We start from the raw sequence: 115343 nt of genomic DNA, 5'->3' as shown, positions 1-115343 counted from the left end.
AGTTAAAGATGACGGATGCCCAGGATAACAGCCAGCGGCAGCAGCAGCAGATACAAGCCTTTGTGCAAGAGGGCGTTGACCTGCTGATAGTCTCGCCTTACGAATCAGCGCCGGTTACCCCGGCCGTGGAGGAAGCCATGCGGCGCGGCATTCCCGTGCTGCTGCTCGACCGGCGCACCGCCTCCCCCCACTATACGGCGTATGTGGGCGGTGACAACCAGGCCGTCGGGCAGACAGCGGCCCGCTACGCCGCGGCCTTACTTAACCAGCAGGGCAGCGTAATTGAGATTTTAGGCACTCCCGGCTCCTCCGCGACCTCCGACCGGCACCTGGGGTTTGCGCGGGCCCTGCAGGCCTACCCCCGCCTGCGCGTTGCCGGGCAGGTGACGGGCAACTGGCAGGAAAAAACCCTCAAGCCCGCCCTGACTTCCCTGCTGCGCCAACACCCCGAGGTCAACTTAATTTTCGCCCACAACGACGCCATGGGCCGGGGGGCCTACGAAGTGTGCCAGCTGTTGGGCCGCACCACCCAGATTCGTATCATTGGCGTGGACGGACTTTACGGCAAGGGCGAGGGCCTGGACTTTGTGCAGCGCGGAATTCTCACGGCCTCCCTGCTGTACTCTCCCGGAGGGGAAGAAGCCATTCGTACGGCCCTGAAAATTCTGCGCCGCCACCCCTTCCAGCGCGAGAACACCCTGGGCACGATCGTCATCGACTCTACCAACGTGGTAACCATGCAGCAGCAAACCACCCAGATGGTAAGCCAGCAGCACGATGTCGAGCGCCAGCAAACCCTGCTGCAGTCCCTGCGGGCCACTTATGCCAGCCAGCAGACCATCCTCTACGGGCTGCTGCTGACCTTGCTCGGGGCCGTCACCCTCGGGGTGATGGCCTGGGGCTCGTCCCGGAAAAATCGCCTGATTAACCGGCAGCTGGCCCTGCAGAACGCGGAAAACGACAAGATCAACCGCCAGCTCCAGGTGCAGAATGAAGAAATTTTGCAGCAGCGCAACCAGCTGGAGGCCCTGGCCGAAAGAAGCCGGGCGGACACGGAGGCCAAGCTGCGGTTTTTCACTAACTTCTCCCACGAACTGCGCACTCCCCTCACGCTTATTCTGGGTCCGGTCGAAGAGCTGCTTACCAGCAGCCCGGATCTTACCGCTCCCCAGCGCCAAGATCTGGCACTGGTGCGCCGCAACACCCAGCGCCTGCTCCAGCTGGTTAATCAGCTCCTGGACTTTCGCAAAATCGAGGTGGGCAAAATGACCGTGCGCGCCTCGGAAGGCAACCTGGTCGCCTTTGTGCGGGAAATTGTAGATGCCTTTGAAAAGCCCGCCCGCCTGCGCGGGGTGCAAATCAAGTTTCTGGCGGCTGAGCCGGTATTGCCAGTGTGGTTTGACGGCAATATTCTGGACAAGGTATTTTTCAACCTGCTGTCCAACGCCCTGAAGTTTACCCCGGATCAAGGGCAGATCACCATCAGCCTGCAACCCACCGAAAACGGCAAGTCGGTCCGGGTCAGTGTCGAGGATACGGGCCGTGGCATCAGCGACCAGGACCAGGCCCATATTTTCGAATGGTTTTACCAGGGCGAGCAGGGGCCCGTCGCTAAGGGCTCGGGCATGGGCCTGGCTTTGGCCCAGGGGTTGGTGCGCCTGCACCAGGGCCAGCTGACGTTCAGCAGTCAACCGGGGCTGGGCAGCACCTTCGCCGTATCCTTGCCCCGGGAGCTGCCGGAGTCCCTGCGCACCCCGGCCCCGGTGGGCTCCCTCCTGCTGAGCACCGACGAACCGGAGCTGCTGGAGGGGATCGCCCTGGGCGCCGAGCTGCCGCAGCCCGCGCTTCCCAGCGCCGGGGAAACCCTGGTGCTGGTAATTGAGGATAACTCCGACGTCAACGATTTTCTGTCCCGCAAGCTGCGGACCGACTTCCGGGTGCAAAGCGCCCGTGATGGGCACGCCGGCCTACGCCTGGCCACGGACTTGATCCCGGACCTGATTGTCTGCGACGTGATGATGCCCGGCTTAAGCGGGCTGGAAGTGGTAGCGCAGCTGCGCGAGGACTGGCGCACCTCGCACATTCCCATCGTGCTGCTGACGGCGCGCACGGCCCCCGAGCAGCAGCTGGAGGGCGTGCAGGCCGGGGCCGACCTGTACCTGACCAAGCCCTTCAACCCCACCTTCCTGCTGGAAAGCATCCGCACCCTGCTGGCCAACCGCAGCCGGCAGCGCGAGCACTTCCGACGGGAGCTGTCCCTGGATACGGTAACGGTGGCAGCCACCAAACCCGACCAGAAATTCCTGGCCGATTTGACGGCCATTGTCGAAGCGAACCTGACCCGCTCCGACCTGACCGTGGAAGACATTGCCCGCAGCCTGGGCATTTCCCGCATGCAGCTTTACCGCAAAGTCAAGGCGGTGCTGGGCACCGGGGTCACGGACTTTATCCAGAGCCTGCGCCTGACCAAGGCCCGAGAACTGCTGCTGGATGAATCGCTGACGATTGCCGAAGTTGCCTACGAGCTGGGCTTTTCTTCCCCCTCCTACTTCTCGGCCAGCTTTAAAGCCCACTACCAGATGGCCCCTTCCGAGTTCCGGAGCCTGCACGTTGCCCCCCACTAGTGCAATAATTTCAACAGGGTCGTTACATACGTGCTACCCAAACTCCGAATCACCCCGGGGGTTTTCTATTTTATATTTCTGTATTTCAAACGGTTACGGATATTGTCGCCGGTGAACGTATTTTGATACAATCCTTTTATCCCTGAGCTGGGAGAAGGCGGACTTTTGTGTAAAGCCCGCTTCCATGAACCCTTCAGCCGCCATCGTTTGCATCGGAGAATGCCTCTGGGATATGCTGCCTACCGGCCGCCGTCCGGGTGGGGCGCCCCTGAACGTGGCCGCCCAGCTCGGCCGCCTGGGCCAGCCGGTCCAGCTGATCAGCCGGGTGGGCAACGATGAGCTGGGGGCCGAGCTGCTGGCCTGCCTGCCCGGGTTCGGGCTGGGCAGTGAGCTGATTCAGCGCAGCCAGACCCACCTGACGGGGGTCGTGAAAGTAAACCTGTCGGCGGGGCATCGGCAGTACAAGATTGTGGAGCCGGTCGCCTGGGATTACCTCCAGCATACGGAGGAGCTGCGCGCTGCCGTAGCCAGCGGGCGGATGCTGGTGTACGGCTCCCTGGCCGCCCGTAACCCGGTAACCCGGGAAACCCTCTACCGCCTGCTGCAGGTTGCCTCCTACAAGGTGTTTGATGTGAATTTGCGGCGCCCGCACTATTCCCGCCTGGTCGTAAACTACCTCCTGCGTCAGGCCGATTTGGTTAAGCTTACCCTTGCGGAGCTGGAGCAGATTATGGACTGGCACGGGCAGGAAGCCACGGTTGCTACTGCCCTACCCTGGCTGGCGGCCCACTACCAGCTGGATGCGGTGTGCCTGTACCAGGAAGCCAGCCAGGTTACCCTCTGGCAGGCGCCCCAGCTTCACACGGCGGAGCTGCCCCGGCGGGAAAGCCCGGATGAGCTCGGCCGCAGCGACGTATTTCTCGGCCGCCTGCTGGCCCACTGGGGTCAGGAAAGCGCTGCTGCCTGCCTGCAGGCGGCCTGCGCGGCCACCTTCCCGGCGGCAGCCGGGCCCTAAGTCCCAGCCCACGGTAGCGTACCTGACTGCACAGCGAATTTTCATACTCCACAAGCCAGAGAACACTCTGGTTCTGAGATATTTCTCCCACTTTACTTAATTCCCTGCTTCATGCCTTTCTCTCTACTCTTGCCTCCCGGCTCCCGGCTTCGCACCCGGCAATGGCTGACCCCGGCCGTAGGAGGCGCCCTGCTGTTTCACTTTGCGGCGGCGCCCGTCGCCCAGGCCGCCCCGGTCCCCGGACGCAGCGCGGCGGACAACGCCGCCGCCCGCCGGGTAAACAGCCCCGTAACCGGGCGCATTGTTGATGCGAAAGGCGAAGCCCTGCCCGGGGTAACGGTTCTGCTCGAGGGCACCACCCTGGGCTCCGCCACCGATGCCGCGGGGGGATTTACCATCTCTAATGTGCCGGCCGGCTCCTACAACCTGGTGGTGTCCTCGGTGGGCTTTCTGACCACCCGCCTGCCTATCACCGTCGTGGACGGCCAGCCTACCCAGGTAAACACCCTGACGCTGGCGGAAAACACCCAGGCCCTGCAAGAGGTCGTGGTCGTGGGCTACGGCACCCAGAGCCGGCAGGAGCTGACCACCTCGGTGGCGTCGGTCAGCGCCAAGGACCTGGAGCGGCAGCCCGTAGCGGGCTTTGACCAGGCGTTGCAGGGCCAGGCTCCCGGCGTGCAGGTCATCAGCCCCTCCGGCGCGCCCGGCGCGGGCATCAACGTGCGCATCCGGGGCAACAGCTCCATCAGCTTGACCGGCTCCCCCCTGTACGTAATTGACGGGGTGCCCATCCTGCCCACCTACGAGCAGGAGCTGGCCGTGGGCGGGCAGCGCCCCAACCCCCTGAACGCCCTCAACCCCAATGATATTGAAAGCATAGACGTGCTCAAGGACGGGGCGGCCGCGGCCATCTACGGCCTGCGCGCTTCCAACGGGGTAGTCGTAATTACCACTAAAAAAGGCAAGGTAGGCAAGCCTCAGGTGGGTTTGAACGTGTACTACGGCCAGCAGCAGCTGCGCAAAAAGCTGGACGTGCTGGACTCCCGCCAGTTTGCCGAGTACTACAACGAGGCCCTGACCAACGCGGGCCAGGCCCCGGCCTTTTCCGACCTGAGCAACCTGCCGGCAGCCACCGACTGGCAGGATGAAATCTACCGCCCGGCCGGTATCCAGAGCTACCAGCTCAACATCAGCGGGGCCACCGACCAGACCCGCTACTACGTATCCGGGGGCTACTTCAAGCAGGAAGGCATCAGCCTGAACTCGGGCTTTGACCGCTACAACTTCAAGGTTAACCTGGACCAGAAGCTGGGGCAGCGCTTCCGCATGGGCACCAACCTGAACCTGAGCCGCACCTTCACCAATGGCTCGGTGCGCTCGGAGCTGGGCATCGGCAACTCGGGCACCGTGCTCGGGGCCCTGGCCCAGATTCCAACCATTCCCGTGCGCACGGCCGATGGCCGCTACGGGGTCAACCCCTTCCAGGCCTTTGACAACCCGGTAGGCAACCTGCTGGAGACCAGCAACAAGGCTATTATTTACCAGGCTATCGGCAATGCCTACGGGGAGCTCGACCTGCTGAAGAACCTGACGTTGCGCAGCTCCCTGGGTTTGGACTTCCGCACCCAGAACGAAAACCAGTTTATCACCCGCGACTACCCCGGCACCTCCAACGCCGACCCGGCCACCCGGGGCAGCGGGGCCACCTCCCTCAACCAGCAGGTAATCTGGCTGCTGGAAAACACCCTGACGTATAACCCCAACCTGGGGGACCGCCACAACCTGACCTTGCTGGCGGGCCAGTCCGTGCAGGAGTCCGACCGCATCACCTCCTCGGCCAGCGGGCAGGGCTACCCTTCCAACTCGGTTCCTTACCTGTCGGCCGTTTCCCAGTTTAACAAGCCCAGCAGCTACCAGGACCAGTGGGGTTTGATGAGCTACTTCGGCCGGGCCATCTATAACTTTGATGAGCGCTACCTGGCCACGCTGAGCGTGCGGGCTGACGGCAGCAGCAAGTTCAAGGAAGGCAACAAATTTGGCTACTTCCCGGCGTTGGGTTTGGGCTGGCGCATCTCCAAGGAAGCGTTCTTCCCCCAGACTACGCTGGTCTCCGACCTTAAGCTGCGCGGCAGCGTGGGCGCCACGGGCAACCAGGAGTTTTACACCTACCAGCGCTTCTCGCGCTACGGCACGGGCTTTAACTACCAGAACGGAGGCAGTATCCTCGGGGGCATTGCCCCCACCAACATCGGCAACAACGACGTGCAGTGGGAGACCACCTACCAGTACGACGCCGGCGTGGACCTGGGATTGCTCGACAACCGCCTGACCATTACCCTGGACGCCTACCTGAAGCGCACCCAGGATTTGCTGACCAACGTGAGCATTCCCCTGAGCACCGGGGCCCAGGATCTGAGCATCATCCAGAACGTGGGCAAGGTAGAAAACAAGGGCTTTGAGTTCGGCTTGACCTCCACCAATGTGGCCGGGGAAAACGGGGCCTTTGCCTGGACGACGAACCTGAACTTTACCCTCAACCGCAACAAGGTGCTGGACCTGGGCACCATCCGCAACGACCAGGGCCAGGAGGAAAACCGCCGCCTGCCCAGCGGCAACGGCTTTACGCTGGTGGGCGAGCCCCTGGGCGTGTTCTACGGCTACCAGGTGCAGGGCATCTTCCAGAGCCAGGACGAGATCAGCGGGGCCGCCAAGCAGGACAATGCTTCCCCCGGCGACATCCGCTTCCGCGACCTGAACAACGACGGGCTGATCAACGACAAGGACCGCACCATCATCGGCAACCCCAATCCCAGGGCCATTGCCGGCGTGACCAACACCTTCTCATTTAAGGGTCTGGAGTTGAGCGCCTTTTTCCAGGGCTCCTTCGGCAACGATATCTACAACCAGAACCGGGAAACCCTGGAGGGCATGGCCGATCCGCTGAACCAAAGCACCCGCGTGCTGGACCGGTGGACGCCCACGAGCACCAACACTACGGTTCCCCGGGCCGTGCGCAACGACCCCAACAACAACCGCCGCATGTCCGACCGCTTTATCGAGGACGGATCGTACGTGCGCCTGAAAAACCTGACGCTGGCCTACAGTCTGCCCACTGCCCTTACCCGCAAGGCAGCCATCAGCAACCTGCGCCTGTACGTGACGGGCCAGAACCTGATTACCTGGACGGACTACTCGGGCTACGACCCCGAGGTAAGTTCGGACCCCCAATCCAACACGGGCTTCGGCCGGGATTACGGGGTGTACCCGCAGTCGCGCACCTACACGGTGGGTCTGAACGCGACGTTTTAACCCCCGGCACCCCTAGCGCCGCGGGCGCGGGCCCGCCCGGATTCTTTTCAGCTTTCTCTTAATTCCCCATGAAAAAGATATTTATCCCCGTTTTCGCCCTGACTTTGCTGGCCTCGGGCTGCGATGTGCTGGACAAAAACCCTTTGCCCAGCATTTCTCCCGAAAACTTCTTTAAGTCTGCCGATGACGCGGAGGCCGGCCTGACCGCGGCCTACGATGCCCTGCAGGGCGCCGGCCTTTACGGCCAGGACATGATCGTGGTGGGCGAGATGCCTTCCGACAACGTGACCAGCGCCAACGGCGACGTGGCCGCCCTGGAAAACATCACCTGGAACTCGACCACCGGCCAGGTAAACAGCATTTACCGGGACTCCTACATCGGGATCAACCGCGCCAATGCCATTCTGAAGTACGTGCCGGGTATTGGCATGACCGAGGCGCGTAAAAATCAGATCCTGGGGGAGGCGCGCTTTCTGCGGGCCCTGCACTTCTTTAACCTGGTGAAATTGTACGGGGGCGTGCCCCTGCGCCTGGAGCCCACGGAAACCGGCACCCCGGAAGTGCTGAACCTGCCCCGCGCTACCCCGGACCAGGTATACGCCCGGATAATCGAGGACCTGACGGCGGCCGAACCCCTGGTAGCCGCCAACAACCCCACCCGCATCAACCAGAATGCGGTTAATGCCCTGCTGACCCGGGTGCACCTCACCCAGCGCCAGTGGCCCCAGGCCCAGGCGGCCGCCGCCAAGGTGCTGGGCAGTGCCACGCTCGCGTCCAGCTTCAAGTCCCTGTTTCCGGCGGATAATAAATCGGAGTCTTTGTTTGAAGTGCAGTTTGCCGGCAACGCCGACGGGGGCAACATCCTGCCCGACCTGCTGCTGCCCTCACCTCCGGCTACCTACTCCTTTCCGAAATTCAGCATCCCCACCGCGGAGCTGATTCAGTTTGCGGACACGGTTAATGACGCGCGCTGGAAGTTTCAGGGCCTCACCAACGCCGGCCGCGACCACGGCAGCTACGTGGACGGCGGCCGGGGCACGGGCAACGACGACGGGCCTTTTGTGTACAAGTGGCCCGGCAACCCGAACGGCTTTAACTCCCCCGACAACACCTACGTGCTGCGCCTGGGCGACGTGGTGCTCATGTACGCCGAAGCGGCCAACGAGCAAAGCGGCCCTACCGCTGACGTGCTAACCAAACTGAACCTGATCCGCCAGCGCGCGGGCCTAGCGGCCCTGACTACGGCTTCTCCGGAGGCGGCCTCCAAGCAGACCATGCGGCAGGAGATTGACCGGCAGCGCCGCCTGGAGCTGGCCTTTGAGGGCGAGCGGTGGTTTGACTTGCTGCGCTACGCCCGGCACGAGCAGGCAGACCCCTCGGCGGATCACGCCGTTACGGCCCTGGACCTGATCAAGCAGCAGCGCAAGTCGGCCACGGCGGACCCAAACTACCTGCTGTTTCCCATTCCCCTGGGCGAGCTGAACACTAACCCAAACGTGCAGCAGAACCCTGGCTATTAAGCTTTTTCGGTTGCCAAGGTGCCCATGCTTACCGTGGGTGGCCTGAGCCCGATACCCTCGGGCCGGCTCGCGAAAGGGGCGCGGCCGGCTCCGAGGTTTTTACTAGGTTGCTGAAGGGCTTTGACCGGCTCCACCAACCCCATCCCCAACCCCTGTTACGCCCTCCCATGGCTGCTCCTATTTCTTCCCTCCCCCAGGCCACCGCGGCGCCCACGTCAGCGGGCGGCGAAACACCCCGCTACACCTCCGCGCTGGCTTCCCTGACGGTGCTGTTCTTTATGATGGGCTTTATCACCTGTCTGAATGACATTCTGATTCCCTACCTCAAGGCCATCTTTCAGCTGAGCTATACCCAGGCCAACCTGATCAACCTTTGTTTTTTCGGGGCCTACTTCGTGATGGGCATCCCGGCCGGCAAGCTTGTACAGCGCATTGGCTACAAGGGCGGCATGCTGGCGGGCTTTCTGATTGCGGCCCTGGGCGCCTTTCTGTTCTATCCCGCGGCGGACAGCCGCAGCTACGGCCTGTTTCTGGGGGCTTTGTTTGTGCTGGCCACGGGTGTCGTGCTGCTGCAGGTGGCCGGTAACCCCTACGTAGCGATCCTGGGCCGGCCGGAATCGGCCCCGGCCCGCCTGACGCTTACCCAGGCCTTTAACTCCCTGGGCACCACCGTGGCGCCCCTGTTGGGCTCCGCTCTGATTTTGTCTAATCTGCCCGACCTGGATACGGCCGCTTCCGCGGCGGCAATTGATGTAAAGGCCGTGCAGATTCCCTACCTGTGCATTGGCGCGGTGCTGATCGTGATCAGTGTCCTGCTGGGGATGCTCAAGCTGCCCACTATTGCCCACGCCCACAGCGAAGCGGATGCCTCCCGCCGGGCCTACCACTACCGGCATCTTATCTTCGGCGTGATCGGCATTTTTGCCTACGTGGGAGGGGAAGTGGCCATTGGCTCGCACATTGTCTCCTACCTGCACCTGCCCGACGTGATGAGTCTCACCCCCAAGGTGGCCGGTGATAAAGTTGCCTACTACTGGGGCGGAGCCATGGTGGGCCGCTTTCTGGGGGCCTATCTGCTGGGCAAGTTCAACCCCGGGCGCCTGCTGGCCTTCAATGCCGTCGGGGCCGTGGTGCTGGTGCTGATTTCGGTGTTGACCACGGGCCCGGTGGCCATGTGGAGTTTGCTGGCCGTGGGGCTGATGAACTCCATCATGTTTGCCACCATCTTCACGCTGGCCGTGGCCGGCCTCGGGCGCCACACGGAGGAAGCCTCCGGGTTGCTGAACGTGGGCATCGTGGGCGGCGCCATTATTCCCCTGCTGTTTGGCCTGGTGGCCGACGCCAGCTCCCTGCGCTGGGCCTTTGTGCTGCCCGTGCTCTGCTACGTCTACATCATGTGGTACGGCCTGAAAGGCCACAAACCCACGACGGTATAACAACTCTTTACGCCGGGTTACTAACTAACGCGGCGTAATGCCTTTCTCTTAGTTCCCGCTGGCTGGTTGCCGGTTTTGCTTCTGCCCATCCGGCGGGCCACGCTCTTTTTTTCGCTATGTTTTCACTTTCTCAAACTACGCTTTCCCTGGGTTTGCTTCTTGCCCTGGGGCTAGGGTCCGGCTGCCAACGCCTTCCCCAGGCCGGTGACGCGACCGCCGGGCAGGCCCCGGCCTTCTGGCTGACCACGCCCGATAAGTCTTCCCTGTTTCAGGCCCAGCCGGCTCCCGCCTGGACGACTACCCCCGTTGCGGCCGGCAACCCGGTAATTGAGGTGAACGAGCAGCAGACCTTCCAAACCATCGATGGCTTTGGCTATTGCCTGACCGGCGGCAGTGCCGAGCTGCTCCACCGCATGGGCGCTCCGGAGCGGAAGGCCCTGCTGCGCGAGTTGTTTGCTACTGATGGTACCAACATTGGGGTCAGCTACTTGCGCCTGAGCATCGGGGCCTCGGATTTGGACGCCACCGTATTTAGCTACGATGACCTGCCGGCCGGGCAGACTGACCCCACCCTGGCCAAGTTCAGCTTAGCCCCGGATAAGGCCCACCTGATTCCGGTGCTGAAGGAAATTCTGGCTATCAATCCCGCCATCAAAATCCTGGGCTCCCCCTGGTCTCCACCCACCTGGATGAAAACCAATGGCAGCTCCAAGGGCGGCTCGCTTAAGCCCGAGTTCTACGATGCCTACGCCCGCTACTTTGTCAAGTACATCCAGGGCATGCAAGCCGAGGGGGTACGCATCGATGCCATTACCATCCAAAACGAGCCCCTGCACCCGGGCAACAACCCCAGTTTGCTCATGCTGGCTGAGCAGCAGGCGGAGTTTATCAAAAAGCACTTGGGGCCGTTGTTTGCCGCGGAGAAGATCAAGACGAAAATCATTGTGTATGATCACAACGCCGATCGTCCTGACTACCCCCTGACCATTCTCAACGACCCAGAAGCCAAAAAGTACGTGGATGGCTCGGCCTTCCACCTCTACGCCGGCCCCATCGAGGCCTTAAGTAAAGTGCACGACGCCCACCCTGACAAGCACGTCTATTTTACGGAGCAGTGGGTGGGCTCGAAAAGCGCTTTTGCCGAAAACCTGCCCTGGCACGTGCGCACCCTACTCATCGGGGCCACCCGCAACTGGGCCCGCACGGTACTGGAGTGGAACCTGGCCGCCGACCCCCAGCAGAACCCGCACACGCCCGGCGGCTGCACCGAGTGCCGCGGGGCCCTGACCCTGGACGGCAACACCGTGACCCGCGAGGATGCCTACTACATCGTGGCCCACGCCAGCAAGTTTGTGCGCCCGGGCTCGGTGCGCATCGGCTCCACGAGCTCGGAGCAACTGCCCAACGTGGCTTTTAAAACCCCCACCGGCCAGAAGGTAGTGATTGTGCAAAACAACACGGCCACCACCCAGCCGTTCACCATCCGTTATCAGGGCAACACCCTGAATAGCTCGCTGGTAGCCGGCGCGGCCGGCACCTACGTGTGGTAGCCTGACGGCGCCCTCCTCATCCCCGATCCTTTCTGGTCTGGCACCGGAACAAGCTATGAAAAAAAATATCTTACTACGATACCTGCTCAGTGCGATGGTGCTGAGCGGAGGTTTGGTTAGCTGCGGGGGCAGCGACTCCCCGACGCCCGTCACGCCCCCCACCCCGGTGCCCCCCGTCCCGCCGCCCTCCACGCCTTCGCAGGTGGCGTTATGGATGACTTTACCCGACAAATCGGCCCTGTTTCAAAAAAACACGCTGCCCCTGAACTTTCAGGCTCCCTCGGGCCAGCGAACTACCATTACAGTGGATACCACGCAAATCTTCCAGACCATTGATGGCTTTGGCTATACGCTCACCGGGGGCAGCGCCACCCTGCTCCACCAGCTGACGGCTCCTGCCCGGGCGGCCGTGCTCCAGGAGCTGTTTGCTACCGACAACAATGCCATCGGGGTCAGCTACCTGCGCCTGAGCATCGGGGCTTCGGACTTAAGTGCCCGGGAATTTACCTACGACGATGTGCCCGCCGGGCAGACCGACCCCACCCTGGCCAAGTTCAGCCTGGAGCCGGAGAAGGCCGACCTGCTTCCCGTGCTGAAGGAAATCCTGGCCATCAACCCCCAGATCAAACTCCTGGGCTCGCCCTGGACGGCCCCCGCCTGGATGAAAACCAACGGCAGCCTGAAGGGCGGCTCGCTTAAACCGGAGTATTACGGGGTCTATGCCCAGTACTTGGTGAAGTACCTGCGGGGCATGCAGGCCGAGGGCATTACCCTCGACGCCCTAACCCTGCAAAACGAGCCCCTGAACGCCGACAACAACCCCAGCATGGTCATGACCTCGGCCGAGCAGGCCGTGTTCATCAAGGAGCACGTGGGGCCGGCCCTGCGGGCCGCGGGCCTGAGTACCAAGATTATCCTCTACGACCACAACGCCGACCGCACGGATTACCCCCTGAGTATTCTGGCCGACGCCGAGGTACGCCAGTACGTGGACGGATCGGCCTTCCACCTCTACGCCGGCTCCATTGGCTCCCTAACCGGGGTGCATAATGCCTACCCCGACAAGCACGTGTACTTCACGGAGCAGTGGGTAGGCGGCCCGGGAAATTTTGCGGGCGACTTCGGCTGGCACATTTCCAATTTAGTTATCGGGGCCACCCGCAACTGGAGCCGCAACGTGCTGGAGTGGAACCTGGCCGCCGATCCCAGCTACGGGCCCCACACCACCGGCGGCTGCAGCACCTGCCTGGGGGCCTTAACCATCAGCGGGCAGACGGTAACCCGAAACACGGCTTTCTACACCATTGCCCACGCCAGCAAGTTTGTGCGCCCGGGCTCGGTGCGGATTGCCTCCAACGAGCCGGGCGGCCTGCCCAACGTGGGCTTTAAATCCCCCAGCGGGCAGAAAGTGCTGATCGTCCAGAACACCACCGGCGCCAGCCAATCCTTCGACATCCAGTACCGGGGCAAGGCGGCTACTTCCACCCTGCCCGCGGGAGCCGTCGGCACCTACGTCTGGTAGGCCGATTTCGGCGGGCCTATCCCCATCCTGATAAATTCATTTTCCTGCTTTCGCTTACTGCCCATCCCCGCTTACCGCCGCTCTGCTGCCTGCCCACACCTGTTCTCTACGCTGCTTTTCCGCCCCTTGACCGGGGAAATTTCCACAACCTAACCCACTACGCGTATGAACAACAGTACCAGATCCTGGCGCCGACTGCTTGTGACGAGCCTGGCCTGCACCCCGGGAGTGCTGGCGGCCCAGTCCGTGAGCTCCTGGATGACCACCGGTGATCGCAGCAGGCTGCTGCAGCCCCAAACGGTGGTAAGCTTCGGGGCCAACTCGGGCTCGGCATCTACCATTACGGTCAATGAGAGCACCACCTACCAGAGCATCGACGGCTTTGGGGCTTCGATGACGGGCTCCTCGGCCTACGTGCTGAACCGGAATATGTCGGCCACGCAGCGGGATGCGCTGCTCAACGACCTGTTTACGGGCAGCGGCATTCGGTTAACCTTTTTGCGCCACACCATGGGCGGCTCCGACTTCTCGCCCCAGGGGGACTACACCTATAACGACCGCCCCGCCGGCCAGACCGACCCTAACCTGGTTAACTTCAGCCTAGCCCAGGACCGGGAAGACGTGATTCCGATGCTGAAAGCCGCCCGGGCCAAAAATGGCGCCATCAAGCTGATGGGCTCCCCGTGGTCGGCGCCGGCCTGGATGAAGGAAACCGGTAACCTGCGCGGTGGGGGCTGGCTGAACGTGGCCTGGTACCAAGCGTACGCCAATTATTTCGTGAAATACGTGCAGGCCTTCGCCGCTGAAGGCTTGCCGGTGTACGCCGTTACGCTGCAAAACGAGCCCCTCTACGCCGCGCCCTACATGGCCATGCGCATGGACCCGGGCAACCAGGCGGCTTTCCTTAAAAATAACATCGGGCCGGCTTTCCGCAACGCGGGCATCAACACCAAGCTGATTGTCTACGACCACAATTGGGACCGGCCGGACTACCCCCTGGACGTCTTCGCGGACCCGGCGGCGGCCCAGTATGCCGCTGGCTCGGCCTTCCACGGCTACTCCGATATTCAGGGTATTCCCAACATGAGTACCGTCCACAATGCGTATCCCAACAAGGATATCTGGTTTACGGAAGCTACTGGCTCAGTTAACGGCAACTTCGCCGACGACTTGCGTTGGCACGTGGGCAACTTCATCATCGGCAACACCCGCAACTGGGCCAAGAGCGTGCTGATCTGGAACCTAGCCCTCAACCCGAACAACGGCCCCACCAACGGGGGCTGCCTGGATTGCCGCGGGGTGGTGACCATAAATAACGGCAACGTGACGCGCAACCCCGAGTACTACGCCCTGGGCCACGCCAGCAAGTTTGTAGACCCGGGGGCCGTGCGCATCGACTCCAATTTCCCGACCGGCCTCAGCAACGTGGCCTTCCGCAACCCCGACGGCTCCAAGGTGCTGATTGTCCTGAACACCAGCAATTCCCAAAGCACCTTTAAGGTAGTGTGGAACAACCAAGCGTTTACCTACACCCTGCCCGCCGGGGCCGTGGCGACCTACAAGTGGAGCGGCGGCGCAGTGCCACCCGCTTCGGGCAGCCCGCAGATTGGCCGTATTTACCAGATCAGCTCCAAGAACGGGGGTAAAACCCTCGAAGTCTCCGCCAACTCGACGGCGAATGGGGGCCGGGTGCAGCAGTGGGGCTGGGCTGGCACCGCCAGCCAGAAGTGGAAGCTGGTGGACGCGGGCAGCCCCTACGTGCGCATCGTGAATTTGAACAGCAACAAGTCGCTGGATATCGCGGGTCCTTCCACTGCCGATGGGGCCCTGATTCACCAGTGGGACTGGGCAAGCGCGGACAACCAATATTGGCAGATTCTGGCCAATGGGGACGGCACTTACCGAATTATAAACAAGTACAGTGGCAAAGCCCTGGACGTGCAAAACAACTCTACCGCCGATGGGGCTGCCATCCAGCAGTGGACCTACGGCGGAGGTGACAACCAACGCTGGTGGTTTAGTGACCAGGGCACGGCTAGCCGGGTGCTCAGCACCAGCACCGCTGTTGCGCCAGCCGAAACGCTGCAGGTATATCCAAGCCCGGCGGCCACTACCTTAACCTTTGCCTATTCGGCCGTTAACGCCCAAAAGGTCACGGTGCAGCTGATTGATCTGCTGGGTAAAACCGTGCTTACCCGTCCCCAACAAGCCATGCAAGCCGGCGCTAACCAGTTAGAGCTGGACGTGGCCGCCCTGCCCGATGGGGTGTATATGCTGCGCCTGCTAACTCCTCAGGGGCAGGTTCAGCAACGCCTGACTATCCGGCATTAAGTTTTGCCTTTCAACTACTGTCTGTCGGCACCGCTCCGGCAGACAGTAGTTGCGAGGAAGCCTCGCAACCACATTGTTTACCATGTTCCGCAAACTTCTTTCTTGTATGCTGCTGTCTGCTGTCACTATCCCGAGTGGGGCAGCGCAGAAAAAAGCATCTTCTCCATCTTCCACATCGCAGCGAGCGGCGTCGGTGGCTACGCCGAAGTACTCAGCGGCCGGCCGGCAGGTGCAGGTCTACACCACCGCCGAGAACACCCCGCTGCGCCTGGCGGCCGCCCCCCAGCAGCTTGCCTTCCAGGCCCAGGCCCAGCCGCTGGAAACCCAGCCCACCGTGTTTGTGGATCCCACCCACGCCTTTCAGACCCTGCTCGGCATCGGCGGGGCCCTGACCGATGCCGCCGCCGAAACGTTTGCCCGCCTGCCCAAGGCCCAGCAGCAGGAGTTGCTGCAGGCCTACTACAGCCCCAGCCAGGGCATCGGCTACACGCTGGCGCGCACCTCCATCCACAGCACCGACTTCTCCTCCGCCCCCTACACCTACGTGGCCGAGGGCGACAAAGAGCTCACGTCCTTCAGCGTGAAGCACGACGAGCAGTACCGCATTCCGTTCATTAAACAGGCGATGGCCGCGGCCGGCGGTAAGCTCACGCTGTACGTGAGCCCGTGGAGCCCCCCGGCCTGGATGAAGGACTCGAACAGCATGCTGCAGGGCGGGCAGCTCTTGCCCGAGTTTCGCCAGAGTTGGGCCAACTACTTTGTTAAGTTTATTCGGGCCTACGAAAAGGCGGGCATCCCCATCTGGGGCCTGACGGTGCAAAACGAGCCCATGGCCAAGCAGAAGTGGGAGTCCTGCCTGTTTACGGCCGAGCAGGAGCGTGACTTTGTCAAGGGCTACCTCGGCCCGACCCTCAAGAAAGCCGGCCTGGGCGAGCGCAAGCTCATCGGCTGGGACCACAACCGCGACCTGCTGTTCCAGCGGGCCGCGACCCTCTTCGATGACCCGGAGGCCAGCCAGTACTTCTGGGGCCTGGGCTACCACTGGTACGAGACGTGGACCGGCTCGGGCATGCAGTTTGAGAACGTGCGCCGCGTGCACGAAACCTACCCCGATAAGCACCTGATTTTCACCGAAGGCTGCGTGGAAAAGTTTGCCTACAGTGGCATTGGCGATTGGCGCCTGGGCGAGCAATACGCGTATTCGATGCTGAACGACTTCAATGCCGGCACCGAGGCCTGGACCGACTGGAACGTGCTGCTGGACGAGACCGGCGGCCCCAACCACGTGGGCAACTTCTGCTACGCGCCCCTGATCGGGGACACCAAGCAGGGCCAGCTGCTCTACACCAACGCCTACTACTACATCGGCCACTTCAGCAAGTTTATCCGGCCCGGGGCCCGGCGCGTGGCCGCCACGGCCAGCCGCGACGTGCTGCAAACCACGGCCTTCCGCAACCCCGATGGCAGCGTGGCCGTGGTCGTGCTCAACACCACCGAAAAAGAGCAGCCCTTCCAGCTCTGGATCCAGGGCCAGGCCACCCCCACCACCAGCCGCCCCCACTCTATTATGACACTGCTCATCAACTAGGGGTCTTCTCAGAAAAGGAAAGAAGTACCACAAGAAGGTGACCGACCAGTAGGAACAACCCCTAATCGGGCGGCGCGCACCCCACCGCTTTTCAGTGGCGGGTCATGACAACTGTTACCAGAGACGCAGCAAAAGCCCGAAAAGTGTGGGGCTCTAGCCTCAGGATTTCATCGGGAAGGATTTGCCTTTGGTTAACTGCCCAAGGGCAACTGGTCGGGTAGGGTGACGGTAAACGTCGTGCCCACGCCCAGGGTGCTGGCTACTTCCAGGGAGCCCCCGCGCTGGTGGATCAAGCTGCGAATGATGTGCAGGCCCAGGCCCACTCCCTCCCCCTCGGGGGAAAGGCGGGTGAAGGGCTGAAACAACCGGTCCTGGTCGCGCGGCAGGTCGATGCCGCGCCCGTTATCGGTCACGGTGAGCACCACCGACCCCACCCGCCGCTGGGTTTGCACGTGCACCACCGGCGGCCGCTCCGGGGCCCGGTACTTCAGGGCGTTGTGCACCAAGTTTTTCAGAATGCTATGCAAGTAGGCCTGCGGGTAGTACAGGACGGGCGCCGCCGCAAAATCCGCGGTGAGTATTCCCTGCTGCTGGGCCAGCAGCTCCGCGACTTCGCCCCGGACCGCGGCGTACACGTCGGGCCAGGCGACCGCGTCCGACTGGGCCTCGTCCGTGCCGTACTGAATGTGCAGCACCTGCAGGAGCCCGCGAATGGTGCTCTCCAGCCGGCGTATTTCCTGCCCCACCAGGTCAATGAGGTGGTCCCGGGCGGGACCGGGCGCTTCCTCGTGGTACACCTGCAGCAGGCTGCTTAAGTTCATGGCCGGCCCCTTCAGGTCGTGGGCTACGATGTGCACAAAGGTGTCCAGCGAGGTGTTAACCGCGCGCAGGGCCTGGTTGAGGCGCTCGGCCTCGTGCAGGGTGATCGTGCGCGCCAGGGCCCGGCCGGCATAGTCGGCCACCAGCTCAAAAAATGTGCGGTAGGCCTCGTCCAGGGGGCGCCGGGCGCTGACGCCCATGATGAGCACGGCCCGGGAGCCGGGCAGCGCGTCGCCCACCGCCAAGGGCAGCAGCAGGGCCTGGGTTGGGGGCTCCGTCCCGGACCCGGCGGGCCAGTGCGCAAACCGCTCGGGCAGGGATACCACCTGCGCCCCCCGCCCCGGGGCCAGCGCGGCCGCCAGGGGCCACCCCTCGTCCGCGGCGGGGCCCGCTACGTCAACCGTGGCCGGGGCCACCGGCTCGCCGGCGGGCAGGCCAAACCAGGCGCGCAGCTGCGCCTGGGCCGCGGGCTGGTCGTGGGTGTAAAGCAGGGCGAAGGGAATGTCGGCCTGGTTGGTGGCCAGGGCGGCGATAATGTGCTGGGCGGCTTCGGCTGGCAGGGTCACCAGGGTTGTTTGCGCGTTCAGGTGGCTGAACAACGCCAAGCGCCGCTGCTGCACCACGGTGACCGTGGTTTCCAGGGCCGTGACGAAAATGCCGCCGACCCGGCCCGCCTCGTCGTAGATCGGGCTGTGGGAAAAAGTGAAGTAGGCCTCCTCAATAAACCCGCGCCGGTTGGGCAGCACCAGGCCGTTCTCGAAGTAGGTGGTCTCGCCGGCCAGCACCCGGGTGAAAATGTCGAGCAGAAAGGGCCACATCTCCCGCCACCAGGGCTCGGCCGGCTGCCCCAGGGCGCCGGGGTGCTTGTCCTGCAGGATGGCCGCGTAGCCATCGTTGTAGAAATGCACCAGCTCGGGGCCCCAGTGCACCATCATGGGAAAACGCGAGTTGAGCATAATGCTCACGGCCCCGCGCAGGCTCAGGGGCCAGCCGTGCACCGGGCCGAGCGGGGTCTGTGACCAGTCCAGCTGCCGCACCCGCTGGCCCATCTCCCCGCCCTTGGGAAAGAGGCGGGCCAGCAGGTCGGCTTCCGAAAGGGTGGCTTCTGGGGGGACGGCTGGAACCATACAAGGCAACGGGAAAGGCAGGCAGGGGGCCCGAATAGATGTGCGCCAACCGCCCGGGGCAGGAATCCGGCCTGGGCGGCTGGCTGGCGGTACTTTCGCCGGAAGTTACGGGGATGTTTGAACAATGGAACACTGCCGGGCCCAGCGAGAAAATAAACAGGGGCCCGAAACCTGCTTATCCATGCTGGCGCAGGCCCGGCGGGCGGTTTATAAACAACTGACCCGGGAGGATACGCGGGTGCACCAGTAGAACCGACCGCGGGCAGCAAGCGCTCTTAGGGCGCGCGCCCCACTAGGGTTTTGCAATACTGCCTTATTTTATATATAATGAAATCACTATTATGTTGGGAATTGCTTTTTCTCTGGCGCCTGCCTGAGATTCATTTCCAATTACAACCAGTAGCCGGAGGGTGCTGGCCCGCACCGGTCCGCCCCTGCCCGGCGGGCTTGCGGCGGCTGAACTTCCCGGCGCCGCGGTCAGGGCGGCGTAGCCTCCCTTGCAAATGCACTAGCGGGCACCTCCCAAGCCTTTCACCAAGATGGAAAAAGCATGTATGTAAAACGCTACTACAGTTTGTGGATGACACTACGGTGGTCGCGCCGATCCCTGCTGGTTGGGTTGCTCTATTCCGCCGCCATTATTGTCGTTTACGAAACCACCCGCATTCCTTTTGCCCTGCCCTGGCAGCCCATCTCGGTTATTGGCATTGCGGTGGCCTTTTTCCTGAGCTTTAAAAACAACAGCTCCTACGACCGCACCTGGGAGGCGCGAAAAATATGGGGAAAAATTATCAATGAAAGCCGCACGTTCGCGACGGCCATCCTGACCATGCCAGGGCCCGAGGTAAGCCGTGAGTGGAAGAAAGCCACCATCCATCGCCACCTGGCCTGGCTGCTGGCCCTCAAGCACACCATGCGCAGAGCCCGGACGTGGGAACACAACGAGCCTATTGCCAACCTGGTTTATACCCCCAGGTTCCGCCAGGAATGCCAGGACGGGATGGAGCCGGAAGTAGGACCCTATCTAGCGGCCGCGGAGTTGGCTCAGCTTAAAAAGTACACAAACATTCCCAGCCAGATTTTGAAAAACCAAAGCCTGGAAATCGAACGCCTGTTTAACAGCGGGCAGCTATCCGACTACAAGCACGTGCGGCTCCATACCCTCATCGGCAATCTGTATGACCTGCAGGGAATGACCGAGCGCATTAAGAATTTTCCCTTCCCCCGGCAGTATGCCTCCACCGGGCTCTGGATCATGTACATCTTCTGTGCGCTGATTCCCTTTGGGCTGCTGGACGTATTTGAACAATCCCGCTCCCTGCACTACTGGCTGACCATCCCGTTTTCCACGGTCATCATCTGGCTGTACTTTCTGGTGGACCGAATAGGCGATTACTCGGAAAACCCATTTGAGGCGGCGTATAATGACGTGCCTATCTCTTCCATCGCCCGCACGATCGAGATTGATCTGCGGGAAATGCTGGAGGAAGAAACAATTCCGGAGCCTTACCCGGTAGAGAATGGCTTTCTGCTCTAACCCCGCGGCCCCAGGGGGCCTGGCCGCTTTTGCGTTACGCCGGGTCCTTGCCCCCGGCTAACCCCTTGCTTTACCAGCGCCCAACGGTGCTCGGGGATAGGGGCAGCACCTGGTCTAATACCAGCCGCCGGCCGCAGAGCCCATCCCGTTTCACAAAGCAAAGATTTCGCCTCCCGGATACGACTAAGGAGCACTGCCCTTGGGAAGAGCTGGGCCAAAGGCCCAAACCGTGATTGGGGGGCTTAACCGGCCCATGCTCCAGGCGGGCAGCGGTTGTTTGCGGGCGGAAAAGCAGTCGCCCCGGAACCAGCCCTGACAAGCCGGATTAGATGTCTGATTATACGCAGGCATCTACTTGAACGCAAACGCATTATGGAGCTACTACGGCCTGCTTCGGCGTCGGTTCTTACGCTTTGTTGGTTTGCGTTCCCGGCAGCAGGGCCGCACCTTTCCTGAGGTAATGCCGACGGGAGGGTAACCACCAGAAAACAACTGCTGTCCCTATTCCCCCGGCTAGCCTCCTTTCACTTCCTCTGCTATTCTTCCTCCCCTGTCATGCGCTTCGCCCCGGCGTGCCTGCTGCTCCTGCCCCTGCCCCTGCTGGCCCAGACGTCTTCCCCGAGCTCCTCCCCGCCCCCTCAGCGGTATTATGTGGGTTTGGATGCCAGCTACCAAGCGGCCCGCACGGGCTTTGGGTGGCAGGGCCAGGGCCTGGCGCCGACGCTGGTAGCGGGGCGGTGGCTGAAGCCCCGCCTGGCATTGCAGCTGGGCCTGACCCCGTCCCAGCACCGCTACGAAAACCACTCGGAATGGGTCGACAACTCCACCTATGACCGGCCCTTCCCCATTTACGCCCGCTACCACACCCGGCTGCGCACGCTCGCCTTGCCCCTGCTCGTGCGCTATGAGCTGCGGGGTCGCCCGGAGCGCCGGCTGCAGGTGCACGCCCTGGGTGGGTTTACCCTGCAGGCCAGCCACCAGCTTAATCAGACGCAGTATGCAGACAGTACCCGCACGGTGTATAAATCCGAGGCGCAGCAGTACACGGGCTTTACGGTTCTGCTTACCGCGGGCCCGGGCCTGCGCTACCGCCTCGGACCACAGGTAGAGCTCACGGCCGATGCCCAGGTACACGTGCCCCTGTCCCTGCTGCCGTGGTATGGGGTCTTCGGTATGTTTGGGACGAGCAGCACGCTGGCCCTGGGCGCCCGCTATACCCTGCCCGCGCGCTAGGCCCCCTCAAGGCAGACGATCCTGTTCACGCCGCCAGCTTACTTTTTATGCCTGTCACCTGGTTCCGCCTTTTCTTTTTGCGGGCTACCCCCTTTCTTTCACATGCTGACGTTTATGCGCCCGGCTTTCCCGTCCCGAATCCTTTACCAGGTAGCTGCTGGCCTCGGCCTGGCGTTGCTCGGGCTGCTGGTGCCCCACGCCGGAATGGCGGGGGCAAACCCGCCCCCGGCCGATACTATCCCGGCCGCCACCCGCGGCGTGGTCAAACTCGGGGTGCGCTACGGCGTGGTCCTGACTGGCGCGCTGGTGCCCCACCTGCGCTACGAATGGCAGCTAAGGCCCGCGTGGAGCCTGCAGGTAGGCTCCGGCTACGGAGGCACTTCCTCCACCCTGGGCTATTACCGGCAGCGGCGCACCACCTTCTGGACCACCGAGGTCAGCGCCATGCATTATCTGGGCCGGCCCCAGCCCCAGCCCCTGAGCGGGTGGTTTGCCGGCGGGGGTGTGGGCACAGTATATCGCACGGTCCGGGAGCGCAACACGAGCACCGCGGCGGAAGAAACCGGTTCGGTCTGGGGCTTGGAGGCACGCGCGCTGTTCGGGGGGCAGGCGGCGCTAAGCCGGCGCGTAACGCTGCAAGCGTATCTGGCCATCACGTCGACCTATTTGCTGGCGTCCTATGACACGAGTTCGCTGCTGCTAAGCCGGGAACTCGGCGCGTCGCTGGGCTTTCGCCTGTAAAAGCGAGAAATGGCCGGGGTAGCGTAGCTCAAAGCATTCAGCGGCAGGCAACGTGGGTGACAGCTCGACCGCTGGGCGGAAGGGGCGTACGGCTGCATTCCTACCCTCACTCTGCGCAGCCAAGGGGGAGATCGGATGGCAACCAAGAAAGTAGGCAGAACACCTAGGCCGGGAGGCAGGGGGGCGGCGCTACCGCAGAGCGGAGCACCTTACTCGCTGTGCGCCAAATTAGAGGCCTTTGATCAGCAGGCCTTTCACCAGGGAATAAAGGCCTGCTATTACCGCGGAAGCCCCCTGAGGAGCTGCTCCCCTTCTGGGTTTGCCGGAAGCACCAGTAGTTTATACCCGGCTCCCATGAACTGGTAGCCCTAGCAGCGGTACGCCCAGGAGCCACCGCCCGGGCTTTACCGTTTCCGCTTCTGTTTTCCTATCTTACCGTTGCCGATGGCCCGCTAGAAAAAGTATCCTGTTGGTTTTCGCGGCAGGGGTTCAGGCAAAGACCGGCGCGGCCGGCTGCCCTGGTCCCGGCACACAAGGGAACCTAGATGGCGTCCAGCCCCGGCAAGCCGAGCAGTTCCGCGGCGCGGCGCGCCACGGCTTTGATGCTGTCCACGTCGGGGCCGGTGATGGTCAGATGGCCCATCTTGCGGCCGGCGCGCGCGTGCACCTTACCGTACAGGTGCAGGTGCGCCCCCGGTAAGCTCAGCACGGCGCTCCAGTCCGGCTCCCGCAGGTGCCCGCTGGCGTCCAGCCACACCTCGCCCAGCAGGTTCAGCATGATGGCCGGGGAATGCTGGCGCGGCGCCGGCAGGGGCAAGCCCGCCATGGCATGAACCTGCAAGTCAAACTGCGACGCGTCGCAGGCGTCCAGGGTGTAGTGGCCGCTGTTGTGCGGGCGGGGGGCCATTTCGTTGACTACCAGGCTGCCGTGCTCGCTGCCGTCGGCCACCACAAAGAATTCAACGCACAGCACCCCGACGTAGCCCAGGTGCTGGGCGATGGAAACGGCCGCGTCCCGGGCCCGGGCGGCCAGGGCGGGTGGCAGGTTTCCCTCGTAGGCGTGGGTGACGGCCAAAATGCCCCCGACGTGCACGTTGCGCTGCGGGGCAAAGCTGACCACCCGGCCGTCCCAGCCGCGGGCCACCAGCACCGAGCACTCGGCCTTGAGCGGCAGCATCTTTTCCAGCACGCAGGCTACGCTGCCCAGCGTCGCCCAGGCGGCAGCCAGGTCTGCGGCGGTCCTGACGCGAACCTGGCCCTTGCCATCGTAGCCCATGCGGGCGGTTTTCAGGATGCCGGGCAGCAAATCCGCCCGGCTTTCCTGAATTTCCTGCAGCTGGGCCGGCGTTTCCAGCACGGCATAGGGCGCGCAGCTTACCCCCGACACGTCGGCGCAGGCGGTGAAGTGGGCTTTTTCCTCGATGCGGTCTTGGGCAATGCCCACCACGGCCGCACCAGGCGCCACGGGGCGGGTTTGCGCCAGCGTTTGCAGGGCCCGGGCCGGCACGTTTTCAAACTCGGTGGTAATGGCCTGGCACAGGTGGGCCAGCTGCGCCAGCCCGGCCGGGTCGTCGTAGGCAGCCTGAATGTGGTGGTGGCTAACCAGCCCGGCGGGGCTTTGCGCGTCGGGCTCGAGCACGGCGGTGAAGTAGCCCAGGCGCTGGGCCGCATGCACAAACATGCGGCCCAGCTGGCCGCCTCCTACCACGCCCAGGGTGGCTGGCTGGCCCGCGGCGTCCACACTGCCCGGGAAAATCGGGGCCAGGGCAGCAACGTGACGTTCGGCACTCATAGGGGCAGGGTCATGGCGCGCGCGGCCTCGGTTTGTTCGGCGCGAAACGCCAGCAGCTGGGCGGCCAGGCCCGGGTCGTGCAGGGCCAGCAGGCTGACGGCAAAAAGCGCGGCATTGGCCGCCCCGGCAGTGCCAATCGCGAACGTGGCTACCGGCACTCCCTTGGGCATTTGCACGATGCTGTGCAGGGAGTCCACTCCCTGCAAATGGCGAGAGGCCACCGGCACTCCCAGCACGGGCACCGTAGTTTTGGCGGCCAGCATGCCCGGCAGGTGGGCGGCCCCCCCCGCGCCGGCGATGATGGCCTGCAGGCCGCGCGGACCGGCCTGCTCGGCGTAGGCAAACAAGTCGTCGGGCATGCGGTGGGCCGATACCACCCGCGCTTCGTGGGCTACGCCAAACTGGGTGAGAATCTGCACGGCGTGCTGCATGGTGTCCCAGTCGCTGCTGGAGCCCATGACCACACCGATCAGGGGTGAGCCCGGGGCGGCGTCGGGGCGGGGGGCGGAGGTCGGGAGAAGGGTACTCATGGCAAGGCTAATAAAGGGCGGGGCAGGCCCGGGTGGTCAATATACCCCGTGTCTGGGCCTCGGGCCGCGGGTGAAAACCCGCAGCCCGAGGCCCCAAAGCTACTGCGGCAACCCGAGCGGCAGCGTAAAATCCCCGGCGAATTCGGAAAAATACTGGTCCTGGCGCCAGGAAGGGTTAGCGCTCCAGCAGGATTTCCGGGCCCAGAATCACCAGGTCCACCCGGCCCTTCAGAGTCTGGTCGATAAAGGGCGTGTTCTGGGATTTGGACTTCATGAACTCCCGCGTGAAGGTGGTTTCCGCCTCGGTATCAAACAGGACGCACTCGGCTGGCTGGCCGACTTCGATTACCGGCACCGGCAACCCCATCAGGCGGCGGGGCTCCGCCGAATAGCGCTTGACCACCAAATCCCACCCGAATTTGCCGGGCTCGACAAAGAAGTGGTAAAGCGAGACCAGGGCCGTATCCAGGCCGGTGATGCCGTTGGGCGCGCTGATAAAGTCCTGGGCTTTTTCAAACGGCGTGTGCGGGGCGTGGTCGGTGGCAATAAGGTCGAAGACGCCTTCTTTGAGCCCCTCGAGCAGGGCATCACAATCCTCCTGCGTCCGCAGCGGGGGGTTCATTTTGTAGTTGGTGTCGTAGTCGCCGATGTGCTCGTCGGTAAACATCAGATGGTGGGGGGCCACCTCCGCCGTCACCTTTACGTCGCCCCGGGATTTCCACCAGCGGATGGTTTCCATGCCAAGCTTGCTAGACACGTGCTGGATGTGCACGTGGGCGCCCGCGGCCCGGGCCAGGCGGATGTCGCGGTCGATGATGATTTCCTCCGCGCACGCCGGCGACCCTTTAATGCCGAGCCGGTAGCTCATCACCCCTTCGTTCAGGGCGCGCGGCCCGGCCAGCTCCGGCACCTCGCAGTGGCTGGCGAAAAACATCCCGAACTCGGTGGCGTACTGCATGGCCCGCAGCAGCACCGCCGGGTCGCTGGTGGTATCCCCGTCGTCGGTGAGCATTTTTACTCCCAGCTCCCGCATGCCCTCGATTTCCGCCAGCTCCTTGCCCTCGCGGTTCTTGGTGACGCAGCCGGAGGTGTACACCGGAATGCGGGACCGGTGCGTGGCATTTTCCAGCACGGTGGCCACGGCGGTGGCCGAGTCCAGGGCCGGGCGGGTGTTGGGCATCATGACTACCCCGGTCACGCCCCCATTGATGGCCGCTTCGCTACCCGTGGTGATGGTTTCCTTGTTTTCAAACCCCGGGGCGCGGAAATGAACGTGGGCATCAAACATGGCCGGCATCAGCACGCGCCCCCGCGCGTCGATGACGCGGGCCCCCTCGGGAATGGCAAGGTTGGGGCCGATGTCCTGAATTTTTCCTTCGACAATCAGGACATCGCCTTCGAGCAGTACGGGTGAGTTTTCGGAAGCGATGCGGGTGTTTTGAAGGAGAAGCATGAAGTGTTAGTTTCAGTAAACCCCGAGGGGTATGGGAAATGTAAGGTAAAGAGCAGAGCCCGCGGCCGCGGCTGACGTTAGGGCATAAGCAGCGTTGAGCCCGTCCGCTGGCGGCCGGCATACGACTCCTGCCGCGGGAACTCCCCGCCCGGCGTAAGCCAGTCGAGCACGGCCATGCGGATGGAGATGCCGTTTTCAACCTGGTTGGTGATTAGGCTGCGCTCGTAGTCCATGACGGCGTCGCACAGCTCCACCCCCCGGTTCACGGGGCCGGGGTGCATGATGTAGAGGCCCCGGTCGCGGATCTCCGCCAGTCGCGCCGTGGTGATGCCGTAGACCCGGTGGTATTCCCGAACGCTGGGAAAAAACTGCACGTCCTGGCGCTCCAGCTGCACGCGGAGCAGGTACACCACATCGGGACCCCAGGCCATGGCCGCCTCATAGTCGGTAAAGCGCGGGATGGAGGCCGGACCGTACTTGGGCACCAGCGAGCCCGGGCCCAGGTACGCCACCTCGACGCCCAGCTTTTGCAGTAGGGTGCTGGTGGAGCGCGCGACGCGGGAATGGAGGATATCGCCGATGATCAGCACTTTTTTACCCCGGGGGTCGGGGAATTTCTCCCGGATGGTGAAGGCGTCGAGCAGGGCCTGGGTTGGGTGCTCGTGCGCCCCGTCACCGGCATTGATAACCGACGCCGTGGTTTGGCGGGCAATCATGCCGGGCAGGCCGGAGTGACCGTGGCGAACGACGATGTAGTCCGTGCGCATGGCCTGGAGCGTCTCGATGGTCTCGCGCACCGACTCGCCCTTGGTGATGGAGGAGTGGTCGACGTTGAAATTCGTCACTTCTGCCGAGAGGCGTTTGGCCGCCACCTCGAAGGAGGAGTGCGTCCGGGTGCTGGCCTCGTAGAACAGCATGAGCACGGACTTGCCGTCAAGGGCGGGAATTTTCTTCACCGACTGGGTGAACAATTTTTTAAAGGACGTGGATTGGTCGAGCAGGAACTCGATTTCCTCACGGTGCAGGGATGCGATGTCGAGCAGGTCTTTACGTGCCATACCAAAGTTGAGGGAAAGTGAGGGCGTCTAGCTAAATCGGACAAGAGGAAGTTTTACCGGCCCCGGCCGGCGCAACGGGCAGCTGGTGCAAGCGTCCACGGGAAGGCTTACCTGGCGGCGGAGCCGCCGGCAATGAACTCAACGGACATAAAAAAACCGTTTCGGAATCCGAAACGGCAGCGGGGCAACACTCAGAAAAAACAACGGCAATACCAGAACCGGCGGTAAAATCGGGAGAACCGATGGCGGCGTAGACCTTGCGGTCCACCCGCGGCTCCCTGCCGAGCAGGGTCCCGCGCTTCATCAACAGGTTTTTTGGTTGAAGCATGCTGCAAAATTACGGCATTGTTAGGCCCGACAATTCATCGGCCAGGCTGATTTTTTTTCGCACTGCGTTTCTCGCAGGTTATTTCTAACCTAACGGGCTGAATCACGCCCTTTTTGTCATTTTATTCGTCACCAAAAAAATTTTGGCTTGCCTAACCAATTACGTTGTAAGCACAATCCCGCTTATCTTTAGCTCTTTATTCCCCAGCCTTAGCGCGCGGGCGGCTACGCCAGCACTCAGTATTTTAATAGCCCTGGCAACGGGCCTGCTCTTTCCAGCCATCACGGCCCACCCGCTCACCCGGCCCGGCCTAGGCGGACTTGCAGCGGGAAGGTTAAGGCCGTTGATTATCCCGGTACTGGCGGCCTTGTCAAGGCCCTGCCGGACCGCACCCTGCTAACGCGCCCGTTTCAGTAGCAGCAAAGACCGGGGTGGTCAGCAAATCGACTGCGCCCCTGTCCCTTCTACCTCCCCCGAGCCAGCGCCTGGTGTATCCGGCTCCCGGGCGCCGGGCTTTCGTCAGCAGTACCCGGGGTAAAGCGGCATCAGCTAGGGACGCTCCTGGTGATTGCTACGCCGGGGCCGTCCAGAGAATGCCGCCAGCGGCGATGGCGTGCGTTACCGGGTAGCCAAGTACCAAGGGCGCATCACCGCGGGACAGTTACCGCCTTACCCGCGAGCGCTATTATTAAAACCGCTCTCGCACTCATCCTGAACTCCGTCCGGTTTTCGGCCCGCCGCGGCACCTTCCAAGTCAGCCAGGCTTCGCTACCTTTCGCCCACCATAAACCTACCAGTGGCCCCCTTCACCGCCCTAGTAGCTACCCTAGCTTTTCATGTGGACTTCTTCCCGCAGGCGCTTACGTCGCCTGGAAGCGGCCTGGCACCAGCCGGCTGCACGCTCCCCCCATTTCCCCTTGGTGGCCCGCTACTACGACCAGGTGCAGCACGAGCCCGCGTACCAGCGCCTACCGGACCAAACCTGGGCGGACCTGAACGGTGAATCTCTCTTTAGCCTGCTCGATGCTACGGTAAGCCGGGTCGGCCAGCAGTGCCTGTACCATCGTCTGCGCAGCCCGCTCGACAACGAGGCCGCCCTGCACGAGTTTGATGCGGCCGCGACCCTGCTCTCGCAGCAACCTGCGGCCCGCGGGCACGCCTTGCTCGCCCTCGACCAGCTGACGGCCCACGAGGCGTACTACCTGGCCGATTTACTGCGTGGGGAGCCCCTGCCCACGTTGCCCGGCGCTCGCTTCGCGCCCCTGCTCGCGCTGGGGCTGTTGGCCACGCTGCTCGGGGGCTTTTGGCTTCCCGTGCTCTGGTTGGGCACGCTGGCGTTTGCCCTCAGCAATGCGGTGTTCCACTTCTGGCAGCTCCAGCGGATCAAGAACTGTATTCGCCCGCTGCTGCAATTGGGCCGCCTGCGGCGGGCGGGCCAGGCGCTGCAGCGGGCGGCCCTGCCCCTGCGGTCGCTGCCGCCGCTGGCCGCGCCCCTGGCCCGGCTGCGGGCCATCATGTGGCAAGTCGCGTTTTTTCAGGTGGAGGACCGCTTGCTGCTGCTCAGCCTACTCAAGATGCTGCTGCTACTCGACGTGCTGCTGTACGCTCGTTGCCGGGTGGCCGTGCAGCAGCAGGCACCCGCGATTCGGGCGGTCTTTGAGGCAGTGGGCTACGTCGATTGCGCCCTGGCGGTGGCCAGCTTCCGCCGGCGCCACGCCACCTGCGTGCCCCAGTTTGGGCCGGCGGCCGAGGGCATCCAGCTGCGGGGCGGCTACCACCCCCTGGTGCCGGGGTGCGTGCCCAATGACCTGACCCTGGCCGGGTCCGGCGTTTTGCTGACCGGCTCGAATATGGCGGGCAAAACCACCTTTATGCGCACGCTGGGCGTGACTGCCCTGTTGGCCCAGACCATCGCCACGTGCCCGGCCACCGCCTACCGCGCCCCATTTTGCCGGGTGCTTACCAGCCTGAGCCTGGCTGACAGCCTGCCCACGGGCAAAAGCTATTACCTGGTCGAAGCCGAAACCATGCGGGAGCTGCTGCAGGCCTGCGACGCGGACCCCGGCAGCTACCTGCTGCTGCTGGATGAGCTGTTTAAAGGCACGAACACGCAGGAGCGCATCGCCGCCAACAAGGCCGTGCTCTCGTACTTGCAGCCCCGCAGCTGGGTGGTGGCGGCCACCCACGATGGGGAGCTGGGCGCGCTCCTGCAGGCGTGCTTTGATGAATACCACTTTTGCGAGACCGTCACGGCGGAAGACTGGTATTTCGACTACCGTCTCAAAGCCGGCCCCCTGACCACGCGCAATGCGATCCGGCTGCTGGCGCGCCTGCACTACCCGGCGCAGGTGGTAGCCGACGCGCAGGAACTCAGTGCCGCGCTGGCTGCCCGGGCGCAACCCACCAGGCCGGAAGAACCTGGGGCATGGGCTGATTTGCCCAGACGGGAGGCGAAGGCAGTAGGCTAAACCACGCGCAATTAAGAAGCGTTTTCCGGCCTGGGCAGATGCTCAGAATGAGAAATCAAAGCCAACATCGTAGCCGCCGCCATGAGCGCGCCTTTTCCGTTTGTTAGCCCGTGCCCTCCCGACCAGGAATGATGGCGGTTTTAATTTTTGCTTCACTTGACAAATCTTTTACAAACCTTGGGGCCGCAGCGGTTGAAGGGTAACAGCTGGTGGCGTTCCGACACCGAAGCTTCGCCCGCGCGAGCATCAGCCGGTCCTGCGCTTTCTCGTGGAGCGACCGCCCGCTAGGTTCTGCCCTATTTTAAAGCACCTCATTTCGCCAGCTCCCATGGTCTTACCTACCGCCCAGCCCTTGCCTTTCCCCGGTGCCACCCCGGACCCGCTCCCGGACTGGAGCACTTTGGATCTGGCCCTGGTACGCGGCAGGACCCGGTTGATTTCCTGCAAAAGCCTGCAGCCGCTGAAAGTGCTGAACCCCCGCTCGCCCACGCCCACCTGCCACGTGGTGCTCTCAAGCTACGGCGGGGGCATGGTGGCCGGCGACGTGATTAAGCTGCGCATCCACGGTCAGGCGCAGTCGCAAACCTGCATCAGTACGCAAGCCAGCACCCGCATCTTTCGCTCCATCGATGGGGCGGTCGCCGAGCAGCAGGTGGCGGGCAGCTTGGGCGCCGGGGCCCTGCTGGTGGTCTTCCCCGACCCGGTGGTGCTGCAGGCCGAAAGCCACTACCGCCAAACGCAGCAGTGGCACCTAGAGTCCGACTCGCTGCTGCTGGTCGTCGACTGGTTTCAATCGGGCCGCATTGACCGGGGGGAGCGGTTTGCCTTCGCCTCCCTGCACTCGGAGCTGCGCGTGCGCGTGGCCAGCAAGCTGGTGGTGCTGGACAGATTTGCTTTTCAACCAGCCGAGCACATTGCGACCTCGCCCGGCAACTTTGCCGATTACCAGGCTTTCTTTTCCGTGTTTCTGGTGGGCGCCCCCCAGGATGCCCGCTTCCAGAAGCTGGCCGCCCTGCTAACCAGGCAAAAAATGCCCGGCAGCACGGGCCCCCATTTTTCCGTCCGCGGCCACGAGTGCCTGGTGTCGGTAGCCCCGGCGAGGGAGAACGTGTATATCCTGCGCGCCGCCGCCCGCAGCCGCGCGGCCCTGCAGCCCCTGTGCGACCAATTACTCGGGACCCTGGCTGAGGAGCAGCTGCTGGGCTACAACCCGTTGAAACGCAAGTACTAGCTTGCCTAGCGGCGGTCTTCCCGCACCGCGGCCAGGGCCCGGGCCTTGGCCGCGGTGATGTGGCCAATGATCTCCTCCAGCCCATGCCCGTCAATGGCGCGGGCGAAGAGGAAGGGCCCTTCGCCCCGCATCCTGCGCGAGTCCCGCTCCATCACGCCCAGGTCCGCTTTAATCAAATCCTTCAAATCGATCTTGTTGATAATGAGCAGGTCGGACTGGGTGATTCCCGGGCCACCCTTGCGCGGGATCTTGTCGCCGCCCGACACGTCGATAACGTAAATGGAATAGTCCACCAGCTCGCGGCTGAAGTGGGCGGCCAGGTTGTCGCCGCCGCTTTCCACGAACAGGTAGTCGAGTCCGTAATTAAAGCGCTGCATCAGCCCTTCCAGCGCATCCATGTTCAGGGAGATATCCTCCCGAATGGCAGCGTGCGGGCAGCCGCCCGTTTCCACCCCCACAATCCGGTCTTCGCTCAGCGCGCTGTTGCGGATGAGAAACTCGGCATCTTCGCGGGTAAAAATATCATTGGTGACCACGCCCAGCTCAAACTCGTGGCGCAGGCGCTCGCACAGGGCCTTGAGCAGGGCCGTCTTGCCCGTGCCCACCGGCCCGCCGATGCCCACGGTGAAGGCCCGCTTGCGGAAGCTGCGGTAGGAAGGCAACCGGCGGGTTTCGCGCTCGTTGAAGTTGCCCGGTGACTCGTAGGCTTCGTGGGTGTGGCCGTTAAGCAGCAGGGCGAGTTTTTCGACAAAAGCCATAAGTACAATGTGATTTCTGCTTGGCAGGCTGAGTTTCGCCCAAGCACCCGTCCCGCTTGGTTTGGACAGGCTTGCTTACGTCCGAGGGAAAGCTGCTTTGGCGGCGCTGGGCCGGCGTTAGCTGGTGGTGTAAAATCAGTTCTGAAAAAGCTTGGAGTAGATATCCTCCTGCATAACCTGGGCGGCATCCAGCAAAAATGCGGAACGGGCGGCCTGGCCGTATTCCTTCCCCGCCTGCCCCGCGAGAATATGCTCGAACACCGCGTAAAAATCATGCTGGAGCTGATGGCCTTCCAGCGGCCCCAGAAACCCCAGGCGGATGGCGGCGCTGAGCTGGTCGCGCAGCAGCATGTGCAGGTACATGGCCTTTATTTCTTCCAGGGCAAAGCCGACGCGCTGCAAGGCCAGGGTGAAAACCAGGGTGAAGTGCGGCGGGATTGCCTGGGCGGCAAACCAGTTGGCGATGGTGGCTAACTCGGCCCCGGGATAAAAGGTGGCCAGGAGCTTCAGCCAGGTGCGGCCCTGCACGGCGCTGGCTTTGTAGAGGCTGGGAACGAGCAGCTGCGCGTCATATTCCTCGGCGGCTACTTGAAACGCGGGACTTTTTTCCGTGAGCTGGTAGGCGGAATGAATAAAGGGTAATTCGGCGCTGCCGGCCTGCTGCAGGTAGGAATACAGGTAATTCCGCAGGGCAAACGGAGTGGTCACCAGCCCGAAGGTGATGCTGCACTCCAAGCCGTAGGAATAAGCAAACGAGCCGGTGGGAATGGCCGAGTCGACCAGGTGCAGGAGGCGGGCAAAATGCATGAGAAATAAGAAAACGGGGACGCCGGGAGTGTGCGAATCGATTAGGGCTCTGGCGCGGACCCGCGACATCCGCGCGCTCTTGTTAAAACAGATTATACAGTTGGGTTAGCGGCAGCGCCTGCGCCGGCTCGCAGGTCAGGTGCACGCCGTCCACCATTACCCGGTACGTCTCGGGGTCCACGGCAATGCGGGGCAGGTAGTCGTTGAGGGCCATGTCCTTTTTGCCGATGTTGCGGCAGTTTTTCACGGCCACCACCTGCTTGGTCAGGCCATAATGCTGCTGCACGTGGGCCACCGAGGCGGCCGATACAAACACCATCGACGACTGGCCGATGGCCCCGCCCAGGGCCCCGAACATGGGGCGCGAAAACGAGGGCTGCGGCGTGGGGATGGAGGCGTTGGCGTCGCCCATTTGCGACTGGACGATAATGCCGCCCTTGAGGATCAGCTCCGGGCGGGCCCCGAAAAAGGCGGGCTTCCAGAGCACCAAATCGGCCAGCTTGCCGATTTCCACGGACCCCACTTCGTGCGAGATGCCGTGGGCGCGGGCCGGGTTGATGGTGTACTTGGCCACGTAGCGGCGCACCCGAAAGTTGTCGGCCTGCCCGGTGGCGGCGTCCTCGGGCAGGGGGCCGCGCTGCTGCTTCATTTTGTGGGCCGTTTGCCAGGTGCGGGTGATGACCTCGCCCACCCGGCCCATGGCCTGGGAGTCGGATGAGATGATGCTCAGCGCGCCCATATCGTGCAGGATGTCCTCGGCAGCAATGGTTTCGCCCCGGATGCGGCTTTCGGCAAAGGCCACGTCTTCGGGAATGTTGCGGTCGAGGTGGTGGCAGACCATGAGCATGTCCAGGTGCTCATCAATGGTGTTCACCGTGAAAGGCCGCGTGGGGTTGGTGCTCGAGGGGATGACGTTCGGCTCGCCGCAGATTTTGATGATGTCGGGCGCGTGGCCGCCCCCCGCCCCTTCCGTGTGGTAGGAGTGGATGGTGCGGCCCTTGAATGCTGCCGTGCTTGTTTCCACGAAGCCGCTCTCGTTGAGCGTGTCGGTGTGGATGCAGACCTGCACGTCGTATTCCTCGGCAATGCCCAGGCACATGTCGATGGCCGCCGGGGTGGTGCCCCAGTCCTCATGCAGCTTGAAGCCCAGCGCCCCGGCCTCGGCCTGCTCGCGCAGGCCCTCGGGCCTGGAAGAGTTGCCCTTGCCCAGAAACCCGAAGTTGAGCGGGTAGGCCTCCGTGGCCTTGAGCATGGCTTCCAGGTAAAAGGCGCCGGGCGTGCAGGTGGTGGCGTTGGTGCCGGCCGCCGGCCCGGTGCCGCCCCCAATCATGGTCGTGACGCCCGAAGCCAGGGCCTCGGGAATCTGCTGGGGGCTGATGAAGTGGATGTGGCAGTCGATGCCGCCGGCCGTGAGCAGCTGGCCTTCGCCGGCAATAACTTCGGTGGTGACGCCCACCACCATGCCCGGCGTGACGCCGGGCATGATGTGGGGGTTGCCAGCCTTGCCGATGCCCACGATGCGGCCGCCTTTGATGCCGATGTCGGCCTTGAATACGCCGGTGTAATCGATTACCAGCGCGTTGGTGATAACCAGGTCCAGGGCGTCGGCCGGCCCGATGCCCGCGGCCTGGCCCATGCCGTCGCGCAGCACCTTGCCGCCACCGAACTTGCATTCCTCGCCGTACACGCAGTAGTCGCGCTCAACTTCAATCAGCAGGCCGGTATCGCCCAGGCGCACCCGGTCGCCGGTGGTGGGGCCGTACATGTCGGCATAGGCGCGACGGGAGATGGGAAGGGACATAGTAAGCTACTGAAACAAGTGGCGTAGAAGTGTACAAAGGGTTCTTGAAGCGGCGTACAGGACTTTACCCGGCCGCTTGCTTGTTGCGTATTCCACCCTGGAGAAATAATGTAACCAGCTATTAATAGCAAGTACTACCTAGTTTCTCCAGCGCTTGCTGCTGCTGGCCCGCCTCATCCAGCTTGCCATTAATCAGCCCCTGGCCGCCGTACACGATGCGCTCGCCGGCCAGGGCCACTAGGGTTACCCGTTTCCGTTCTCCGGGCTCAAAGCGCACCGCCGTGCCGGCCGGGATGTTGAGGCGGAAACCGTAGGCGGCGGCGCGGTCGAAGTGCAGGGCCGCGTTGGTTTCGAAAAAGGGGTAGTGGGAGCCGACCTGCACGGGCCGGTCGCCCATGTTCACAACGTCTACCTCCACCGTCGCGCGGCTTTCGTTGAGTACGACCTCGTCGGGGTGCAGCTGGTATTCGCCGGGCGGGGGATGGCTGGCGTTGGTGGGCGCGGCGCCGGGGACGGAAGCTCTGCTGAGCCCGGAGCCGTAGAGGGCCAGGGCGGCATCGCCGGTTTCGCGGCAGATGGGGTAGTGCACGGTCACCAGCTTGGTGCCGTCGGGGAAGGTGCCCTCGATCTGGACTTCGTGCAGCATGTCGGCCACGCCGGGCAGCACGTCGGCCAGGCCCAGCAGCTGCTTGCCCTTGTCCATGAGCACGGCTACCCGCTCCCCGTCGCGGATAAACTCCAGCAGCTGGGTGGCAATCAGGGCCAGGGCTTCGGGGTAGTTCAGCAGCAGGCCGCGGGCGTAGCGTTTCTGGGCCACGACGCCGGCCTGGTGAAGGATAAGCTTGTCGAGGTCTTTGGGGGAGAGGTGCATCTTCTGGGGTAGTAGGGTAAGCAGGTTCGAGGGCAAGAGCGGTGGTCGGGGTTGCAGGGGTGCCTGCCTACAGTTGAAGCCGGGGCCAAGTCACCAGCGCACTTGGCCGTAAATCATCCACCCCCCGTACCCGATGCACAGCAGCGACGATAAGGTAACGGTGCTACGCTGCAGCACGCGGTTGATTTTCATGCGCCTGGTAAACGGCACGCTGCAGAGGCCGGCCACGATGAACATGCCCAGCAGAGAGCCGATGCCGAACACCAGGAAATACAGCACGCTCAGCCACGGGTCGCGGATTTCGCTCATCACCAGCAGCACCAGGGCGCCGCTGCCCGCCAGGCCGTGAAGCAGGCCCACGGCAAAAGCAGCCCGGGATGGGGCCACGCCGGGGCGCACCTTGGCGGCGGCGCGGCCCTGGTCGAGCAGGCGGCTAATGCCCATTACGACGAGCATAAGGCCTACGGCGGCTTCGAAATAGCCCGAGGTGAGAAACGTGACCCGGCCCAACAAAATGACACTTCCCACGACTACTAGCGTGGTAGTGTGGCCAAGGCCCCAGTAGATACCGTCGCGCAAGGCTTCGGTTAGAGTGTCGCGACGGGAAATCAAATTACCGACGGCCAGCAAGTGATCGGGTTCAAAAGCGTGACCCATTCCGGCCACATACGCAAATAATATAGGTACTATACCTTGCATTTACAGGGGTGTTAAGCCAAAACAACAACAAAATTTAAGTATACCCCCTCCAAGATAAGGCCTAAGCGGATTTTTTGAAAAAGTAACATCAATTTCCCGGATTACCAGACAAGCTACCGCTTTTGGCTACCACTTATTCTGGCGTTACCACTGCCCGTGGTGAAACAATCTCCCTGAGTAAGCTGGGTGAAGGCACCGCGAATTTGGACTGCTCGGTGGCGTTCTGGGCCCTGTACCATGCCTCGCTGCGACTTCCCCGCGCCCTAAACGGCCATATGCCCAACCGCCGCCCCGGTTCTTGCAGCCCACTGGCAGGATAACTGCCCGCTACCAGGTTCCTCGCGTACGCGGCCATCCGGCCTTGGTCTGCACCGACAGCCTGTTACCCGGCTGCATCCACCCGCCATTCGGCAGCACTCAAACCGATACCTATAGCAGTTTTACTACCATATTAGTAAATATTACTTCCTTAAGTAGTTGTATTACTACTATTGCAGACTTAGTATTGTGCCGCTTTTGCCTTGGACCGGCTTTCAGCCGCGAGCCGAGGGTCCACCAAGTCGCTTATTCTCAACCCTTTTCCTGCTTTACTCCTGCCGCATGGATGCCCACCTACTGCTGTCGAATCTCACCAACCCTACCCTTCTCTTCTTCGTGCTTGGCATGGTGGCGACGGCAGTGAAAAGCGACCTGGAAATCCCGCCCACCACGGTCAAGTTTATTTCCCTGTACCTGCTGTTTTCCATTGGGTTTAAAGGCGGACAGGAGTTGGCCCACAGTCCGTTCAGTGCGGAAATACTCTACGCGCTGGGGTTTGGCTTGCTGGTGGCATCGCTGATTCCGCTCTACACGTTCTTTGTGCTTAAGCGACGCCTGAGCGTGGCTGACGCCGGAGCCGTAGCGGCGGCCTACGGCTCGGTAAGCGCCGTCACCTTTGTCTCCGCGGTCTCGTTTCTGGAGGCCCAGCAGCTGCACTTTGGCGGTCACATGGTTGCCGTAATGGCCCTGATGGAAGCGCCCGCCATCATTGTCGGGGTGATGCTCATGCGCCGCTACGAGGCCGGCGAGCATCCCGCTCAGCTGGGACCGCTGGTGCTCCATGCCTTTACCAACGGCAGCGTGCTGATGGTGCTGGGCAGCCTGGTTATCGGCCTGATTGCCGACACCAAGCAGGCCGACGGCATTAAGCCCTTTACCACGGACATTTTCAAGGGTTTCCTGGCCATCTTCCTGCTTGAAATGGGCATGGTGACTGCCCGGCGCTTTGCCGCCTTCCAGCGCTACGGGCGCTTCGTGACGGCCTTTGCCGTACTTATACCCTTGCTAAACGGCTGCCTGGTGGCCATCGCCAGCCATGGCATCACCGAGAGCATGGGCAACCGGTTTATCTTTGCCATCCTGGCGGCCAGCGCTTCCTACATTGCCGTGCCGGCCGCCATGCGGCTAGCCGCCCCCAAAGCCGACCCGGGCCTTTACCTGCCCATGGCCCTGGGCGTGACATTTCCCCTCAACATTACCCTGGGCATGCCCCTGTATTTCGCGCTGGTGCAGCACACCTGAGCGGCCGGCGGGGGCGGTGCCGGCCTAGGCCAGGGTGGCAAAGGCCAAGTGCTCCAGGAAGGCCTGAATGTTGTTACTGGTTGCGTCGCGCGCGGCCGCGTCCGTTAGGGAGGGCAGGTGCTGGGCAAAGAAGTACTGCTTGCGCGCCGACTCCAGCAGCGTGCTGACCAGCGCGTGGGGGTAGGCGTACGCCGGGTTGATTTCCTGCACCACGGACACGATGCTGGCCGCCAGCTGCTTGTACTCCCGGAACAGACCCTCCCGGTTGTCTTCATCCACGTCGCGGGTTAAGTAGGACTTGGACGCTTCGTGCACTACGATGCGGTAGAGGGCAGCCTCATCCAGTTCAATGGTGGCCGGGTCGTTCCGGTGGGCCCGGGTGAGGATGCCCAGAATCAAGCGCAGCCGCTGGCGGGCATCGGGCAGGTTATGGGTGTGAAAGCGGATCTGGTAGTGCAGCCAGGCCCAGTACCAGCTTACCAGGTACACCAGCAGGCGGTGCTTGTTTTCAAAGTAGCGGTACAGCGACCCTTCGGTGGACTCCAGCCGCAGGGCCAGCTTTTTAAAGGTAAACTGCTCAAAGCCGATTTCGTCGATAAGCCGCACGCTTTCAACTACCAGCCGGCGGCCCAACTCGGTTGCCTGGGGGTCGCGGACGTACAATTTCTCATTTAATTCAATGCGGAGCTGGGCGTTCATGCGGTCGAAAAAAAAGGGATACCCCCAAAGATGGTAGTTTTACTTGCATTGCCCTGCATTATCCGGCCGGATCGGTTCCGCCTATTCACCCAGGTCCGGGGAAAAGGCCTGCCTTCCGTTTATCAAATACAAGTGACTTAGGGTTAGGATGTAGAAGCTGAACTCAACCAGGCGGCGCCCCAGAAACCACATGTCCAGCTCGGCGACGGGGGTGTACCCCACAGGGGCCCCGGCCGCCCCGAATCGGCAGGCCAATGGTCGGTGCCACAGATTGGGGGCGCCGTCAGGGTACACTTTAATGCTGCGGTTGGCGATAAGCTGGCGTTGCATCCGGCGGCCGGAAATGCGCCCACTGCTGGCGAGGCGATTCGCTTGCCTCCTTGCTATACCGGCCCCCGCGCATGATAAAACTTTGTCTTTCAGTTGCCTTATCCTGTAAGACAAAGCTTTGGCCAGGGAGTTGGTATACTTGTTGCCGAGTTAGGGCCTAAGCCAACTGCTTTGCGCCATGTCTGAAACTGAAGTTGCTTTTCGTGCGGCCTTGCACGAGTCCCGCCACTCTACGGCGGCCGTGCTGCTATCCCAGCTGGTAGCCGGTTACTACCTGCAGCACCGGCAGCTAAGCTTGGCGCAGGATGCCCAGCTGCAGCGCACCTGCCTGGATTTACTTACCCACCATCCTTCCCTCGGCGCCGCTGACCTTATTCAGGCGGCCGTGGAAAAGGCCGAATAGCCGCCCGCGTAATTTTTTGCCGGCCGCGGGAGCGGCCGGGCTACCGGAGCACGGGGTACAGCCCGGGAAACTCGGTTTTCAGCAGGTTGGTGGCTGCTCCGCCCAGATTGTCAAAAACTTTGTTGCCCGCCTCAAAGTCTCGCAGCAGGGGATGGGTAACTTTCATCAGGCGGGAGATCCTAGCCTCGTCATCGCCCATGAACTCCAGCACGTGCTGGATCTGGGCCGGGGTCATCTTCAGCTTCTGCAGGCGCGTAACAATGCGCTGGTGCAGCGTGGGCATTTCAATGGCCAGGGGCAGACTCATCTGCTTCTCGGCCGGCCGGGATTTGCCTGGGGCCTTCTTGGGCGTAACCAGGGGCTCCTCCCCCCCTTCCAGGCGGGCCAGCGGCTTGGGAATGGAGAAGCGGACTCCCCGTACTTTTTTGCCTTCCTTGAGCGGGTCGTAGGTGACCATCCACCCCAGGGAGTGCAGCTCCCGCAGGGCCGGCTCCAGCACGTAGCGCTTAAAGTCGTAAAACAGGGTGTAGGTTACGTCGTTGTCATCCCCCAGCACCTGTTTGCGCAGCGTGTCAAAGTCCACCTCCCAAAGCCCCACGTCATCCCAGGACTTGAGCAGCCAGTACAGGCGATGGGCATGGGCGGACTTAAGCGTCAGCAGGGTTTCAATCTCCACGTGGGTGTACTGCTCCGCCAACTGCAGCAGAAAGGGCTTGATCTCCGGCGCAAAGTTACCGGTCAGAAAGCCCGTGCCCTCGTTTAAGTCAATGTAGCTGATAATGGAGTAGGCCGTAAACCGCTTTTTGTTTCCGGTCTGGGACTCGATGCTTACCACTTTCGACATCAAACTCTTGCAGGCGTCGCGGATGGTCTCGTAGATGCTGCCTCCCTTCTTGTGGGTCATCACCCGATTCAGGGGAATAGAAATGCCGGGCAGCTCGGTCTGGTCCTGGTGGATGCACCCTAGCGCCAGGGCAAAGATGCGCGCTTCCACGTGGGTGAGCTTAAGCGGGGCCCGCACCAGCGCGTTGGCCTGGTAGGCGCGGGGGTATTGCGGAGGAACAACAACAGCACGTGACGCCATAGGGAGCAGGAACGGGGGGTCGGGAGGGTTCACGAATATAGACGGATCTACGTGAAAATAGATGTGTATTCACGTAAAAGATATGACAGTGCCATTTTTCACGCAGATCATTTTACGCGGCAGAGTGCCGTTTTTCACGCAGATCGCCCGCCGGCTAAAGTGCCGGTTTTCACGCAGGTAGAAATTGCGGGAAAGCAGAGTGCCAGTTTTCACGTCGATCCTGGCCCGGCCCTGGCCATCAGATACAGTGCCGCTTTTCACGCAGATGGTGCCGTTTTTCACGTAGTGGTGCCATTCCTCACGCAATAGGGTGCCGGTTTTCACGCAGGTGGTGCCAATTCTCACGTAATAGAGTGCCGTTTTTCACGCAGCAGAGTGCCCTTTTTCACGCAGATAACGCCCTCAAATACCTATTTATCAATTACTTATGGCCTCCTGAATATAGAATAGTTAAGAATAGCTTAAGAAAACAGAAGAGGTTCAGTCTTTTTTTGAAAAATCTAAACTCTTCCCGCGCATTTCCCGGCAAGGGCCGGGTCGGGCGGAAAATCCTGTTTAAGGCGTTGGGCGGCCAGTATTTACGCTGCCGGAGCCGCGGAAAAGACCCGCAAGGCAGGCGAAAAGATCTTGCCGGGCATCTGCGTGAAAAATGGCACCACGCTTCCCCTGCCCACCCTCGCCCCGGCTTCTGGTCCCCATCTACGTGAAAAATGGCACCGCTCTTACCACCGGGCTCGGCGACGGACCGGCCGCCAGCAGCAGCTCGGGCGGCCGGCAGTAAGACTGACCCGTTCGCGGAACCTTAGCCACCACGAGGGAAGAGGCGGCGCTTCCCAAAATATTTCCGCGAAGGTTAGGATACGATTAAAAATATAATAATATTTATTTTAGATAAAATTATACAAATAACATTGCGGACCATGAACTCCCTGACTCTCTCCCCGAGCCGGTTTGACAGACTTACGCTTTTCTGCTTTGTCTGGGCAGTGGCCAATGTGCTGCACGTGCTAAGCTTCACTGACCGGGTCAGCTCGCATCACTTCTTCAGCTTTGCCCTGCTGCTGGCCGCGGCCCTGGTGCTGTGGCGGCCCCACGTTATCGGGTTCTTCCTGCTCATGCTGGGCTGTAGCATGGCCAACACCTTTGACTGGATGCCCATGGCTCCCAATCACATCACGTTTGAGTTTATCATCAACACCGGCATGTTTCTGGCGCTCTCCTGGACCCTGGCGCGCGGGTATGCGCAGCGGGGGGAGGCGGCCGCCTGGAGCACGCCCGAGGCCCGGGCGGCCCTGTTTCAGGCCTTTGCGCCCTTTGTGCGCCTGAGTTTGCTGGTGCTGTATTTCTACGCCGTCCTGCACAAGCTTAACTGGGACTACTTCAACGTGAATATCAGCTGCAGCACTTTTCTGCTGAGTGGCTACTCCGGCCGGTTGCCTTTCCTGCCCCAGAGCCTGGGGGCGCAGTGGCTGGCCGTCTGGGGTACGCTGGTGGTGGAAGCCGCCATCCCCTTGTTTCTGTGCTTTCGCCGCACCCGGTTTCTGGGCATCATCCTGGGGTGCGGCTTTCACTACTTTCTGGCCATCCACCCGCACGTGGGCCTCTACAGCTTTTCCGCCATGCTGTTCGGCATCTACACGCTTTTCTTCCCGCCCCAATTTCCCGAGCAGGTCCGGGCGCTGGCCTCTGGCTGGTCGAAAAACGTCCCCCTGCTAGTGGGCCGCCTTCAGGTGGTGGCCGCCGGGGGGGTAATAGCGGCGGCCCTGATTGCCTGGTTTAGCGCCTCCCACGCCAACTACATCAACTACTGGTTTACCCTGGTGGGGCTGTGGGTGTGGCTGCTGTATGGGCTGCTATACATGATGGTCTACGGCTTGATCATCAGTCGGAGCCACCTGGCCCCGGAGCAGTCCGCCCTGCAGTTTGGGATCCGGCCCGCGGCCTTCTGGCTGATCCCCCTGCTGGTGCTCTTCAACGGCATGAGCCCCTACCTGGGCCTGAAAACGCAGACCAGCTTTTCCATGTTCAGCAACCTGCGAACCGAAGGTGGGATCAGCAATCACCTCCTGCTGCCCGCGACCCTGCAGCTTACTTCCCTGGAGCATGATCTGGTTGATATCTCGGATACCAACCTGGAAACGCTCAAGCCCTTTGTGGCGGATCATCAGCTGATCACCTTCTTTGAGTTCCAGCGCATCGTTAGTGCTGCCGACACCGATTTCTACGCCCGGTATGTGCGCAACCAGCATCCCTACACCCTGCGCGTAACGCAGGGCGTCAGCAACCAGCCGGAACTGCTGGTTCCCCACAACTGGCTGCTGGCCAAGCTGGTGCGCTTTCGCCCGATTGATAAGGGGCCCTGCCTGTGTAAGCACTAGGCCGGGAGTTAATGTGCCGGGCCGGGACCGCTAAGGGACCCCGGCCCGGCAGCGCCCGTCAGGCTGATACGCGCTGGGAGTGTTTTATGCGCCGCCGGTCGCTGAAAAACGGTACCAAATAGGAAGTGGGTATCACCAGGGTAACCAGCAGCAGCAAGCTGACGGGATAGAAGTAAAAAAAATGGTTGACCTTAAAATAATACAAGGAATCAAAATAGGACTGAATTGGCTTAAGCAGGATCAGAATAAGAATATTCAGCAAAAACACATTCAGGGAATTTCTACCCAGGCCCTCCACCATTTCATTTTTAAACCAATTCACTTTCTTGTTGGCCACAAAGGCAACGATATTGAAAAGGGCTAAAAAATTAAGTATTCTAAACAGGCCCAGATGATTCTTGCTAATTAAAATACCAAAATTGAACTGGGGAAAAGTGGTTTCCAGGTGCCGGAAAACAAAACAGGTAAGGCACAGGATCACGGAGGTCCACACCAGGACCCTGCTGTTTAGCAGGCCTTGGGTTTTGCCGTGATAGTGGAGAAACCCTACCAGTATTCCCAGCACAAATATCAGCTGCCAGCACAGCAAATCGAAAAAGCCGACATCAATGTAGTCGGGCAGGAAATGAGGCGGGGGCAGCAGCGGTAGGCTGGTCAGCGTGCCCAGCAGGTAGATAACCGCGGATACCAGTATGATAAGCCAGATTTTACCGTTGGTGAACCCCCTGATGATTACCGGCACGAACAGCATGAAAATGGCATACATGGGCAGAATGTCCAGGTAAATGGGCTCGGACAGCAGGATAACCCCCAGGAGAAGAGACAAAAAAGGCTTTTCCGTGATGAGCGGGTAGGTGGAATTCCAGTAATCCCGGAGCGGACCGATTGCGTTGAGCAGCAGCACCGTTAAAAGCAATATGCCTAGGTGATTTTTGTAAATCAGCCAGGAGCGTTTAAATGCCAGGGTGGAAATGAAACCGGCATTTTTATGGTCGTAGCTGCGGGTGTACACCAGGCCGAGGGTAAGCCCCGAGATAAATACAAAACCTTCCGCTCCCGTCACCCAACCAATAAATTCATACGTGAAATAGCGGATGATATTATTCTCGGATAAAAAATGATTTACGGTGATCAGAATAAGAAAGGCCCCCCTAAAAAAATCCAACTGCTGATTGCGTTCCATTACCAGTAGGGCTTAAAGGTGAGTAGATAGCAGCAAGCGTATCAGGTGCATCAGAAGATAGCTGCTCACTAGCGGAAGCCGCGGCGGCCAACAGGTAGGTGGGCAAACGGGTGGATGTATAGGGGGCCCTGAATACGGGGGGCCTTAGCTCAACGGTTCAGCTTACGCCGGCCGGGCCAGTGGTAACCGGCGGACCCAGCGTAAGCGAGGGCGAAAAGTACTGGATTTCCAGCGTAACTCAAAAAATAATGTTGTTATACTAATTATAATTTGTATAAAACTAGTGCAAAACCCACCATTCAGGGCTGAGTTGGAAACAGAAGGTAGTTGCTGCCCGCGGGCCAGTAGCCAGACCCGGCCGCTCGCGCCGAGCTTTGGCGGGTGCCCCACCGCGCTTCGGGTTACGGACCCGCGGCCGGACTACCCAGGCAGGGGGTTCCGCTTAGGACCCACCTGCGGGCAGGGGCGCAAAAAAGAACGTGCGGCCAGGCCCAGGGGCCTAACCGCACGTTTATTGCGGGAGGAAGCTGCCTTACTGAGCCGCCGGATACCAGTTGCGCAGCCGAACGTCAATCTTCTTATTGGCCGAGTTGACGGTTTTCTGGAAGCTGCTCACGTCGCTCAGACCGTTCTGGCCCCGGTAGTGATACGGGTACACGATGCCCGGCTTAAAAGCGAGCACCCCCTGCGCCGCCTGGTTCACGTCCATGGTGTAGGGCAGGTTCATGCACACAAACGCCACGTCGATGTTTTTCAGGGCCCGCATTTCGGGGATGTCTTCCGTGTCGCCGGAGAGGTACACCTTTTTGCCGCCCAGGCCCAGCACGTAGCCGTTGCCGCGGCCCCTGGGGTGCATCGCGTCGGCGGCCTCGGGCAGGTTGTACATGGGAATGGCCCCGATGCTCAGGCCCAGCGTGTCCAGCTGCTGGCCGTTGCTGAGGATGCGTACCTGGGGCTTATACTCGGCCGGCAGCTTCTCCGCCACGGCCCGGGGCACTACCAGCAAGGCCTTGCCCACGGGAAGGCCCGCCAGCGTTTTCGGGTCCATGTGGTCGCCGTGAATGTCAGTTATCAGGATGATATCGGGTGCGGCCAGGCCGGCGTAGGATTCCGCCCCGCCGTAAGGGTCCACGTAAATAGTTTTCCCATTCCAAGTGAATACCACGCTGCCGTGCGTGATGGGCTGCACGGTAAGCGGGCCGCTGCTGGTTTTGATCTGGTCGGCGGCCACGCGCGGCGGCGCGGCCGCGGTGGTCGTCTGGGCCGAGGCCTGCGCGGTACAAGCAGCCAGCGCGGCCGTAAGTAGTAAGGTAAATTTCATGGTTTTCTGCCGGATGGGTTAGGGGTAGTACGGGATAGGGTTGGCGGCCGGCCCGCTAAAGCAGGAAAAGCCACCGAAAAGCGAGACAATAACCCGGCCAGGGCGCACAAGTTCAACGCAACCCGCCGCCCCGCCCCCGCCGGCCGGATCTACTATCGCTTGCCGGGTGGTCGGAATCAGTGAAGCTGCCGGGGGCCGCTTGACAACGCTGGCGCCCCCGGCAGAGTATTAAAGGGCTAACCGAACCATTATCCCGGGCCGGCTGGTTAGGTAGCGTGGCGCTTGCCGTAAGCCGGGGTCCCGGGCCACCTGCCAACCAACCGTTTAGCTTTTTAACTTTTGCCGGCTGGCCAGGTTAGCAATTCCTACCCTTACTTTGTGACTGAGGCAGTGTGAGCTGTTCTTGCGCACCATCCCTCTTTCCCAGTTCATGAGCAGTAGTCTTAAATTTACCAACCCCTCCCGGTCAACCTTTTTTGCAACGGTTCGCCAGCGGGTCGATGCCTACTTTCAGGAGCGGCAGCTTTCCCGTCACGCCAACGGGGCCATGTGGTTTAAAACCATCTTCTTTCTTACTGCCTTTGTCGGGCTCTACGGCCTGATCCTGTCCGGGCAGTTTGGACCCTGGGGAATGCTGGGGCTCGCGGGCCTGCTGGGGGCTACCTGCGCCTTTATCGGCTTTAACATCTGCCACGACGCCCTGCACGGGTCCTTCTCGGCCAACAAGCACGTCAACAAAGTGTTCAGCTTGCTGTTCAACCTGATTGGCGCCAACCCCTACGTGTGGACCATTACCCACAACATCGTACACCATACCTACACCAACATCCCCGGCCACGACGAGGATATTGAGGTGGCCCCGGGCCTGATCCGCTTCTCGGAGCAAGAGCCCGTGCGCCCCTGGCAGCGGTTTCAGCACCTGTACGCCTTTCCGATTTACGGCCTGGCCTCCCTATCCTGGGTGCTGCGCAAGGACTACGTCAAGTTTTTTCAGGCCAAGATCGGTGAGCACGTCACCCGCCACCCCCGCCAGGAGTACGTGAACCTGTTTTTGTACAAGTTTCTGTATTACGGGCTGTTTCTGGTCTTGCCCCTGCTGGTGCTGCCCATCACCTGGTGGCAGCTGGTGCTGGGCTTCCTGGGCTTGCACTTTGTGGAGGGACTGGTACTGGGCCTGGTATTTCAGCTGGCCCACGTAGTGGAAGGCACATCCTTTCCCGAGCCCACCGACCAGGGCGAAATTCAGGAAGCCTGGGCCGTGCACCAGTTGCGGACCACCGCCAACTTCTCGCCCCGCAGTGCGGTGGCCGGCTTTCTGTGCGGGGGGCTAAACCGGCAGATTGAGCACCACCTGTTTCCGCGCATCTGCCACATTCACTACCCGGCCATTGCCGGCATTGTCCGGCAGACGGCGCAGGAGTTTGGGTTGCCCTACCTGGAGAATGCTTCCTTTGCCGGGGCACTCCGCTCCCACTACCGCATGCTCCACCAACTCGGCCGGCCGAAAGCCGTTGCGGGCAAATCAGACGCTCCAGCCGAGCCTGCCGTAGCCCGCCCCGCGGCCGAAGTTAGCCTGCTAAGCGATGGCCGGGCCTAAAGCCGGACCGGCAAGTAGAGCGGCCATACCTTCTCCCCTACCCCACCAGGGATAGGATGCTTCCAGGGATTTCGGCTACGCCCGGCCCGGGGTAGGTTATTGCGGGTAGTGTTGATCACGACCACCAGATGGGAAAACTAGAGAATGTACGTTGTAATGACCTGGGCTCCGAGTCCTGGGCTTTCAACCGCTTCTGCCACCCGGTGCGCTGAGGTTTGCCACCAGCATCCCGTTTAACCGGCCGCCGCCCTAGCCGTTCCGGGTGCACCCTGCGGAAATCATCGTTGTTTAAAGTTAAAAATGGAACTGCTGGGGTATCCAGCTGCCGGCACGGGATAAGGCCGGCCAACCGGCAGCAGCACGGCAGGTTTCCGCCGGAAGTGGCAAGCGATAAAAGGGGGCATAATGAAACAGCGCCGCCGCGGATCATCCGCGGCGGCGCTGTTATGGGGTACGGGTCTCCAACGCGGAGAACGCCGGATAGGCCAGTGGGCCGGCTAGTACAAGGTGCTCAGAGCCGTGCGGTCGTTGGCGTTGAACGGCCGGTCCTGGCCCGAGCCAATGCAGGCCAGCATCCAGGAGTTCGGGTCGGCAGCGGCCGGAGTGCCGGGAATCAGGATAGCGCCCACGGTGCTGGCCCCCTCGTTAGAGGTAGCACCGCCGCAGCTGTAGCTGCGGTCCATGTAGTCGGTGTGGCGGAAGCCGATGCAGTGGCCTACTTCGTGGGCCAGAATGGTAGCAATGTAAGTAGTCGGGTTGGCCGTACCGATGGCGCGCGAGTTCACCTTCACTTGATTGTACGGGCTGCCCGTGCTGGTGGGAAAACCCGCCGAGGCCAGGTAGCTGCCGCTGGCCCGCACTACGTTGATGTTGCCGCCCGAGGCCACGCGGCTAAACGTGATGGTCAGGTTCTGGGCATTGTACCGACGTACTACCTCATCAATGGCCGTCACATAGGCCGAAGGCAGCTGGCTCGACACGCTGATAGATATGTTGCGGGGGCCCTTGACCAAGTTGGTCGTCCGATATTGTTCGGCATCGCCTACGCGCAGCAGTTTGGTGGCGGCGCCACGGTCAAGCTCCTCAGGGCTCAGCAGAATGTCACCTTCTACCAAGTAGTTGCCGCTTTCATCGCGCTGCACATTGGCGGTACTAAAGCCCAACTGCCGAATTTGGCTGAGGGCATCGGCGCTGATTTCCTTGGACGTGTTTACTACGGCTTCTTTTTCGGAGCAGCCGCTGGCTAAAGTCAAGGTAGCCAGAGCGGCCATTGTGAGGTAGGAAGTAATTTTCATAAGACCTGGTTGTGTGAGGATGAATGATACTACAATGTATTTAAAATATTAATACTATAACTATTTTAATTTTCACCGGTGATAAAAAGCGAATACTGGTAAGAGACGAGCGAGTCCTTTCGCCTCTTGGAGAACTTAGCCAGACTGTGGCTTGGTAGCTTGAGGAGCTCAACTTGCGTTTTTAGCTGCTGTACCATCACGCTGCGTTCCCTGCCAACCGGTGCTGGAAAGGCTTAAAAGCAAAAGCCCCGAACAGAGCTTCCGGGCTTTATCAGGCAGAAAAAAAGTAGCGGGTCGTAGCGCGTGTTTGGGAATTGGGTGCTGCGTAAATAGAAACGGATCAGTAAGGTGCGCGGGGAGTGCCTAAGCTTTCTCGGGCATTAAAGTTGAGGGCTACCAACCCCTTCAAGGTATCCAGTTGCTGCTGCCAGTGCCACGCGGCTTCGTGCCGCTGGCCCAGCGCTGGGTTGCTGAGCGCGCCTTCGCCTGGCTGGCCTGCCTTCGCCGCGTGGTCGTTGATTACTGGTTTATTCCTGCCAGCCATGTTGCTTGGCTAGGACTGGCCAACATCACCCTATCGCTCCATCGGGCCTGAACTCCCGAGCACGCGCTAATAAATGAATCGTGCGGGTGATTACGCCTGCGTTGTCAGTTCTTGTATTTCTTTTTTATCGCCGACAATTTCTCGTCTATTTCCTTTTTAGAAAACCACCGCCCGCGAACCATAACCCCGCTGATCTTCGTGACATTGGTAATGTCCAGCAATGGATTCGCATCGAGTAACACGAGATCGGCAGTTTGATTTGCTTCAATTGTGCCCAGGTTGTTTTGTCCGAAATAGTGGGCAGCGTGATAGGTACACGCCCTGAGAATGCTGGCGTTACTGATGCTAGACTGGGCGAACAGTTTCATTTCTTCCAGATAGCTATACCCGGGAATAATAAACGGGCCATCGCCGGGACTCACCAAAAGCTTGACGCCCTGCTGGTCCTGGTGCGCTAACAACTTTTTGTACGCCTTTATCCGCAAGGCATAGCCATCGTATTTTCGTTTGAGGGCGGCGCTATCGAGGCCATACAAGTCTTTCTGCCAGCGGGCTACCAACTCTTTCGACACATATTCGATCCCGGGGGAGGCCAGCAACTTCTGCTTTGGAATCTGATACCCGTAGATCAGGTACCAGTACAGGTCGGGACACGACCATAATCTTTTCTCCGCAAACCTGGTTATGGCGGCGGCATAGCGCGTGCTGTCGAATAAATAAAGGCCGACGAAGGGTTCGATGTGCTCCACCGACGACTGACTGGCGTGTACTGCTGCCTCCAGGCCCCTGGGCGGTCCATGACCGGCTACTTTCATGCCGATCGCTTGCGCGATCTGGTTAATGGAGTCATACACCCCCTGGTTGTTTCCGCCGAGGTATTTGATAAAATCGTAGCCATCCTGCTGGTATCCTGCCAGGAGCGCGCGCAGATCTTGCTTTTGGAATTTTTCGTCTACCACCAGGGCGGGAGAACCAACAAAAAGAGTAGGCCCGATTACGTCTTCGTTTCTGATCTTTTGTTTCCAATCTAACACGACCGGCGCTCCCCGCATGATCCGGAGGGAGGTGATGCCCCGCGACAGGTTGAGAAACAGGTAGTCCTCAATGGGAAAGGGTTCGCCGTCTACGTTGGGAAAATGGGCATGCATGTCGTACAGTCCGGGCATGACGAATTTGCCTGGCGCATCAATCACTACCGTGCCCTTGGGAAACTTTTGCTTGCTGCGCCCAACTGCCACGATCTTACCATTGCTGACCAGGACATTGGTGTTGGATACGATTGATCCCGATTGTACATCCACCACGTTCACACCCCGGAAGGCATAGCTTCTTTTCGCCTTTTTCAAGGATTGGCTATTGCCCACCATGGAAAAAAGGCAGAGCAATAGCAAATAACAGTACTTCATTGTCAAAGCGCGTTTGGGGAGTAGGATGGAGCTTAAATAAAAATGAGTCAGTGAGTTGCAGTCGGAGTTTCTAGGCTCCAGGCTACCGTATGGTTGACGGCTATCAACCTCTCACTGACTCGCAGGGGCAAGGTATTCAGTTGCTGCTGCCGGTGCAACGGCGTCGGCGCTTGTAGTTTGCGCTACGTCTTCCATGCCTTACGCTACGTCTGCCGTAGGGCTATCAGGGGCCAGTCCGGCCCCCGCAGCGCTGGGTCGTCGAGCGTACCATTGCCTGGCTGGCCTGTTTTCGCCGCTTAGCCGTCGACTACACCCCTTGCAGTCATGTCACTTGGCTGCTAGTCGCCACCATAGCCTTGGGTTTACATCTCCGTCCCTAATTCCCCCATACGCTCCTAGGGGCGGGGCCCCCGCTTTTTTGCCGGGACCGCTGGTGCTTTCAAAGTAGTGGCCTTAACAGTCCTGGTCTGCGCTGGCGCTGCCTGCTTGTTTTCGGGCACCTGCCGCTGCTGCCGCTCGTGGGCCGCGGGTTGGATCTCAATGCAGGCCCTGGCCGCGTTGACCTGCGCCGTGCCGTCAAACGGCCGGCCGTCGTGGCCGCTGACCATGCCCGCCAGCGCCACGGCTTTGCCCTCGCGCAGGTCGTGGCTTTGCTCGGGGCTGAGCGGCACGCCGGCAATGGTGTCGCGCAGGCTCACCTTGCTTTCCGGGAGCACTACTACCTGGTTCATGGCCGGGTCCACGGCCACGAAACCATTATACGCCCGGCCCTGCGCATCTTTCAGGCCGCGGACCAGCCCCGCGTTGCCTGCCCGCTCCAGGTTTTCGCGCTGCTGCGGCGTCAGCCGGCGGCCCCCGATCTCGTTGGGGATGATTAAGTTAGCCTGGGGTAGCTCCAGCTGAAGGGTAACTGAGGTATCCGCCTCGCGGTGCAGCACCATCTTGGCGGCAAACCGGACCGGCTCCTGCCCCGGGGCTCCGGCCACCTCCAAGGGGAGCAGGTTTGTTTTCTGCCCCGAGAGCAGCTTTGTCAGCTGGCCGCTTTTCTCCAGGTGCTCGACCGTCAGCCCGAGCGAGCCCAGCACCTGCTGGGGAAGGTCAGCTACGGCAAACGGTGGGGCACCGGCAGCAGGTGGGGGCGCCAGGGGCGCAGCTGTCCCGGGGGCGACGGCCGGCTTTCGGTCCTGCTTCTGCCCGGACGGCGGGGAGACGGCAGGGCTGGCCGGCTGGAGCAGGCGGGCCTGCAATTCCCGCCGGGTTTTCTCGTAGTCCACCTCCAGGCTCTGCCGCGTTTTAGGGCCGCCGTGGAGGTGGGCGTAGAAGTTTTTCAGAAAGGCCGAGGCCGGGTTGCCGCTGGACTCGATGTCAAACAGACTTTTGCCCTCGCGCAGCACGTGCTCGCTGACCTGGCCCTGCAACTGGGCGAGCTGCCGCACCCTCTGCTGCGCGGCCGTCTGCTGCCCTTGCTCGGGCAGGGTGAGCGCGTGCTTGGGTACGGCGGCGAGCTGGGCGCTGAGGGCATCCCACTGCTTTACGCCGAAGGCTTGGGTTACGTGGGCGGCCGCCGGCACCACCCGGGCCTGCTGGTCGGGGCCGAGGCGGTCCCAGCGGCGGATCGTCTGCTCGTGCTGCTCCACCACTTCCAGGCCGTTACGCACTTGCTTGAGGCCCTGGAGGATGCTTTCCAGCTCCAGCAGCCGGTCACTGCCCGGGTCATAGCTTACAGGAAAGCGGCCCCGAAGCTGCCCCTCCCCTACCGACTCCCAGGTCAACGCCCCGACGGCGACGCCCGCATCTTTCAGCTCGCTCAGGTAGGCGCGCATCTCCAGCAGGGGAGCCACCTCCTCACCCCGCTGCTGCCAGCGGATCTCTACCTGCCCCACTTCGCCGGCCCCGGGGGCCGGGGGCGGAACCACTCCGGGCGTTGGCGCTACAGCCGCGGGGCCCTGGTTGACGGATGGGATATCATCTTGCTTGGTCATGGAAAAAGAAGGGTTAGAAAGAACGCAAACCGAAAGTCGACGCGGCAAACCTACTCGCGGCCCCAATCCGACCCGCTGAAAGTTGACGGACGGTTGAAAACAACGGCTGAGTTACGCGCAGGCTACACGAACGGCCTCCCGACAAGCGCCGGCCCTCCCCGCCCGGGTCCTCCTTACTTTTCGGCCTTTTCCCGAATCAGGTGCTGCAGCAGGGGATCCTGCTTAATGCGCCGCAGCTCCCGCTGGCATAGCTCCTTGACGTCGGCTTTGATCTGGTTGAAGTTGGCTTTGATCAGCTGCTCGGCCTCATCCTGGCCCGTGGCCGGGTTGATAAAGCTGGTGATGTCGGGAATGGGCAGCAGGGCGCCGGCCTCAGTAGCCACCCGCTGCCCATCTACCTGAATGTGGGCATGAAACACCTTCTGGCTGATTTCCTCCCCGAAGTTGTCGGCCACCGCCCCCACGAAGGTGCCCTGGGTCAGATTGGCAATCGTGCTGGGCGGGATCATGCTGTCCATCTGGGTGGAGAGGCCGGTGCTGGTCTCGCGCATGTTCATCGTCAGGCTCTGGCGCTGCTGCAGAATTTTGCCGAACCGCTCGCTTAACCACTTGCCGCTGTTGCCCGACACCTGCCCGCTGAAGACGTTGCCCACCGTGTTCTTGATGACTTCGGCTTCCCGCGGCCCGTAGTCGCGCTCGAGCTGGGAGAAGTCCTGAAAGCCCAGGCAGGTGGAGACCTTGTTGCTGCGGGCTGTGGCAATGAGGTTGTCCAGGCCCTTGAAATAGATGGTGGGCAGCTCGTCGATGATCAGCGAGCTTTTGCGCTTGCCCTTCTGGTTGACCAGCTTGACCAGGCGGGCGTTGTAGAGGCCCAGGGCGGCCCCGTAGATGGCCTGGCGCTCGGGGTTGTTGCCCACGCACAGGACCTTGGGCTCGGCGGGGTTGTTGATGTCCAGGGTAAAGTCATTGCCCGACATCACCCAGTAGAGCTGGGGCGAGGCCAGGCGCGAGAGCGGGATGCGGGCCGAGGCAATCTGCCCCTCCAGCTGCTCGATGGCATCTTTCTGGTACGCCGATACGAAGGGCTTGACCAGGTTTTCAATCTCGGGGTAGGAGGCCAAGACCGGGAAAATCTCCTCGTAGTCCCGGCTCAGAAACTCAATCACGTGGGGGAAAGTGCAGTACCGGCCCTTTTCAAACAGCTTAAGAAACCAGATGATGGCGGCCACGAAGTTGATGGGCGACTCCACGAAAAAGTCCCCCTGCTTTTGGATCCAGCTTTTATTGAGGTTGAGCATAATGGTGGAGGCCGACTCGTAGGCGTCCACGATGTCGGTCATCAGCTCCGGCAGCAGGGGGTTGCAGCGGTGGCTTTTGCGGGGGTTGTCGAAGTTGATGACGTAAAAGCCCACGGGCTGGTCGAACTTGTCCTGGTGGCGCAGCAAGGTGTTGTAGCAGATGCGGCTCAGGTCGTCAAACTTGTAGTCGTAGATGTACATGCAGAAGCCCTTCTGCAGGTGCTGGCGGATAAACTCGTTGATGATGGCAAACGATTTGCCCGAGCCGGGCGTGCCCAGCACCATGGTGGCCCGGAAGGGATTCACCACGTTCAGCCACCCTTGCCGTTTTTTGCCCCGCAGCCAGTACTCCGTGCGCAGGTTTACCGAAAACTCGTTTTCCAGCCGGCGCTCCTCCTGGGGAAAGCTCTCGTTGCCTTTGTTGAAAATGTCCTCCAGCAGGGTGTGGTTGAACAGCCGGCTCAGCCAGGCCCCCGCGCTCAGCAGCAGCAGAAAGCCCGCCGTCAGCAGTCCGGCGTAGAAAGCCGTGGCCAGCCCGGCGGGCAGGGCCACGCGGCGCACCAGGTCCGCCCCGTACAGCAACGCCAGGCCCAGCCCGGCCGAGACCGCCACGGAGATGCCTTTTACCTTTTCATCTTTACGGCCCCGGGTGCCCAGGCAGCTCAAAAGCAAAAAAACGACGGCCAGGGTTTTGCTTACCCAGCTGGCCTGAAACAGGAAGGTGTTCCTGGTGAAGCTTTCGAGCAGTCCCTGCACCACGGCCGGGGCCCAGCCCTGGGCCTTAAAATAGCCAAAGCAGTAGTAGTAGAGGTTCAGGGCCAGCAGCCCGATGGCCAGCAGGCGCATGAGCTCCATGATTTTACGGAGTCCCTTTTCGTCTTCCATTAGTTACAGCGCACGTTAGGTTGGGATTGCATCCGGCAACCTACCAGGGGCCGCGGACACCGCTGGGCACTTCTTGACCAGCAGCCGAAAGTCGGGGACGAGTGGCTGCCCCGGCACACGAGCGGGCCAACCCCCTCTCGCCGCCCGCTTAGTGCCGCGGCCCCTGCAGCAGCCAAGTCAGGCAGCCCGGGTGTGCCAAGCTATAAGCCCCCAAAATGTGGCGGGAAAAGCAGGGAGAATGTGGCTTCCGTCGCTATTTTGCGGTGTCATGCCAGCGTACCTTATTCGTTTTACTTCTTGATCAGCTATTCCGAAGACCAAGCCCAGGCTTTCGTCGCGGACGCGGGCACCTTGCAGCGCGGCAAGCAGTTAGCTCAACCCACCAAGTGGGCGAATCTGGGCCGTACGCAAGCGGCTACTTGGGGTGAGTGCGCCGGCAGCGGCTCCAAACCCTATTTGACCGGTATTGACCTGCGGGAGCCGGCGTTTAAGTGCTCCTGCCCGAGTCGGGTGTTTCCCTGCAAGCACGGAGCGGGCCTGCTGCTATTGCTGGCCCGCCAGCCGGCCCTTTTTGCTGGCACCCAGCCCCCCACCTGGCTGGAAGAGTGGCTGGCTAAGCGCTTGCAAACGCAGGAAAAAAAGGCGGTAAAAGTAGCGCCTACTCCACCCGTTGCAGCGGAAAATCCGCGTAGCGCTGCCCCTGAGAACTTCGAGGGCAAGGTCAGTGAAGAGTCGGGCAGCGGGGTGTCGCCCGCCCGGCTAGCTCGGATGGAGCAAGGTATAAACGAGTTGGACACCTGGCTGCTCGACCTGGTGCGCCACGGGCTGGCGACGCTTGATCAGCAGCCCGCTAAATTTTGGGCAAACCAGGCGGCCCGTTTAGTTGACAACCAGCTGCCTGGTATAGCCGGCATTATCCGGGAGCTTGGCCTGCTGCGCCACGCGCACGCGGACTGGCCGCGCCGCCTGCTGGCCCGGCTCGGCGAGCTGTACTGGCTGGTGCGGGCCTTCCAGAATCGGGACCAGGTACCGGCCGCCACCCGCCAGGAGCTTTTGCAGCAGGTCGGGGTAACGATTAAAAAAGAGGAGCTGGCCGCCTACTCCCCTCCCCAAACTGACCGCTGGCAGGTCCTAGGTCAGGTAACCTGGGAAGAGGACCGGCTCACGGCCCGGCGCAGCTGGCTGCACGGGCTGGTCAGTGGCCGCTACGCCCTAGTACTGGAGTTTGCCTTCGGCAGCCAACCCTTTGCTACGCCCCTGGTGCCCAATGGCGTCTACAGCGGGCAGGTCCTGTATTACCCTGGCCCCCTTCCCCTTCGGGCCGCCCCGGTAACCTTGACTTTCGAAGCATCCGGCCCGGAAAGGGATACTCCCCCGGCTCAGCGGATACCTCAGCTCCTGGATGACTACGCGGGCGCCCTGGCCCGCCAACCCTGGCTGCGCGAGTGGCCGGCCGCCCTCAGCCAGGTGGTGCCCGTACGGCAGCCCGATGGCAGCTGGGTGCTTCAGCACCCCAACGAAGCAGCGGCCCTCCCCCTGCGTTTTCTTCGGGAAGAGGCCCCCTGGGAGCTGTTGGCCCAAAGTGGAGGTCATGCCCTTACGCTGTTTGGTGAATGGGACGGCCAAGCCTTCCGTCCGCTGGGAAGCTGGCCGTGGAAGGCCAGCAGCGATGCGGCAGGGCAAGCGCTTGCCCCACCCACCGCTCTGGTCTCTGCTGCTTTCCCCTCCGCCGAGCAGCAAGGGCCTACTACAGAAGCCAGCCCAATCAGCGAAGCCCTGCCAGAAATCAGGTATCCGGCCTTTTCTCAGCTGCTGCGCATTGGGCTGCTGGGCACTCGCCAGAGTGGGGAATCCGTTCCTTTCCTTCCGGGAATAACTTCGCCAGCGGACAGCCCAGAGCAGCAGCTGCTGCTGGTAGCCGGAACCCTTGCTCTCCTGCACAAGGCCGGCTTCCAGCCCCCGCAGACGGCGGTATCAGTACCAGCTCCGGCCCCAGCCGAGAGCTGGGAGCCCCTGGGCCCCCTGGGCACCGAGCTATTCCGCACATTGCTGGAAACCAACCGCTACGGGGCGTTTCGCACCGACTATTGGACCCGGATGGGGCAGCACCAGCGCCTGGTTCCGCCGAGCTTGTTGGTGGCCGCGTTGAACACGGAAAGCTTTCGCCTGCATCTGCCCGGACCCCTGCTGGCGATCCTGGGGGAGCGGGGACGTTGGCTGGCCCAGCAAAATCCTGAATGGCAAGCTAGGCTAGCCATGGAGCACCCTGCAGAAGATCCGACCACCTGGGAAACGGGCACCCTTCCCCAGCGCCGGTTTCTACTTCAGAACCTGCGCAAGTCCAACCCGGAGCTGGCCCGCCAACTAGTAGCGGCAGCCTTACCAGCTGAGCCGGCCGCTACCCAGGCCGCGTTGTTAGCAGAACTGGAGCATGCACTGACGGCCGCGGACGCGCCCCTGCTGACATCTTATTTGTCATCTAAAAGCAAAGAAGTGCGCCAAACAGTGGTGCCCCTGCTGGTGCGCCTGCCAGAATCGGGGTTGGTCGAGCGGCTGTGGCACCGGGCCATTCCTCTGCTTACGGTGAAGCGCCCGTTAGTGGGGCGTAACAAGCTAGTGGTAGCCTTGCCTGAGCAGTGGGACAAAACGTGGCTTACGGATGGTATTGAGTTGAAAACGGCCAGCTTTGAGGGCGGCGAGCGGGCGGGTCAGCTGGGCCAGCTGCTAGCCTTGATTCCTCCCAGCCGTTGGGTTGCCCACCTGCAGGTTTCCGCGGAGGATCTGCTGACGCTGGCCGAGGCCACAGACTGGCGGCCGCTGCTGCTGACGGCTTGGGCCCGGGCCGCCGTTGTGCATCAGGATCAGGTGTTTGCCCTGCCCCTGCTGCTGCGTCACTTCAGCCGGCAGCAGGTGCTGCCTCCCCAAACCGCCACCCACCTGCTGGGGCTGCTGACCCAGGCGGAGATGGTAGCCTGGGTGCGCCGCCAGCTGCCCCCTCACCGCCCCAAGGCCCCCGAGTTTTTGCCAGAGCTCCTGGCCTACCTGCCCGGCCCGTGGCCCGCCGATATCGTCCGGGCCACGCTGCGTCACTTGGCTGATGTGCTGACGCCCCGGGTGGCTAACCACTACGCCGAGCCCTACCAGCGCCTGTCGGCGCTTTTAACCCGGCTGGCCAGCAGCCTGCCCGACGACCAGGTGCCGGCCTGCCCCCCGGTGCTCGAGCCCCTGGCCGAAAGATACCCCGCCGTGGCCCCCCTGGTCGAGCAGTTTTTGGACTCCGTGCGCTTTCGTCAGCAGCTGACCGCCAGCCTTACCGAACCGTCAACCCCCCTCTTCTCCTAAGCCCGCTGTATGGCGACTACCCTTCCCCCTGACTTGCTGCGTCCCCACGCCGAAGACCTCTACGCCGAGGAGCTGGCGGCCCTGAAAGCGGCCGACGACCGCCCCAAACCGCCTAACTGGCTGCTCTCCCCCTGGGCCGTGGTAACCTACCTGCTCGGCGGCACGCTCGACAACGGCTTCGAGATTGAGCCCAAGTACATCGGGCAGCGGCGGCTGATGGAGATTGCCGTGGCTACCCTGGCCACCGACCGGGCCCTGCTGCTGCTGGGCGTGCCGGGCACGGCTAAAAGCTGGGTTTCCGAGCACCTGACCGCCGCCATCAGCGGGCACACCAACCTGCTGGTGCAGGGTACGGCGGGCACGGCCGAAGACAGTCTGCGCTACTCCTGGAACTACGCCCGCCTGCTGGCCGAAGGGCCCTCCCTGGGCGCGCTGGTGCCCAGCCCCCTGTACAAGGGCATGCAGGCCGGGCAGCTGGTGCGCATTGAGGAGCTGACCCGGATTCCGTCGGACGTGCAGGACACGCTGCTGACCATGCTCTCGGAGAAGGTGCTGCCCATTCCCGAGCTAAGCACCGAGATTCAAGCCACCCAGGGCTTCAACGTGATTGCCACGGCCAACGACCGGGACCGGGGCGTAAACGAGTTGAGCAGCGCCCTGCGCCGGCGCTTCAACGCCGTGGTGCTGCCCCTGCCCGCCACCCTGGCCGAGGAGGTGCACATCGTGCAAACCCGGGTTGCCAAGCAGGGCAAGGCCCTGCAGCTGCCCGTCGAGGCGCCGGCCCTGGAGCAGATCAGCCGCCTGGTAACCATCTTCCGCGAGCTGCGGGCTGGGGTGACCGACAACGGCAAGACCAAGCTGAAATCGCCCACCGGCACCTTGAGCACCGGGGAGGCCATTTCCGTCATGAACTCCGGCCTGGCCCTGGCCGCCTACTTCGGCGACGGCACCCTGCGCGCCCACGACCTGGCCGCGGGCCTGACCGGAGCCGTGATCAAAGACCCCGCTCCCGACCGCGTCGTGTGGCTGGAATACCTGGAAACAGTGGTAAAGGAGCGGGACGGGTGGAAGGACCTGTACCGTGCCTGCCGAGAGGTAGTGGACTAGTAAAAGTACCTGCCATACGCTGGGCCAACGATTTTGACATCCCTATCTCATGAGCATTATCCTGGTTACCGATAAGCTTCCCGACGGGCCGGCGACGGCGGTGCCCCCTACCCGGGGCGCAGCCTTGCCGGGATGGCAACAGTTAACCGGTCTTTAGCTTATTTCCTATGCCTGCCGACCTTCGCTTATTCGGAATACGCCACCACGGCCCCGGCAGCGCGGCCAGCCTCCTGGCCGCGCTCGATGATTTCCAGCCCGATATCGTGCTGCTGGAGTGCCCGGCCGATGCCGAAGCGGCCCTGGCCACGGCCACCCACCCGGAGCTGCTGCCGCCGGTGGCTTTGCTGGTCTACAACCCCAAGCAGCAGGGCCAGGCTACGTTTCTGCCGTTTGCCGAGTTCTCGCCGGAGTGGCAGGCCATTCAGTGGTGCGCCCGCCACCAGGCCCACCTGCGGGGCATGGATTTGCCGATGTCCCTGCGGTTTGGAATGCGGGACGCGGCTGCGTTAGCCGCCCCGGGGCCCCCCTCCCCTACCCTGCCAGCACCCGAGTCCGCGGGCCAGGAACAGCCAAGCCCGGAAGATACCTCGGCCGGGGCCGTGGCCCAGGACAGCAGCGCGGCCCCGGAGGCCGACCCCGTGGCCTACATTGCCCGGCTGGCGGGCTACACCGATTCCGAGCAGTGGTGGGAAACGCACCTGGAGCACGCTCCCGGCAACGCCGACACCTTTGCCGTGGTGCTGGAGCTGATGACGGCCCTGCGCGAGGAGCTGGCCCGCCCCGAAACCGAAGAAACCCTGCTGCGCGAGGCCTTTATGCGGGAGACGCTGCGGGCCACGCTCGCCCAGGGCTACCAACGGGTGGCAGTCGTGTGCGGGGCCTGGCACGCGCCGGTGCTGCGCGCCGAGCTGCTAAAGAAAGAAGACAAGGCCCGGCTCAAGGGCTTGAAAAAGGTACCTACGGAAACTACTTGGATTCCCTGGACCTACGAGCGGCTGTCGTTTAGCTCGGGCTACGGGGCGGGGGTGCTTTCCCCCGCCTGGTACGAGGTGCTCTTTACCGTGCCGCGGGCCCAGGTGCTCACGTACTGGATGGTGCAGGCCACCCGCCTGCTGCGGGGGCAGGATGTAGAGGCCTCCTCCGCCCATGCCATTGAAGGGGTGCGGCTGGCCGGGGCGCTGGCGGCCGTGCGCGGGCTGGCGCTGCCGGGCATCGAGGAGCTGCAGGAGGCGGCCGTGGCCATTTTAGGGGGCGGCTATGCCGAGCCGCTGGCCCTGGTGCACCAGGCGTTGGTGATTGGCGACAAGCTGGGCGAGGTGCCCGCCGGGCTGCCGGCCACCCCCCTGCAGCAGGATCTCACCCAGCAGCAGAAAACCCTGCGCCTCAAGCCCGAAGCCCTGCCCAAGCCCCTGGATCTGGACCTGCGCCAGCCCTCCCAGCTTGAGCGCAGCCACTTGCTGCACCGCCTGCGCCTGCTGGATATCACCTGGGGTGAACCCGAGCAGGCCAGCGGCAAAAGCGGCACTTTCCACGAAATCTGGCACCTGGCCTGGAAGCCGGAGCTGGCCCTGGCCGTCATTGAAGCCGGTCGCTGGGGCAATACTATACTCAGCGCCGCCGCGGCCCGGGCGACCGCCCGCGCCGAGGAAGCTACCAGCCTGGAGGTGGTCAGCCAGCTGCTGGAGGAAGCGCTGCGCGCCGACCTGGGCCCGGCCATTCCGGCGCTGGTTGCCCGGCTGGCAGCGATTGGGGCCAGTACGCGCGACGTCACCCACCTGCTGGCGGCCCTGCCCCCGCTGGTTCAGGTACTACGCTACGGCAACGTGCGCCGCACCGACACGGCCCAGGTAGCCCTGGTGGTGCAGCAGCTCGTGCCCCGCCTCTGCATTGGCCTGCCCGCGGCTTGTGCGGGCCTGGACTATGATGCGGCCCGCCCCCTGCTTGCTTTGCTGGAAGGCACCCACCAGGCTATTCGGCTGCTGCAGCAGCCCGAGCAGGAGGCGGACTGGTACGCGGCCCTGGGCGCTGTGCAACGCAACGCCGCCAGCAACGGCCTCTTGGCCGGGGCCGCGGCCCGCTTTCTCTTTGACGCCCAGCAGGCCGATACGGCCACGACGGCGACCTCCCTGGGCCTGGCACTGGCCCCGGCGCAACCCACGGACTACGCCACGGCCTGGATCGAGGGATTTCTGCGCGGCAGCGGCCTGCTGCTGATTTACCACCGCGAGCTGTTTGGGCTGCTGGACAGCTGGCTGGGCAGCTTGCCGGAGGACACCTTCCGCGAGATAGTGCCCTTGCTGCGCCGCGCATTCACCGACTTCTCCGTGCCCGAGCGGCGCCAAATCCTGGAGCTGGCCGGGCAGGATTCGGCGGCACCCCTGGCGCCGTCCGAGCAGGTGGAATTTAACCTAGCCCGCGGAGCGCGGGTGCTGCCGGGGTTGCGGGCTCTGCTGGGGGCGGCTCCCTTCTCAGCGGCCTGACATCATGACCATGCCCTCTCCCCCCTCCTTTTACTCTCCAGTTGCCCCTGCCTATGCCTGCGGCCCCCTGAAGTCCCGGGCTCCCTATCCCCGGGTCTTGCCTGGGGGCACCCTTGCCTCCACGTCGACGCCACCCATTTTCTATCCTGCCACCACCAGCCTAACTGTTTTTTCCTACCGCCATGAATACCACCCGCTGGAAGCTTGTTCTGGGTAGCGCGGCCGATGCGGCCAATGCCGTACCCCTGCCGCCCGACTATGGCCGCATGGACGACGTGCTCACGGCCCTCTACGATGGCGACAAAGCCGAGCGCAAGGGCGGCCTGGGCGGGTCGGCCCCGCGGGTAAGCCGCTGGCTGGGGGATATCCGCGAGTACTTTCCCACCGAAGTTGTGGCCGTGATGCAGCAGGACGCGATGACGCGCCTGGGGCTGAATCAGCTGCTGCTGGAACCGGAAATCCTGCGCACCGTGCAGGCGGATGTGCATCTGGTAGGCACGCTCATGTCGCTCAGCCGCGTGATGCCCCAGAAAGCCAAAGCCACGGCCCGCGAAGTGATCACCAAGGTGGTGCGGGAGCTGGAGAAAAAGCTGGCCAACCCCCTGCGCCAGGCCGTGCAGGGCGCCCTGAGCCGGGCCGTGCGCAACCCGCGCCCCCGCTACCACGAAATTGACTGGGGCGCCACTATCAAGGCCAACCTGCGGCACTACCAGGCGGCCCACAAAACCGTCATTCCCGAACGCTTAGTGGGCTTTGGCCGCCGCGGGCAGGCCCTAAAAGAGATTGTGCTCTGCGTGGACCAGAGCGGATCCATGGCCTCCTCAGTGGTCTACGCCGGCGTGTTTGGAGCGGTCCTGGCCTCGCTGAAAGCGGTAAAAACTCACATGGTCGTCTTCGACACGGCCGTGGTAAACCTAAGCGAAACCCTGCGCGACCCGGTGGATTTGCTGTTCGGCGTGCAGCTCGGTGGCGGCACGGATATCAACCTGGCCCTCACCTACTGTCAGCAGCTCATCACCCGCCCCACCGATACGATTCTGGTGTTGGTGACGGATTTGTACGAGGGCGGCAATGAACGGGAAATGATCAAGCGGGCGGCCGCCCTGAAGGCGGCAGGAGTCAACCTGGTGGTGCTGCTGGCCCTCAGCGATGAGGGAGCCCCGAGCTTTGACCGCCGGGTGGCCGAGCAGCTGGCGGCCCTGGGGATTCCCAGCTTTGCCTGCACGCCGGAGCGGTTTCCGGAGCTGATGGCCGCCGCCATCCAGGGGCACCCCCTAAAAGCGCAGGCCTAAACCAGGGCCTTAATACGGAGCATTCAACCCCTCTGGTCGGCTGACTCAGGCGCGGCTTACTCGGCCAGGTGGGTAGGACGGCACGGGCATCGCCCGGGTTGAACGTGTACTCCCCCCTCCCTTTCCGAGTGCTTTGCCCCTGCGCAGACATTTCCAGGCGCATGGCCCCGCCGCACCCAGGCGGGCCGTTTTGGTAGATGGTGTGCATCGTGACAAACCAGAAAGTTATTGTCAGCGCCCCTTAACTCATGTCTGGCCAAGAAGCTACATCTTGCCCGGTACTGCAGGCCGTATTCCGTCAGCATCTTAATCCCCTGCCATCATGCCCTCACCAGTCCTTTCCATCCGTGCCTTTATCGGAGCCAAAGCTTTTACTGTGTCACGGCGTTTCTACTGCGCCTTTGGTTTCACCGAACTGGTTATCTCCCCAGCTATGTCGTATTTCTCCCTCCAGGGCGTAGGCTTTTACCTGCAGGATTACTACCTGCAAGACTGGGTTGATAACACGATGCTGTTTTTGGAAGTAGCGGATGTTGAGCAGTATTGGGCGCAACTAACCGCCCTGGACTTACCTAGTCAGTACGAGGGCGTACGCCTTCTACCGGTTCGTCAGGAAGCTTGGGGCAGGGAGGGCTTCGTGCAGGACCCCTCCGGCATTCTGTGGCACATCGGCGAATTTCGCCCGGGATAAACCGGTTTCCTGCAGCAGGGATCCTAAGTACTGCCTTCAACCGAGGTGGCTCGCCCCTGGGCACCCCGGACCAGGGCTAGGGCGCCCGTCGCGAAGGGCAAGGCCGCGCAGAGCAGATCTTTAAGGCAACCAAAGCAGCCCTAGGTTTTAAGAAAACGTGCCTGCCCACCCGAGCATTTTACCCCCTTTCCCCATGCCTTTACGTTCTGAGACAAGGGGCAACCGCCCGCTGCCTGCCGCCCACCAAAAACACCGCGCATGAAATACCGTTTGATGTTCACCCTGGCCGCTTCGCTCACCTGGCTTTCGTGCTCCCGCCCGGGGGATGCCGCTCCCGACTCTACCCCTGCTCCCCCTACCACCGGGAAACCGGTTGAAACCAAGGCCCCCAATGCTTCTTATCGCCCGGCCGTTGCGGGGCAGACCCGGGTGGGCGGGGTAACGACCACCACCCGCTACCGGGCCGCGGCCATCACTTCGTCCTTAGCCAACCCCTGGGGCATCACGGCGCTGCCCGATGGCCGCCTGCTGGTTACCGAGAAAGCCGGCCGCCTGCGCCTGGTTTCCGCCTCCGGTACAATAAGTGAGCCCATTACGGGCTTGCCCCCGGTAAACGCCGCCGGGCAGGGCGGGCTGCTGGGCCTGTGCCTGGACCCGGACTTTGCCACCAACCGGCTGGTGTACTGGTCCTTTTCCGAGGCCCGCCCGGGGGGCAACCTGACGGCCATCGCCAAGGGCCGCCTGGCCGACAACGACCGCACCATGGAGCAGGTAAGGGTTATCTACCGGGCGGAGCCCGCCTACGAGGGCACCCTTCACTACGGGGGGCGCGTCGTGTTTGACCGCACGGGCCACCTGCTGGTGAGCACCGGCGAACGGTCCGATCTGGTTACCCGGCCCCAGGCCCAGGCCGTTGCGTCCGGCCTGGGCAAGATCCTGCGCATCACCCGGGAGGGGCAGCCAGCGCCCGGCAACCCGGTATTTACCCAGGCCGGGGCCCGCCCCGAGCTATTTTCCCTGGGCCACCGCAATCCCCAGGGGCTGGCCCTGCACCCTGTCACCGGGGAGGCCTGGCAAAGTGAGCACGGCCCCCGGGGCGGGGACGAAATCAACCGCCTGCGGGCGGGGGCCAACTACGGCTGGCCTACCATTACCTACGGCCTGGAATACAGCGGCCAGGCGGTGGGCAGTGGCCTCCAGGAAAGCCCGGGCCTGGAGCAGCCCGTTTACTACTGGGACCCGGTGGTGTCGCCCAGCGGCATGACCTTCTACGCGGGCAACCGCGTGCCCGAATGGCAAAACAACCTGTTTATCGGCACCCTCAGCGGCCAGCACATCGTGCGCCTGGTGATCAGCAACAACCGGGTAGTGGGCGAAGAGCGCCTGCTGGCTGAGGAAGGGCAGCGCTTCCGCGACCTCACCCAGGGCCCGGATGGGGCCTTGTATGCCATCACCGACCAGGGGCGCCTCTACCGCATCGACCGCGACTAGCCACCGGGGCCTGGCGCCCGGCAGCTGACACCAGCCAACAAAGCCTCCCGCTCCCGGCGGGGGCTTTTTTTGGTTATATCCGCGGCCCTTTTCTGCGGTTCTGCGCCAAGGGCTTTAGCGAAGGGGTGGTCCCGGCCGGCGGGGCCACTGCCCGCTCTCGGGCGGCCGCTGGCCGTAACACTTCCCGCAGCCGGGCGGCTGGAAAGCCCACCTCCTGCCCCCTGACGCGTACTCCCTCCACCTCAAAGCTGACCCCGCGCAGGATCCCGCCCCGGTCATGGCGGAAGCGTGCCTGCACCCGGTGCGGGTGCAGCTGGGCTTTCAGCCACTCCTCCCCTCCCCTCTCGGTCCGGCTGAAAATCTCCCCTAGCATCTGCCGTACCTGTTCGCGCACCGCGGCCTTTTTCGGGTCCAGCTCCTGGCGGCGGCGGCGCTCGGGCAAGGGCTGCAGGCCCAGCTCCTGACTTATTTGCCGGACAATACCCGGTTGCCGGTAGTAATTATTATCGGTCCGCAGGGCCGGCCCACCGTCAACGGGCACCCGGTTAAGGTAGATGTGAATGTGGGCGTGTTGCTTGTCCCGGTGCTCGTATACGACTACCTGGTGGCGGTCAATGGGGGCACCAATCAGCTCGCAGTACCGGCGGGCGGCCGTTACTTTTTGCGCCTGGCTGATCACCTCCCCTGCCTTCCAGGAGAGCACGGTGTGCCACACGGGCTTGCGTATTTTTCTGCTCAGGCCCGCGATCGATTGCATCTCCCGCGCCATCTCCTGGGGGCTGCCGGGAATAACATTGGCTACCACCAGGAGGGGCGCTTCCCCAGGTGTTTTCTCCCTCCCCGACCGTAGGCCGGCCCCGTAGGTGAGGGCGCCTTCAAAGTCTTTACCCGTTACCGTTTTGGCGATCATACCAGGCAGCGTCGGATCAAGGAAAGGGCTTGGCGCAGCTCGGCTTCGTGGGCGCGGAAGGCCTGGCCGGTCTGGGCCAGGTGGGCTAGTTGATGAAGGCTGGTCCCCAGGCCCACCAGCTGGCGGCGCAGCTCCGCCGGCATGGCTTCCTTGACCGGGGCTCCCATTCCCAACTCCCGGAGATAATCGGATACTTTCCGGTAGCCGGCCGCGGCCGCCCTGGCCGCTATGGCTTTCTTTTCAGTTGCAGTTACCCGAAAGTGGATCTGCTGGTCGCGGTTTACTTCTACCGTTTCAGGCTTAGCTTCGACGCTCATATCAGTTACGTGGGTTCACGCCGCTACCCTACGGAAAAATTCGTTAAAAGGCTGCTTTGCCCCATTTCTCCCTCTGGTAAGCGCTGGATAAAGCAAGCCATGTCCTTGTGTACACAACGACATGGCTTGCTTTATCCAGCGCTCACGGCTACGGCAGCTAACCATAGAAGCCATACAACCAGGTGTTCAACCTAGCACCGTATGCTTCATTGCTTCAAAGCTCCAACATATCGCTGAAGCTTAATTCTTGAAGTGTCTGAGTCGGTGCTTTTAGTTTTTCAGGAGCGAAACCTTAAAGCCAAATTTCGATGTGGTATGCGCTTCAGCGCTTCATCACTTCAATGCTACTAGCTAGTGACATTGAAGACAACTTCTCTTTCGTACTACCAGGTATATTCGTGCTTCATTGAATCTATGCTTCAAGGCTTCAGTTTATCACCGTTAGCGATTATCTATGTTTGAATTATAAGCTTCATTATTTCGATGTAACTTTGCTTCATTGAAGCATTGACATAATGAAGCGAAATTACAATGCATCAATACTTCATTAGTTATATGAAGCGATACTTCAACGATTCAATAAAACAAGATATCATAGTCGCCTTGTGTCATTACTTCAAATCATATTTGCTTCAAAATATCAAAGAAACATTGTGTCATTGGTCCTTTAAATTATTGAAGCAATGCTTCATATATCGTGTGAAGCATTGCTTCAAAAGTAATATGAAGCTATGCTTCGTTGTGGCATAGTTTCACCGTATCAACAGTGCCCTGAAGATTTGTATCCTTGCCTCATAATTATTCTGCTTCAACGCTTCGTTTTATTAATGCTTCGCTATACATTTGAAGCATTGTAGCAGTGCTTCAAAATATTATTGCAGCAAAGAAGCAATAAAGCCATGCTTCTTTGCTGCAACATGATAGCGCTTCAATAATGCTTTGAAGCATCGCTTCAAAGCATTATTGCGTTATTACGGCCCGCATCAATTCTTTTGCTCTTTACCTTAGCTTCCGCATGAAACAACCCCGGGTTATTGCCTTCGCCACTCAGAAAGGAGGGGCGGGGAAGTCAACGATCGGCACGCACGTGGCCTCCGCGCTTTGCTACCTGTACGGCTACAAGGTCGCCATGCTGGACTGCGACTATCCCCAGAACACCCTGCACGCCTACCGCCACCACGAGCAGCAGCAGCTGCAGTCTGATGTCGCCTTCCAGGAGCGCCTTATCAAGCAGGGGATTACCCCATATCCCATCGCCATCTCCAGCATGGAGAAAGCGGTGGAAGCCATCGATACGCTGGCGGAAAAGGAGTTTGACTTTATCCTGGTCGATACCCCCGGCACCGTCAACGTGGCCGGCCTAAGCGAGCTCTTGGAGCGGGTGGAGTATATCTTCCTGCCCATGGAGCCGGACATGGGCACCATTGCCTCCACCATGTCCTACATGCACATCCTGGGCAACTTCACCCAGGCCCAGCGCCCCGAGTCCAACCTGGTGGGCTTCTATGCCTTCTGGAATAAATTCCTGAAGGCGGAGAAGCGCACGGTTTACACCAAGACGGCCGAGCTTTTCCGGGAAAAGGGCTACCCGCTGCTCAACAGCCGGGTGGAGTCTTTGGTCAGCATCAAGGACAAGCGCTCCACCATGTTCCCCATGCCGGAAAAGGAGCTCGGCAAGCTTGGGCTCGGCAGCCTGATAACGGAGATTCTGGACCTGGTGGAAGGTAAAGGCAGCGTCACGCCCTCCGGCAAGACCATCAACTTCACTCCGGTGGAATACGAGCAGCCCACTGCGGTAGCGGCGGATACCCTGGACGATAACGCGAAATAACTGTTCCCATGGCCAAGAAAACACCAGAATCGAAAGAGGCCGCGGCCGAGCGGCGCCAGCGCGAACTTGCCGCCCTTACCTCCGGGGTTGCGGCTTTCAGCCTGATGGGGGAGGCGCCCCGCCTGCCCACCCCGGAACCGATCCCAGAACCGGCCCCAGAACAGGCCCCGGTGGCCGTTGCCGCCCCGGCTGAGCCCACCCCGGCGGCAGCAAGCCAGCCAGAGCCAAAAAAGCCGGCCCCCGCCCGGGTTTCGGGCAAAGCCGCGCCGGCGGCCAGGGGAGGGCAGGAGCCCCCGACTCCCGCGGTCGTAGCGGCCCCCGAGCCGGAGGACGAGGAGGAGGACGAAGACGAGGACGAGTTGGCGGAAGCCGAGGCCGCCCCGGCCGAGTCCCTGCTCCCGGCAACTCCGGGCGAGCTGGACCTGGCTTCCCTGTTCGTGCCCTCCGCGGAAAAGAAGGGGACAACCCTGCGCATCACGGCTGACCACCAGCAGTTTTTTACCAACCTGGGCTTTATCCTGGGCAGTGGGGCTTCAGCCCCCGACATCATCCACAACATTCTCAACCGCTTCCGGGCCGAGCACGAGGCGCAGATCCTGAAGGCCATGAAAAAGCAGCTGCGCCAGATGATGGCGCCCAAGAAATAAGGCCCGGGAACCGCGCAAGCCGCCCGGGGCCCGCAGGGTAGGGGAGAGGGGCGCAAGCCGGGGTCTTCTTGGCTTTCTGCGGCGGCCCGGCCCCATTCGTGTCCGGCGGGGAAACGGCCCGCCAGCGCAAGCCTAAAAAATTGCAGCCCAACTCCTTGTGCGCCAGCGCCACCGGGGTTGGGCTGCTTTGTTTGGCGGCCGCCTGGGCGCCGCAAAAGGGCCTTAGGGGGCTGCAAAGGGCCTTTTCCGGCAACCGGAGGAAATCAGGCCGCGTATACGCCGCATCCCATGTTCTTTGCAATCTTCAATTGCCGTAGTGTGGTTTCCGGGTAATTCCGGGATTAAAAAGGAACCGTGTGAGATTCACGGACTGTCGCGCAACTGTAAGTGCCCCCCAGTTATAGTCAACTGCCGCGCCATTGCCCTGAAGGGGTGAGAAGGCCGACTATAATGGCACAAGTCAGGATACTTGCCCGCTACGATTGGAGACGAATGCCCTCGCACGTAGGGGTAGATCTCTGGCACATTGACCCCAAGTGAAGTAGCCCCGCGCCCGCCCGGGACTTCCGTGCCCGCCGGTCGGCAGGGTATTCCGGCTCTCTTCCTGGCGGTCTGGCCACCCTGCCCCCGCTGTTAGAGCCGGCATTTGTTTGTTGCGAGAATGGTGCTTCCATTCCCCAAACGAAGTAGTATGCTCCTGCTTGCCTTCCCCAGCTTCCCGCGCTTTGGAAGCTTGTGTTTGCTTTTTCCAGCCACTTGCCCGCTGCCCCCTGCCCGGGCAGCGGCCCGCCCGGCCCCGCCGGACTCCCGCTCATTTAGCCCTCCATATCCCTAGCGCGCCGGCTTTCCGCCGCCGGCTTACCCCGGCGTGCCCCGGCCCCCTCACCGTGCAGCTGCCCGGAACCGGGCGCTGCAAAGCAAGCTCCTGCTCGGGCCGCCGCGGCGGCTACGGTCCGGGAGCCGCGGGTTGCCTGGCTGCTCCGGATAGGGCCAAGGGCAGGGACCAGCCGCCAGCCCCCGGCACGGGCAGAAAAGTGCTTCGCGCCTGAACTCATTGCGTAACCTTTCCCCCACAACCCAACCATGTCTACCATCCTCATAGTTGAAGACGAGATTGTAACGGCCGACAAAATTACCCGCCTGCTAACCCGGCTGGGCTACCAGGCCTTGGAGCCGGTGACTCGTAATGAGGAAGCGCTCCAGGTGTTGTCCCGGCCGGCCGGTTCGCGCCCGGAGCTTCTCGCGGCGGCAGGGCCGGGGCCCCAGCTCCGGGACTACCTGTTCGTGCGCAAGGAGGCCGCCTACGTGAAGGTGCTGCTCCGAGAGATTCTGTACTTTGAGGCCCTGCAGAACTACGTGCGCCTGCACACGGTGCGGGAAAAGTTTGTGTTTGACTCCACCCTGAAAAAGCTGGCGGAGAAGCTGCCCGCCCAGTTTTTGAAAGTTCATCGCTCCTACATCGTCAACCTGGACCACGTGCAGGCCTACGAGGAAGGCTGCGTGGAGCTGGGCACCAGCTGCGTGCCGGTCAGCCGCTCCTGCCGGGAAGAGCTGAAAAGCCGGATCTACATGGTCGGGTAGGGGAGAGGAAGGCGCGATATGTGCTGCAGAAGCGGCGGTTTGTATACAAGTCCAGGGAAGCCAGCCGCCGACCTTTGCCAGCAGTTACGTTTTCTTTTTCACCTTCCCTTACAACAAGGATATGAGCAGCATCCATACCGTGGCCCTGGGCCGCCAGGGCCTCGTGGTTCCCGTTCAAGGCCTGGGCTGCATGGGCATGACCACGCTAGCGGGCATGACCATCTACAGTCCGGCCGACGAAGCCGAGAGCATTGCCACCATTCACCGGGCCCGGGAGCTGGGCGTGAACTTCCTGGACACGGCCGACCTCTACGGCCCCCTGCTCAACGAGCAGTTGGTGGGCAAGGCCATAGCTGGCCAGCGGGCGCACTACCTGATTGCCACCAAGTTCGGCTATGAGATTGACGCGGCCGGGCAGCTTAGCCCCAGCCTGGCCATCAACGGCCAGCCCGCGTACATCCGCCAGGCGGTTGAGCGCTCCCTGCGCAACCTCAAGACCGACTACATCGACCTGTATTACATGCACCGCCCGGATCCTAGCGTACCCATTGAGGACTCGGTGGGCGCCATGGCCGAGCTGGTGCAGGCCGGCAAGGTGCGCTACCTGGGTTTAAGCGAGGTGCCGGTGGCGACCATCCGGCGGGCCCATGCCGTGCACCCCCTGACGGCCATTCAAACCGAATATTCGCTTTTTGACCGGGGCGTAGAAGCCGACGGGGTGCTGGCGCTAACCCGGGAGCTGGGCATCGGCTTCGTGGGCTATTCGCCCCTGGGTCGGGGCTTTCTGACCGGGGCCATCAAACGCCTGGACGACCTGGACGGCGGTGACTTCCGCCGCCACATGCCGCGCTACCAGCCCGAAAACTTTGCCCGGAACCGGCAGCTGGTGGATAAGCTGGAACACCTGGCCCGGGCCAAGGGGGTAACGCCCGCCCAGCTGGCGCTGGCCTGGGTACTGGCCCAGGGGGTGGTTGCCATCCCCGGCACCAAGCGCGTGTCCTACCTGGAAGCCAACGTGGCAGCGGCCAGCATTGGCCTAAGCCCGCAGGAGCTGGCGGAGATTGACGCCAACCTGCCCGTGGGCAGCACGGCCGGTGCCGCGTACTAAGCCCGCGCGCGTCAGGCAGGACCCGGGTGAATAGCGTACCTTTCGCCTGCTAGCGGCCGCTTCGGGTCCGGGACCAGGCCGGTGCCCGGAATAGCCATTTTTTTACCTCCGCCCGAGCGTCCCCGTTACATGAAAAAAGTTTCCCAGGATATTCGGGTGCTCAGCACCGTTACGGACTACACCCGGCTTTGTGGCCTGCCGGCCCCGGCCCACCCCCTGCTCACGCTCATCGACCTGGAGCAGACCCGGCAGAACGTGCTGCCCGCCGACCTGCCGCCCTTGCAGCAGCAGTTCTACACGGTGTGGTTGAAAAAGAATTTCCAGGGTAAGGTGCGCTACGGGTACCAGTCCTACGACTTCGGCGAGGGCGTCATGGGCTTTATGGCTCCCGGCCAGGTAAGCGCCCTGGACGCCAGCCTGGATATCTCCCGGCTTAGCGGCTGGATGCTGGTGTTTCATCCTGACCTGCTGCGCAAGTACCCGCTGGGACAGAAAATTAACGGGTACGGCTTCTTTTCCTACCACGTACACGAGGCCCTGCACATCTCGGCCCAGGAAGAAGCCCTGCTCGACGGCTTGCTGCAGGTAATTCAGCGGGAGTACGAGCGGCCCATTGACGCCTTCAGCCAGGACGTTCTGGTAGCCCAGCTGGAAGTCCTGCTCAGCTACGCTAACCGCTTCTACCACCGGCAGTTTTTAACCCGGCGCACGGCCGAGCACGACCTGCTCAGCCGGTTCGAGGCGGAGTTGACTGCTTACTTCCGGCGGGAGGGCGAGCAGTCCCTGCCCACCGTGCAGTATTTCGCCGACGCCCTGCACGTATCCCCCGCTTACCTGGGCGACATGCTGCGCGCCCTCACGGGGGAAAGCACCCAGCAGCACCTGCAGCGGGCCCTGATTGAGCAAGCTAAACGGCTGCTGCTGACTACCTCCCTGTCCATCAACGAAACAGCGTTTCAGCTCGGCTTTGAGTACCCCCAGTATTTCTCGCGGCTGTTTAAAAGCAAAACCGGTCTTTCCCCCGCCGCCTTTCGCCTTTCCGCCCCCTAAGGCTGCTGGGCTTGCTTAACGCCGGTGGCAGGGACCGGCCCTTTTCCCGGGTTAAGCAAGCTCAGCTCGTAGCCAAGGTCAGGCCCCACGCCCGTACGGGCGCGGGGCCAAGCGGTTTTCAGGCCGCGATAAACCGGTATTTCAGCCAGACGACATCGTTATCGAGTTGCTGGACCTGCTGCAGATGCAGCCGCGTAGCCGGGCCTTTAGGCAGGTAGTCGCTAACCTCAAAGGTGGTGGGGGAGTGGGGCGTGCCATCGGCAATGGGCAGCAGCAGCAGGCTGAGCTCGTCGATTAGGCCGGCGTTCAGCAGGGAACCGTTCAGGTGGCCACCGCCCTCGAGCATGAGGGTCTCAATGGGAAAGAGCGTCGCTAACTGGTGCAGGGCCGAGGCGAAATCAATGTCGGTTTTCCCGGCAAACAAGTAGGAGATCCCCCGGCGCTGCAAGTAGTACAGGTACTCGTCGCTGACCTGCTCGGTCAGCACTTCGACCAGGTGGTCGCCGTGGGTAGAATTGCTTTCCCAGCCCAGCTTGCCCTTCGCATCAACGGCAATGGCGAAGGAGGTGGCGTTGGCATCCCCGATAAAGGGTTCCCGGGCAATGGGATGCGGGGCCGGCAGCAGCTCTGGAGCCAGCCCGCCGGAGAAGTCGCGCTCCATGGTGATGCGCCCGCACATCCAGGCCTGGCTGGGAAAAGTAACGTGGTACTTTTCAAAGTAGCCGGCAAAGGTTTGGGTGAGCTCTTCGTCCCGCCAGTTGGCCGAGAGGATCTTCCCGTCCACGGAGGACATCATGTGGCAGATGATATAAGGTCGTTTCATGGGCCCTTATACGGTTAGGTTGGTGCTGGGGAGAAGGGCAAGCGGCCAGTAGGGGCGCGCCGGGGAGGGCCCGCCGCAGCGACCCTGCCATAAAGCAAGCAAAGCGGTCCGGCCGTTGGTGTAGGGGTGCTGCACCTCGCCGGCCATTTCCGGCCGCTCGTCAACTTTCTGCTGACCGGGTAAGGGCCTCTGATAGGTTTGCACCAGTTAACCCCTGATCTGACACGTCCACGCTCGGGTCGGCTGACCCGGGGTGCCACGCTTGTTTCCTGCCCATGCTCAGCGCGTACTCCTGGAGCCAGTTTGGCTTGTTTATCCTGGTTCTGCTCCTGCTCTACTACGGGGTAGTCGGCTTGCTGTACTACCGGGCGGAGCTCACCTCCCTGCGTAATTTCGGCAATCGCGGGCGCCACCCCCCGACCGACCCGCCGGCGCCACTCCCGCTGGTGCGCCCGACTTCGGCCTTTGCCCCGGCCGCCCCGGTTGCCGGTGAACCCCCGGTTGCCGCGGGGATGGCCTCAGTAAGAGAGCAGGGCGCGGCCGAAAACCTGCCCGTGGTTACCGAGCCAGTTGTAGCCGGTGAGCTGCCCCCTTCAACTGCGATGGCTACCGATTACGAGGAAGGGGCCAGCGCGGCCGAGAACGTGGAGGCCACGGCAGCCGCCAGCGCTGGCCAAGCGGACGCGCCGATGGGGGACGAACCTCCCCGGGAAGAAGCCGACCAGGTTGATGAACGGCTAGCTGATCTAGTCCGAAAACAAGTGGTCGAGTTGTCTGAGGAAATGAATCCCGCGCCCGCCGTCTTGGAAACCGGCGGGAGCCGGTATGAGCCGCTGGCCTCGTTTGACGAGCCGGTGGCCTCGCCCCGGGATATTATCGCGGTGGAGCCGGCGCCCCAGCTGATAGCCGCCGAGTCAGTCCGCGACTACATCGCCCTGCTGCAGGCGGGCCAGCACCCGCCGATGCCGCCGGCCCTGCAAGGCTCCTGCCTGGCGGCGCAGATGGCCCAGCACCTGGATCAGTACCAGGCCGAGCTGGCGGCCCTCTTCGGGGCGGACGAGCTCTAGCCCCGGCCTTATTGCTTTCCCCTACCATCCTTTCCGCTCGATATGAACAAGAAGCCTCTTATCGCCTCACTGGCCCTCGTGGCCCTGGTTTTCAGCTCCCAGCTGCTCTACGCCCAAACCGGCGGCGGCAACGGCACGGCCGGTATTCAGGATGCCACCACCCAGGTGACCAGCTACTTCGACCCGCTCACCCGCCTGATGTACGCCATCGGGGCCGTGCTGGGGCTGGTGGGCGCCATCAAGGTGTACAGCAAGTGGAACTCCGGCGACCAGGACACCCAGAAAACGGCCGTGTCGTGGTTTGGGTCCATGATTTTCCTGGTGATCGTGGCCACGGTGGTGCGCTCGTTTTTTCTGTAAGCGCCTCGGTTATGCCCGTCTACGATCTAAACCGGGGCATCAACAAGCCCGTGGAGTTCAAGGGGCTGGTAGCCGGCAACATCTACCTGCTGGTGGCCGGCATCGGGCTGGGGTTTGCCCTGCTGGTGACCGGCTACCTGGCGGGCGTACCCCTGCTGCTGATCACGCTGCTCACCCTGCTGGCCGGGGGCGCCCTCTGGGCCGGGGTGTATGCCCTGAACCGCCGCTTTGGCGAGCACGGGCTGATGAAGGCGGCGGCCCGGCGCGCCTCGCCCCGCTACATCACCAACCGCCGCAGCCGCCTGTTTCAACGCCTCAACCAGGACCCGGCCGGCCGCGCCTAGCGGCCGGGGTGGGTGCTTTCATTTGCTTATGCGCACCAAGGTTCTGCCTTCCGCTTCCCTGGAGTCCAAGCAGCCCATCTACAAGGTGGAAAAGGACTGCCTCATCTCGAAGAATGCCGACGTGACCGTGGCCTTCCAGCTGGAGCTGCCGGAAATCTTTACCCTCTCGCGGGACGACTACGCCCTGCTGCAGTCGGCCCTGGTCAAGGCCGTGCGCCTGCTGCCCGACCACTGCGTGGTGCACAAGCAGGACTGGTTTGTGGAGGACAAGTATGCCCCGGGCTGCGAGGCCGAGCGCACGCTGCTCTCCGCGGCCTACGAGCGCCACTTCCACGAGCGGCCCTTCCTCAACCACTGCTGCTACCTGCTGATCACCAAGTGCTCGTCGGAGCGGCCCACCTGGCGCAGCACCTCGGGGCTACTGGCCCGGCGCCACATTGTGCCCCGGGACATGCTCGATCCGAAGGTGCTGGAAAGCTTTTTTGACTCCGTCGGCCAGTTCGTGCGGACGTTGGAAGGAGTGGGGCCCGCCAACGCCCCCTTTATCCGGGCCCGCCGGCTTACCTCGGACGAGCTGGCCGGCACGGCGGAAAAGGCCGGGCTGCTGGAAAAGTACCTGTCCCTGGATTTTTCCGACCAGGCCCGGCAGGTAGACCTGGATTTAACTTCGGGCCTGAAGGTGGGGGCGGAGTACTGCCAGCTGTTCTCCGTAGCCAACCTGGATGACTTGCCCCCGTCGGTGGAAACTGACGTGCGCTACGAGCCCTACAGTACCGAGCACTCCGACTTTCCCATCTCCTTTGCCGCGCCCCTGGGGCTGCTGCTGGGCTGTAACCACATCCTGAACCAGTACCTGTTTTTGGATAACACCCAGAAGACGGTCAGGACCTTTGAGCAGAAAAAGGACCGGCTGCGCTCCCTTTCCCTATACTCCAGGCAGAACGCCATCAATTATGAGTACTACAACGCGTACTTACAGGAGCTCCTGGCCCAGCAGCGCCGCCCGGTGCGGGTGCACTGCAACGTGCTCACCTGGTCCCCCCGGGAGGACGCGCTCGGGGAGGTGCGCAAGCTGGTTAGTGCCGCCTTCAACGCTATGAACTGCAAGCCCCGGCAAAACACGGTGGACATCGCCGCGCTCTACTGGGGCGGCATCCCGGGCAACGCCGGCGACTTTCCCGCCGAGGAAACCTTCTACACCTTTATTGAGCAGGCTGTCTGCTTCTGGGCCTGCGAAACCAACTACCGTTCCACGGCAGCCACCAAGGGCATCAAGCTCTCTGACCGCCTGACCGGCCGGCCCGTGCTGGTGGACCTCTCGGATGAGCCCATGAAGCGGCAGGTGATCTTTAACCGCAACAAGTTCGTGCTGGGCCCCTCGGGCTCGGGCAAGTCCTTTTTTACCAACCACATGGTGCGCCAGTACTACGAGCAGGGCGCCCACGTGCTGCTGGTGGACACCGGCAACTCCTACCAGGGTTTGTGTGAGCTCGTGGGCGGGGTGTACTTCACCTACGAGGAAGATAAGCCCATTGCCTTTAACCCGTTCCTGATCTCGGGCCAGCTGGACGTAGAGAAAAAGGAAAGCATCAAGACCCTGCTGCAGGTGCTCTGGAAAAAGGACGAGGAGACGGTCAGCCAGTCCGAGTACGTGTCCCTGTCCACGGCCGTGAGTTTGTACTATGTAATGCTTGAAGCACACCCGCATATCCGGCCCAGTTTCAACACGTTCTACGAGTTTGTCCGAAGCTCTTATCGAAGGGTGCTGGAAGAGGAGCGGGTACGCGAAAAGGACTTCGACCTCGACAACTTCCTCTATGTGCTCAGTCCCTACTACCGGGGCGGGGAGTACGACTACCTGCTCAACTCGGAGCGGGAGCTGGATCTGGTGCAGGCCCCCTTCATCGTCTTTGAGCTGGACAACATCAAGGACCACCCCATCCTGTTTCCGGTGGTCACGCTCATCATCATGGAAACCTTTATCTCCAAGATGCGCAAGCTCCAGGGGGTGCGCAAGATGATTCTGATTGAGGAGGCCTGGAAGGCGCTGACCACGGCCGGCATGGCCGCCTACATCAAGTACCTGTTCAAGACGGTGCGCAAGTTTTTCGGGGAGGCCATCGTGGTAACCCAGGAGATTGACGACCTGATCGGCAACGAGATCGTCAAGGACGCCATCCTCAACAACTCGGACTGCAAGATCCTGCTCGACCAGCGCAAGTTTCAGGGCCGCTTCGACGAGATCCAGGCCCTGCTCTCGCTTACGCCCAAGGAAAAGGACCTGGTGCTAAGCATTAACCGCGACAACAAGGCCGCGCGGGGCCGCTACACGGAAGTGTTCATCTCTTTAGGCGGGGTCGTGTCGAAAGTGTACGCCCTGGAGGTGTCCAAGGAAGAGTACGTGACCTACACCACCGAGGAAACCGAGAAAGTGCGGCGGCTGGAGAAGTTCAGGCAGACCGGGGACATGGCTACGGCCATCAAGCTATTTGCCGCCGAGCTGCGGGAGAACTGAATCTGCTGATTACAACCACAGTGCCAACATGAAAGCAAAAATCACCCTCCTGAGCCTAGCTATTCTGGCGCTGAGCGCCGCACCTGCCTTCGCGCAGCTGGTGGTAAGCGCTCCCGTGCTGGAGATGCAGTCGGGCGTGCAGACCAGCCTGCAGAACACCATGAAGGGCCTTTCCAAAGCCGCCAACGAGCTGGTGAAAGCCGGCGTGAAGGAGCAGGAGCTGACCAGGATCTACTCGGAAAAAAACCTGCAGCTATCCCAGACCTGGTACCAGGGGCTATTACAAGTCAGCTCCGCCGTGCGGACCTACCGGCGCGTGCAGTCCGTGTTTGAAAAGCAGGGACGCATCATCCAAACCTACTCCACGGCCATCGAAACGCTGCGCCAGTCCCCCTACGTCAGGCCGGAGCAGCTTTCGCGAATGACGGTCGTGTACACCAACCTGCTGGCAGAAAGCGCCACCACGCTGCAGGACCTACAGACCATTGTCAGCCCCGCCCTGCTTAAAATGACGGATGCGGAACGGATGCGCTTCATCGACAAGCTGGACGCCAGAATATCCGACCAGTTGGGCTTAATCAACTACTACACCCAGCGCAACTTCGTGCAGATGCACCTGGCCGAGCAGAAGGCGCAGGACGCCCAGGCCCTTAACGCCCTGATGGGGGCCCGCTAATTCTGCCGCGCACGTATTCCCCTCTTCGCCATGAAAGCAAGCACTAAGATTCTTTCGTTGGGTCTGGCCCTGTCCGCTGCTCCGGCTTATGCCCAGTCCGTTATCTCTGCTCCGATTGCGGAAAGCCAGGCCCGCAAGCAGGTTATGCATCAGGGCGTTTCCACCACGCTGCTGGGGCAAGGCAAGAAGCTGGCCGGCGACATGAAAGTCGTCAGCGGCCAGATTAAGGGCATTATGGACAAAACCCAGCAGCTGCATGACCAGTGGTACAGCAGCCTGCTGCTCATCAGCAGCGGGGTGCGCCACTACCGCCGGGTGCGCGAGATTTACGCCCACCAGAGCCAGATGATCAGCGAGTTTTCGACTGTACTTCCGGAGCTGCGCGCCCAACGGCTCTCGCCGGCCCAACTCCGCGAGGCTTCTACCGTGTACCAAGGCCTTCTGCAAGAAAACATCGGCTTGCTGAGTGAGCTGGCTGGGGTGCTCAGCGCGGGCAACGCCAGGATGACCGACCCAGAGCGCATCGAGTTCATCGACAACATTGCCGATCGCATCGCTGGGCAGCACCATTTGATGAACTACTTCAGCAACAAGTGCCGGGCCATTGCCCAGCAGCAGGCTCAGCAGAGGCAGGACCGTGAAGCTATGAACGCCCTTATGACCGCCCGCTAAGAAGCCCGGCTTGTCCCAATTCTCCCCAAGTTTTATCCGTTATGAAAAACACCCTCCTGCTGGTGCTCGCGGCCTTGGCTGGTTGCAGCTCGGACACTACCACTAGTACAGCCAGTGCCCCGGCCACGCCGGTTTCTTCGTTGGCAGCTGGCACCAACCCGGACCCTCGTGTTGCCATGATTCGCCAACAGCACGAGCAGTTACTGAGCATCCAGCAAGAATACCTGGTGCAGCTCGGCCAACTCAAAGGTTACGAGCAGCTTAGTCCGGCACGGGTCAAAAAGTCTAAAGAAGACTACGTCTACTTCATCGAGCAAAGCCAGGCCAACCTTTCCGCATTAGACCTCCTAGATGGCAACAAGGCGCAAGACCCAGCGCAAATCACATTGGTCGGGGAGATAGCCGCCAAGCAAGCCAGCTTGGTGAACCTGGCGAAAAAAAAACTTGCTGGCATCCACAACGAGCATTACCTGCCTCAATAATCTGTGTTGACCGCATTCCTGACTGCATTCTCCTCATCCTGCCCCCCCCCCTTTTTTGCTAGCAAATGGATCCTACTGCTATTGATTTGAATATGGCTGTATACGAGCAAAAGCTCGAAGCCATTTACAGTGAAATGCTCACGTTTACGGCGCAGTTTATCAACCTTGGCCGGGCCATTGGGGCCATAGGCGCCCTGCTCTACATCTGCAGCCGGGTATGGAGCAACATTGCCCGGGCGGAACCCATTGACTTGTTTCCACTGCTCAGGCCCTTTGCTATCGGCCTGGCCATTCTGCTCTTCGTGCCGCTGTGCGGGGCGTTGCGGGATATAACCGTGATGGTGGCGCACGGCACCGATGCCATCCGCATGAGTCAGCTGGCGGAAGTAAACCGGCTCACGGCTCAGCGCGACCAGTTAGCTGCCGATGCCAAAGCCAAGTCGGATTTAGCCCTCAATGAGGAATATGAAAAGGAGCTGGGCAAGCTCGGTGCATTAGACCTGGGCCAAAAAGCCAGCCTGGCCATGAATCAGGTTCAGTACTCGGTAGGCCAAAACTTCCGGGAGTGGACTAAATCCATTCTAGAGCTGGGCGCCCTGGCGGCCAAGCTGGCTATTAGCCTCATCTCCACCTTCTTGCTGGTGCTGCTCAGCGTTGCCGGTCCGCTGGCCTTCGGCATTGCCATTATCCCGGGCTTTGGTGGGGGATTAAAGAAGTGGTTTGGCTACTTCCTCACGATTTCGCTGTGGGTACCGGTAGCCAACATCTACGCTGCGGTGCTGGCCCACGTGCAGGTAACCATGCTCCACGAGAACATCCGGCAGCTGCAGGCCGGTGGTAGTGTGGAATCGGCCGATATCGCCTACCTGTGCATGTTGGTGCTGGCCATTGCGGGCTACCTGTTTGTGCCCAAGGCAGCGGATATGCTCCTCGACGCCTCCGACATTGGGCGGGCCACCACGCGGTTTATTTCCACGACCACCGTCAGCACGGCCGGCTTCGCCGGGGCCCTAAGCGGAGCGGGAGTGCGGACTAGCGGTGATGTCCTGGGAAGCGCAGTAGGGGCGGGGCAAGGCCTGGCCGGAATGGGCGGCCCCGGCAACATGACCCGAAGCGAATCCCTGGGTTACCGGGCCGGCACGGCCGTGCGGGAGCGCCTTAACCGCCGGCGGGGCTAAGCAGCTCCCGCTTCTATCCTCTCACTTATCCCAACGGGCATGTTTGCATCCTTGAAAACTATTGATTCCGCCTTTCAGCAGGTTAAAACCCTGGCCCTGGTCTTCATTGGGGCCGTGCTGCTGCTGGCCGGAGCGATTGCCTATTTCGCCTTTCAAACCACGAATGCCGCGGCCCAGCGCATCTACGTGCTGGAAAACGGGCAGCTGCTCACCGCCGGCGCCCGGGATGCCCGGGCTAACCGGCCAGTGGAGGCCCGCAGCCACGTTACGCGCTTTCACGAGCTGTTTTTCACCCTCGACCCCGACCAGAAAGCAATTGACAGCAACGTAGACAAGGCCTTATACCTGGCCGACAACTCCGCCCGGCGGCAGTACGAGAACTTCCGGGAAAAGGGCTTTTACAACGACCTGATTGCCGCCAACATCAGCCTGGAAATGATTGTGGACAGCGTGGTAATAACCAACTCCCGCCCCCTGGTAGCCCGGTGCTACGGCCGTCAGCGCGTTATCCGGGCTACTTCCATCACCACCCGCAACTTCCTCTCCGAGTGCTCCCTGCGCGACGTGACGCGCTCGGAAAATAACCCCCACGGCTTTCTGATGGAAAACTGGCGGGTACTCAATAACGCCGACCTCAGCACCCAGCCCCGCTAAGCTCCGCCCAATGGAAATCAAACCGCACGACGCGCAATTTCTGCGCCGACGCAAAATGGCCACTTTTTTACCGGTGGTGGGCGTCCCCTTTTTAGCTGTCATGTTTTACCTGGGCGGGGGCGGCCAGGGGGCGCCCACCGAGGTCCAGAACGGGCCCTCCGGCTTCAACACCAACCTGCCGGCCGCCGAAACCGGCGCCATCACTGCCAGTAAGCTCGAAGCTTATGCCATCCCGGTTGACACGCTGCGCAACCGGGGCCTGGTAGACGCGCGCATCGACTCGGCTTCGGGCCTCTCGTACGCAATCAGCGCCGACTGTCAGCCCGGCCCCAACGGGGCCGCGGATAAGTCGGTGCTGCAGGCCCAGCAACAGCTTATTGCCGCTCAACAGGCCCAGCTTAATGGGGGAGGCGCCCCCGCCGGCCCAACTGGGTTGCCGCCGAGCCCACCCGGCGCGCTGTCCCAGCAGGAAGAGGTGGAGCTGCTGCGCCGCCAGCACGAGCGGGAGCTGGCCGAGAAAGACGCCCAGCTGCAGATGGTCCAGCTGCTGGCGCAGAGTGCTGGCAGTGGGGGAAGGGTCTCCCGCCCGGCCGCGCCGGCGAGACGCGCGCCGAAGAAAAAAGCTCGCACCCGAGTCAAGGTGGTCGATGAGGACGCCGTGGTCTCGCGCCTGGGCTCGAACGGGTCCGGCCACGGGCGGACGGCTTCGTTTTTGGGCCTCGACGACAACCGGGTGGAGCCCAAGGAGGCCAACACGCTGCCGGCCGTTATTCACGAATCGCAGGAAGTTGTCAGTGGCTCGCTGGTGAAAATGCGCCTGACGGAACCGGCCCTCGTCAATGGGCACCCCCTGCCGGCGGGCACCTTCATCTACGGTCAGTGCCAGCTGGCCTGGGAGCGCCTCCACGTAGTTATTGAAACGCTGAAAGCCGGCCCCAGTGTGTTTCCGGCGGCCCTGAAAGTCTACGACGTGGACGGCCTGGCGGGCCTGCACATTCCGGGCGCGATTACCCGGGACGCGGCCAAGCAGGCGGGCGCGGAAGGACTGGGCGCGGCGGATATGCTGACCATGAGCGCTGACCCGACCATGGCCGCCGCGGGCGTGGCTGTAAGCGCCGTGAAAGGCCTCGGTCAAAAGAAACTCCGTCTGGTCCGGGTCCGCCTCAAGGCCGGCTACCAGGTGCTGCTCAAAGTAGATAAGGAATAAATCCCCTCCCGTTATGAACAACGTGTTTTTTGCCACCAGCGCCCTGGCCCTACTGCTGAGCAGCGCGCCCGGGCGGGCGCAAACTACCCCGGCCCGCATGCTGCAGTACTCGGAAGCTAATAAGCTGCCTACTTACCCGCTTTTTCTTAGTGATCAGAAAACCACCCACCTGGTGTTTCCCTTTCCGGTAACCTACGTCGACCTGGGCAACTCGGGCCTGCTGGCGGCCAAAGCCCCGGGCGCGGAAAACATCGTGCGCGTCAAGGCTGCCGCCGCCGGCTTCCCGGAGTCCAACATGACCGTGCTTACTTCCGACGGCAAGTTGTACTCCTTTGTGGTCAACTACCAGCACAACCCCAAGGTGCTCAGCCTGGACTTGGGGGCGGCCGGCTCTGCCTCCTCGGCGCCGGGAGCAGTGATCTTGGCGAGCTCCCCCATCCCCCAGGGCAATCTGGATGCCTACTCCCGGCGGGCCCTGGCGTTCGGGGGAACCTGTGCCCGCCGCCGGGACCACCAGCTGCGCCTGCGTGCCGGCACGGTGGGCTACCAGCAGGAAACCCTGTTTTTCCCCCTGCACCTGGCCAACCAGTCCCAGGTGACCTACGACGTGGACTTTGTCAAGTTCTACATCCAGGACCGGCAAGGGGCCCGGCGCACGGCCGAGCAGGCCCTGGAGCTCACGCCCCTTTACGTCTTTAACGGAACCCAGAAAAAGCTGGAAGCCAAGGGGCAGCTGCAGCAGGTTTACGTCTTTAAAAAATTTACCATCCCCGAGCAGCAGCAGCTCCTGGTTGAAGTCTACGAAAAGGGGGGCGGGCGCCACCTCACCCTCACGCTATCCAATGCCGACCTGCTGAAGGCTCGTACGTTTAAGTAACAGGAGCGTCAAAACAGGGCCGGTCCCTACACCAAGGGCTTGCGGCGGTGTAACCGCCACTGCTTAAGCCACAAAAACGGGATGCCCAAGGCCAGGATAAAGCCCCAATCAGCCATGAAGCGCTCCAGCCGCTGCACGGGGAAGACGACCAGATCGTACCCTTCGCAGCAGTGCCGCCAAGTCTATCAAGCTGCTCCGGCACGGCCAGCCGATTGCCTACCCGGGCTTTCCCCACGGCATGCCGGCAACCGAGGCGGCCACCATCAATGCGGACCTGCTAACCTTTATTCAAGCCTAAGCTTTAAGTTACTGGTAATGAGTGCAAAAATCTGACCAAAGTAAAGAGCAGCTTTTCGTGGCTTACCGGGGTTGGCCGGGATTCCTGGCCCCTTCAGGAGTCGCGCTTTCCTCCCGTAGCGGGGGCCCCCAACCGGGCCAGTGCCATCAGCTACCATGAACAAAAACCGCCTCGAGGCCTTTAGTGATGGGGTGCTAGCCATTATCATCACCATCATGGTGCTGGAAATCAAGCTGCCCTCCCAGGCAACCTTTGCTGCCCTGCACGCCCTGTTACCGGTGTTTCTGAGTTATGCGTTCAGCTTTGTATACGTGGGCATTTGCTGGAACAATCACCACCACTTGCTGGGCAGCGCGGCCCGGATAAATGGCCGCGTGCTGTGGCCGAATCTGCACCTGCTGTTTTGGCTTTCGCTGGTGCCCTTCGCCACGGGCTGGATGGGTGAAAATCACTTCGCACCGGCCCCCCTGGCTTTCTACGGCCTGGTGCTGCTGATGGCTGCCCTCGCCTTTAACGGGTTGCAATCCCGCCTGATGGCCGCCAATGGGCCCGACTCCCGGCTAACCCAGGCAGTAGCGTATAACTGGAAAGGCCGCCTTTCCCCCTGAGCTACGCTCTGGGCATTGCCGCCAGTTTCTGGCATGGGTGGGTAGCCGGTGGAATCTATGTAGCAGTGGCCCTTATCTGGCTGGTGCCCGACCGCCGCCTGGAACGGATTTTAACAAACCCATAACATCTTGCAGGCAAGAGATTTACAGATTGATTTCTCAACCTTGTCTTTGCGATCCGAAGGCCGGCCGGTTAGCTTGTAGCTGGTGCAGCAACCGGCCGCCGCGGGCAGGCTGGCCGGCCCAGCGGGGTTGGGGTCGGGTGAGTTGGGCGTGGCTAGCCGGCCTGGTCCACCTGGCCCAGCTAAGCGGTTGCCGCCTGGGCATCGTGAAAAACTTGGTACACTAGGGTGCCTTCCTACGCGTACTGTCTCAGGGCGTGCCTGACCCCGGCGGTGCCGCCGCTACTTTAGGGGCTGGAAGGAAAGCCCTACCGGGCGGGGCCAAGGTTGACCTCCAGATCGTCTTTGCTGGGCAAGGTGGGGAAGGGAGCGTGCGGTTCGGTCTGGTACCAGTAGGCGACCGACGCCACATCGTCGCGCAGGGGCAGATAGCGGCCGTTGTAGCGCCAGCCCAGGGCTTGCATGGTAATGCGCAAGTCCTGCTGAAAGCGGATCGGGTCGGGGATGTGCCAGCGATACATGCCAAAGCGCTGGTTGGCCCGGTAAAGACCATCGGGCCGGATCACCTGGTGCAGCCCGGCATAGGCTGTGGAATACTCCTGGTACTGGCGGGTTTTCTTGTTTTCAAAGTTGTAGGAGCCCAGAAAGTAGTCCTCCGTGCCCGTGCCGTTAATGGTCGGGAACTGCCCGTCCCCATCCAGAAAAAACTTGAGTTCGCCCTCTCCCCACCAGTCGTTGCTGTTAACCCCCCAGGCCACGTAGGTTCCGACGTACTGCCCCCGGCCCTTCACCCCATCCAGAATGGTGTAGGGCACTTTGTACTCCGTGGGGTTCTGGCGCCGAAACTGGGCGTGGAAGTACGCCGCATCATTGGGAACCTCCGTCAGGGTGTAGTCCACCTGGTAGTACAGGTACATTTCCTTTTCATCCAGGTTTTCCAGGGTGATGCGGCATTTCTTCCGAAAGGGCATCAGCCAGTAGCAGTTAAAGGCGCTCCCGGGGTTAACCTGCACCGGCAGGGAGTTCAGCAGGGCCGTTTCTCCCCACCCCTGGCCAAAAAAGTCGCCGACCGGCACCTCGACCGAGGGCGTCTTCTCGTCGTCCCAGTACATGCGCAGAATGGCAAAGCGCCAGATGCCGGTGGGGGTCAGCCAGATGTGCTGGATAGCCCCGGAGCCTTCAATCTCGGCAACCACGGCCGTTTGGCCGGCCTTGATTTGGATGCTGGGGCTGACCTTCCAGCCCAGTCCCAGATCCCGGGAGGCATTCTGCCCGGTGCCGGTGGTCGCGCGCCCTCCCTGGCCCTTGGCCCCGGTGAAGTTCTCGGGGCTGATGGAGCGGGTTTTGGCATCGGAAAGCCGGTAAAGGTTGCCCAGCTCCGTGCCCAGGCCGTTGAAAGTTGTTTTCTGGGCCAGCGTAGTGGCAACCCCGGTGCTCCAGAAAACCCCGGCCAGGGCAAGTAAGAGTTTATGCATGGTAGAGCGAAGGGATGGGAAAGACCTTCGCCAAGATGCACATAGATACGCAAACGGAGCTAGTGGTTCCCGCGGAAATAAAGTCTACTAACGCTCTCGGCGCTCCGCGCCCTGCTTACCCAACTGCCCGGCCGTTGCCGGCAACGACCGGGCAGTTGGGCGCCGTCTTATTCCACGACGACTTTGCTAGTGGCTCCGTCCACGGCGCGCAGCAGGTAGACGCCCGCCGTCAGCCCCCCGGTGAGCAGGCGGTCCGTAGCCGTGAGCTGGCGCACGGGCCGTCCGGTCAAGTCCGTGAGCGTACCCGAGACGGGCCGGTTGAGGCGTACGCTCTGCCCGCCCTGGCTGGGGTTGGGGTAGGCCAGCAGGGGCGCAGCGGCCGTTGCGGGTGACGTTGCCCTTTTACGGCCCCGGGGTAGTCTCCTCGTCGTGCAGTGAACGGGCCGGTATGGGCCGCCGCAATCGCCCTGTGGTCTACTGCTAAGCCGTCCTAGGGCTGATGACTCGGGTGCTCATGCTGGTAGATCAGCCGTGCGGCCGCTTCCAGCAGGGGCTGATCGGTGGTGCGCTCCTGGCAGCGCTGCAAATCATAGTGGCAGAGCGTGCCGTAAGCTTTGCCCTGCCGGTCGCGGATAAGTACGCCGCAGTAGGAGATAACCGGCGTCTCGATGCCCAGCGCCAGCGGGTCCAGGGCGGCATCCAGAATTTCCACCGGGGCCTCCTGCCGGCCCACCAGCGAGCAGTACGTTTGCGCCAGGGGGGCGTCAGCGCCCAGGCGCACGTCGGGACTCAGGCGGTCAAACAGCGCCTCGCTGCGCAGTATGTCCCCGTCGAGGCGGTAGATGCCCGTGTAGCGGTGCGGGGTGCGCCCGTTCAGGTAGCCCAGGGCGGCGTGCACGCCCTGGCGGGCGAGCAAAGCCGAAAACGCGGCTATTTCAGCCGACAGGGCCGGGTCAGCAGTGCGGTTGTCCAACGGAGTAGTCAGTAGGAGGTCGAGCGGTAGTCGAGCGGTAAGCAGTAAGCCGCGCGCCAAAAGTAATGCCTACTGTCGAGCTTTACAACGCATTCCCGCTTGCCGTACGGGAAGGAAACCAACTGCGGGGCGTGTTGTTTCCGCTTATCCGGGTTTCCCTTGGCTTGGTCGGCGGCCTGCCAGCAGCAGGTACTTCTCATTTCCGCGGCCTGAAGCAGGTCCACGGCAGTCGTGGCGGACCCTCGGAGAAGTGAAGCGTGACTCCGGGTGGACCGGTTGCCCGTGGGGCGAATCCAAATGCGGCGCCAGGGGGCGAGTAGTTACCAGCCAATCCAGCACTTTAGCGGTTAGTGACGTACAGGCTATTCTACTGGCTTTATCTTTTTATTCATGGCCGATTCCTCGGGTCAGATCTTACCCGCTTCCTGCTCTGCTGCCCCGGCCCCGCTCGATTTGCTGCCGGTCTTCAACGCCCAGCCCGGGGCCGCGCTGCTGCTCTCGCCGGCGTGGGTGATTGTGGCCGCGAGCGACGACTACCTGGCGGCGACCCTCACCGAGCGGTCGGCGATCGTGGGGCAGCACATTTTCGACGCCTTCCCCGACAACCCCGACGCCCCCGAGGCCAACGGCGTGGCCAACGTGCGCGCCTCCCTGGAGCAGGTGCTGGCCACCAAACGGCCCCACGACATGGCCCCGCAGCACTACGACGTGCCCGACCGGGCCCACCCCGGCCGGTTTGTCGAGCGCCACTGGCTGCCGCGCCACACGCCCGTGCTCGACGCCACGGGGCAGGTGCTGTTCATCATTCAGTCCGTGCAGGACATCACCGCCCGCCGCCTGGCCGAGCGGCTGTTGCGCGAAAGCCAAGTAAGCGAGGAAGCCGCCCGCGCTGAGGCCGAGCGGCAGCGGCACCGCTTTCAGGAGGTCCTGATGCAGCTGCCCGCCTACGTAGCCGCCTACCACGGCCCCGACCACGTGTATCAGTTCGTCAACCCGCCCTACCAGCGCCTGTTTCCGCACCGCACCTTTCTGGGCCGGCCGTTTCGCGAAGGCACCCCGGAGGCCGAGGCGCTGGGGGTGGTGGCCTTGTTTGACCGGGTCTACCAGACCGGCGAGCCGTTCTACGCCCACGAAATGGAAGGCTGGTTTGACTTCCGCGGCACCGGCGAGAAGGAGCAGGTGTTTCTCAACCTTTCCCTGCACCCCTTGCGCAACGCCCAGGGTGAGGTCGACGGCGTCCTGGACTTCTCCTACGATGTTACCGAGCAGGTGCTTGCCCGCCGGCAGCTGGAGCAGCTCAACCAGGAGCTGGAAGCCCGCGTGCAGGAGCATACCCGGGCCGCGCTGGCCACCCAGGCTGAGGCCCTGACGACGGCACAGGGCTTGGCCCACGAGCGTGAAGCCTTCTACTACGTGTTCGAGCAAACCCCGGCCCTGGTGGCCTTGCTGCGGGCCCCCGAGCACCGCTTCGAGTACGTGAACCCCGCCTACCAGCAGCTGTTTCCCGGCCGCCAGCTGGTGGGGTTGACGATGGCCGAAGCCGTGCCCGAAACCGTGGAACAGGGATTTGTGAGCCTGCTCGATCGCGTGTACCAAACGGGGGACACCCACTACGGCTCGGAGGTTCCGTTCGCCGTGGTGCCCCCGGACGGGCAACCGTCCCGCACCGTGTACTTCAACTTTACCTACCAGGCCTACCGCGAACAGGGCTGCCTGGCCGGCGTGACCATCTTTGCCTACGACGTGACGGAGCAGGTGCTGGCCCGCCAGGAGCGCGAAGCCGAGCGCCAGCAGCTGCATAAGCTCTTTATGGAAGCGCCGGCCCCCATTGTCATCCTCGACGGACCCGAGCTGGTGTACCAGCTCGTCAACCCCGCCTACCAGCGCATCTTCCCCGGTCGCGCCCTGCTCGGCAAACCCCTTTTGGAAGCCCTGCCCGAAATGGCCGGCATCGCCCTGCTCGACGACCTGCAGCGCGTGTACGACACGGGTGACTCCCTCGTGGCCCAGGAACTGCCCCTGATGCTGGCCCGCCACGAGGGAGGACCCCTGGAAGAAATTTACTGGTCCTTTACCTATCAGGCCCGGCGCAACGGGCAGGGCGCCGTGGACGGGGTGCTGATTTTCGCCCACGAAGTCACCGACCAGGTGCTGGCCCGGCGCGTGGTCGAAGCCCGCGAAACGTCCTTTCGCCTGTTGGCCGACCACGTGCCCGGTACGCTGTGGGTAACCAACCCCGCGAGCGAGTGCACCTACCTCAGCGCGCACTGGTACGCCATCACGGGCCAAACCCTAACCGAGGGCCTGGGTTTGGGCTGGACCAATGCCGTGCACCCGGAGGACGCGGCCGGCGCCGGCGCCGCCTTTCTGGCCGCCAACCGCCGGCGCGAGCCCTTCACCTGCTTGTTTCGCCTGCGGCACCACGACGGCGGCTACCGCTGGGTAACCGACCAGGGCCTGCCCCGCTTCAGCGCCGCCGGGGAGTACGAGGGCATGGTGGGGGCCGTGGTGGACGTGCACGAGCAAAAGCTGGCGGAGCTGGCCCTGCAGCGCCTGACCACCGAGCTGGGTGCCACCAACGCCCAGCTTACGCGCACCAACCTGGACCTGGACAATTTTGTGTACACGGCCTCCCACGACTTGAAGGCTCCCATCTCCAACATCGAGGGCCTGCTCTTTTTGCTCCAGGAGGACCTGCCCCCGGCTGTAGCCCAGGACGCGGAAATTGGCCCCACCCTGTCCCGCATGCTGGACGCGGTAGAGCGCTTTAAGCGCACCATTGCCCACCTTACAGAGGTCTCCAAGCTGCAAAAGGAGCATGAACCGGTGACGACGCTGGTCAACCTGGCCACCGTGGTCGAGGACGTGCGCCTGGACCTGCTGCCCCAGCTGCAGGAGGCCGGTGTGCGGCTCGGCGTGGACGTGTCGGACCAGCCGCCCGTGCAGTTTTCGGAAAAGAACCTGCGCAGCATTGTCTACAACCTGCTCAGCAATGCGGTCAAGTACCGGCATCCCGCCCGCACGCCTCACGTGGATGTGCGCGCGCACGTGCGCCCGGGCCACACGGTGCTGGAGGTGCACGACAACGGCCTGGGCCTGGAAGCCCAGCACCTGCCGCGCCTGTTCACCATGTTCCAGCGCTTCCATGACCACGTCGAGGGCACCGGTATCGGCCTGTACATGGTCAAGCGCATGGTCGAGAATGCCGGCGGCCGCATTGAGGTCCACAGCCAACCGGGGGCCGGTACCACGTTTTTCGTATTCCTGCCCCACGCCCTGGGCGCGGGCGAACAGCCCTTTCCCCCTTTCCTTGCTTCCTGATTTTCCGACTATATGGCCACTATTCCGTGCACCCTGCTCGTCGACGACGACGACACAACCAACTACCTTAACCAGACCCTGCTCCGGCGCATGGCCGTCACCGACACCGTACTGGTGGCCGGCAACGGGCAGGAAGCCCTGGATTTGCTGCACACGCACTGCGCGCCGGCGGCAGCCCCCACCTGCCCGGCGCTGATTCTGCTGGACATGAAAATGCCGCTGATGAACGGCTTTGATTTCCTGCAGGCCTACGCCCGGCGCCCAGCGGCTGAGAATCCGGCCGTCGTCATCATCATGCTCACCACCTCCCTTAACCCCCGTGATGTGGAGCTGATGCAAGGCCTGCCCATCCACGGCTACCTGACCAAGCCCCTCACCCGCGACAAAGTCAACCAGGTGCTGCAAGAGCATTTCGGCCCGGCTGCTGACTAATAGCGGCGGCTTACCGAAATCAATCAAGTGAGTGGGGGGATGTGCCGAGCAGGCAGCGAGGGGCAGCAGGCTTTCTCGGGCCCTTTTACGTATTCCGTACCCCCGCTGCTGTCTGCATTTTTCCCGCTCCTAATACCCTGCTTATACCGCCGCTTCAACCCCTCAACCTGTGCTTGGGGCCGGGCCCCGGGACCGGTATGCGCCAAGCCAGGCCCGTCCCAGCGGGGAATCCGAGAATTCCCCGCTGGGTTAGAAAATAATTACCCCCGACTTACATATTCGCCCGGTTAACCCGGCCATGGTGGCCAGGCTGAACTTTACGCGCCACCTAAGCGGCTGGGCCACGAATCCAACGAGTGTGTCCATCCCGACGATGGGGCAGGCTGGTTGCGGAGCGGGCCCCGGCGGTAAGCCATTATGGATCCTAATCTTTTCAACGGTATGCTGACTGTTGCGTAAGAAAAGCAGGCACCGCCCCAGTCGCGGTGCTTTTTTATATCATAACGCGCAGCCCTTACTATGCATCGCACGCTAGAACTGACGGTCCCGCCCACCGTAACGGATGGATTACAACAACAGCTGGCCGGCCTGGACTCGGTGATTGGCTTAACGGTGCTGCGCGGGGCTTCCGTGAAGCCGGCCGGCGATATACTCACCGTGCACGTGCTCAACCGCGGGGCCGACGAAGTTCTGCGCCGGGCGCGCGCCGCCGTCGCTGACCCCCAGGACCTGAGCGTGGTGACCAGCGAGGTGGCCAGCTTTATTGCCCCGGCCGTGCACGAGGCCGTGGACGACGACCGCGACGAGGCCATCTGGGAAGAAATGGAAAGCGGCCTGCGCCACCAGGGCCGGATTACCGTGAACTACCTGCTGCTGATGGGCCTGGGTGGTATCATAGCGGCCATCGGCCTAGTGTCCGAGCCCGTACCCCAGGCCGTCGCCTTCGTGGCCTCAGCCATCATTGCGCCCGGCTTTGACCCGATGACCAAAGTGCCGCTGGGCCTGGTGCTCCGGCACTGGTCTCTGGTGCGGCGCGGCCTGGAGTCGGCCCTGGCGGGGTATGCCGTACTGGTGGCGGCCGCGGCGCTAACCATGGCCGCACTGGTAGGGGCCGGGGAAACCACGGCCGCCGAGCTGGCCGGCAATTCCGAGGTGCAGCACCTGGCCCACCCCAAGCTGATGGAGCTGCTGCTGGCGGCCACTGGGGCCGTGGCCGGCGTGGTGATTTTGGCGGCCTTCCGCCGCAGCTTTCAGGCGGGGCCCCTTATTGCCATGGCCTTTGTGCCGGCGGCCGCGCTGGTTGGGGCCGGGCTGGCCGTGGGCCGCTGGGACCTGGCGCTGGAGGGGCTGGAACGGTTTGCTGCCGACTGGGGCTTTATCCTGGGGCTGGGTATTCCGGTATTATGGTTTAAGCAACAACGCGTACATCGGCGCCAGCCCCTGGTTTAGCTACCAGTTACCCGGCTGGCTGCTTTTAACCAACGGGCCGCTCAGAAAATCAAGCTGCCTGGCCCGGCCGACCCCGGGGGATGGTTCGGAAAAGGCGCCCGCTGCTTATATTAGACCGGCCCGATCAAGGCGACCCCTGTCCCGAGCTTCCGCCTCCCCGTGCCTGCATACCAGGGGACTAGCCCGGCCTGCCGCACGGGGGTGGGGTCAAGAAAGTGTGGTGCCGGGCTTGACGTGCAACCCTATGTTTGTTCACCTTGATTTTGGCGTTGCCTGCCAGCTCTTTTGCATCGTGCAGGGGCTCACGACGGCGGCCTACCTGCTCGGGACCTCGCGGCGGCGCCCGGCCAACACGTGGTTGGGCTTGCTGCTGCTGGGCCTCACGCTGCAGGTGGTGGATTACTTCCTGAGCCGATCCGGCACCTATTTCCGCCACCGCTGGCTTTACTTTACGCCTTTGTTTTTCTCCTGGAGCTTTGGCCCCTTGCTGCTCAGCTACCTGCGTGTGCGCGGCGGTCGGCCGCCCCTGCGCTGGGGGCACTTTGTGCCGGTGCTGGTGCAGGCCGTCTTCTACGGGGTGCTGAGCCTGCAATCGTTTGACACCAAAACCTGGTTTTGGCTTAGCGTGCACAAGCCCCTCACGCGCTACGTGGAGCACTACGGAGCGGTGCTTTCGGTGCTGGCCTACGTGGGTGCGGCCTGGCGCCTGCTGCGGCAAGCACCCTGGCCCAACCCATGGTGGCCGCGCGGCCTGCTGGCCGTGGGGGTGTTGTACGTCGCCGCCGCCCTGGACCCGCTCGTCAACCACTGGTACTTACCGGCGGGCGCGCCCAAGTTCTACCTGGCCAGCGTGGTGCTGCCCGGGGTGGCGTACGTGCTGGCCCTGCTGGGCTGGCTGAAAAGCCGGCCGCCGGGCGAAGTGGTGGCGGGGGTGCCCGCCGCGGATGTTCCCAAAAAACCAGCCGGGCCGGTTGATGCTCACGACCTGCGGCGCCTGGTCAGCGCCCTGGAACAGGAGCAGCTGTTTAAGGACCCCGACCTGACCCTGTCCAGCCTGGCCCGGCACCTGCAGCTGACGCCCGCGGTGGTCTCCCAGTTGATTAATGCGGGATTGGGCCAGTCCTTCTCGGACCTGGTTAATGGCTACCGGCTGGAGGAAGTGAAGCGGCGCCTGCTCACGGCGGACGCGCAGCGGCTTACCCTGTTGGCCCTGGCCCTGGAGGCGGGCTTTAACTCCAAGGCCACGTTCAACCGGGTGTTCAAGGAAAAAGTGGGAATAACGCCCAAAGAGTACCAAAAGAGGTCTCAAATAACATCTTGAGACGACCCGGGGTGGGCCGGGCAGTACTATTGCCGCCGTATCCTTTACCCCAACCCCATGCACCGGTTCCTGCTTTTCCTGTTGCTGCTGCCGGGCCTGAGCCCGCTTTCTGCCCCCGCCCAAACCGGCCCCGCGCCGGCCCCCCCCGCCGCCCGCATCGCGCAGGTTGAAAACAGCCTGCTGCCTTACGTGCCCGTGCGGGGCCTGCCCGGCTGGAACCTGCAGGAGCGCATGCGATTTCACCGGGTGCCGGGCCTGAGCATCGCCGTTATCCGCAACTACCGAGTGGAGTGGGCCAAGGCCTACGGCTGGGCCGACACCACGGCCCGCATCCCGGCCACGCCGGCCACGCTGTTCTCGGCGGGCTCCATCTCCAAGCTTGTTACCGGAGCGGCGGCGCTGGCACTGGTGCAGCAAGGCAAGCTGAGCCTGGATGCGCCCATCAATTCATACTTGCGCTCCTGGCAGCTGGCGGAAAACGAATTGTCGCGCAAGCGCCCTGTTACCCTGCGCCTGCTGCTCAGCCACCAGGCCGGCACCAGCCAGGCATCCTACTTTGGTTTCGTGCCGGACCAGAAGCCCCTGCCCTCCGTGGTCGACATTCTCAGCGGCCAACCGGCGGCGGGCAGCCGGGCTGTCGTCGTCAACCGGGAGCCCGGCACGGGCTTTCAGTACTCGGGCGGGGGCTACCTGGTCGCCCAGCTGGCAATGATGGACGTTACCGGCCAGTCGTTTGAGGCGCTAACCGAGTCGTTGCTGTTTCAACCCTTGAAGATGCCCAGCACCACCTTTGCTCAGCCCCTGCCGCCCGCGCTCTCGGCCCGCGCCGCGTGGGCCTACTCGGAAAACAGCTGGTTTAAGGGCATGCCCTACGTGTACCCCCAACAGGCCGCCGCCGGGCTCTACGCCACCCCCACCGACCTGGCCCGCTTGCTGATCGAAGTCCAGCAGGCCTACCGGGGCCGGGGCCGGGTGCTCACGCAGGCGTCGGCGCGGGCCATGCTTACCCCGCAGACCGAGGTGTCAACGGGAACGTACCGCGAGCAAATGGGGCTGGGCGCCTTCCTGCTGCAGCGGGCGGATAAATCCGACGAGAACAGCCGCTACTTCGAGCACACCGGCGTTAACGCGGGCTTTCTGGCCTACGCGCTGGGCAGCGTGACGGGCGGCAACGGGGTGGTCATTATGATGAATAACAACAACGGGGCCGACGAGCTGGGCAAGGAGCTGCGCCGGGCCGTGGCGACGGTTTACGGCTGGGCCGACTTTCTGCCCCCGGTCCTTCAGCCCCGGCCGGTTCCGGCGGCAGCCCTCGACGCCTTTGCCGGCCGCTACCAGCGGGGACCCGACGAGGTGGTGACCTTTCAGCGGGACGCCGATCACTTGGTCGAGTGCATCAACGCCGGCAACCCCATCCTGACCTATCCCGTGGGCGGGGACACGGTGGCATTTACCGACTACCCGATGCGCGGCCGCTTTGAGCGCGACGCCGCCGGCCGGGTCGTCGGCTTCCGCATGCTGGACGCGGAGAAAGCCTGGCCCCGCCTGCGGGCCGACCAGCTGCTGCCCCATGAGCTGCTGCGCCTGGGACGGGTGCCGGAGGCCGTGGCGGGCTACCGCCAGTTCAAGCTCAACGAGTACCAGCTCACGTACATGGCCTACGACCTGCTCTACCAGCGGCCCCGCAATCCCGCGGCGGCCCAGGGGCTGTTGGAACTGGCCCTGGAGCAGTTTCCGCAGTCGGCCATCGTGCACGCCCGCTGGGGGGACCTGTACCTGAGCCGGGGCGACAAGCCCCGGGCGATCGCCTCATACGAGACAGCCCTGCGCCTAAACCCCAGCGACCAGGACCTGCAGGAAAAACTGCTGGCCCTGAAGCGCTAAGCGCAGCCGGCAGGGCAGCTTACCCTTCGGCCCGCGGCGCAACGGGGGCAAACAGCGTTAGGCAGGGGGGAGAGTGCCGCGCTGCCGGCGCTATCGTCGCACCTGGTCTGGCAACCGGCTGGGGCCGGCACGGTACAGCTTACCGGCCCTCTTAAGAAGACGGCGCTAGCGCTCAACGCAGCAAGGGGGATTACAGGCAGTCAAGGATTCGCTGCAGTTCTTCCGAATCTATGAGCTGCTGCGGGAGCACGTACAGCTCACTGTTTAAATCCAGCATACAGTTAAATATATCCTGCCAGCTCATGGTGGGAGGAAGCAGATCCCCGTAGTCGACATGCACCGCGATGGCGGAGCTCACTTGTTGGTCTACCGGTAGCCGATCAAAGAATATAGCCATGCAGAAAAGAGTATCGTAGCGCTTTTATCACCCAGTCTCTACGAAGGATGCCCAACAAGGGTCTTATTAAATAAGTCTTAAATTAAGTTTCAAGAGCTATTTGGGCCGACGCTTCTCGTGTCAGCAACCCGGTTTCTTTTTGGCTGTCCTTACTAATCACAATTTCTGCTTAGCCCCGTGGATCTCTGGTACCTGGAGGAGATATAAGCACCCAGGGAATAGGAAACAGGTTTGTTAGGATGTTTACGGGTGGAAATATTGGACCGGTCTTCTACGCAGACGTTGTGACAACCCTGATTAAATTCATCTTCCCCAGCACGAGCTACTATCCATGCCTATCGTTCAACTACCCTGGGTTATTCCGCTATTCCTAAATTGGCAAACCGAGCGCGTAACCGCGGGTCTGCTGCTCAAAGATTACCAGACTGCTCGCACGCGGATGGAGAATTAACTGGCACGGACGAAAAAGCGTTACTGGATATAACGGCACTACTCGGACAGGGTACGTAGCGGGAACGGCCCCATTTACTGGCTCACGCGTGCTAGTTGTTCCAAGTTGGGCGAATCGCGTTAATCACCCAGTGGTCGTGGTCGGGCACTAAACTAAACGTTAGGTTGGGGCCCTCGCTCATCTGGCTTTCCTGCCACTGATACAGTACTTGCGCGCTATCCTGGCTGACGAGGACGCGCGTAGGCCGAGTTCGTAAGAGGAGCGCTACCTGTGCCTCCGCATCCTGGGTGAACAGTACGCGGTCGTAGTCTAAGCCAACTACTAGGCCATCCGTTTGCGGATGCGCTTGCAGCGTATCCTGGGCGTGTTCAAAGTGCCGGCGCTGCGTCTGCAAGTAGGTGGGCGTTACCTGGTCACTGCTGCGCAACAGGGCCAGGTAGCCCTCGACTGCCTGAAAGTCTACCCGGTAAACGTTTGCAGTGTCGCCATCTCCCGCTGCCGGAACGGTCGGCATAGTATTCAACTGCTCCATATGAAGCTGATACCAGCGCAGAAAAGCCTCCACCGTCTTAAGTGGAGAAGCTGTTATGTGGCGTGCTGGAGAAGAGGGCGGTTGTATTTGGGGAGGAGTGGTAGTCGTGGACTCGGTAGAACAGGCCGCCAGCAGCAGAATGCTGATCCAACCCGCGTAGTAGAGAAACTTCATGCCGCCAAAAATAGGAGAGTGGGCAAGGAGAGCAAACAGCACAATTATAAGTATAGGCTTTGACTACACCGCCTTTTGGCTCGTGCCCGCGATTTTGGAAGACCCCAAGCACCTGGGCCAGCTGTTCAAGTTTACCTACCAGCTGAAAACGGAAAAGGTCAAGGCCACCAAGAACGCCGGCAGGCTGTTCCTGAAAATCTTCCGCCGGCACTAGCCCAGGAACAGTAAAGACTTATTTTGCTAGCCTTGGTGGTCAACTGCGCTTTGTGAAGTCAGCAGCTGTTACGGGTACGTGGAGCTGCTGCTCCTCTTTGGGTGGGCTTGCTTCGTTGGGACACCTGCTTTACTTTTTCACCTGCCCTCATACCCGACGGTAACGTTCACCTACAACAGTCGGCCACTCCCAGCCGCGTATACCATTTGTGCTTATCGCAAATTTCAGTTCCTAGTATTGGGCTACGTCTATTGTTTTCCTTTTCTAAACCATTCCCAATAAACCGGGGAGTAGCGGCGGTCATATTATACCTGTAAGGGTATAATATGACCGCTATTGCTTAACTTTATACCCGTTCGGGTATTGTCCCGCTTTTATTTGTGGAATTAGCCCCGAAAGGGTATAGCCTATGCTTACTCCCCTGGCCGTCTTTGTCAAGCAACGCCGCAAGCTGTTGCAGCTCTCCCAGCCCGTCTTAGCTGCGAAAGCAGGGGTGGGGCTGCGGTTCGTGCGCGAGCTGGAGCAGGGCAAGGCCACCCTGCGCCTGGACAAGGTCAACCTGGTGCTGCGCCTGTTTGGTCACGAGCTGGCGCCCGCCCCGCTGGACCGCACCCAACTACTGGATCCGCAGTCATGAGAAAAGCCGAAGTCTACCGGCACGAGCAGCTGGCCGGGCACCTGACCCAGGACGAGCAGGGCTACACCTTCGCCTACTCCCCGAACTACCTAGCCACCGCTGGCGCGGAGCCCGTCAGCCTGACGCTGCCGCTCCGGGCGGCGCCCTACGTGGAGCGGGTGCTGTTTCCGTTTTTCGATGGCCTTATTCCCGAGGGCTGGCTGCTGGAAGTGGCCGAAAAAAACTGGAAGCTCAACGCCCGCGACCGGATGGGCCTGCTGCTGGCCTGCTGCCGGGACTGTATCGGGGCCGTGAGCATTGTTCCCCTGGAAGCTCAGGACCAGCCATGAGCCGCTGCCTGTCCTGTTACCAGCCGCTGCCCGAAGGCCAAACGGACTATCATCCGGCCTGCAGCCGCCGCCTGTTCGGCAAGCCCGTGCCGCCGGCGTTTCCTTACACTGAGGCCCAGATGCTGGGCCTGGCGGAGGCGGCCGTACGCCAGCACATCACCGTGACGGGCGTGCAGCCCAAGCTCTCGCTCACGCTGGCCCCTGCCGTCGCGGCCGGTCAGCCCGCGCGCCTGACCATCGTCGGCGCCCTGAGTGGCGAGTACATCCTCAAGCCCCCGACGCCCCGCTACCCGCACCTGCCCGAAGTGGAAGACCTGACCATGCACCTGGCCGCGCTGGCCCGCCTGCCTACCGTGCCCCACGGCCTGCTGCGGCTGGAAGGCGGCGCCCTGGCGTACGTCACGCGCCGCATTGACCGGGTAAAGGGCCAGAAGCTGGCCATGGAGGACATGTGCCAGCTCACCGAGCGCCTGACGGAAAACAAGTACGACGGCTCCCACGAGCAGGTCGCCAAGGCCATCCTCCGGTACTCCGCGAATCCTGGTCTGGACGTAGTCAACTGCTACGAGCTGGTGCTGCTAAGCTTCTTGACGGGCAACGCCGACATGCACCTGAAGAACTTTTCGCTGCTGCAATCCCCCGGCCTGGGCTACGGGCTGGCCCCCGCCTTCGACCTGGTGGCCACGGCCCTGGTTAACCCGGCCGATACGGAGGAGCTGGCCTTGACACTCAACGGCAAAAAGAAACGGCTGCGGCAGGCCGATTTCCGGCAGGCCGCCGGGCGGGCCGGCATCGACGACAAGGTGGTTACGGGCATGTTTACGCGCTTGGTAAAAGCCTGGCCGGCCTGGCAGGCCTTCATTGACCATAGCTTTTTGCCCACCGCCCTGCAGAAGCAGTTCCACGCCTTGCTCTCGCAGCGGTTTGCTCAACTGGACCTGACGTAGAGGGGAATGAAGCAGCCCGGGCTTGCGGGAGGCCCCGCAGCCCCGGGCTGCTTCATTCCGCCGACCGGGCCTTTTCGGCTAAGCAGCACCTGAAGGCCCTGGGTATCACCCAGCCCCAGTTGGTGGCCACCATCCTCGGTGACATCCAGCACTTGGACCAACTTTGCTAGTTCACCTTCCAGCTGAAAACGGAGAAGGTGAAAGCTACCAAGAACCCCGGTGGGCTGTTGCTGAAAAGCTAGGGCCTGCGCTGATAACTGCGGCTATTACTTATCTTCTTACGGTCTGTACTTTGCAGTCGAAGAGAATGTAAGCCTGATTAGTCAACAAGTCTGTTGGCTCTCCATGCTGTAGGACCCAAAACGGCTCCGCTCCTGTTAGCCACAGCAGTAACGAAGTAAGCTTTCCAGCTTCCCCACACCCAAGTGCTATAGAAATCGCAGATGTTTTACCGATTTAGAAGTAGATTCCTCAGACGTCTTGACGGAAAACTGCCATGTGGAAGGATTGAAAGTTTAAAATAGAAAACGGCCACTTTTCCAAGACCTGCTTGAGATCAACGGTTACCTTAACTAAGAGTGTGTTATGGTAAGTAAAAGAAGATTCTTAAATAGGATTCTTAATTGTTTTGTTTAATCATAAGACTGTTATATAACCAGTGCCAGCCCTTCGCGCAGTGCCTGCGCATAGTTCTCCTGCACGAAGCGATAGAGGTAGGGCGAGCGATGGGCTCCGATGCTGCGCTGCTCGTCGAGTTTCTGGATAAGGCCTAGAGAGAGGAGCTTTTGGGGGAAGTTGCGCCGGTTTAATTCCTTGCCGAGCAGGGTTTCATAAAGCACCTGGATTTCCGGCAACGTGAATTTCTCCGGTAGCAGGTTCAAGCCAATAGGCTGGTGGTACAGATGCAGCCGGAGCGCTCCCAAAGCTTTCACCACCATCTCATTGTGGTCAAATAGCAGGTTGGGCAAGGCATTCACATCCCACCAGCGGCATTCTTCCGAGAATAAATCGGGCTTGACGTTGACCTGCTCATAGTCCACCAAGGCATAGTAGCCTACGGAAATGCTGCGCTTGAAAAACCAGCAATCCGGCGGATAATCGGCGGCAAACCGCTTATTTTCTTCGCCCTGGCTAACCAAACGGTAGTGGCTGCTGCCAAAGGTGTGATACTGCTGCAAAAAGAGGTTATCGAGGCTGGTGCGCTCCCGCGCAATGCGGGCTGCGGCTTGATCCAGGCCTTCGTTTAGCTCGACATAGCCTCCTGGCATTCCCCAACCATTCAAGCCTCGCCACTTGAGCAGTAGCAGCTTTAACTGCTTGCCGTGGTAGCCAAAAATGGCGCAGTCAGTTGATATGTGGTGGAGATAGTGCTCCTGTCCATATTGAACGAATGCTTGAAACTTCTCTTCAATCCCTGGGTCCATGCCGCAAATGTACGGCAGGCTAGAAAAAATCATTGCTTAAAAATAAAGCATTAGGAACTTACCCTCCATTGCTTGATATTTATGCAATGGAGAATAGGTAGTTTCTTTCTGTATCCTTCCTGTTCGCTTCTCTGGTTAAATCGATTGCCCGGCGGCAGCTCCCATTTTCCACCTCTGCTGAGTTCGATTACCCACCTTTTACTGCGTTCTCTCGGTTCTTGCCCCACTCAATCCGATTGCTTCCATGTACTCCCTTCAGTTCGACCCGCAATGTCAGGTCCGGAAAGTTCAACAGATTGTTCAGTCCATCACCACCGACATTCAACGAGGAGTTTTACGCCACCGCGATAAGCTGCCGTCTATCTGCGAGTTAAGTGCCGAGTACGGCGTGGCCCGCGATACCGTTGAGCGCGCCTACCGGGCGCTCAAGCAACAGGGCTTCTGCACGTCTACGCACGGACGGGGATATTTTATTCAGGCTCAACAGCAACCCAAGCTGAAGATTCTGCTGGTCGTCAACAAGCTCAGCTCCTATAAAAAGCTGATTTACGATACGTTCGTGACTACGCTGGGCGAGCATGCCCGGGTTGACTTAGCAGTGCATCACAACAGTTTAAACCTGTTTGCTGACATCATCAGTCAGAACCTCGGAAAGTACAACCACTACGTGGTGATGCCGCATTTCACCCCGGCTTCTGGCTCGGCGGATTGTCGCACCATCCTTAGCCGCATACCAGCCGCTGAATTGGTGTTGCTGGACAAGAATGTACCCGACTATACGGGGAAGTGCCTACGCGTATTCCAGGACTTTGACCGGGATATTTTCCACGCCCTCGAAGGCCTAAAGGAGGAGCTAGCCAAATACGAGCGGCTGGTCCTGGTAACCCCGGGTCTGGGCTCGTCCTATCCCCCTGATATTGCTTGGGGCTTTCGCAGCTTCTGCATTAACCATGGGAAGCAGTATGCCATTTGCGAGGACTTGCGGGAAGAGCCGGTAGCGGCCGGAACCGCCTATATACCCATGGACACGCCCAAGCTAGCCGAGCTGCTGAAAGCGATTCAAATAACCAAATTGGTGCTGGGTCAGGAAGTGGGCATTCTTTCTTTTAACGAAACTCCGCTGAAGGAGCTGCTCGACATTACCGTCATCTCTACTGATTTCGAGGCCATGGGACGCAACGCCGCGCAGCTTCTACTCAACAAGTCTCAGGCGACCTTTAAAAACCCGTTCCACACCATTCGGCGCGGGTCCTTGTAGTCCCATTGCTACGCAATTGGTACGAGGAGCAGGTAGGATCAGGATAGGGGGGGCTGAAACCACGCAGATATTTACAGTGCTTTCCGGGTCACATACTTGTAACCCTGAGAAGCACCAGCGACTGGAACGTACCGCAAGTCATAAACCGGTCGCCTCTACTCATTACCCACTAATCTTATTTTCCCACTTCGATGAAAAAAATCACTCTTACCCTAGCCGTACTGGCTTTCTTTGCCTGCGCCTCTACGACCCAAGCCCAGACGGTAAAAACCAAGGTTAAAACAAAGGCTGCTCCAACGGCTAAAACAGCTTCCGCTAAAGCCCCCGAGGCAGCTAGCGCAGCCGCCGCTACATCCATCCTAAACGATTACGCTGGCGTTTATGCGGTGGAGAACCTGCCTTTCGAGGAAATGAGCTTCTCCGTGAAAGAGGGTAAGCTTTGGGTAAAGGCCGGCGAAAATGAAGGCCCGGTGACGACCCTGCCCGAGGCAGACTCATTTGATGGTGGGCAGGCCATTTTCCACTTTAAGCGCGATGAAAGCAAAAAAGTAGTTGGCCTGGCGATGGAAGCTGCCGGCATCACTTTCGAAGGCACCAAGAAGTAAGCACAGCGGCTTACTGCCCCTTGTTCATAAAAAGCCCGCCGTTCCGATACATTCGACGCGGCGGGCTTTTTTGTGCCCTCCAAATCCAACGGCTAAGCAACGCCAGGGCTTGCCTTTCGGGGCCTGGCGGGCTTTGAAGTAAGGGCTAATGTGGAAGCGGGAGCACCCGGAAATGCTTTCAACGCGGGGAAGGCTTGCCGTCGTCACCCCAGGCATTGAGCTGGTAGCCACTTCAGCTTTTAAACCTCGCCTTTATGCAGGCACTCGGCAAGGCTGCGGTCAGGTAGCGCTGGTACCGGTCAGGTCTCTCGGGCACAGGCTTTCAGGCAACGTAGCGGTGATACCGAGAAGCTCTGCCAAGCTTACAGACCCCAGTGGTGATGGCTGTTGGAGCTACTGGTCCTCCAGGACCCATGCCTAGGGTAAATTAGGACGCAGATTAGGGGTGCACAGATAGTTTACGGAAGGCTGTGCTTTGCCTAGTTGGGTACGCAAAAAAGGCCGGCGCGCAGTAATCACCGCACGCCGGCCCCGAAAAAAGTACTGCAGCTTTTACTTTACCAGCTCAGCAATGGCCCGCGTCGGCATTACGGCCCTGTGGGCCTGCTCAGCCATCAGTTCCTTCGCTACCTCGAAAGAACCGGTTTGCTTGAGGTCCGTGGAAGAGGCACCAATTCTGACTCGGTATATCCCGGGCTCGGCTACCCAGGCGCTACGGGTCGGATCGAACGAGGCTAGCTCGCCTGCCCCCAGCGAGAAGGTGAGAGTTTGGGACTGGCCGGGCTGCAGAAGCTGAGTTTTAGCAAAGGCTTTTAGCTCGCTGGTGGGCTTGGGCATCGTTTTGCCGGGGGCGCTGAGGTAAAGCTGCGCTACTTCCTTGCCCGCCACTTTGCCGTTGTTCGTGATCTTAACCGTCGCCGTCAGTTGCTTGCTGAACTTCTTGTCGCTCAGCTGCACTTTGCCATACGTGAAGGTGGTATAAGACTGGCCAAAGCCAAACTCATAGGCTGGCTTCACGCCAAACGTCTGGTGGTAGCGGTAGCCGACGTAGATGCCCTCTTCATGCGTGACGTGGTCAGGGCGGGTTGCCGGCAGGCCAGGAAAGTTTTTGGCCGAGGATACGTCCTTATAGTCCACCGGAAATGAGACGGCCAGCTTCCCGGATGGATTCACCTTGCCGCTCAGCACATCAGCCACGGCATTGCCGGCCTCCATGCCCGGCTGCCAGGCCAGTAGGATGCCGTCCACTTGATCGCGCCAGCTGGCCACCTCAATTACCCCGTCGATGTTGAGAATGACCACTACCTTTTTGCCCTTGGCGTGAAAGGCCGTGCTAACGCGCTGAATCAGGCTTTTTTCATTGGCATTCAGATAATAATCCCGGTCTACTTGGCGGTCGTTGCCTTCGTTGGCCGTGCGCCCGATAGTGAGCAGGGCTACGTCGGCGGTGGTGGCAGCCGCTAACTGAGCGTCGCTGATGGGCATTTCATCCAACGCTTTCACGTACTCAATAATGCTTTTTCGGGGGGGGCGGGCTGCTTTGCTGGTAGTGATATACTGCCCGTAGGCTTGGGCCAGGCCCTCGTCCAGGCGAAAAGCCCCTTGTTGCAGCCCTTGTTGCAGCGAAACTGTGTAGGCTTTATTTACTTCCCCACTGCCCCCTCCGCCAGCAATAAACTCGTAGGTGGTGTTACCAAAACCAGCTATTCGGACCCCACCGGTAAGGGGCAGCGCTTGCCCATTGTTTTTCAACAAGACCATTCCCTCGGCGGCGGCCTCCCGAACCACTTGGGCGTGCGCTTTCAGGTCAGGCGCCTCTGAGGCCTGGTAGCGGCGAAACGAGGGGGACTGCAGAATAAGATTCAGCACGCGGGTCACATTGCGGTCGAGCACCTGCTCTTCCAAGGTACCAGCGGTAACGGCGGCCACAATCTTTTTAACCTGATTGGGACCGGGCATCAGCAGGTCATTGCCGGCTTTCATCTGCGCGATAGGGTCTTTGCCGCCAAACCAGTCGGTCATCACCAGACCCTTAAAACCCCACTCGTCGCGCAGGATGGTAGTCAGCAAATCCTTGCTCTCCGACGTGTACGTGCCGTTAACCTTGTTGTAGGAGGACATTACCGTCCAGGGCTGGGCCTGCTTGACGGCAATCTCAAATCCCTTAAGGTAGATTTCCCGCAGGGCGCGCTCACTTACTTGGGCATCTACCTGGCTGCGGTTGGTTTCCTGGTTGTTGACCGCAAAATGCTTGATGGACGTGCCCACCCCGTTGGCCTGAATGCCGCGCACCATGGCCGCGGCGATGTGACCGGTTACCCGCGGGTCTTCCGAGTAGTACTCGAAGTTGCGGCCGCCCAGCGGGTTGCGCTGGATGTTCAGGGCCGGCGCCAGCAGCACGTCAACGCCATATTCGCGCACCTCATTACCCATGGCCAGCCCCACGCGCCGCACCAGCGTCGTGTCCCAGGTCGAGGCCAGGCTGGTGCCCACCGGAAAGGCCGTGGCATAGTAGCGCTTGGTGCTGCCGGCCCGCACCGAGTCGATGCGCACGCCCGCGGGTCCATCGGCTAGGATAAGCGTGGGAATGCCCAGGCGCGGGATCGCAAACGTGGTGCCGGCGGCGCCAGGCACTTTGCTTACCGCCCGGCCTGCTACGGGGCCATCAGTCTTCGGGGCACTGTTGCCGAAGTCCATGCCCATGCCCACCACTAAGTGAGCCTTTTCTTCCAGGGTCAGGGCTTTTAGCACGTCCTGGATGGAGGCCTTGCCGAGTTGCGGCGCGGGCGCCTGGGCCTGCGCCCCGGTAACAAGGGTCACGGCCGGCAAGGCCCAGCCCAGGAGAGTGGCAGCAAAGTGTTTCATCGAATAAAGGGTGTTAAAGCTTGGGCTTCCCAGTGGATGCGGTCGGCATTATCAGAAATAAAGGGAGTTGGCTTAGCGGCTTTTCAGCACCACAGGGCCTACCAGGCCGGCCGGCGTCAGGGTTTTACGCGCCGTTTTGAACTGAGCGTATTTAGGATTGCCGCGCACGCCCTGGGTTACGAATTCGTTGCGCCGGGAAGGCGTTACCAGCACCTCTAGGGTGTTGAGTCCGGTTTTCAGGTGCTGGGTAACATCCGCCTGGTAGGGTGCCCATAGCAGGTTAGCCACGGCCTTGCCATTCAGGCGTACCTGGGCCGTGTAGTTCACCTGGCCCAGGTCCAGGAAGTAGTGCTTACCGCTTTCCACCTTGGGGGCCGTGAACGTGGTCGTATAACGTCCTTGTGTGGATTTGCTTTTGAAGGAGGGATTAGTGCGCCAGTCAAACAGGGGGCTGTTGCTCACACTCGTGTCGCCGGCCGTAATGGTCCACTGGGTGAGGGTGGCTACCTGCTGCCCATCAGGCGTGGGCACGGGGGCCGGGGCCGTCAGCAGTTTCGTCGGCAAGGGACTCTTGGCGGCGTACAGAAAGATGGAGCCGTAGGGGGGGAGCTGGTAGGTAAGCTGCTGCGGGTTGGCTTTGGTGATGGCCCCGGTGGTGGCATCCAGCCAGTAGAGACCGCCGAAGCCAGCGCCGGCTTTCAGAGTCAGGGATTGCCACTGGTCGGTTTTGTTGCTCACGAAGCGCAGGCTGCTCCCGTCCGGTAGCTCCCGCTCAATAGAGCGAGTGAAACTATGTGCTTGCGCAAATCCGATGGGCTGGGGCAGGGAACGCGCCCACAGAGCAACATCAGCCGCGCTGGTTAATTGCCGGCTGCCTTTGCCTTGCAGGGCCTGCTGTAACGCTTGGCTCATCAGCTTGTCATTGGCAGCGTAGTCGCGGAAGCCGGGCTGCACGACGGGCAGCTTGCCTACGCTCACCACCTGCGCTCCGGCTTGGGTCAAAGTACTAAGTCGCTGGGCTGAAGCCGTTTCCAGCCAGGGTGCGTCGGCGAGCAGCACGGCCTGGTAGGCATTGCCCCGGATGTTAAGCCGACCGTTTTGCGTGGTCGCCACTTGCAGCGAAGCATCGTTCACCCATTCCCAGGTGATTCCCGCCGCCTCCAGGGCGTTGATGACGGGCCATACCTTCTCGAACCATTCCCGGGCCTGGTCGACCTCCGCGTCGCGGCCTTTTTTAGGCGCGTTCCGCGTCATGCCGGTAACGGCTGGTTCCACGCCGGGCAGATACCCACCCACAAGTATTTCCTCGGGATTGGGCACAATGTAATCTTCGGTGAAAGGAAGCGTCGGGAAATACACCAGCACGTCAGTATGGGGCCGGCCGGTCCGCAGGGCGTACTGGGCGCGCGCCACGTAGCGGTTCACTTCCTTGAGGTCGGCCCAGAACGGATCCGTCTCATTCAGGCCCGACGCGAAGGAGATGAACCCCATAAACGGTGAGGAAAAAGTATTCCAGCCTTCCCGGCCAAAATCCGGGGTGAGATATTTGTAGGGCGTGCCGTGGTAGATGAGTTGCGTTACGCCCGCGGCGAAGCTCTTATCGGCCGCGGCCTTCATTTTTTGCGGTGTCGTCATCTCCGCCCGGTTCTGGTACACAAACGACTCCTGCGCTATTAGCGGCCGGTTGTATAGGTGTGCCCCGGAGGTGACCAGCTTTACCACGGCTTCGGAGCCCTGATAAGCCAGCTGTTCGGCTTCGGGAATGGCCGCAACCCCGCTGCCGGCAATCACATCCATCTTAAGGCCGTAAGCCTGGGTACGATGCAGCAAGCCCCGGCGGGCCATCCAGCGGTTGCTGCTGCCAATGAACTGCTGCCGGAACAGGTCGCCGATGGTCTGGTCGTAGTCGTAGCGCCGGCGCCAGTCCTGCCCATCCGAAAACTGAAAGCGGGGTACGGCTCCGGCGGTCATGAAGATGCCGTAAGCGTTGTTGTAGCCCGGCTGCAGGTTGGCGGGTAGCCACGGCCGGGGGTCGTACCCGCGCTGCTGCTGGAAGTAGGCCAGGAAGTCGTCGGCAAAGTGCCGGTCCGTCTTAAACTCGTAGCTGTCGTTGAACACCGCCCGCAGCGGGTTGCCAAAGAACGGCTGTAAGCCCGTACGCGGCCCCAGCAGGTGCTCATAGGAGGCCGCCAGACGGGTGGAATCAAAATGATTCACCACCAGGGGCGTGCCCGGAGCGGCCGACGTGATAACGGACTGCTGATCGGGCACGCTGTACAGGGCTACGATGGCCCACTTGCCTTCTGCTGGCACCTGCCAGCGCAGGGTTCGACCCGTTACTTTGGGGGTAAGGTCCACCACCGAGGCCGGGTCCAGTTGGGTTTGCTTGGCGCCCGGTTCGCCGATGATGCGCGCTCCGACCACCGCCTGGACCTTAGCCAGCTTCAAGTCAAACTCACTCGGCGCGGGCCGGGCTGATGAAAACTGGATGGAACTGATGTCGGGGGGCAGGCGGTGGGGCAGGGGGACGGCCAGGGACTGGCCACTGGCCACTACCGTGTCGGCATGGGTAAGGGTGAGCATGCCATCGGCGGGTGCTACCCAGGCCCCGCCCAGGGGCCAGCCGCTGCCGGCATTGAGGTCAATGGTAAAGCCCGACTGCCGGGCCTGCCGCAGCATGGCCCGCACGTTGGCGTAGAACGCCGGCGAGTCCCAGCTCTGCACCTCTGCTGTCCGACTTTTCGGGTTCAGGCCGTTGGAAAAGGGCTCTACTTCGGCCCCCGCAAACCCCTGTTCGGCCAGCAGCTGCACCTCGCGGCGCAGCTCCGTGGAATCCACGTCGCCGCCCGGCCACCACCAGCGGGTGTAGGGCCCGAACGCGGACGAGGGATTCTGAAAAGCCGTGGCTTCAAAGGCCGGGGTATCAAGCCACTTACCCGCCGTCGGTGTTTGCTGGCGGGGGCCTGCTCCGGGACCAGCAGTCCGGCAGCCCGGTAACAGGGTCCCGGAGAGCACGGCCCCGCTGAGCAGGGCATACACTAGCGTGGAAAAACCGGAACAATTCATAGCAAGAGGGCGAGGAAAGGGCATAAAGAGACTTATTTTTTCAGCACAGTCACCGGCCCAACCAGGCCTTCGGACATGAGGGTGCTGCCTTTGGTCTTAAACTGGGAGTAGAGCTTGTTGCCCTGCAAGGCCTTGCCAATGAAGCCGTTGAGCTGGGTCGGGGTCACCCGCACCTCCACCTGGTTCGCGCCCCGGCGCACGAGGGGCGTGATGTCAAGACTATAGGGGGCGTATAGGAGCTTACCCGCCAGCTGCCCATTCACGCGGACCTCGGCGGTGAAGTATACCTTGCCCAAATCCAGGAAGTAGTGACTTTTGCCCGGCTTCTGGGGCAGGGTGAAGGAAGAGGTGTACACCCCCGGCTCGCTGGCGTACTTGAGCTGGTTGCTGGTTTTCCAGTCAAACAGCGGGCTATCCGTCAGCGAGACGGCGCCTACCTTGATATTCCAGTTGGGCAGCTGGGCTACCGGCTGGCCCTGATAGCTGGTGAGGGCAGCCTTTTTGGTCACTAGGTTGCTGGCCACTGGCTTGGCCGTGTTGGCATACAGCAGGATGCTGCCGTAGGGAGGGAGTACGTAGCTGACCTGATTTCCCTTGTTTACCGTCAGGGAACCGTCTGCCGCGTTCAACCAGTAGCTGGAAGAGAAGCGGGCATCGAGCGCCAGCGTAATAGGCTGCCACTGATCGCTTTTATTCCAGATAAACTTTACCTGGCTGCCGTCGGCCATGTCGCGCTGCTGCTGGCGCAGAAAGGGATAGCTGCCACTGAACCGCACCGGTTGGGTTAGTTGGGTTAACCAGCCCGCTAGCCCGCCCGCGTTGGTAAGGCGGGTGGCGCCCGGCCCGGTGAAGGCCGCCTCCACCAGCTGCTGCGTCTGACGGTCGCGGGCTGCGTACTTCAGAAATCCCGGTTGTTTACCTGGTAGCTCGCCCACCGCCAAAAGACGGGCGCCACCCTGCCCTAACTCGCGCAGGCGCTGGGCAGTGGGCAACTGCATATAGGGCACATGAGCCAGCAGCAGGGCTTGGTAGGTGTTGCCCCGAATGCTGAACTGGCCGTTTTGTGCTGTCGTCGCGGCCTGCAGCGAGGCATCATTAACCCATTCCCAAGTGAGGCCGGCCGCTTCTAGCTGGTTAAGCAACGGCCATAGCTGGCGGCTCCACTCGGCCATCGGCCCTTTACGGGTAGGCTGGTTGGAGGGCAGGCTGGCCTCCACGCCGGGCAGGTAGCCGTGCGTGAGGATTTCCTCGGGGTTGGATGTCATCTCATCCAAATCGAGGAAGGGCAGGTACACCAACACGTCGGCGTGGGGCTTGCCCGCCCGCAAGGCATACTGCGTGCGCTGCAGGTACTGGTTTAAGGGCTTGAGGTCCGCCCAGAAGGCGTTGCTCTCGTTGAAGTTGTCGGAGAAGTTGGTGCCGTAAATGGACAGGGAAAACGGCGACCAGCCCTCGGGGGGCAGCTTCTCCGTCTTGTAACGGTAGGCGATCCCGTGGTAAATCAACTGGTTGACACCCGCGGCAAAAGCTTTGTCGGCTGAAATCTTAAGCTTTTGGGGGGTTGACATCCACGCCCGCTCAATGTACACGAAGGCTTCGGCGGCCGTAATCGGGCGGTTGTAGAGGTGGGCGCCCGAGCTCACGACTTTCATCATGCCTTCGTAGTTGCCGCCCTCCAGCTGCTCGGTTTCCGGCACGGAGGCCAGGCCGGCCGCCGCGATGCGGTCCATGTGGATCCCGTAGGCCTGGGTGCTGTGCAGCAGGCCGCGCCTCTCCAGCCACCGTTTGCTGAACTTTAGAAAGTTGGCTTGCAACAAATCGCTAAGCGTCAGGTCGTAATCATACAGCAGGCGCCAGTCTTGGTCCGTAAAGGTGAAGTCAGTTTTGGTGTCCGGCTTGCTCATGCGGTAGTACTGGTTGTTGTAGCCCGGGTGTAGGTTGGCGGCCAACCACGGTACCGGGTCGTAGCCGCGCTGCTGGCGGAATACGCGCAGAAAATCGTGCGAATAGTGCCGCTCCGACTTAAACTCGTAACTGTCGTTAAACACCGCCCGCAACGGGTTGCCGTAATAGGGCGCCAAGCCGTTGCGCTCGCCAAACAGCCACTCGTAGTTCTTTCGCACCTTGGTCGAGTCGAAATGGTCGAACACAAAGCCGGCAGGGTTGGTGGCAATGATACCGGGCTTCTCCCCACTGGGCATGGCCCAGAACGCGAGGATGCGCCAGTTTCCCGCCGGCGCCTGCCAGTCCAGCTGACCATTTAACACCTGACCGTTCAGGTCCAGGGTTGAGTTCGGGTCGAGTTGGGTTTGCTCTCCTTGCTGACCCAGGACCTTGGTGGCCACCACCGCCTGCAGCTTGGACAGGCTGGGGTCCACTTTGCTGTAGAACGTGGTGCCAAATACCGGCAGCTTGGTGGGTTCTGTGCTGGCGCGGGGCACAGCCAGGTGCAGAGCGCGGCCGCCCGTCACGTCGAGGGACGCATAGCGCAACGTCAGCAGGTTGTCTTCGGCCGTCAGGTGGGGACCACCCGCCGGCCAGCCGCTGCCATCCGTTATATCGACCGTCAGGCCGCGCTTGCGGGCCGCTTCCAGCACCGTGCGCACGTTGGCGTAGTAAGAAGGCGAGTCCCAGCTCATGACCCGGCCGATTTGCTCCTTGCCATTGATGGGAAGCAGGGCAAAGGGCTGAATCTCGACTCCGCCAAAGGCGTGGTCCGCCAACAGGTTTACTTCGCGTTGCAGCTCTTCCGTGGTCACGTCATTGCCGGGCCACCACCAGCGGGCGAAGGGCGCGAACTCCACGGCTGGCTGCCGGAAAGCGGCGGCATCGAACTCAAACCGGGGAAACCAGTGCGCCACATCGGGCGCCGCAGGGGACGTCTGGGCAGCAGCAGGTCCTGCCAGCAGCAGAGCGCTTACCGCCAGGGCGAGCGATTGAGCTAGGGTGCGCATAAAAGAGGTAGTTGAGCGAGAAGTAGGTTGACTGACTGGCCGGGGCCCACGGGATTTAGCTCGCCAGGTAGTTGCCGTAGCCAATAACGACCGTAGACAAGACCACGATGGCGATGCCCAGCGATACCGTGCGCAACGTGCTGCGGGTGGCCCCGCGCCACTCGTGCAGCAGCAGCCCCCACATGGAGCTGAAGGCGATGATAAAGGCCATGTGCAGCGTCCAGCCCGAGAAGCGGTAGGCCCCCATCTGGCTGTCGCCCATGCCGTAGAAAAAGAACTGCAGGTACCACGTCAGGCCGGCCAGCGCGCAGAAAATGATGTTGCGCAGGACCGGTAAGGAGGGGTTTGTGTAATCGGTATAAGTTTTATTCTTGAAGTTCAGGTAGATGCACCATACGGCGTTGGTGGTCAGGCCACCGAGCAGGATGATAACCAGAATGGCGTTGTTGACAAACAGGGGGTTGGTGCCATTTTTGGCCGCTAACTCGGCAATGGGCTGCCCGGCGGTGAGACCAAACGACATGCAGGCGCTCATCACCCCACTGAATACAGCCACCAGGAGGCCCTTGCGCAAGTCAAACTCCGCAACGGATTCCTGTTTCTGCTCCTGGGTTTGCGACTTTTCCTTCAGTAGCCCTGCCCGGCCGCAGATGAGAATGCCTAGCACGCAGACTCCGAGTCCCAGCATGATGTAACGGCCCGAAGCGGTGCTTACCAGCTGGCCCATGGTACCCTCCCAAATGGGAGGTACCAGGGTGCCAAATACCGCACATAGCCCCAGGGTGATGGCCATGCCCAGCGATAGCCCCAGGTAGCGCATCGCTAACCCAAAGGTTAAGCCGCCTAGGCCCCACATCACCCCCCAGAAATAAGCCCAGAAGATGGTGCTACCCGCTGCTTGCTGCAATACATCCAGCAGGTGGGGCACGGTCAGGGAACCCAGCACCCAAGGGGCGACCAGCCAGGAGACGACACCGCCCACCAGCCAGTAGCTTTCCCAAGCCCAGCCGTTTACCTTTTTATAAGGCAGGTAAAAGCTGCCGGAGGCAAAGCCACCAAGCGCATGAAATAGAACACCAAGTAGAACTATCATAGGAAGGAATTTAGGCCAAAGCTGGCGGCCATTGTTTAGCCAAGTATCCTGAACTCACCTGTATGGAAGTAAGTACTTACTGCGCAACACCAATAGATCTAAACTTTTTTTCAAGAGCAGGTAGGTTCAGGATATGGCGGGCTACGCTATCAAGCTCCTTTGTGTAAAATCTGTCCTCCACTTGAGGAGTTGCTCTTACACAAATCAAGCTTATGTATCCGACCTTCACCTTCCAGCACGTTAGTTACCTCTGGGATGAAGCCAAAGCCGCCGAACTGGAAGGCGACGAGGTAGCTTTGTTTCTCTACCGCAGCAACCTGCTCGGCGCCGACTTGCGCCTGACCAACTATGCCGGCGGCAACACCTCCTGCAAGATTACCGAAACCGACCCCGTGACGGGCCAGCCCGTCGACGTGATGTGGGTAAAAGGCTCCGGGGGGGATATCGGTACCCTTACCCGGAAGGGCTGCGCCAACCTCTACGTGGATAAGCTGCACCAGCTCAAAAACCGCTACCGGGGCCTAGAGCACGAGGATGAGATGGTAGGCCTGTTTGAGTACTGCCTGTTTGACCCCAAGTGCGCGACCCCCTCCATTGATACGCCCCTGCACGGGCTGCTACCCTTCAAGCACATCGACCACCTGCACCCCGATGCCCTGATCGCCATTGCCGCCAGTGCGGACGGCGAGCAGATCATGCGCGAGATCTGGGGCGACACGATGGGCTGGCTCCCGTGGCAGAAGCCGGGCTTTGACTTAGGGCTGCAGCTGGAAAAAATTGTGGCCGATAACCCCCACTTGCGCGGCGTCATCCTCGGCGGCCACGGCCTGTTTACCTGGGGAAACACCGCCTATGCGTCCTACTGCAATACGCTCGAAGTTATTGAGCAGGCGGCGGCTTACCTGGAAGCCAATTACGGCAAGAAAAGCCCCGTATTTGGCGGCGTGAAGCGCCCGCAAACCTTCGATGCTGAACAGCGGCGCCAGCAGGCCGCGGCAGTAATGCCCGTGCTGCGGGGGCTGGCTTCCGGCCACCGGCGCATGCTGGGGCACTACACCGATGACGAGCGCGTACTGGAGTTTGTAAACTCGCATGACCTGGATCGTTTGGCCCAGAAAGGCACTTCCTGCCCCGACCACTTCCTGCGCACCAAAATTCGTCCCTTGGTGCTTGACGCCGATGTGATGGTGGGGGACATCGGTACTGTTAAAACGTACCTGGAAAGCCAGTTTGCCGCCTATCGGGCGGATTACACGGCTTACTATGAGCGCAGCAAGCACGCCAATTCGCCCGCCATTCGCGACGCCAACCCCGTTATCATCCTATGGCCCGGCGTGGGCCTATTTTCCTTCGCCAAGGACAAGCAGACGGCCCGGGTAGCCGCTGAGTTCTACACGAACGCTATTAACGTGATGAAGGGTGCCGAGGCCGTGAGCACCTACCAGGGCCTGCCCGAGCAGGAAGCCTTCAACATTGAGTACTGGCTGCTGGAAGAAGCCAAGCTCCAGCGCATGGCCCCACCCAAAGCCCTGTCGGGCAAGGTGGCTTACGTGACCGGCGGCACCGGCGGCATTGGCAAAGCCATTTGCGAGGAACTGCTCCAGTCTGGTGCCTGTGTGGTGGCTGTGGACCGGGACCGTCTGGAAGAAACCCAGCAGGAACTGCGGCAGAAATTCGGTCAGGACAGCGCCCTGAGCGCCGCCATCAACGTCACTGATGCCGACAGCATTGCCAAGTCGTTGCGCGCCAGCGTCCTGCAGTTTGGGGGCGTGGATATTATCGTCAATTGCGCGGGCTTAAGCATCTCCAAGCCTCTGGCTGAAACCACCCAGGCCGACTGGGACATCCTCAACGACGTGCTGGTCAAGGGCCAGTTTCTGGTCAGCCAAGCGGCCGTAACTATTTTGCGTCAGCAAGGTCTAGGGGGCGATATCGTTAACATCGCCAGCAAAAACGGGCTGGTGGCCGGCCCTAATAATGTGGCCTACGGCACGGCCAAAGCCGCGCAGCTGCACATGTCGCGCCTGCTGGCAGCCGAGCTGGGTGCTGATAAAATCCGCGTCAATACCGTCAACCCTGACGCCGTGCTGCGCGGCTCCAAAATCTGGGAAGGGGAGTGGGCCGCGGGCCGGGCTAAGGCTTACGGCATCTCGGTCGAAGAACTGCCCCAGCACTATGCCAAGCGCACGCTGCTCGGCGAGGAGCTACTCTCGGAAGATATCGCCAAGGCCGTGCGCGTGTTCGTGGATGGCTCCCTGAGCAAGAGCACCGGCAACGTGCTCAACGTGGATGGCGGCGTGGCTATGGCCTTCGTTCGCTAATCAACTCAACTGCAACTCTCCGCTTCCTGGAAGGCGGAGAGTTCGCCTTCATTTTCTCCCACTCCAATTCCCACAAGCCATGATTTCTTCATTTACCCGTAGGCATCAAAGTACGCTTCTTGGCTTACCCATGATTGTGTTGATGCAAACGATTTCGGCGCCTGTTTGGGCGCAGGATAGTCAGCCATTGACAGGCCGAGTAACAGATAAAAATGGGGCGGGCCTTCCGGGCGCCACCGTAGTAGTCAAAGGCACTTCCATTGGAACCAGTACGGACGAGCGGGGTGGGTTTACTCTCTCGAACGCCCCTGCTGGTAACCTTACATTGGCCATCTCATTTATTGGCTATGTCTCCAAGGAGATAACGCTTACGTCATCCCAGCGGGGCAAGGCATTGTCGGTAAACCTGGACAGTGACTCGCGGCAGATGGATGAAGTAGTGGTGACGGGCGTCTTCGACAAGCGCGAGCGGATGGACGCTTCCATCGCCATTTCCACGCTTTCGGCTAAAGAAATTACCCTGCAGGCCCCGGTGAGCGCGGCCGAGCTGCTCAAAAACGTACCCGGAGTATTCGTGAACTCTTCACTGGGTGAGATTCGCAACACGGTGTACTCACGCGGCGTATCCGCCGGCTCGGTAGAGGCCGCCAGCGGCTACTTCTACGTGTCGATGCAGGAGGATGGTCTGCCGGTGACCAACGTGACGTTTGACAACTACGGCCCCGACTACTTTCTGCGTGCTGATGCCACCATCGGGCGGCTGGAAGCGGTACGCGGGGGCTCGGCCGCCATCACCGGTCCCAACGCGCCCGGTGGCATTTTTAATTACGTATCGAAAAGCGGCAGCAACGCGTTTGGGGGAGAATTCCGGGCCAAGTACGGCATTGAAGGTGACGGCAACGGCTTTTACCGCGGTGACCTTAATCTAGGCGGCAAGCTTAACGAGAAGGGCGATTGGACCTATAACGTGGGCGGTTTTTACCGCTACGCCCAAGGCGCGCGCAACCCGGGCTACCCCATGAGTGTGGGCGGACAGATCAAGGCGAACCTGACCAAAACCTACGACCGGGGCTCGCTGAAGCTCTACGGCAAGTTTCTTAACGACCGTAATGGCTTCTTTGAATTCCTGCCCGCCACGAACTTTGACAACCCCAGCCTGGCCCCGGGCGTGAAAAATACGGACACCTACTTACCCAGCAAGCGGCTGGCCTTTGACTATCCCCAAAACTCGGGCACGAACATCCAGTCCTTTGACGCCTCTCGGCTGACGCACTCCTATGACCGGGCCATCGGCCTGGATTGGCAACACGATTTGGGCAGTGGCTGGTCGTTTCAGAACAACGTCAAGTACACCAACAAAAGCCGCGAATGGAATTCT

The 115343-nt window shown here is 61.7% G+C and carries 88 protein-coding genes and 1 riboswitch (2 of these 89 cut by a window edge); of the genes, 55 read left to right on the top strand and 33 right to left on the bottom strand.

Annotated features, from left to right (window positions below):
* The 9 genes from ACYVGU_RS11295 to ACYVGU_RS11255 form a co-directional block, all read left to right on the top strand.
* Positions 1–2624 carry the 3' portion of a substrate-binding domain-containing protein gene (locus tag ACYVGU_RS11295; RefSeq protein WP_460622175.1) on the top strand. The gene continues 196 nt to the left of window position 1, outside the view, so only the last 2624 of its 2820 coding nucleotides appear in the window; its start codon lies beyond the left edge, outside the window; it ends in the stop codon at positions 2622–2624.
* A 184-nt stretch (positions 2625–2808) separates the two neighbouring features.
* Entirely contained in the window at positions 2809–3639 is an 831-nt protein-coding gene (locus ACYVGU_RS11290; RefSeq protein ID WP_460622174.1) for a carbohydrate kinase family protein, read from the top strand.
* 111 nt (positions 3640–3750) lie between these two features.
* Positions 3751–6948 (top strand): SusC/RagA family TonB-linked outer membrane protein, encoded by a 3198-nt coding sequence (locus ACYVGU_RS11285; protein WP_460622173.1) that lies wholly within the window; start codon positions 3751–3753, stop codon positions 6946–6948.
* Between the two features lie 68 nt (positions 6949–7016).
* On the top strand, positions 7017–8468 hold the full coding sequence (locus tag ACYVGU_RS11280) for a RagB/SusD family nutrient uptake outer membrane protein (RefSeq protein ID WP_460622172.1): 1452 nt from the start codon (positions 7017–7019) through the stop codon (positions 8466–8468).
* A 167-nt stretch (positions 8469–8635) separates the two neighbouring features.
* Positions 8636–9904, top strand: a complete 1269-nt coding sequence (locus ACYVGU_RS11275; RefSeq protein ID WP_460622171.1) for a sugar MFS transporter — start codon at positions 8636–8638, stop codon at positions 9902–9904.
* 116 nt (positions 9905–10020) lie between these two features.
* Positions 10021–11454 carry a glycoside hydrolase family 30 protein gene (locus tag ACYVGU_RS11270; protein ID WP_460622170.1) on the top strand — a complete coding sequence of 478 codons (1434 nt, stop codon included), beginning with the start codon at positions 10021–10023 and terminating at the stop codon, positions 11452–11454.
* Positions 11455–11509: 55 nt separating this feature from the next.
* A complete protein-coding gene (locus tag ACYVGU_RS11265) occupies positions 11510–12976 on the top strand; it encodes a glycoside hydrolase family 30 protein (RefSeq protein ID WP_460622169.1) in 1467 nt (488 codons plus the stop codon).
* A 165-nt stretch (positions 12977–13141) separates the two neighbouring features.
* Positions 13142–15307, top strand: coding sequence for an RICIN domain-containing protein (locus ACYVGU_RS11260; protein WP_460622168.1), 2166 nt, complete (start codon positions 13142–13144; stop codon positions 15305–15307).
* A 106-nt stretch (positions 15308–15413) separates the two neighbouring features.
* On the top strand, positions 15414–16895 hold the full coding sequence (locus tag ACYVGU_RS11255) for a glycoside hydrolase family 30 protein (RefSeq protein WP_460622167.1): 1482 nt from the start codon (positions 15414–15416) through the stop codon (positions 16893–16895).
* A 191-nt stretch (positions 16896–17086) separates the two neighbouring features.
* Here ACYVGU_RS11255 and ACYVGU_RS11250 read toward each other — a convergent pair whose 3' ends face one another.
* A complete protein-coding gene (locus tag ACYVGU_RS11250; protein WP_460622166.1) occupies positions 17087–18841 on the bottom strand; it encodes a sensor histidine kinase in 1755 nt (584 codons plus the stop codon).
* A gap of 580 nt (positions 18842–19421) precedes the next feature.
* On the opposite strand from ACYVGU_RS11250, the gene ACYVGU_RS11245 reads away from it, so the two are divergent.
* The 3 genes from ACYVGU_RS11245 (at position 19422) to ACYVGU_RS11235 (ending at position 22352) form a co-directional block, all read left to right on the top strand.
* On the top strand, positions 19422–20378 hold the full coding sequence (locus tag ACYVGU_RS11245; protein WP_460622165.1) for a bestrophin family protein: 957 nt from the start codon (positions 19422–19424) through the stop codon (positions 20376–20378).
* Positions 20379–20933: 555 nt separating this feature from the next.
* The gene (locus tag ACYVGU_RS11240; protein ID WP_460622164.1) at positions 20934–21611 is read left to right on the top strand and encodes a porin family protein; all 678 of its coding nucleotides are present in this window, start codon (positions 20934–20936) and stop codon (positions 21609–21611) included.
* Between the two features lie 258 nt (positions 21612–21869).
* The gene (locus ACYVGU_RS11235) at positions 21870–22352 is read left to right on the top strand and encodes a hypothetical protein (protein WP_460622163.1); all 483 of its coding nucleotides are present in this window, start codon (positions 21870–21872) and stop codon (positions 22350–22352) included.
* A gap of 541 nt (positions 22353–22893) precedes the next feature.
* Here the strand turns inward: ACYVGU_RS11235 and ACYVGU_RS11230 are convergent.
* The 4 genes from ACYVGU_RS11230 to ACYVGU_RS11215 form a co-directional block, all read right to left on the bottom strand.
* Entirely contained in the window at positions 22894–24144 is a 1251-nt protein-coding gene (locus tag ACYVGU_RS11230; protein WP_460622162.1) for a 5-(carboxyamino)imidazole ribonucleotide synthase, read from the bottom strand.
* On the bottom strand, positions 24141–24674 hold the full coding sequence (purE, locus tag ACYVGU_RS11225) for a 5-(carboxyamino)imidazole ribonucleotide mutase (protein ID WP_460622161.1): 534 nt from the start codon (positions 24672–24674) through the stop codon (positions 24141–24143). The genes ACYVGU_RS11230 and purE overlap by 4 nt, the downstream gene beginning before the upstream one ends.
* Positions 24675–24849: 175 nt before the next feature.
* Positions 24850–26127 (bottom strand): dihydroorotase, encoded by a 1278-nt coding sequence (locus tag ACYVGU_RS11220; protein ID WP_460615804.1) that lies wholly within the window; start codon positions 26125–26127, stop codon positions 24850–24852.
* 77 nt (positions 26128–26204) lie between these two features.
* On the bottom strand, positions 26205–27185 hold the full coding sequence (locus ACYVGU_RS11215) for an aspartate/ornithine carbamoyltransferase family protein (protein WP_460622160.1): 981 nt from the start codon (positions 27183–27185) through the stop codon (positions 26205–26207).
* A gap of 1164 nt (positions 27186–28349) precedes the next feature.
* Here ACYVGU_RS11215 and ACYVGU_RS11210 point away from each other — a divergent pair.
* Together ACYVGU_RS11210 and ACYVGU_RS11205 are read left to right on the top strand one after the other, a co-directional pair.
* On the top strand, positions 28350–29981 hold the full coding sequence (locus ACYVGU_RS11210; RefSeq protein WP_460622159.1) for a MutS-related protein: 1632 nt from the start codon (positions 28350–28352) through the stop codon (positions 29979–29981).
* A gap of 328 nt (positions 29982–30309) precedes the next feature.
* Positions 30310–31212: an urease accessory protein UreD gene (locus ACYVGU_RS11205; protein ID WP_460622158.1), complete on the top strand. Its 903-nt coding sequence runs from the start codon at positions 30310–30312 to the stop codon at positions 31210–31212.
* Between the two features lie 5 nt (positions 31213–31217).
* Here the strand turns inward: ACYVGU_RS11205 and ureG are convergent, their stop codons facing one another.
* From ureG to ACYVGU_RS11180, 5 genes are all read right to left on the bottom strand, one after another.
* Positions 31218–31970, bottom strand: a complete 753-nt coding sequence (gene ureG / locus ACYVGU_RS11200) for an urease accessory protein UreG (RefSeq protein ID WP_460622157.1) — start codon at positions 31968–31970, stop codon at positions 31218–31220.
* A 135-nt stretch (positions 31971–32105) separates the two neighbouring features.
* The gene (locus ACYVGU_RS11195) at positions 32106–32777 is read right to left on the bottom strand and encodes an urease accessory protein UreF (RefSeq protein ID WP_460622156.1); all 672 of its coding nucleotides are present in this window, start codon (positions 32775–32777) and stop codon (positions 32106–32108) included.
* An 82-nt stretch (positions 32778–32859) separates the two neighbouring features.
* On the bottom strand, positions 32860–34578 hold the full coding sequence (ureC, locus tag ACYVGU_RS11190; protein ID WP_460622155.1) for an urease subunit alpha: 1719 nt from the start codon (positions 34576–34578) through the stop codon (positions 32860–32862).
* A gap of 121 nt (positions 34579–34699) precedes the next feature.
* Positions 34700–35485 carry an urease subunit gamma/beta gene (locus ACYVGU_RS11185; protein ID WP_460622154.1) on the bottom strand — a complete coding sequence of 262 codons (786 nt, stop codon included), beginning with the start codon at positions 35483–35485 and terminating at the stop codon, positions 34700–34702.
* Positions 35486–35539: 54 nt separating this feature from the next.
* Positions 35540–36148 (bottom strand): HoxN/HupN/NixA family nickel/cobalt transporter, encoded by a 609-nt coding sequence (locus ACYVGU_RS11180; RefSeq protein WP_460615813.1) that lies wholly within the window; start codon positions 36146–36148, stop codon positions 35540–35542.
* A gap of 600 nt (positions 36149–36748) precedes the next feature.
* On the opposite strand from ACYVGU_RS11180, the gene ACYVGU_RS11175 reads away from it, so the two are divergent.
* On the top strand, positions 36749–37708 hold the full coding sequence (locus ACYVGU_RS11175) for a sodium-dependent bicarbonate transport family permease (protein ID WP_460615814.1): 960 nt from the start codon (positions 36749–36751) through the stop codon (positions 37706–37708).
* 24 nt (positions 37709–37732) lie between these two features.
* On the opposite strand, the gene ACYVGU_RS11170 is transcribed toward ACYVGU_RS11175, so the two are convergent.
* Positions 37733–38407, bottom strand: a complete 675-nt coding sequence (locus ACYVGU_RS11170) for a TetR/AcrR family transcriptional regulator (RefSeq protein WP_460615816.1) — start codon at positions 38405–38407, stop codon at positions 37733–37735.
* 81 nt (positions 38408–38488) lie between these two features.
* Positions 38489–38851, bottom strand: a complete 363-nt coding sequence (locus tag ACYVGU_RS11165; protein ID WP_460615817.1) for a hypothetical protein — start codon at positions 38849–38851, stop codon at positions 38489–38491.
* A 64-nt stretch (positions 38852–38915) separates the two neighbouring features.
* Here ACYVGU_RS11165 and ACYVGU_RS11160 point away from each other — a divergent pair, with 64 nt between their 5' ends.
* Positions 38916–39140, top strand: a complete 225-nt coding sequence (locus ACYVGU_RS11160; RefSeq protein ID WP_460615818.1) for a hypothetical protein — start codon at positions 38916–38918, stop codon at positions 39138–39140.
* A 40-nt stretch (positions 39141–39180) separates the two neighbouring features.
* Here the strand turns inward: ACYVGU_RS11160 and ACYVGU_RS11155 are convergent, their stop codons facing one another.
* The gene (locus tag ACYVGU_RS11155) at positions 39181–40224 is read right to left on the bottom strand and encodes a RepB family plasmid replication initiator protein (RefSeq protein ID WP_460622153.1); all 1044 of its coding nucleotides are present in this window, start codon (positions 40222–40224) and stop codon (positions 39181–39183) included.
* A gap of 69 nt (positions 40225–40293) precedes the next feature.
* Positions 40294–40569 (bottom strand): hypothetical protein, encoded by a 276-nt coding sequence (locus ACYVGU_RS11150; RefSeq protein WP_460622152.1) that lies wholly within the window; start codon positions 40567–40569, stop codon positions 40294–40296.
* Between the two features lie 304 nt (positions 40570–40873).
* Here ACYVGU_RS11150 and ACYVGU_RS11145 point away from each other — a divergent pair, with 304 nt between their 5' ends.
* Positions 40874–41005: a hypothetical protein gene (locus ACYVGU_RS11145; RefSeq protein WP_460615821.1), complete on the top strand. Its 132-nt coding sequence runs from the start codon at positions 40874–40876 to the stop codon at positions 41003–41005.
* A 139-nt stretch (positions 41006–41144) separates the two neighbouring features.
* Positions 41145–42602, top strand: a complete 1458-nt coding sequence (locus ACYVGU_RS11140) for a hypothetical protein (protein ID WP_460622151.1) — start codon at positions 41145–41147, stop codon at positions 42600–42602.
* Between the two features lie 58 nt (positions 42603–42660).
* Here ACYVGU_RS11140 and opgC read toward each other — a convergent pair whose 3' ends face one another.
* Together opgC and ACYVGU_RS11130 are read right to left on the bottom strand one after the other, a co-directional pair.
* Entirely contained in the window at positions 42661–43785 is a 1125-nt protein-coding gene (gene opgC, locus ACYVGU_RS11135) for an OpgC domain-containing protein (protein ID WP_460622150.1), read from the bottom strand.
* Between the two features lie 532 nt (positions 43786–44317).
* Positions 44318–45106 (bottom strand): MBL fold metallo-hydrolase, encoded by a 789-nt coding sequence (locus ACYVGU_RS11130; protein WP_460615824.1) that lies wholly within the window; start codon positions 45104–45106, stop codon positions 44318–44320.
* A gap of 430 nt (positions 45107–45536) precedes the next feature.
* Here ACYVGU_RS11130 and ACYVGU_RS11125 point away from each other — a divergent pair, with 430 nt between their 5' ends.
* Positions 45537–46703, top strand: a complete 1167-nt coding sequence (locus ACYVGU_RS11125; protein WP_460622149.1) for a fatty acid desaturase family protein — start codon at positions 45537–45539, stop codon at positions 46701–46703.
* A gap of 497 nt (positions 46704–47200) precedes the next feature.
* On the opposite strand, the gene ACYVGU_RS11120 is transcribed toward ACYVGU_RS11125, so the two are convergent.
* From ACYVGU_RS11120 to mobC, 5 genes are all read right to left on the bottom strand, one after another.
* Positions 47201–47998: a zinc metalloprotease gene (locus tag ACYVGU_RS11120; RefSeq protein ID WP_460615826.1), complete on the bottom strand. Its 798-nt coding sequence runs from the start codon at positions 47996–47998 to the stop codon at positions 47201–47203.
* A 340-nt stretch (positions 47999–48338) separates the two neighbouring features.
* Positions 48339–48542: a hypothetical protein gene (locus ACYVGU_RS11115; RefSeq protein WP_460622148.1), complete on the bottom strand. Its 204-nt coding sequence runs from the start codon at positions 48540–48542 to the stop codon at positions 48339–48341.
* 104 nt (positions 48543–48646) lie between these two features.
* Positions 48647–49909 carry an amidohydrolase family protein gene (locus tag ACYVGU_RS11110; protein WP_460622147.1) on the bottom strand — a complete coding sequence of 421 codons (1263 nt, stop codon included), beginning with the start codon at positions 49907–49909 and terminating at the stop codon, positions 48647–48649.
* A 434-nt stretch (positions 49910–50343) separates the two neighbouring features.
* Positions 50344–51930 (bottom strand): DUF3945 domain-containing protein, encoded by a 1587-nt coding sequence (locus tag ACYVGU_RS11105; RefSeq protein WP_460622146.1) that lies wholly within the window; start codon positions 51928–51930, stop codon positions 50344–50346.
* Between the two features lie 173 nt (positions 51931–52103).
* Positions 52104–54113, bottom strand: coding sequence for a conjugal transfer protein MobC (gene mobC, locus ACYVGU_RS11100; RefSeq protein ID WP_460622145.1), 2010 nt, complete (start codon positions 54111–54113; stop codon positions 52104–52106).
* Positions 54114–54410: 297 nt separating this feature from the next.
* On the opposite strand from mobC, the gene ACYVGU_RS11095 reads away from it, so the two are divergent.
* The 6 genes from ACYVGU_RS11095 to ACYVGU_RS11070 all read left to right on the top strand — a co-directional run bounded on the left by ACYVGU_RS11095 (position 54411) and on the right by ACYVGU_RS11070 (position 64516).
* Positions 54411–57455: an SWIM zinc finger family protein gene (locus tag ACYVGU_RS11095; protein ID WP_460622144.1), complete on the top strand. Its 3045-nt coding sequence runs from the start codon at positions 54411–54413 to the stop codon at positions 57453–57455.
* Positions 57456–57464: 9 nt separating this feature from the next.
* Positions 57465–58562, top strand: a complete 1098-nt coding sequence (locus ACYVGU_RS11090) for an ATP-binding protein (RefSeq protein ID WP_460622143.1) — start codon at positions 57465–57467, stop codon at positions 58560–58562.
* A gap of 167 nt (positions 58563–58729) precedes the next feature.
* The gene (locus ACYVGU_RS11085; RefSeq protein WP_460622142.1) at positions 58730–61042 is read left to right on the top strand and encodes a DUF5682 family protein; all 2313 of its coding nucleotides are present in this window, start codon (positions 58730–58732) and stop codon (positions 61040–61042) included.
* A gap of 182 nt (positions 61043–61224) precedes the next feature.
* Entirely contained in the window at positions 61225–62334 is a 1110-nt protein-coding gene (locus tag ACYVGU_RS11080) for a vWA domain-containing protein (protein WP_460622141.1), read from the top strand.
* 433 nt (positions 62335–62767) lie between these two features.
* Positions 62768–63025 (top strand): VOC family protein, encoded by a 258-nt coding sequence (locus tag ACYVGU_RS11075; RefSeq protein ID WP_460622140.1) that lies wholly within the window; start codon positions 62768–62770, stop codon positions 63023–63025.
* A gap of 258 nt (positions 63026–63283) precedes the next feature.
* Entirely contained in the window at positions 63284–64516 is a 1233-nt protein-coding gene (locus tag ACYVGU_RS11070) for a PQQ-dependent sugar dehydrogenase (protein WP_460622139.1), read from the top strand.
* 73 nt (positions 64517–64589) lie between these two features.
* Here the strand turns inward: ACYVGU_RS11070 and ACYVGU_RS11065 are convergent, their stop codons facing one another.
* Both ACYVGU_RS11065 and ACYVGU_RS11060 read right to left on the bottom strand, forming a co-directional pair.
* Positions 64590–65426, bottom strand: coding sequence for a relaxase family protein (locus tag ACYVGU_RS11065; RefSeq protein WP_460622138.1), 837 nt, complete (start codon positions 65424–65426; stop codon positions 64590–64592).
* Positions 65423–65743: a MobC domain-containing protein gene (locus ACYVGU_RS11060; RefSeq protein WP_460622137.1), complete on the bottom strand. Its 321-nt coding sequence runs from the start codon at positions 65741–65743 to the stop codon at positions 65423–65425. The genes ACYVGU_RS11065 and ACYVGU_RS11060 overlap by 4 nt, the downstream gene beginning before the upstream one ends.
* 1015 nt (positions 65744–66758) lie before the next feature.
* On the opposite strand from ACYVGU_RS11060, the gene ACYVGU_RS11055 reads away from it, so the two are divergent.
* From ACYVGU_RS11055 to ACYVGU_RS11035, 5 genes are all read left to right on the top strand, one after another.
* Positions 66759–67574 carry a ParA family protein gene (locus ACYVGU_RS11055; RefSeq protein ID WP_460622136.1) on the top strand — a complete coding sequence of 272 codons (816 nt, stop codon included), beginning with the start codon at positions 66759–66761 and terminating at the stop codon, positions 67572–67574.
* Positions 67575–67744: 170 nt separating this feature from the next.
* Positions 67745–68221 carry a hypothetical protein gene (locus ACYVGU_RS11050; protein ID WP_460622135.1) on the top strand — a complete coding sequence of 159 codons (477 nt, stop codon included), beginning with the start codon at positions 67745–67747 and terminating at the stop codon, positions 68219–68221.
* A gap of 301 nt (positions 68222–68522) precedes the next feature.
* Positions 68523–68712, top strand: a riboswitch (cobalamin riboswitch).
* Positions 68713–69304: 592 nt separating this feature from the next.
* Positions 69305–69802 carry a response regulator transcription factor gene (locus ACYVGU_RS11045; RefSeq protein WP_460615189.1) on the top strand — a complete coding sequence of 166 codons (498 nt, stop codon included), beginning with the start codon at positions 69305–69307 and terminating at the stop codon, positions 69800–69802.
* A 121-nt stretch (positions 69803–69923) separates the two neighbouring features.
* Entirely contained in the window at positions 69924–70910 is a 987-nt protein-coding gene (locus tag ACYVGU_RS11040) for an aldo/keto reductase (protein ID WP_460622134.1), read from the top strand.
* 129 nt (positions 70911–71039) lie between these two features.
* Entirely contained in the window at positions 71040–71960 is a 921-nt protein-coding gene (locus ACYVGU_RS11035; RefSeq protein WP_460622133.1) for a helix-turn-helix domain-containing protein, read from the top strand.
* Between the two features lie 118 nt (positions 71961–72078).
* On the opposite strand, the gene ACYVGU_RS11030 is transcribed toward ACYVGU_RS11035, so the two are convergent.
* Positions 72079–72783, bottom strand: coding sequence for a dihydrofolate reductase family protein (locus tag ACYVGU_RS11030; RefSeq protein ID WP_460622132.1), 705 nt, complete (start codon positions 72781–72783; stop codon positions 72079–72081).
* Positions 72784–73295: 512 nt separating this feature from the next.
* On the opposite strand from ACYVGU_RS11030, the gene ACYVGU_RS11025 reads away from it, so the two are divergent.
* The 12 genes from ACYVGU_RS11025 to ACYVGU_RS10970 all read left to right on the top strand — a co-directional run bounded on the left by ACYVGU_RS11025 (position 73296) and on the right by ACYVGU_RS10970 (position 83721).
* On the top strand, positions 73296–73850 hold the full coding sequence (locus ACYVGU_RS11025) for a hypothetical protein (protein ID WP_460622131.1): 555 nt from the start codon (positions 73296–73298) through the stop codon (positions 73848–73850).
* 42 nt (positions 73851–73892) lie between these two features.
* On the top strand, positions 73893–74210 hold the full coding sequence (locus ACYVGU_RS11020) for a DUF4134 domain-containing protein (RefSeq protein WP_460622130.1): 318 nt from the start codon (positions 73893–73895) through the stop codon (positions 74208–74210).
* An 11-nt stretch (positions 74211–74221) separates the two neighbouring features.
* Positions 74222–74554 (top strand): DUF4133 domain-containing protein, encoded by a 333-nt coding sequence (locus tag ACYVGU_RS11015; protein WP_460622129.1) that lies wholly within the window; start codon positions 74222–74224, stop codon positions 74552–74554.
* 28 nt (positions 74555–74582) lie between these two features.
* Positions 74583–77069, top strand: a complete 2487-nt coding sequence (locus tag ACYVGU_RS11010) for a TraG family conjugative transposon ATPase (protein ID WP_460622128.1) — start codon at positions 74583–74585, stop codon at positions 77067–77069.
* A 28-nt stretch (positions 77070–77097) separates the two neighbouring features.
* Entirely contained in the window at positions 77098–77745 is a 648-nt protein-coding gene (locus ACYVGU_RS11005) for a hypothetical protein (RefSeq protein ID WP_460622127.1), read from the top strand.
* Between the two features lie 30 nt (positions 77746–77775).
* Positions 77776–78417, top strand: a complete 642-nt coding sequence (locus ACYVGU_RS11000; RefSeq protein ID WP_460622126.1) for a hypothetical protein — start codon at positions 77776–77778, stop codon at positions 78415–78417.
* 41 nt (positions 78418–78458) lie between these two features.
* Positions 78459–78899, top strand: coding sequence for a hypothetical protein (locus ACYVGU_RS10995; protein ID WP_460622125.1), 441 nt, complete (start codon positions 78459–78461; stop codon positions 78897–78899).
* 65 nt (positions 78900–78964) lie between these two features.
* Positions 78965–80077: a hypothetical protein gene (locus tag ACYVGU_RS10990; RefSeq protein WP_460622124.1), complete on the top strand. Its 1113-nt coding sequence runs from the start codon at positions 78965–78967 to the stop codon at positions 80075–80077.
* Between the two features lie 39 nt (positions 80078–80116).
* Positions 80117–80731 (top strand): conjugative transposon protein TraK, encoded by a 615-nt coding sequence (gene traK / locus ACYVGU_RS10985; RefSeq protein WP_460622123.1) that lies wholly within the window; start codon positions 80117–80119, stop codon positions 80729–80731.
* Between the two features lie 10 nt (positions 80732–80741).
* Positions 80742–81938 carry a conjugative transposon protein TraM gene (traM, locus tag ACYVGU_RS10980; protein ID WP_460622122.1) on the top strand — a complete coding sequence of 399 codons (1197 nt, stop codon included), beginning with the start codon at positions 80742–80744 and terminating at the stop codon, positions 81936–81938.
* A 13-nt stretch (positions 81939–81951) separates the two neighbouring features.
* A complete protein-coding gene (gene traN / locus ACYVGU_RS10975) occupies positions 81952–82815 on the top strand; it encodes a conjugative transposon protein TraN (RefSeq protein WP_460622121.1) in 864 nt (287 codons plus the stop codon).
* 453 nt (positions 82816–83268) lie between these two features.
* Positions 83269–83721: a TMEM175 family protein gene (locus tag ACYVGU_RS10970; RefSeq protein ID WP_460622120.1), complete on the top strand. Its 453-nt coding sequence runs from the start codon at positions 83269–83271 to the stop codon at positions 83719–83721.
* Between the two features lie 430 nt (positions 83722–84151).
* Here the strand turns inward: ACYVGU_RS10970 and ACYVGU_RS10965 are convergent, their stop codons facing one another.
* The 3 genes from ACYVGU_RS10965 to ACYVGU_RS10955 all read right to left on the bottom strand — a co-directional run bounded on the left by ACYVGU_RS10965 (position 84152) and on the right by ACYVGU_RS10955 (position 86351).
* A complete protein-coding gene (locus ACYVGU_RS10965; RefSeq protein WP_460622119.1) occupies positions 84152–85318 on the bottom strand; it encodes a glycoside hydrolase family 172 protein in 1167 nt (388 codons plus the stop codon).
* A 167-nt stretch (positions 85319–85485) separates the two neighbouring features.
* Positions 85486–85683 carry a T9SS type A sorting domain-containing protein gene (locus ACYVGU_RS10960; RefSeq protein ID WP_460622193.1) on the bottom strand — a complete coding sequence of 66 codons (198 nt, stop codon included), beginning with the start codon at positions 85681–85683 and terminating at the stop codon, positions 85486–85488.
* A gap of 125 nt (positions 85684–85808) precedes the next feature.
* Complete coding sequence (locus tag ACYVGU_RS10955; RefSeq protein ID WP_460622118.1) at positions 85809–86351, bottom strand: hypothetical protein; 543 nt, start codon at positions 86349–86351, stop codon at positions 85809–85811.
* Between the two features lie 330 nt (positions 86352–86681).
* Between ACYVGU_RS10955 and ACYVGU_RS10950 the strand changes: the two genes are divergently transcribed.
* The 5 genes from ACYVGU_RS10950 (at position 86682) to ACYVGU_RS10930 (ending at position 94698) form a co-directional block, all read left to right on the top strand.
* Entirely contained in the window at positions 86682–89612 is a 2931-nt protein-coding gene (locus ACYVGU_RS10950; RefSeq protein ID WP_460622117.1) for a PAS domain-containing sensor histidine kinase, read from the top strand.
* A 12-nt stretch (positions 89613–89624) separates the two neighbouring features.
* The gene (locus tag ACYVGU_RS10945; protein ID WP_460622116.1) at positions 89625–90044 is read left to right on the top strand and encodes a response regulator; all 420 of its coding nucleotides are present in this window, start codon (positions 89625–89627) and stop codon (positions 90042–90044) included.
* Between the two features lie 519 nt (positions 90045–90563).
* Positions 90564–91493 (top strand): DUF389 domain-containing protein, encoded by a 930-nt coding sequence (locus tag ACYVGU_RS10940; RefSeq protein ID WP_460622115.1) that lies wholly within the window; start codon positions 90564–90566, stop codon positions 91491–91493.
* 244 nt (positions 91494–91737) lie between these two features.
* Positions 91738–92814, top strand: a complete 1077-nt coding sequence (locus ACYVGU_RS10935) for a helix-turn-helix domain-containing protein (RefSeq protein ID WP_460622114.1) — start codon at positions 91738–91740, stop codon at positions 92812–92814.
* Positions 92815–92871: 57 nt separating this feature from the next.
* Entirely contained in the window at positions 92872–94698 is a 1827-nt protein-coding gene (locus tag ACYVGU_RS10930; RefSeq protein WP_460622113.1) for a serine hydrolase domain-containing protein, read from the top strand.
* A 939-nt stretch (positions 94699–95637) separates the two neighbouring features.
* On the opposite strand, the gene ACYVGU_RS10925 is transcribed toward ACYVGU_RS10930, so the two are convergent.
* Positions 95638–96252, bottom strand: a complete 615-nt coding sequence (locus ACYVGU_RS10925; protein WP_460622112.1) for a YqhG/Tai3 family protein — start codon at positions 96250–96252, stop codon at positions 95638–95640.
* A gap of 82 nt (positions 96253–96334) precedes the next feature.
* On the opposite strand from ACYVGU_RS10925, the gene ACYVGU_RS10920 reads away from it, so the two are divergent.
* The 4 genes from ACYVGU_RS10920 to ACYVGU_RS10905 all read left to right on the top strand — a co-directional run bounded on the left by ACYVGU_RS10920 (position 96335) and on the right by ACYVGU_RS10905 (position 98379).
* Entirely contained in the window at positions 96335–96466 is a 132-nt protein-coding gene (locus ACYVGU_RS10920; protein ID WP_460622111.1) for a hypothetical protein, read from the top strand.
* A gap of 409 nt (positions 96467–96875) precedes the next feature.
* On the top strand, positions 96876–97103 hold the full coding sequence (locus ACYVGU_RS10915) for a helix-turn-helix domain-containing protein (RefSeq protein ID WP_460622110.1): 228 nt from the start codon (positions 96876–96878) through the stop codon (positions 97101–97103).
* Positions 97100–97432, top strand: a complete 333-nt coding sequence (locus tag ACYVGU_RS10910; protein ID WP_460622109.1) for a HipA N-terminal domain-containing protein — start codon at positions 97100–97102, stop codon at positions 97430–97432. Before ACYVGU_RS10915 ends, ACYVGU_RS10910 begins: the two co-directional genes overlap by 4 nt.
* Positions 97429–98379 carry a HipA domain-containing protein gene (locus tag ACYVGU_RS10905; RefSeq protein ID WP_460622108.1) on the top strand — a complete coding sequence of 317 codons (951 nt, stop codon included), beginning with the start codon at positions 97429–97431 and terminating at the stop codon, positions 98377–98379. Before ACYVGU_RS10910 ends, ACYVGU_RS10905 begins: the two co-directional genes overlap by 4 nt.
* A 647-nt stretch (positions 98380–99026) precedes the next feature.
* Here ACYVGU_RS10905 and ACYVGU_RS10900 read toward each other — a convergent pair.
* Entirely contained in the window at positions 99027–99836 is an 810-nt protein-coding gene (locus ACYVGU_RS10900; RefSeq protein WP_460622107.1) for an NUDIX hydrolase, read from the bottom strand.
* A gap of 211 nt (positions 99837–100047) precedes the next feature.
* On the opposite strand from ACYVGU_RS10900, the gene ACYVGU_RS10895 reads away from it, so the two are divergent.
* Entirely contained in the window at positions 100048–101061 is a 1014-nt protein-coding gene (locus ACYVGU_RS10895; RefSeq protein ID WP_460622106.1) for a GntR family transcriptional regulator, read from the top strand.
* Between the two features lie 191 nt (positions 101062–101252).
* Positions 101253–101666 (top strand): hypothetical protein, encoded by a 414-nt coding sequence (locus ACYVGU_RS10890; RefSeq protein WP_460622105.1) that lies wholly within the window; start codon positions 101253–101255, stop codon positions 101664–101666.
* Positions 101667–102218: 552 nt separating this feature from the next.
* Here ACYVGU_RS10890 and ACYVGU_RS10885 read toward each other — a convergent pair.
* From ACYVGU_RS10885 to rhaT, 4 genes are all read right to left on the bottom strand, one after another.
* Positions 102219–104531 carry a glycoside hydrolase family 3 N-terminal domain-containing protein gene (locus ACYVGU_RS10885; protein WP_460622104.1) on the bottom strand — a complete coding sequence of 771 codons (2313 nt, stop codon included), beginning with the start codon at positions 104529–104531 and terminating at the stop codon, positions 102219–102221.
* A 72-nt stretch (positions 104532–104603) separates the two neighbouring features.
* Positions 104604–107597, bottom strand: coding sequence for a glycosyl hydrolase (locus ACYVGU_RS10880; RefSeq protein WP_460622103.1), 2994 nt, complete (start codon positions 107595–107597; stop codon positions 104604–104606).
* A 32-nt stretch (positions 107598–107629) separates the two neighbouring features.
* Entirely contained in the window at positions 107630–110551 is a 2922-nt protein-coding gene (locus ACYVGU_RS10875; protein ID WP_460622102.1) for a glycosyl hydrolase family 2 protein, read from the bottom strand.
* Positions 110552–110606: 55 nt separating this feature from the next.
* Positions 110607–111644 carry an L-rhamnose/proton symporter RhaT gene (rhaT, locus tag ACYVGU_RS10870; RefSeq protein WP_460622101.1) on the bottom strand — a complete coding sequence of 346 codons (1038 nt, stop codon included), beginning with the start codon at positions 111642–111644 and terminating at the stop codon, positions 110607–110609.
* A gap of 212 nt (positions 111645–111856) precedes the next feature.
* Between rhaT and ACYVGU_RS10865 the strand changes: the two genes are divergently transcribed.
* Complete coding sequence (locus ACYVGU_RS10865; protein WP_460622100.1) at positions 111857–113965, top strand: bifunctional aldolase/short-chain dehydrogenase; 2109 nt, start codon at positions 111857–111859, stop codon at positions 113963–113965.
* Between the two features lie 130 nt (positions 113966–114095).
* Positions 114096–115343: the 5' end (the start) of a TonB-dependent receptor gene (locus ACYVGU_RS10860; protein ID WP_460622099.1), read on the top strand. Its footprint extends 1611 nt past the window's final position; the window shows 1248 of its 2859 coding nt (coding positions 1–1248); it begins with the start codon at positions 114096–114098; the stop codon falls past the right edge of the window.

This window comes from Hymenobacter tenuis, from assembly GCF_054780495.1.
This window is presented reverse-complemented; position numbering and strand designations above follow the sequence as displayed.

Bases quoted from the DNA above. Each gene is read 5' to 3' on its own strand.
- ACYVGU_RS11290 (WP_460622174.1), top strand. From the start codon at position 2,809: ATGAACCCTTCAGCCGCCATCGTTTGCATCGGAGAATGCCTCTGGGAT.
- ACYVGU_RS11285 (WP_460622173.1), top strand. From the start codon at position 3,751: ATGCCTTTCTCTCTACTCTTGCCTCCCGGCTCCCGGCTTCGCACCCGG.
- ACYVGU_RS11280 (WP_460622172.1), top strand. From the start codon at position 7,017: ATGAAAAAGATATTTATCCCCGTTTTCGCCCTGACTTTGCTGGCCTCG.
- ACYVGU_RS11275 (WP_460622171.1), top strand. From the start codon at position 8,636: ATGGCTGCTCCTATTTCTTCCCTCCCCCAGGCCACCGCGGCGCCCACG.
- ACYVGU_RS11270 (WP_460622170.1), top strand. From the start codon at position 10,021: ATGTTTTCACTTTCTCAAACTACGCTTTCCCTGGGTTTGCTTCTTGCC.
- ACYVGU_RS11265 (WP_460622169.1), top strand. From the start codon at position 11,510: ATGAAAAAAAATATCTTACTACGATACCTGCTCAGTGCGATGGTGCTG.
- ACYVGU_RS11260 (WP_460622168.1), top strand. From the start codon at position 13,142: ATGAACAACAGTACCAGATCCTGGCGCCGACTGCTTGTGACGAGCCTG.
- ACYVGU_RS11255 (WP_460622167.1), top strand. From the start codon at position 15,414: ATGCTGCTGTCTGCTGTCACTATCCCGAGTGGGGCAGCGCAGAAAAAA.
- ACYVGU_RS11250 (WP_460622166.1), bottom strand. From the start codon at position 18,841: ATGGTTCCAGCCGTCCCCCCAGAAGCCACCCTTTCGGAAGCCGACCTG.
- ACYVGU_RS11245 (WP_460622165.1), top strand. From the start codon at position 19,422: ATGACACTACGGTGGTCGCGCCGATCCCTGCTGGTTGGGTTGCTCTAT.
- ACYVGU_RS11240 (WP_460622164.1), top strand. From the start codon at position 20,934: ATGCGCTTCGCCCCGGCGTGCCTGCTGCTCCTGCCCCTGCCCCTGCTG.
- ACYVGU_RS11230 (WP_460622162.1), bottom strand. From the start codon at position 24,144: ATGAGTGCCGAACGTCACGTTGCTGCCCTGGCCCCGATTTTCCCGGGC.
- purE (WP_460622161.1), bottom strand. From the start codon at position 24,674: ATGAGTACCCTTCTCCCGACCTCCGCCCCCCGCCCCGACGCCGCCCCG.
- ACYVGU_RS11220 (WP_460615804.1), bottom strand. From the start codon at position 26,127: ATGCTTCTCCTTCAAAACACCCGCATCGCTTCCGAAAACTCACCCGTA.
- ACYVGU_RS11215 (WP_460622160.1), bottom strand. From the start codon at position 27,185: ATGGCACGTAAAGACCTGCTCGACATCGCATCCCTGCACCGTGAGGAA.
- ACYVGU_RS11210 (WP_460622159.1), top strand. From the start codon at position 28,350: ATGTGGACTTCTTCCCGCAGGCGCTTACGTCGCCTGGAAGCGGCCTGG.
- ACYVGU_RS11205 (WP_460622158.1), top strand. From the start codon at position 30,310: ATGGTCTTACCTACCGCCCAGCCCTTGCCTTTCCCCGGTGCCACCCCG.
- ureG (WP_460622157.1), bottom strand. From the start codon at position 31,970: ATGGCTTTTGTCGAAAAACTCGCCCTGCTGCTTAACGGCCACACCCAC.
- ACYVGU_RS11195 (WP_460622156.1), bottom strand. From the start codon at position 32,777: ATGCATTTTGCCCGCCTCCTGCACCTGGTCGACTCGGCCATTCCCACC.
- ureC (WP_460622155.1), bottom strand. From the start codon at position 34,578: ATGTCCCTTCCCATCTCCCGTCGCGCCTATGCCGACATGTACGGCCCC.
- ACYVGU_RS11180 (WP_460615813.1), bottom strand. From the start codon at position 36,148: ATGCAAGGTATAGTACCTATATTATTTGCGTATGTGGCCGGAATGGGT.
- ACYVGU_RS11175 (WP_460615814.1), top strand. From the start codon at position 36,749: ATGGATGCCCACCTACTGCTGTCGAATCTCACCAACCCTACCCTTCTC.
- ACYVGU_RS11170 (WP_460615816.1), bottom strand. From the start codon at position 38,407: ATGAACGCCCAGCTCCGCATTGAATTAAATGAGAAATTGTACGTCCGC.
- ACYVGU_RS11160 (WP_460615818.1), top strand. From the start codon at position 38,916: ATGTCTGAAACTGAAGTTGCTTTTCGTGCGGCCTTGCACGAGTCCCGC.
- ACYVGU_RS11155 (WP_460622153.1), bottom strand. From the start codon at position 40,224: ATGGCGTCACGTGCTGTTGTTGTTCCTCCGCAATACCCCCGCGCCTAC.
- ACYVGU_RS11145 (WP_460615821.1), top strand. From the start codon at position 40,874: ATGGCACCACGCTTCCCCTGCCCACCCTCGCCCCGGCTTCTGGTCCCC.
- ACYVGU_RS11140 (WP_460622151.1), top strand. From the start codon at position 41,145: ATGAACTCCCTGACTCTCTCCCCGAGCCGGTTTGACAGACTTACGCTT.
- opgC (WP_460622150.1), bottom strand. From the start codon at position 43,785: ATGGAACGCAATCAGCAGTTGGATTTTTTTAGGGGGGCCTTTCTTATT.
- ACYVGU_RS11130 (WP_460615824.1), bottom strand. From the start codon at position 45,106: ATGAAATTTACCTTACTACTTACGGCCGCGCTGGCTGCTTGTACCGCG.
- ACYVGU_RS11125 (WP_460622149.1), top strand. From the start codon at position 45,537: ATGAGCAGTAGTCTTAAATTTACCAACCCCTCCCGGTCAACCTTTTTT.
- ACYVGU_RS11120 (WP_460615826.1), bottom strand. From the start codon at position 47,998: ATGAAAATTACTTCCTACCTCACAATGGCCGCTCTGGCTACCTTGACT.
- ACYVGU_RS11115 (WP_460622148.1), bottom strand. From the start codon at position 48,542: ATGGCTGGCAGGAATAAACCAGTAATCAACGACCACGCGGCGAAGGCA.
- ACYVGU_RS11110 (WP_460622147.1), bottom strand. From the start codon at position 49,909: ATGGTGGGCAATAGCCAATCCTTGAAAAAGGCGAAAAGAAGCTATGCC.
- ACYVGU_RS11105 (WP_460622146.1), bottom strand. From the start codon at position 51,930: ATGACCAAGCAAGATGATATCCCATCCGTCAACCAGGGCCCCGCGGCT.
- mobC (WP_460622145.1), bottom strand. From the start codon at position 54,113: ATGGAAGACGAAAAGGGACTCCGTAAAATCATGGAGCTCATGCGCCTG.
- ACYVGU_RS11090 (WP_460622143.1), top strand. From the start codon at position 57,465: ATGGCGACTACCCTTCCCCCTGACTTGCTGCGTCCCCACGCCGAAGAC.
- ACYVGU_RS11085 (WP_460622142.1), top strand. From the start codon at position 58,730: ATGCCTGCCGACCTTCGCTTATTCGGAATACGCCACCACGGCCCCGGC.
- ACYVGU_RS11080 (WP_460622141.1), top strand. From the start codon at position 61,225: ATGAATACCACCCGCTGGAAGCTTGTTCTGGGTAGCGCGGCCGATGCG.
- ACYVGU_RS11075 (WP_460622140.1), top strand. From the start codon at position 62,768: ATGTCGTATTTCTCCCTCCAGGGCGTAGGCTTTTACCTGCAGGATTAC.
- ACYVGU_RS11070 (WP_460622139.1), top strand. From the start codon at position 63,284: ATGAAATACCGTTTGATGTTCACCCTGGCCGCTTCGCTCACCTGGCTT.
- ACYVGU_RS11065 (WP_460622138.1), bottom strand. From the start codon at position 65,426: ATGATCGCCAAAACGGTAACGGGTAAAGACTTTGAAGGCGCCCTCACC.
- ACYVGU_RS11060 (WP_460622137.1), bottom strand. From the start codon at position 65,743: ATGAGCGTCGAAGCTAAGCCTGAAACGGTAGAAGTAAACCGCGACCAG.
- ACYVGU_RS11055 (WP_460622136.1), top strand. From the start codon at position 66,759: ATGAAACAACCCCGGGTTATTGCCTTCGCCACTCAGAAAGGAGGGGCG.
- ACYVGU_RS11045 (WP_460615189.1), top strand. From the start codon at position 69,305: ATGTCTACCATCCTCATAGTTGAAGACGAGATTGTAACGGCCGACAAA.
- ACYVGU_RS11040 (WP_460622134.1), top strand. From the start codon at position 69,924: ATGAGCAGCATCCATACCGTGGCCCTGGGCCGCCAGGGCCTCGTGGTT.
- ACYVGU_RS11035 (WP_460622133.1), top strand. From the start codon at position 71,040: ATGAAAAAAGTTTCCCAGGATATTCGGGTGCTCAGCACCGTTACGGAC.
- ACYVGU_RS11030 (WP_460622132.1), bottom strand. From the start codon at position 72,783: ATGAAACGACCTTATATCATCTGCCACATGATGTCCTCCGTGGACGGG.
- ACYVGU_RS11025 (WP_460622131.1), top strand. From the start codon at position 73,296: ATGGCCTCAGTAAGAGAGCAGGGCGCGGCCGAAAACCTGCCCGTGGTT.
- ACYVGU_RS11020 (WP_460622130.1), top strand. From the start codon at position 73,893: ATGAACAAGAAGCCTCTTATCGCCTCACTGGCCCTCGTGGCCCTGGTT.
- ACYVGU_RS11015 (WP_460622129.1), top strand. From the start codon at position 74,222: ATGCCCGTCTACGATCTAAACCGGGGCATCAACAAGCCCGTGGAGTTC.
- ACYVGU_RS11010 (WP_460622128.1), top strand. From the start codon at position 74,583: ATGCGCACCAAGGTTCTGCCTTCCGCTTCCCTGGAGTCCAAGCAGCCC.
- ACYVGU_RS11005 (WP_460622127.1), top strand. From the start codon at position 77,098: ATGAAAGCAAAAATCACCCTCCTGAGCCTAGCTATTCTGGCGCTGAGC.
- ACYVGU_RS11000 (WP_460622126.1), top strand. From the start codon at position 77,776: ATGAAAGCAAGCACTAAGATTCTTTCGTTGGGTCTGGCCCTGTCCGCT.
- ACYVGU_RS10995 (WP_460622125.1), top strand. From the start codon at position 78,459: ATGAAAAACACCCTCCTGCTGGTGCTCGCGGCCTTGGCTGGTTGCAGC.
- ACYVGU_RS10990 (WP_460622124.1), top strand. From the start codon at position 78,965: ATGGATCCTACTGCTATTGATTTGAATATGGCTGTATACGAGCAAAAG.
- traK (WP_460622123.1), top strand. From the start codon at position 80,117: ATGTTTGCATCCTTGAAAACTATTGATTCCGCCTTTCAGCAGGTTAAA.
- traM (WP_460622122.1), top strand. From the start codon at position 80,742: ATGGAAATCAAACCGCACGACGCGCAATTTCTGCGCCGACGCAAAATG.
- traN (WP_460622121.1), top strand. From the start codon at position 81,952: ATGAACAACGTGTTTTTTGCCACCAGCGCCCTGGCCCTACTGCTGAGC.
- ACYVGU_RS10970 (WP_460622120.1), top strand. From the start codon at position 83,269: ATGAACAAAAACCGCCTCGAGGCCTTTAGTGATGGGGTGCTAGCCATT.
- ACYVGU_RS10965 (WP_460622119.1), bottom strand. From the start codon at position 85,318: ATGCATAAACTCTTACTTGCCCTGGCCGGGGTTTTCTGGAGCACCGGG.
- ACYVGU_RS10950 (WP_460622117.1), top strand. From the start codon at position 86,682: ATGGCCGATTCCTCGGGTCAGATCTTACCCGCTTCCTGCTCTGCTGCC.
- ACYVGU_RS10945 (WP_460622116.1), top strand. From the start codon at position 89,625: ATGGCCACTATTCCGTGCACCCTGCTCGTCGACGACGACGACACAACC.
- ACYVGU_RS10940 (WP_460622115.1), top strand. From the start codon at position 90,564: ATGCATCGCACGCTAGAACTGACGGTCCCGCCCACCGTAACGGATGGA.
- ACYVGU_RS10935 (WP_460622114.1), top strand. From the start codon at position 91,738: ATGTTTGTTCACCTTGATTTTGGCGTTGCCTGCCAGCTCTTTTGCATC.
- ACYVGU_RS10930 (WP_460622113.1), top strand. From the start codon at position 92,872: ATGCACCGGTTCCTGCTTTTCCTGTTGCTGCTGCCGGGCCTGAGCCCG.
- ACYVGU_RS10925 (WP_460622112.1), bottom strand. From the start codon at position 96,252: ATGAAGTTTCTCTACTACGCGGGTTGGATCAGCATTCTGCTGCTGGCG.
- ACYVGU_RS10915 (WP_460622110.1), top strand. From the start codon at position 96,876: ATGCTTACTCCCCTGGCCGTCTTTGTCAAGCAACGCCGCAAGCTGTTG.
- ACYVGU_RS10910 (WP_460622109.1), top strand. From the start codon at position 97,100: ATGAGAAAAGCCGAAGTCTACCGGCACGAGCAGCTGGCCGGGCACCTG.
- ACYVGU_RS10905 (WP_460622108.1), top strand. From the start codon at position 97,429: ATGAGCCGCTGCCTGTCCTGTTACCAGCCGCTGCCCGAAGGCCAAACG.
- ACYVGU_RS10900 (WP_460622107.1), bottom strand. From the start codon at position 99,836: ATGATTTTTTCTAGCCTGCCGTACATTTGCGGCATGGACCCAGGGATT.
- ACYVGU_RS10895 (WP_460622106.1), top strand. From the start codon at position 100,048: ATGTACTCCCTTCAGTTCGACCCGCAATGTCAGGTCCGGAAAGTTCAA.
- ACYVGU_RS10890 (WP_460622105.1), top strand. From the start codon at position 101,253: ATGAAAAAAATCACTCTTACCCTAGCCGTACTGGCTTTCTTTGCCTGC.
- ACYVGU_RS10885 (WP_460622104.1), bottom strand. From the start codon at position 104,531: ATGAAACACTTTGCTGCCACTCTCCTGGGCTGGGCCTTGCCGGCCGTG.
- ACYVGU_RS10880 (WP_460622103.1), bottom strand. From the start codon at position 107,597: ATGAATTGTTCCGGTTTTTCCACGCTAGTGTATGCCCTGCTCAGCGGG.
- ACYVGU_RS10875 (WP_460622102.1), bottom strand. From the start codon at position 110,551: ATGCGCACCCTAGCTCAATCGCTCGCCCTGGCGGTAAGCGCTCTGCTG.
- rhaT (WP_460622101.1), bottom strand. From the start codon at position 111,644: ATGATAGTTCTACTTGGTGTTCTATTTCATGCGCTTGGTGGCTTTGCC.
- ACYVGU_RS10865 (WP_460622100.1), top strand. From the start codon at position 111,857: ATGTATCCGACCTTCACCTTCCAGCACGTTAGTTACCTCTGGGATGAA.